We start from the raw sequence: 115,343 nt of genomic DNA, 5'->3' as shown, positions 1-115,343 counted from the left end.
GTCATTCCTCCATCATCGTTTCCGGGTGCCGTGCTGAGCCATAGCGGCTCGGACGGCTTTTGAAAACAGGGCGGCCCCAGACAGGGCGTAACAGGCAAACATCCGGCTGCATCGCAGCGTCACATCATCGCTGTCTTTTCGCCATAAAACACGCCATAAATCCCAACATGGTTTGACATAATCAATTCTTACGTGAAGACGCCCTCACGGAGGCCTCATGCAAGGCATTCAGGTCGAAAACCGCTTCGGCTGGGGCGCACGCCCCGGCGAAACACGCACAACGCCATGGCGGGACTGGCTGGCGGCGCAGCTCGGCCCTGACGATCTGACCCGCTTCACCGGAGTAGGTGATTGCGCCGATGGGCTGATTGCCCTGCGCACGCAGCGCGAGAACAAACTGCGCGGCAACCCTCTGGTCAAACCCATTCTCCAGGCCGAACTTGCAACCCAGAGCGCGGCGCTTCTCTCCACAGAGCAGCCCTTTCGAGACCGACTGGCTTGGTTCTGGTTCAATCATTTCACGGTCAGCCAGAAACAGGTCCGCGTGAAGGGCGTAGTGGGTGCCTATATGCGCGAGGCCATCAGACCTCACGTGACAGGGCGCTTTGTCGATCTGCTCATGGCGGTCATGCGCCACCCGGCCATGCTGCTCTATCTGGATAATACCGGCTCGGTCGGGCCCGATAGCCCGGCAGGGCTGCGCCAGCATCGCGGTCTGAATGAAAATCTGGCCCGCGAATGTCTCGAACTGCACACAGTCTCGCCCGCTGCGGGCTACAGCCAGAGCGATGTCACGTCTTTCGCTGCGATCCTGACCGGATGGGGCGTCGATATGAAGGCCGAGCGCCCTGGGTTCCATTTTGCTCCGCGCGCACATCAGCCCGGCGAAAAAATGCTCCTTGGTCAACGCTTCCCGCAAGGAGAGGAAGGCGGTCTCGCAGCACTGGATTTTCTGGGCACCCATCCGGTTACTTACCGCCATATCGCGACGCAAATGGTCAGGCATTTCCTGACAGACACGCCCTCAGCCACTCAGGTCGCCCCTGTGTTCGACGCGCTGCACCAAACACAGGGCAGTCTGCGCGCCGCCTCTCTGGCTCTGATCGACCTTCCCGGCGCTGCCGCACCCGGTGCAACCATGGGCAAGCTGCGTTCTCCCATGGAGTTTGTCGTGGCGGTTCTGCGCGCTTCGGGAGCAACGCCCGAGGCTATGCTACCCGACGCGCCTCACAACCCCACCCGCATTCTGGTTAGCGGCTGCGCAGCTCTGGGCCAGCCCCTCTGGACCGCCCCCATGCCTAATGGCTGGAGCGACGCTGCGGCAGAATGGTCGGCCCCGGCCGATCTGCTGGCCCGAACGGATTGGGCCTATCGCTATGCCGCCACGCTGCGTGATCGCGATCCTATGGCAATTGCCCATGCCGCACTCGGTGGTTCGCTGCGCCCGGAAACCCAACTGGCCTTGCACCGTGCAGGCAGTCGTCAGGATGCCCTGACCCTTTTGTTTTCCTCCCCCGAATTCCAGAGGCGCTAGGTCATGAGACTCTCCCGTCGTTCTGCCCTGCTCGGGCTCACTGCAAGCTGGTCACTTGGCCGGGCCTCCCTCGCTCTCGCTGCGCCGTCTTCGGGCGCGCAGGACCCGCGTCTGGTCGTCATCCTTCTTCGTGGCGCGCTGGATGGCATGGCCGCCGTCACCCCTTATGGCGATTCCGGACTGGTGGCGCTGCGCCGCGACCTGCTCCTGCCCGAGCCGGGGCGTGACGGCGGGCTTCTGGATCTGGGCGGATTTTTCGGGCTGCACCCGGCCCTTGCAGGACTGCACCAACTCTATGTGCAGGGCCAGATGCTGCCGGTCCATGCGGTGGCAGCGCCCTATCGCACACGCTCCCATTTCGACGCGCAGGATTATCTCGAAAGCGGCGCCAGTCACCGCCTCGATAGTGGCTGGCTCAACCGGGCCGTTTCCGCCCTCCCAGGTCAGAGCATCTCAAGCAGAGAGACGCGTCCTGACGGCTTTGCCCTTGCCCTTGGCCTCGACGTGCCCCTGCTTTTGCGCGGTCCTGCCTCTATCGGCAGCTATGCCCCGGCGGGGAGCCAGCACCCGACGGCTGATCTTTATCACGCCATTGCCCAGCTCAATGCTCATGATCCCCAGATCGGCCCCGGATTACGCAAGGGCCTGCAAGCGCGCGGCTACTCCGACGATATCGCCCCGACGCCGTTCTCTGGCTCGGACCGGAAAATCGATGCTTTCACCCGCCTGGCCTCGGCGGCGGGGCTCATGCTGGCGCGGGCAGATGGCCCGCGTGTTGCGGCTCTCGAACTCGGCGGGTGGGACAGCCATGCCGGTCAGATCGGCGCTCTGAAAGCCCCGCTGACACGACTGGATGAAGGGATCGACGCCCTGAAAACCAGCCTCGGTCCGGCCTGGTCACAGAGCGTGGTTGTAGCCATGACGGAATTCGGTCGTACGGCGCGCATGAACGGCACAGGAGGGACCGATCATGGCACGGGAGCCGTCGCCTTTCTGGCAGGAGGCGCGGTCAAAGGTGGTCGTATAGCGGGCACCTGGCCGGGATTACGCCCCGGCCAGCTTTTCGAAAACCGTGATCTGGCCCCCACAACCGATCTGCGCAGCCTCATCGCCGGGGTGCTCTGCACCCATTTGAAGATGCCCCGCAGCGCCCTCAGAAAAGTCTTTCCCGATGCCCCGGTAGAACCGCTCTCCAGCCTCATCACTGCATAAAAACCGGAATACCGTTCGATGGTGAAAATATTTACTGCATAATCGCAATTATACTATATAAATAAAGATTGTTTATTTAAAACGAATTAGATCTCGTTTTTACGAATTCTATAAGATATTTATACTCACGTGAGTTATCTTTACCATCAATACCCAAATAGAACTCTTCCAATGTTCCATCGAAATCCGATTTTTTTATGTTTATACCTTTGGAGGACCGATACCACGTTATGGTATCGTTGTTTGGCCCCACGATGCTGAACCATCCGATGTGACATCCCTTCTCGATCCTCGCATCCACCGAAATCTCCGCATCGCCGAAAATCTTGGCGTCCCCGCAAATTCGCGCATCGCCGGAGACAGTTGCATTTCCTCGGATCACTGCATCACCGAATATAAACGCTTTGCCGAAGATCATCGCCTCTCCGTGGATAAACGCATCGCCTGCGACCTGCGCGCTGCTTAAAATCTCCGCGCTGCCACAAACCCGAGCGTTGCCATATACCCGACCACAACCGGAAACCGCCGCATCACCCGAAACCCGAGCGTTACCGAACACCTGCGCATGATTGTAGATACGAGCGTCATCATATACTCGCGCCTGACCGAAAACCTGTGCGTTGTCTGAAACGCTGGCATTCCCGAAAACCTGAGCCTGCCCTGATATCCAGCTCTCGCCAGAAACCTCCAGATTGTGCTCACCCTCTATATATCCTCCCAGATCACCAGCCTTGACGCCAATCGCAGTGATGTCAGATATTGCTCGAATGCGCCGTAGCGGCCGCCCATCGTGTGTCTCGATCACACAGCTTTCCAGCAGCTCATATTTACTGTTCTTGCTACCTCCGGACTGACCTGCGCGGTGAAATAGCCGATTAAACAGATAGCCGGGAAAAGTGATGAGGCTGAGCGCCAGACGTTTGACGGAGCGAAGGACGCCCTTTTCATGATCAAGCGGGTATTGACATATATTTTTGATACAAGCCGCGCCAATCCCGCACCTGAAAACCCACCTCCATAGTTTTGCAATGGCTTCTTTTGTCAGGCCTGACAGCGTTGGAGCCTCTGCGCTATACCCTTCAAGGAACAAAACCTGGCTTACTGGACAATCCATGTAAATCCAGTGATTCCAATTTTTGATAATCCAATCCACGCTAATCGTACAATCAGAGTATAGACACTCACTAGGAAGTAATTGCGCTACACAGCCAGCCTTGTAGCCTGTCATGACCATGAGACCGTATCCACTCTTACTGTCTTCGCATTCGTAAATCATAAAATCTACCGTACTCTCGTAAGGGTACTTTGCCGGAAACCTGAATACAGATCCTCTGCCCAGCGAGTCCCTCTTGACAGAGATCAGTCTGGTAAATTCGTTCATTTTCCGCTCATGCAATCTGTCAGTCCTTACCGACAGTTAGCATTCACTTTTGCGGACAGATATTCACATTTGCGCATTGAGACTTTGATACGATTAATATATCACTCGAACTATATTTTATTGTTTAATAATAATTAATATTTATGATGTTATTCATATATTGCGGCAATATAAACACGCTATAAAATAAATAATAGTCTAATTTTAGGCGAACAAATCTGTTTTTACATTAAATACACTGCCCCAGTTATTAGAAGCCGCCGTTGACTCATCTCCGTGTCTTCGCAATACGGATAACCGACGTTCAAACACACACAACAAGGGGGCACGCGCAGCGTCAGGCAGATCAGCAATTCAGCCCACGGAGCCTCCTTTCTCCGCCCTCTTTACCATGCTGGACGCCAACACAATGGGCTGACCATCGACCGCAGGCGACTGGTTACAACTGAGCCGCTGCCTTTCGCTCGCCTGAGGTCGGAGTGGACGTCGCGTTTCAGGGAATATAATGCTGGGCGCGCAGCAGGGTGAAAAGATCGAAAAATGAGCTTCTCGTCGATTGATAGCCCGTAAAGCCCATTTCACGGCTCTTGCTCATATCGGTGAGGCACTCGACCGGGCGGCCCAGATCGGCATCCGTGTGCCACGCTGAGGCCAGTCGATCGAAGGCAGGTTCGACAAGACCGGCTTTTTTCGCCAGCGCCGCCCATTCGGGCCCCTTATCGGCCAGCATCGTCTCGAGCGAACCTGTCTCTCCCGGATAAGGGGCTGCCTCGATACCGAACCACGCAGCAAGCTCAGGCCAGAGCACGCTCCAGCGAAAGACATCGCCATTGACGATATTGAAGGCCTCGTTCCGCCCCGCCGGGTTCGTGGCCGCCCAATGGATCTGTCGGGCAAGCTGGCGCGCATCAGTAACATCGGTCAGACCTGACCACTGAACGGGCGAGCCGGGGAAAACAAATGGAAGACCTGTCTCGCGGCAAAGCGATGCATAGACCGCAAGCGTGGTGCCCATATTCATCAGATTGCCAATGGCATGACCGATGATTGTATGTGGGCGATGGACGCTCCATGAAAAACCGTACTTCTCTGCCGCCTCGAACAGGACATCTTCCTGGGCATAATAGAAATTCTCGATGTCGAGACGGGGCAATGTCTCGCGAAATGGCGTCTGCGGCAGCACGCCTTTGCCATAGGCCTCAAACGGCCCGAGATAATGCTTGAGCCCGGTGACGAGCGCCGCATGAACGATCTGCTCAGGATGCGGCAGCGCTTCGAAGACATTACGCAGCATCGCGCTATTGGCGATGCAGTTCTCGCGCTCGGTTGCGCGGCGCGTCCAGGTAGTAAAGAACACATGGCTCGGTGCGACGTCTGCAAGCGCGTCTCGCAAGGCGGCGGGGTCAAGCGTGTCAGCCTTGATGGGAAGCACAGCCGAGGGCAGCGCTTCGACGCGACGCGCCAGACCATAAACAGTCCAGCCTTCGGCAACCAGGCGATTGGCCAGATTCTGGCCAACCATGCCGGTTGCACCGATAACAAGAGCCTTGTGGGTCATGACCCCCTCCGAAAATCCATTTCCTGTTTCCGAAGCTGGGCGCCATGGATACAAAACGCAATCCGGCACTTTTTTGTGCCCTGGGCACCAGATGGGAACCATGACCGAAACCAGACCCGACCCGCTTAAACCCTATCGCAAGGGCCCTTTCGCCGAGGATTGCGCCCCGCGCCGTCTGCTCAGGCTGTTCTCAGGCAAATGGGTGACGATGGTGCTTCATGCACTGCATCTGATGGGCGGCGCCGCACGCCCCGGCAGCCTGCAACGCAACCTGCCCGGTATTTCAAAGAAAATGATGACCCAGACCCTGCGTGAATTGCAGGATCTGGGGATCATAGAGCGCGTGGTGCTTCAAACCATGCCACCCGCAGTGGAATACAGGCTGACAGCGCTTGGGCAGCGCTTCATCGAGCCGCTCGAAATGCTCTATTGCTGGGGCGAGGAAAACAGGGCGCTGCTCGATCAGCTTACGGAAAACTAGCGACCGGTCCTGTCGCGCAGATGGGCCGGGTAACGCTCACCCACAATGTCGATCCGCTCGAGGGCAGCCTCGATACGGGCGAGCGCTTCCGCTGACAGTTCCAGCGTCGCAGCGCCCAGATTCTCGGTCAGGCGCGCCTGTCTGGTGGTGCCCGGTATCGGTGCAATCCAGGGTTTGCGCGACAGGAGCCAGGCCAGGGCAATCTGCGCTGGTGTGACTTCCAACTCGTTCGCCAAAGCTTTCAGCGCCTCGACAAGCGCCTGATTGGCCGAAACAGCCTCGGCTGCGAAACGCGGAACGATACTGCGGAAATCATCCTTGCCGAAAACCGTTTCGGACGTGATGGCGCCTGTCAGAAAGCCCTTGCCGAGCGGACTGAACGGCACAAAGCCGATACCGAGCTCTTCGAGAAGCGGCAGGATCTCCTTTTCCGGCTCGCGCCACCACAAGGAATATTCACTCTGAAGAGCGGTAACCGGCTGTACGGCATGAGCCTTACGGATGGACGCAGCCCCCGCCTCGGACAGGCCAAAATGGCGGACCTTGCCTTCCCAGATCAGTTCCTTGACCGCCCCTGCCACCTCTTCCATCGGCACATCAGGATCGACGCGATGCTGATAAAACAGATCGATCGTATCGGAGCGCAGGCGTTTCAGTGCCTCTTCGGCCACCTGACGAATACGGGCGGGATGGCTGTCCACTCCCTGGGACACATCGCCATTCCTGAAACCGAATTTGGTGGCGATGACGACATTCCTGCGAAAGGGCGCCAGGGCTTCACCAAGCAGATCTTCATTCCTGAACGGACCATAGGCTTCCGCCGTGTCGAAAAAGGTCACGCCCTGCTCATAGGCGCTGCGCAGCAGGGCAATAGCCTCATTACGTTCGGTAGCAGGTCCATAGCCATAGCTCAGCCCCATGCAGCCAAGACCGAGGGCGGAAACCTCAAGACCGCTCTGTCCGAGAAGACGCTTCTTCATCTGCGCGCTCCTTTTCTCATGAATGGGAAAATGTCAGGCTTACCGGCGATACTGGTCGTCGCTCACCTTCTCCATCCACTCGGTAGATTTGCCATCCAGCGTTTCGGTGATGGCGATATGGGTCATCGCGCAACTGGCAGACGCACCATGCCAGTGTTTCTCACCCGGTTCGAACCAGACAGAATCACCCGCCTGAACCTGCTCGACCGGCCCGCCATCGCGCTGCACCCAGCCAAGCCCTGACGTGATCAGAATGGTCTGGCCCAGAGGGTGGCTATGCCAGGCCGTGCGGGCGCCAGCTTCGAAGGTTACCGTGGCGCAAGCCAGAGCGCCGCTGCCTGCAAAAGGAGAATCAACACGCACGGTTCCGGTGAACCAGTCCGAAGGCCCCTGCGCAGAAGGGGCGTAGCCTGGATGTCTGATTTCCATGAAGGAACTCCCTGTTCGGGTTGAAGACGCAACTGGAGCGTCCTGTCGACAGGGTGAAGAAGACCACAGACAGGCCCATGCGATTAGATGCTATAATATGCACGAACCTATATCGGGACTTCATGAATGCAACGCGACGAACTGGTCGATCTCAACGCCTTTTTGGCCGTAGCCGAAGAGCAGAGCTTTACCCGTGCCGCCGCCAGGCTGGGCACCTCACAATCGGCTCTGAGCCATACTGTCAGACGGCTTGAAACGCGCCTGGGCGTGCGCCTGCTGACGCGCACCACACGGCGCGTCTCGGCAACAGAAGCAGGAGAACGCCTGCTTCAGACCCTCGCCCCTGCCCTGAACAGCATCGCCGAGGAAATCGCCTCATTAAGCGAATTATCCGAAAAACCCTCGGGTACGGTGCGTATCACGACCTCGGAACATGCCGCCACCAGCCTGCTCTGGCCAAAGCTCAAGAGGCTTCTGCCTGCGCACCCCGATATCCATGTCGAATTATCGCTCGATTCCGGCCTGACCGACATCGTGGCCGATCGCTTCGATGCGGGTGTGAGGCTGGAAGAAACCATTGCCCGCGACATGATTGCCGTTCCCATCGGGCCGCCCCTGCGTATGGCTGTCGTAGGGTCACCCGAGTATTTCGCCAGCAACCCGAAACCGCTACGCCCTCAGGATCTGGCACAGCATCGCTGCATCAACCTGCGTATGCGCAGCTCGGGGGGTGTCTATGCGTGGGAACTCGAAAACGGCCGGCGCGCCCTGCGTGTACGCGTTGAAGGCCAGTTGACCTTCAACAGCGCCTCAATGGTGCGTCAGGCAGCCCTGGACGGTTTCGGTCTGGCCTGCGTGATGGAAGACCAGATGAACGAGCACGTACAGGCCGGTCGGTTGATCCGGGTGCTGGAGGACTGGTGCCCGCCCTTTCCCGGTTATCATCTCTACTACCCGAGCCGTCGCAATGCCTCTGCAGCCTTCAGGCTGGTCGTAGAAGCATTGCGTTATCGCGGCTGATTTTCCGGACCAGCGCGCGACGAGAGTGTGGTCAGTATTCCTGAGCTGTCGGGCGGAACAGGATCTCGTTGATATCCACTGCTTCGGGCTGGCTCATCGCGAAAAGCACCGTCTCGGCGAATGACTCGGGCGGAATGGCCACCTGCTCGTAAAACGCCTTCATGCGCTGGGCCGTATCTGCATCGGTGACACTGCCGGTGAGTTCGGTGGCCACGGCACCGGGCGAAATGATGGTGGTGCGAATATTATAGGCCTTCACCTCCTGACGCAGCCCCTCAGACAGGACGCGCACGGCAGTTTTGGTTGCCGAATAGACAGCGCCCCCCGGCCCGACCTTGTGACCGGCAACGGAGGCAACATTGATGATATGACCACTCTTCTGGCGCTGCATCTGCGGCAGAACAGCGGCGATGCCATAAAGCGTGCCCTTGAGATTGATATCTATCATGGCATCCCAGGCGGCAATATCGCGCTTTTCAAGCGGCGATGATGGCATGAGCCCGGCATTATTGATCAGCACATCGACACGGCCATGAAGACTGATCGCCTGATCGACGAGCGCCTGCACCTGATCGGCCTGACTGACATCTGTCCTGACGAGTGCAGCGCGATCGAGACCCAGAGAGTCTGCCAGAGCCTCCAGCCGATCCATGCGGCGTGCCCCGATCACGATCTTTGCGCCTTCCTCAACCAGACGGCGCGCTACAGCCTCTCCAAGACCGCTGCTCGCCCCGGTAATGACAACAACTTTTCCGGCAATATTCTGGGTCATGATCAGGATTCCCTGCTATCTGTAAAAACCTGCCGTGCAATAGCGAGCGCAGAAGAGGCAGTGGGCCAGCCGGAATAAAAAGCGAGATGCGTGATGATTTCGATGATCTCATCCTGCGTGACCCCGGTATCCAGCGCCTTGCGCAGGTGAAACCCGAGTTCATTGCCGCGATAAAGCGCAATCAGACAGGTGACGGTCACCATGCAGCGTTCGCGCGGCGTCAAACCGGGACGTGCCCAGACTTCATCAAACAGAACCTGATCGGTATAGCGCGCCAGATCCGGTGCCACATCGCCAAAAGCCTTTTGAGCCGTATCGTTTTTCCCAGCCATGACCTGATCCTCCTCTTCCGTCCTGCACGGTCAACGAGAACCTAGAGTGGCATGGCGCGGCTTATTAGATCATGAATCCGGCATGGGCCTATGCGCGTCGTTCATGAAACATTCGGGATGCAGGCTGAACTTGCCATGCTTCCGATCGACGGGTGTCAGGAGCAAGAGAAGTGCGGAAATTAAATGACCCCACATGAACATGCGCCATAACATCTATTTTAACGATATATGCTCATATAAAAATATGCGAATAAATATCTTCACAATACTATGTTTTTGATATAGTTATTTGCAATAAAATCCGTATTTTTCGGTGTATATAATGATTTTTTCAGAGAGACGCGCACAGCTTGCCTTCCTATACGGAAATATAGGAGCGATGAGAGGGCGAGAGTTAAAACGTGCCGAACAGGAAATTGAAATCCTTCTCGATCATCCCCTCGATACCAGTATGATATTCGACTACTGCCCCTTCAATGACTCTTTTGAGACCGTATCCTGTCTGCTGGACTCACAAAAAAGATCCAATCCCAAAATATTTCAGGAATACTGTTTCGATATGATAAGGGAATATTTTATTCTATATTGTGAAGCGGAGTGTAAATCAGGGTGGTATGGGAATGGTCGCCTGGCGTATGGCCTATCGCATGAAGATAATACGATAATATTGCTTTGTGACTGGTGTGGAGACATTCATAGCCTTGACCAGAAGCCTTATCCTGTGAATTCCTACCAACATCTGAACAAGAACGATTTCAAAACACGGTTCGGAGATACGGAACGAGACTGGCCTGACCTGAAGAGACTGGTCGCGCTACAAGCTTGCGGGACAACCTGATTCATTACGCTACCGTTCCGGTCAGTAACGGAGAAAAATAGCTTCAGAGTTGAAGCCTTTTTCTTTACACGCTCGAAAATGACAGAGCGCAGCTTCTTGAGGTGAGTATAGCCAATCTGGAATGCATGATAATCGGGCAGACACGCGACCCTGAGGCGGCCTTTACCAACCAGCGTAATCGTACCGCTATGAATATCATCGGGCCATGACTGGACGCTGCACCGCGTACTCACTTCCACGGGCATAGGCGTATGGCGCCTTCCAGCCCGATTTCACGCTTCCCCTGGACGGTGTGTGCGACGCAGGGCGCCAAGACGGACACGCGCAGAGTTGATGTGTTCGCGCCAAGAGAATGAGATAGATCACACAGACAACATAACATATCTGTCGGGTCTCTCATGTCGCAGCGTGCCACGATACAGGACATTGCCCGCCATTCAGGCGTCTCGACCGCAACCGTCGACCGGGTGATCAATGGGCGCGGTGGCGTAAAGCTCGCCAAGGAACGTGTCGTCCTGGAAACCGCCCGTCAGCTGGGCGATAGGCGCAGACTGATCGCGCCGCACGCCAGACTCGCGCGTATCGCCGTTGTGACGCAGCCGCCGGGCAATCTTTTTCATGCCGCCCTGCAGAATTCCTTCCGCTCAATCATGCCCGCCTATCGCGATCAGAATATTGCCTGTTTCGAGCATCATTCGCCTCTCGCGCATCCCGAATGCTCAGCCGCTCTCATTCGCACTCTCGCCCGCGATTATGACGGGCTTGCTCTGTGTCTGCCCGATCATCCGGCCATTCGACAGGCAGTCACGGAAGCGGGACAGAAACTGCCGATTGTCACCATCGCCTCGGACATCACGTCACCAGGCAGACTGGCCTATATCGGTTCTGACAATTACCGGGCGGGGCGCATCGCAGCCGACATGATGGGGCGTCTCCTTGGCCCACGCACCGGGCGTGTCGCGCTGATTGCGGGCACCATGCATTATATCGGCCACCAGCAGCGTCACAGGGGCTTCATGGCAGCGCTTGATGAGCGTTATGCCGCGCTTTGTGCCACCCCCGCACGGGAGTGCCTTGAGAACGACGATCGTGCGGCTGATGCCGTCCATGCCCTGTTGCAGGAACATCGGGATATCGTCGGAATTTACCACTTCTCTACAGGAGCAGACGCCATTGCACGCCTGCTCGAAAAACTCGCCCTTCCGGAGAAACTGGTTTTCATCACCCATGAACTGACCCTGCACCGCGCCAGCCTGCTCAAATCAGGCATGATCGACCTCGTACTCGATCAGAATCCGCTGCTCGAAGCACGCATGGCACTCTCGACGCTGAGCCATCATCTGGGGCGCAGCCCCGCCCCACTGGATGGTCCACTCATCCCGCTCTGCATGCATACACGCGAGACGATCTGAGTGAACCATCGATACAAGGCGCATTGTAGTGTGCTGCGTGAACGCCGTCCGCCTGATGACATCAGCCAGGCGGCGCGATAACCCGCAGGCGATGACCGTCGGGATCGCAGGCCAGAAGAGAAGAGCCAAAATCAAGCTGGGTCGGCGGCTGAAGTATCGTGATACCCAGCGCCACGAACCGTTCGTGACACTCCTCGACCTGCCGGGCATTTTCCACCATGAAATCGAGCTCTGTCCGACAGCCTGACCCGTCACAAGCAGGAACGACATCCCCCTGACGCCACAGGCCAAGCCTTACCCCCCGTCGCAACTCGAACTGGGCAAAATTCGCAGAATGATGACCCGGCTCGCAGTCGAGCAGTGACGCGTAAAAAAGGGCGCTTTGCGCGACGTCACGTACATAGAGTGCGAGCAATATCATGTTTTTCATAGGTTTCTCCCCCCTCCACAGTTGGAGGCAGGTCTCAACTAGACTGGTCATGCGTCAGTTCCTGTCAGCATCCTGCGCGTCTTTCACGACACGGGCTTTCTCCCATTCTCTCAGCAATGCCTCTCTGGTTCGGGTGTAGCGTCTGGCCGTCACGCTCATCGTTTCAATCCGGTCGAGGCGAAACTGGCGATATGTCGCGCGCAATGCACACCAGGCCACCAAGATCTGAGCCTTGTCGAAATAGGCCATGGCAAAAGGCCAGATCTCGCGCTGCGTGAGGCGTCCCTGTCCGTCTTTATAGCCCAGTATAAGAATGGATTGATCACGAATGGCCTGACGGAGCAACGCAGGGTCCACCCGAGGAGGGGCGCAGCGCTCCGAAGGCCCCGTCATAAGCGAAGCATTCTCCACCCTGTGCCGCAGGCCGTCCGGCAAAATGGCCGCGATGCGCGTCAGGGCGTTGCGTGCCGCCTGACTTAGCGCGTAGTCGGTGTGCGACGCCACGTAATCCGCCCCGAGCGCCAGTGCCTCGATTTCTTCGCAGGTGAACATGAGCGGCGGCAAAAGAAACCCGGGCTCAAGCACATAACCGACCCCGGCTTCTCCTCTCACCGGCGCGCCCATGGCCATGAGAGAGGCAATATCGCGATAGAGTGTGCGCGGGCTGATCTCGAGGGCTTCAGCAAGCGCTTTTGCTGTGACAGGCTGGCGATAGCCACGCAAGAGCTGAAGCAGGTCAAGCAGTCGGGAAGAACGCGTCATGACCGGGCCTTGTCCGCAGAAGATGACAAAAGATGTAAACCTGTCTATCCAATGAGGATGGACGGATACTGCAAGAAAACTTTCACTATCCATGACAGGCGCTCGGGACAATTCTCCCGGTTTAACGCTTCTGCCCGATATTTCATTCTGTCCACCTTCTGTCCTGATCCGCAATGGCCGGTTTTACTGCTCCGTGCAGTCAGCTTGTGTCCTGTTTCCGTTGCAGGAAGATCCAGTCAGAAATACGGGCCGCAACGCCTAGTCCAGGCCCCACATGGCGTGGGGATTCCTGTTCACCATGCCCGGAGATGACCGGGCTGAAGGAACCAGAGTTCATGATTCTGAAAAAGACGACCCTTGCCCTTGCCTCAGCCATGACCCTTGTCTCCGCTGCCCATGCCCAGAGCGCAGCCCCTGACGCGGTCAGGGCAGAGGTAACGATGGCCCCGCATTACACGCTGAGCTGGCCAGCCGGGCTTGGGCCGATCGATATCTATGCCGCACCTGCGCCCGATCAGAGCAAAATGACGCTCATCAGACACGATGTGACCGCCACGTCACTCAGCCTTGCCTCTCCGCTGTCAGGCAGGAACAGGGCCTATTTCTATCTCAAGCCCCGCAAGGGCGGCGCCGGGCTCTGGGTGTCCAATCGTATTCTTCCGCTCGAGGGTGTGGCCAATTTCCGCGATATGGGCGGCTACGAGACAACCGACCATCATCATGTGCGCTGGGATGTCTTCTATCGTTCTGCTGCTCCCAGTGGCCTGACGCAGGCTGACTACGCCCTTGTCGATACGCTCGGCATCAAGAGCGTGACCGATCTGCGCACCCAGGCCGAGCAGGAGAAGCAGCCGACACATTGGCAGGGCGCCTCCCCCGCCTTCTTCGCCTCAGAAAAACCGACCCTGCCCGCCGACATGACGGACCGGACCCGTCTTGCGACGATGGGCGAAGCCCAGGCACGCGCATTGATGGAAGGCTTCTATGCGAAGATGCCCGATTACTACGCGCCCGAACTCAAGGCTCTTTTCGCTCGTCTGCTGGCGCACCAGACGCCGACCCTCACCCATTGCACGGCAGGCAAGGACCGCACGGGTTTCGCGTCCGCGATGATCCTCTATGCGCTCGGTGTGCCCGAGCAGACGATCCTCACAGATTATGCAATGAGCGGTGATCTGCTGCGCGCCCATATGACGCCAAGCTTCAAGGCGGCCATGGCTGACCAGAAGAATGGCGGGGCCATGGCTGCTTCGCCATCCATGCGCGCCATGCTCGATTCCGATCCGGCCTATCTGAAGGCCGCTTTCGACTCAATCAAAAAGCAGTATGGATCGGTCGATGCCTATCTGGCGCAGAAGCTCGATGTCGGACCGCAGCAACTGACGACCTTGCGTAGTCTCTATCTGGACTGATCGCGACAGCGCGGGCTGAGACTCTCTCGGCCCGCCGCAGTTAGGAAGCGCGAGGGCAGAAGGGCCGCAATCCCGGGAACATTCGGCGGAGCAGCCGTCGGAATCTCGGCCCTGAACGGCAGAGCCAAAAGCCACCCGGCAGAAACGGGACTACCGTAAAGCAGACGCCCGGAACCGTGCTGAAAGAGCGCTATCCGCCTCAAATCGAAGGCGCGACACTAAAGCCCCTGTCAAAAAAAAGGGGAGAGCCCGAAAGCTCTCCCCTTTTCAGAAAAACCCGGTTTCGGAACGCGTTCAGCCCTTCTGGGCAAGAACCGCATCACGAATACGCTGGCCGATCTTTTCATCGACGTTCGACCAGTATTCGAACACACGCGACAGGACCGGCTCTTCAACACCGCCAGCAATATGACCGGCTGCGTTCTGAACGAGACGCTCGCGGGCTGCGTCGTCCATGACACGATTGACCAGATCATTGGCCTGGCTGAAATCATTGTCATCCGCACGCAGCGTGTAAGCTGCACGAACGAACTCGCCATCGGCTGCCCAGACGGCATTCTCAGGGAAACGCTCGGAATTGGCGACCGGTCCACCCTTCGAGTTCGGCACATAGACCGGGTCGGAGGCGTTATGCGACCGCATGGTTCCGCCCTTGGTGTAGGAGTGAACCGGGCATTTCGGCGCGTTTACCGGGATCTGCTTGTAGTTCACACCCAGCCGGGCACGATGCGCGTCGGCATAGGCAAAGGAACGCGCCAGCAGCATCTTGTCGGGTGAAAGACCCGTTCCCGGCACATGGTTGTTAGGCTCGAAAGCCACCTGCTCGATCTGCGCAAAGAAATCAGTCGGGTTACGGTCAAGCACGAGCTTGCCGACCTCGATCAGCGGATATTCGCTCTGCGGCCAGACCTTGGTGAGATCGAACGGATTGATGTGATAGGTCTTGGCATCTTCATACGGCATGATCTGCATCTTGAGCGTCCAGCTGGGATGCTCGCCGCGCTTGATGGCCTCATACAGATCACGACGGTGGTAATCGGCGTCGCTACCAGCCAGCTTGTCTGCCTGATCCTGCGTGAGGCACTTGATGCCCTGGTCGGTCTTGAAATGATACTTTACCCAGAAGCGCTCACCAGCCTCGTTGACCCACATATAGGTATGGCTCGAAAAGCCATCCATGTGGCGCCAGCTGGCAGGAATACCGCGATCACCCATGAGCCAGGTGACCTGATGGGCCGTTTCCGGGCTGAGCGTCCAGAAATCCCACTGCATGTCATTATCACGCAGACCGTTATCCGCACGACGCTTCTGCGAGTGGATGAAATGCTGGAATTTCATCGGGTCACGCACGAAGAAGACGGGCGTGTTGTTGCCCACCATGTCGAAATTGCCCTCTTCGGTGTAGAATTTCACCGAAAAGCCGCGCGGGTCACGCCAGGTATCCGGGCTGCCCGACTCACCGGCAACCGTCGAGAAACGCACGACCGTCTCGGTCTTCGCGCCTTTCTGAAGGAACTTCGCCTTTGTGTAGCGGCTCAGGTCATGCGTGACCTCGAAATGACCAAACGCGCCGCCGCCCTTTGCATGAGGCTGACGATCAGGGATCATCTCGCGATTGAAGGCGGCCATCTGCTCGATGAGATAGTGATCATGAAGCAGGATCGGACCGTCAGCGCCGACGCTCAGCGAATAGTCGGTGCTGGCGACAGGGGCGCCTGAATCAGTGGTGGCTTGTTTGGCACGAGTGTCAGACATGGAGGCTCTCCGGTATAATCACGTGACACTATAAAGGCCCGTAACGAAGACGGTTCCCTAAGCCCTTTATCGGTATATTTTGAAAAACAGACAGAAATCCGGTTGAAATTTATAAGCAGTTAAGAATGAGTCTTATCTCTATGGATTCCAGAAGCTCGAGCAGGCGAAATAGAAGCTCGAATACTTAATAAACAGAAATTAACCAACGTCCGGTGCAGTCAAAAGGTTCAGTCAAGGCTTCCAGATCTTCCGGCTGCGCCTGACACTTTGCCCGCTCATTCCGCTATTCGTCCGTCTCAAAGCAAACGGTTGGAACGAGCAAAACGCGATGTTCGCCGAGGTAGCTCTCAAACCACCTCTCAAAGCATCCCCGACCGATCAGGCCAGGACACACCCCGCACCATGACCGGATAGGCCGCGAAAGCCTTAGCGAAATCGCGCAGGGCGCGGTCGCTGTCGCCCGCCTCTGCCCAGCTTTCAAGACCGATTACCCCCCGATAACCAAGGCGGCGAAGGGCTCTGGCAATGGCAGGATAATTGATTTCACCCGTGCCGGGCTGACACCGCCCCGGCACGTCAGCCACCTGGATTTCGCCAATGAACGGCATGGCGCGTTCCAGCAGGGCAATCAGATTCCCCTCCCCGATCTGCGCATGATAAAGATCGAGCATCAGGCGCAGGGAGGGATGATCGACTGCCTGCACAAGGCTCAGACAATCCTCCGCCCGACCGAAGGGTACATCGGGATGATCGACCGCCGCGTTGAGATTTTCGAGCACGAACATGACATCGTGCTTCTCTCCCAAGTCAGCCAGACGTGACAGGGTGTCACGGGCCTTCATCCACATGGCCCCATCAGCCCCCTTGACGCAGGGTTTGACCGGCAGCCCCTCAGGCCCAAGCCCCGTGCCATGCAGATTGAGCCGCGGCACACCCAGATCCTTCGCCGCCCAGATCGAGAGTTCTGCCGTGCGCAGCATCTCATGAGCGCCCGCGTCATCAGCGAGTGTCCCACTGACATAGCCCGTCATGGAGGAGAAAACAGCGCCGCTGGCGGCGAGACGCTTCAGGTCATGGCGCGTCCAGTCCCAGATCTCGACCAGAAACCCTTCCCTTGCGAGATGTTTCACCCGGTCGATGAACGGCAGATCGAGAAATACCATCTCCGCACAGACGGCGAGAGAAAACTGATCTGACTGGCCCTCCGGCCCGGTTCCGGAACGCATGATGGCTTTCCTCCTGACGCAGAAACGCCTCTTACAACTCGCCAGTCAGGAACTGTGCGCGGCCATGACCGAAAGACCAGTGCGCGTCTTCATTCTCGACAACCGAAACCATGACATCAGACGGCACTATGCCGCAGTCACGCTCAAGGCGCTCGGTCAGACGCCGGTAGAAGGCGGCATTTTTGGCCTCACCGCGAGGTCTGCTGAACATCTGCAAGACCAGCATCCTGTCGGTTCTGGGGATATCGAGACCGGTATCCTCGACAATCATATGGGTCTTCCTGTGTTCCGAGACGATCTGGTAGCGATCCCCGCGAGGCACTTCGAATACTTCAAGCATGGCTTCATGGGCCGCATCGAGCATCGCCTTTATCTCGGCGTCACTGCGTCCCTCTACGACATGAAAATGCAGCAGCGGCATGATACTTCCTTGTTTCTGACGCCCCCTCCCCGGACTAGGCCACGGGGAGGAGGCCGGGGCTCAGAGCGAGAGCCAGGTTCTGTCCTTGTGCGACATGACGGCGGCATCGATCAGACGCTGCACCTCCCATGCCTCGCGAAAATCGGGGCTCGCCGCGACACCCTGATCGATGGCCCGGATGAACTCGGCCATTTCGATGGTCTTGAGGTCGTTGAAGCCAAGATGGTGACCGCCCGCCACACAGAACGCCCCATAAGGCGCATGTTGCGGGCCGGACTCGATCACGCGAAAACCATTGCTTCGCGTGTCTTCCCCTGCCTTGAAATACTGCAGTTCGTTCATGCGCTCCTGGTTGAACACCAGCGTGCCCTTGCTGCCCGAAACCTGAAAACCGAGCTGCATATTGCGGCCTGTCGCCAGCCAGTTGGCCTGCAATGTCCCCGAGCAGCCACGCTCGAACCCTACGATCATGCGGGCAATATCATCCACGCCCACCGGCTTGTGCTCGCTGCTTCCCGGTTTGACCGGGCGCGATTTGATGGGCGTATCGAGCTGGGCAAAAACCTGTGTCACAGGCCCGAGCAGAAAACGGGCGATGGCAATGATATGGCTGCCCACATCGGCAATTGCGCCCTGACCGCCGGCAGGGTCGCAGCGCCATGACCAGGGCGTCTGCGGATCGGCCATGAAGCCTTCGGCGTGAATGCCGTTGAAGTCGGTAATCTCGCCCAGTTCACCCGCAGCAATCATCTCGCGGGCATATTTCAGGAGCGGATTCTTGAGATAGTTGAACCCGCTTGCCGTGCGCACGCCAGCCTGTTCGGCGGCAAGCGTCATTTCCTGCGCATCGGTGGCGCTGATGGCCAGCGGCTTTTCACAATGCACATGCTTGCCCGCAGCGATGGCTGCCAGCGCCATTTCCTTATGGAACAGGGTGGGTGTTGTGATCGACACCACATCGATTTCGGGGTCTTCGATCAGTTGCTGCCAGTCAGTCAGGGCTCTGGTGAATCCGAACTGATGCCTGAACAATTCAGCCCGTGCGCCATCGATATCCGCCACGGCATGCAGAACCGGACGCGGGATATCGTCGAACACATTGCCTGCCGCCTGATAGGAAAGCGCATGGGCTTTACCCATGAAGCCAGTACCGATCAGACCGACGCGAAGGATTTTTCTCATGGTCGTTATTCCTCGCTCAGACATGACGCGTGGTGTTGGAGGCAACCGTCGAGGCGGAAGCCGAAGCCGTACGGTGATTGATCATCGTGTCCTCGATTTTTTCGAGCGAGACCCCTTTTGTCTCGGGTACGAATTTCATCACGAACCACAGGGCAAACAGACCGAGCAGCGCAAACAGCCACATCGAAAAGGCACCATGGAATTGCTCGGAGAGGTATTTGTTTTCGCTCAGCATGGGGAAGCACTGGCTGACGATGAAATTCATGCCCCATTGCGACGTCACGGCCAGGCTGATGCCCACGGCGCGGAAACGGTTGGGGAAGATTTCAGAAATCAGGATCCAGCAGACAGGCCCCCAGGACAGACCGAACATGAGCATGAAGACGAGCATGCCTGACAGCGCCATCAGACCGGTGGATTGCGTGTAGAGCCCCCAGGACACGACCAGCAAACCCAGGATCATCCCGATGGAACCCCAGAGCATGAGGGGTTTGCGACCATGACGATCGACAATCCAGGCGCCGATGATGCAGCCGAGCAAAAGCGCAAAACCGATCCAGATGGTCTGGAACAGGGCCGCCTGAAGGCTGCCACTGGTCGATTTCAGCACCATCGGTGCGTAATACATCATGACATTGATGCCGGTGACCTGCTGCAGCGCAGCGATGCTGGCCCCCACGAAAATGATCCAGCGCGCCCGGGCGTCACCCAGCACCTTGCTGAAACCCAGCGAGCTTTTGGCAACCGCGCCGAGGGACTGCCTGATTTCAGCATGCAGATTGCGGGCATGATGTTCATTGGAGATACGCGTGAGCGTTTTCAGGGCTTCGTCATGACGCCCCTTGAGAACATGCCAGCGCGGCGATTCCGGAATGAAGAAAATCATCGCGCAGAACAGGATGCAGGGCACGATTTCTGACCCAAACATCCAGCGCCACCCCATATCCAGCAGCCATTCGGGCGTGGCCGAACGGGCAATGAGGTAATTGACGATGAACACCACGACCTGACCGAAGACGATCGCGAATTGCTCCATGCTGAGCGCACGGCCGCGCATGTCCTTTGGCGAGACTTCGGACATGTACATGGGCGACACGGCAGAGGCGACGCCCACAGCAACGCCACCCAGCATGCGATAAATGACGAACCAGGTAAAATCGGTGGCAAGCGCTGTGCCAATCGACTGCACACTGAACAGAAGAGCGCAGATGAACAGGGTGATACGACGACCAAAACGGTCTGCCATGGCGCCCGAAACAATGGCACCGACCATGCAGCCGATCACGACATTGGAGACAGCCCAGCCCGTCTGGGCCGGCGAAAGATGGAAATATTCCTGCAAGGGCGAAATCGCGCCGGAAATGACCGACGTGTCATAGCCAAACAGGATACCGCCCAAGGCCGCGATCGCACAGATACGCAGCACATAGCCCACATCATGACGCTCTGATTGCACCATGACGACGTCTTTTACTCTTCTCATGAAATGTTCTCCTTTCCCGGCGTTTTATCGCCGGGAGGGACAGTCATTGATTGGGTTCAGACAGCCGTTCTGGATCCTGTGCGCCCTGTGCTGCTCATGCGCCTGCGATGACGCGGCAGATCCCGACGGCCCTGTCGATGCGGTTTTCTTCCTTCCGCCTGAAAATGGTCAGCCGCCGTAGAGAGACGGACGTGCTGTCATGTCTATTTTCTCGATCTGGCCGGTTTCCTGCGCTCTGACGCAGGCATCGGCGGCGACAGAGGCGCAGTAACCATCCCATGACGTCGCGCCATTGAGCGCGTCTGCCTTCACCCCGTTGATGAAGTCCTGCAGCTCGACGTCATAGGCCGCGATGAAACGCTCTTTCCAGTCGGTCATGATTTCTGTCGAGCGGGCTGCCGATTTGCGCAGCTCAACGGCGGGCGGCATCGGCAGGCTGGCTTCACCGAGCTCGCCGACCACCGCGCATTTGATATCGTAGCCGTACTGGCAATTGACGAAGATCTCGACATCGATACGGATGCCTTTTTTCGTTTCCAGCAGAACGATCTGCGGATCACGGATATGCGCCATGGCCTTGCTGCTGCTGCGAGGGAAAATGACCTGCGCGCTTACGTAATCATCGCCCAGCATCCAGCGGAACACGTCCAGCTCATGAATGAGCGTATCGGTGATCCCCATGTCGGTCTTGTAATTTGCACCCACACGCTGGTTGCGATGGGCTGCATGGATCATCAGCACCTCACCAATCTCACCCTTGTCGATGAGCGATTTGAGCGCGCGATAGCCAGTATCATAAGGCCGCATGAAACCGACCTGCACCAGCCTCCTGCCGTAGGCCGCCTCGGCCTCGACGATTTTCAGGCAATCTTCAGCCGTTGTTGCGAGCGGCTTTTCGCAGAAGACATATTTCCTGTGACGAATGGCCTCGAGCACATATCGTGCGTGGGTGCCCCCCCAGGAGGTCACGATCACCGCCTCGACCTCGGGCAGGGCAATCAGCGATTCACCGTCATCGGGCACCTTTGCGCCGGGGGCGTATTTTTCAGCCACCTCGCGGGCGCGATCGAGATTGACATCCGTCACGGCAACGATCTCGGCACCAGAGAGTGCCTGCATGCAGCGACGGATATGGTCTTCACCAATGGCACCCGTGCCAATGACACCAATCTTGAGAGTCATGTCTCTGAACTCCGCTTTTCCGGATCAGTAGGGAAGAAAGGCCTGGTCGGGATCCATGGTGAATTTCCACACCCGGCGCGGCCCTGCCATCACGTTGAGATAATAGAGGTCAAACCCGTGCGGGGCACCGACAGGGTGATAGCCCTTGGGCACCAGCACCACGTCACGATCGGCCACAGCCATGGCCTCGTCGAGCGACCCATCCTTGGTATAGACACGCTGCAACGCGAAACCGCTGCCGCGTTTCAGACGGTGGTAATAGGTTTCCTCGAGATAGGTCTCGTTCGGGAAATCATCCGTATCATGCTTGTGCGGCGGATAGCTCGACCAATGCCCGCCCGGTGTGATGACCTCAACCACAAGCAGCGTTTCCGCTGGCGCCGTATCGGGCAGAATATTGCGCACAAAGCGCTGATTGGTGCCGGTGCCACGCGTCAGTTCGCCGACCTCTGACGGGGGAATGACCCTTGCCGGATATTTCCCCTTGGCGGGCGAGCCGCAGACGGCGAGTTCCACCGCTGTCTCAGCCTCGACGCGCCACTCCGCACCTGAAGGAAGATAGACCGACCAGGGCGCCCCACTGAACGGGTCCATGCGTTCGCCCAGCACACCGAAATCCTGCCCGGCGCCGATAATTCGTGCCCTGCCGCTCACCAGCACAAGGCAGACCTCGTTCGGCCCTGTGCGGTCTGCAATCTGCTCACCCGCGGCCAGAGACCGGACATTGAAATCGATATAACCCCACCCCGCCGATTGCGGTGTGACCGAGACGGTGCGTTTCTTCTCGTCGGGCTTGTGCGAATGCACCAGAAGCCGGGAGCTCATGACGCATCCCCTTTCATATGGCCCGTCGCGATCAGCGTATCGACCAGATAATTGCGGCCCATGCGCGCATAGACGAGCGGATTGGCAATTTCAGGGTCCTGTTCGGCTTCGAGCACAATCCAGCCGGAATAATCGGGCAGTTCGCGCATGACGCGGGCATAATCGATGCAGCCATCGCCGGGTACGGTAAAGACACCAGACAACACACTGCGCAGGAAGCTCCAGTCATAGACATCAGCCTGGGCGCGCTTGAACGGACGAATATCCTTGCCATGCACATGGCGGATGCGCTCACGATAGGAACGTGCCAGCTCTGCCGGATCGGAGCCGCCCCAGAGCGCATGGCCCGTATCGAGCAGCAGCTTCACTGACGGCCCCGTCAGATCCATGAAGCGCGCGATATCCTCGCGCGACTGCACGACCGTGCCCATATGGTGATGGTAGACAAGATCGATCCCGTGATCGGCGAGGAAACCGGCCACGACCGTCATGCGGCGGGCAAATTCCTGCCACTCCCCAGCAGCCAGATAGGGGCGCGCAGAAAGCGGGGTATCGATCTGGCCATGAATGGCATTCGATGTCTCGGCTGCGATGCAGACCTTGCATCCCATGCCCTTGAGCAGTTCGAGACGCGGCTTGAGGGCGGCAATTTCCTCCTCGGCGCTGCGCGTCAGCAACTCGGTCGACCACCAGCCGGAAATGAATTCGAGCCCGAACGGTTCGAGTGCCGCCTTCATGCCGGAAACGGTCTGGGGAAATTTATGCCCAAGTTCCATGCCCTGGATCCCGGCCTTTCTGGCCTGAGCCAGACACATCTCAAGCGTTGTGGATGCGCCAACCGACTGCATGTCGTCATTGGACCAGATGATAGGATTGGCGCCGATCTTGATCGTCATACTCGTCTCCTTGCCCCGCCGCCTGTCTTGGGCGGGGCGGCATGAACCTGTCTCAGTTGCCGATGCGCTGTGCGCCGCGCTTGCGTTCGTAACCCTCACGGGCTTTTTCCACCTGAGGTCTTGGCGAGACCGCCGGCACGGCCACGTCCCACCAGGCACCGCCATCGGTCGTGGTCGGTGCGGGATCGGTGTCGATCACCAGAACCGTGGTACGATCGGCAGAACGGGCGCGCTCGACAGCCTCGGTCAGTGCCGGAAGGCCAGCGACCTTTTCCGCATGCGCGCCCAGCCCACGGGCGAGCTGCACGAAGTCGATCGCGAAGGGGCGCACCTGCCGGCAATCTTCCCAGAGATTGTTGAACGGGGCCCCGCCGCATTCCTGCTGCAGCCGGTTGATGCAGCCATAGCCATGATTATCGAGCAGCACGACAATCAGCTTCTTGTCGAGCAGCGCGGATGTCGCGATTTCGGTGTTCAGCATCAGCCAGGAACCATCGCCCAGCATCACGATCACCTCGCGATCAGGGCAGGCCATCTTGACGCCCAAAGCGCCGGCCAGCTCATAGCCCATGCAGGAAAAGCCATATTCCATATGGTATCCGCCGGGCTGCTCGGCCTGCCAGTGCTTCTGCAATTCGGCTGGCAGACCGCCCGCCGCGCACACGACCGTATCGGTGGGGCGACCGGCGCGCTGCACGGCGCCAATCACCTGCGCATCGGTTGGCAGCGTCTTCTGGCTCGCATCGGGCAGTGCCTGATAGCGGGCAGAAATCTCCATCCAGTTTCGATATTCGCGCTCCGCCTTGCCCGTCCATTCAGGAGCGGCTTTCCAGCCCTTGAGACCGTTCTGAAGCGCCGTCAGCGATTTACCGGCGTCGCCAACAACTGCCAGGGCCTGATGCTTGGTGGCATCGAAAGGCTGGATATTCAGCGAGACGATTTTCATGTCGGGATTGGAGAACAACCCCCAGGACCCGGTGGTGAAATCGGCAAGGCGGGTGCCTACGGCAATCACGAGATCCGCCTCAGCGGCCATCGCATTGGCTGCCGAACTGCCGCTGACACCAATACCGCCCATGTTCAGGCTGTTCGAGGTCGGCAGGGAGGAGCGCCCGGCCTGCGTCTCACCGACGGGGATCCCTCGCTCGGCACAGAAAGCTGCAAGCTGCTTCTCGATACCGGCATAGAGCACACCACCACCTGCAATCACCAATGGCTTGCGCGACTGGCTGATCAGGGCAATGGCCTCTTCCAGTTCGACCTCATCTGCAACAGGGCGGCGAATGCGATGAAGGCGCTCTGCAAAAAAGCTCTCGGGATAATCGAAGGCCTCGGCCTGCACATCCTGACACAGAGAGAGGGTGACAGGGCCGCATTCTGCCGGGTCGGTCAGAACGGCCATGGCACGGTTGAATGCGGGAATGATCTGCTCCGGCCGGGTGATACGGTCGAAATAGCGGGAGACCGAACGAAAGGCATCGCTCGCGCTGACCGTACCATCGCCGAAATCCTCAACCTGCTGAAGCACCGGATCGGGAATACGATTGGCAAACACATCGCCCGGCAGAAGCAGAACCGGCAGACGGTTCACATGGGCGACGGCGGCACCCGTGACCATGTTCAATGCGCCCGGCCCGATCGAGCTGGTGCAGGCCATCGCCCGACGGCGACGCGACGCCTTGGCAAAAGCCGTGGCCGCATGAACCATGCCCTGCTCGTTATGACCGCGCAGCGTCGGCAGCGCATCGCGTTGTGCATGCAGCGCCTCGCCCAGACCGGCCACATTGCCATGGCCGAAAATAGCCCAGACACCGGCAAAGAAAGGCTCGATACGCCCGTCGATTTCGGTCTTCTGTGCCATCATCGCCCGCACAAGGGCCTGGCTCATGGTCAAACGGATCGTTTTCATTCCCCTGCTCCCTGGCTTCAGGCGTTGGCGCCGGACAGCGCCGACTGGTCGCGCGATGTCCAGGCCTCTACAAAGGCGCTGAAACGACGCGCCATTTCGGCAACGGCCTGCTCATCGGTGGTTTTTCCAGCCAGCCAGTCACGAGCAGGCTGGGCAAAAATGGTGCGCCCTATGGCAAAGCCCTTGACCCAGGGCGTGGCTGCCGAAGCCCTGAAAGCTTCCATCAGCTCTTCTGCCGGGGCATCGAGGCCCAGAATCACCACACCGCGGCAGTGAGGATCACGCGCTTCGATGACTGCGCCGATGTTCTCCCAGGCCTTCGGGTCGCGCTGCCCTTCAAGCTTCCACCAGTCGGGACGCAGCCCAACATCGTAAAGACGCGAGAGAATGGACGAGACGGTATTGCTGGTGAGCGCACCGTTCTTGCCCGCGATGATCTCGATCAGGATTTCCTTGCCCAGTTTGCGGCAGGCATCCTGAGCGCGGATCAGTTCGCGCTCCTGCCGCGCCTTGAGTTCCGCGCTGTCATCGGGATGGTAGAAGCACAGGCATTTGATCACCTGCTCGCTCGGCCATTCCACAAGATGGGCGCCAAGCGATCCGCCGCTTTCGAAATCGAGCGGGCGCGAACCGGTTTTCTCGATGGGACGTGCCGTCCAGAGCCCGGCATGAGAGGCTTCGAACAGCGCCTCCTGACCGTAGCGCCCATCCATGAAGACACCAAAACCGGGACGCCCCTGCGCCACCCATTTTGCCGCCTGGACCGCGAGTTTCTTGAAAGCGGGAATGCGGTCGAAGGAAGCGCCGACAGAGGCCGCGATTTCTTCAAGCTGCAGACGATGGTCACAGGCCAGAGCCATGATGGGCGTGGTCTGCTGACGCCGCGTGGTAACCCAGTGCAGGTGGTTGAGCGCGTCATCATGACGCAAGGCGCGCTCGCTGCTGCCTTTTGCCAGAAAATAGCTGAGCTCTTCCCAGGTCGGAATTTCCGACGAGCAGAGCAGGCGCGATACGGCAAAAGCCCCGCAGGCATTGGCGAAACGGCAGCACTCGGCGATTTTCTCGCCCCTCACCCAGCCACGCAGGAAACCTGACATGAAGGCATCGCCTGCACCGAGCGTATTATAGACCTCGACGGGGAAGCCGGGGCCGGAAATGCCGTCCTCGAGCGAAGGCGGAATGGCGCCCTCGAACACGACGCACCCCATCGGTCCGCGCTTGCAGACGATCGTGGCTTTCGACACCGCCCTGATGGCACGGATGGCCTCAAGCGTATCCTCGCTGCCGCCTGCAATATGCAGCTCTTCTTCGGTCCCCACGATAAGATCGCAATGCGGCAGGATCTCTTTCAGATGGGCCGTCACGCTGTCAGATTTGACATAGCGTGACTCGCCGTCACCGATCCCGGCCAGCCCCCAGAGATTGGGGCGATAATCCACATCGAAGACGACCTTGCCGCCATGCTCATGGACAAGATCCATAGCCTTGCGCTGGGCTTTGGCCGATGCCGGACGTGAAAAATGCGTACCGGTCACGACAACCGCTCTGGTGCGTGCAATCAGCGCCGGATCGATATCGCCCTCATCAAGCGCCGCATCGGCGCAATCGGTACGATAAAAAAGCAGCGGGAAATTTTCACGGTCACGCACACCCAGAATGGCCAGAGCCGTGAAGCGGTCGCGGTCGATACGCACACCGTCGGTGCATACCCCCTCGCGCTGAAGCTGCTCTGTAATGAACCGGCCGAAATGCTCGTGCCCCACGCGCGTGATAAGCGCCGATTTGAGCCCGAGACGGGCGGTGCCGATCGCGATATTGGCGGGACACCCGCCGACAGCCTTGCTGAAACTGGCCATATCTTCGAGACGGCCGCCAATCTGCTGTCCGTAAAGATCGACTGAAGAACGTCCTATTGCGACGATATCGAGATCCTGTCCGCGCATCCCCGACTCCTGCAGCATGTTACGTTGCACATGATAAGAACATACATTCCGTTCATGGTCACGCCGTAGAACGTACATTCCCTAATTTTCTTTAACTTCGCACGCTTATGTGATTAAGTCTGGCCGAACGCCCGGGGCGCATCGTGCGGCCGCTTCGTCCGGGGGGCGTGAAATGCTATGGAATGTTTATTCCCTTTTCGGATTGTGCAGCCTTGACCGAGATTCCCGAAGATCCCTCACCCACCCAATCCGATTTCGACGCGTTTCATCACCGGCTGCGCCTTTGCTACGCCGAACTGCCGAAAAGACTGGTGCAGCTGGCAGATTTCGTCAGCGATGCGCCCGACGAAGTCGCTCTGGGCACAGTCAGTTCTCTGGCCAGCCAGGCCGGGGTGCAGCCCTCAACCGTGGTGCGCTTTGCCCGCACGCTTGGATTTGCCGGTTTTTCGGATATGCAGGCCGTTTTTCGCGACAGGCTGCGCGTGCGCAATGTCACCTATCGGGAGCGGGTCAATGCGCTACACCGCGTCGATGGCGAGGCGGTGGAGGCCTCGGTCATTTTCAACGGGTTTTATGAAGCAGCCCAGGAATCGCTGCGTGCACTTCAGACACAGCTGATGCCAGACAGACTCGAGGCTGCGGTCACGACCCTGGCCCAGGCCGAGTGTCTCTATCTTCTCGGGTTGAGACGCTCGATGCCGGTCATTCGCTATCTGTCCTATCTTCTCGCAAAGCTCGATATCCGTCACCAGATCATCGGGCTCGAAACCGGCATGGAAGAAGAAAGCTTTGCCCATGCCGGGCCGAAAGATGCCGCCCTGCTTCTGAGCTACAAGGCCTATGCACCACGCACCGTGGAATTGTTCGAAGCCCTTGAGGCACGACAGGTGCCCGTCATTTCCATGACCGACAGCGCTGCCAGTCCGGTCATTCCGCAATCAGGGCTATGGCTTGAAGTACACGAGGCGGATTTTCAGGGCTTTCGCTCAAACGCCGCCTCGATGGTTCTGGTCTCGACGCTCGCCGCTGCCGTGGCAGAGCGCCGGGGCTGAGCGCGACTTCTCTCATTCCGCCAGTTCAAAACTCCCAACGAGTTTTTTCAGACCACCCGCCATAGTGGCCAGGTGGCGGCTGGCTGCCGCGCTTTGTTCGGCAGAAGCCGCATTCTGCTGTGTGACAGTTTCCATGCTTCTCATGGCCGCATCGAGCTGCCTGATACTGGTCAGCTGATCGCGTGTGGCCTGGGCGATGTTGGCAACCAGGGTGCTCGTCGTCGCAAACTGGCCAAGGAGTCTCTGCAGCGCCTCACCGGTTTCACGAACGGAAGAAACGCCCGCCTCGACCTGCCCGGATGACGTGGCAATGAGAGCCGAAATCTCCTTGACCGCCTCAGCCGACCGGTGCGCCAGATTGCGCACCTCTCCCGCCACGACGGCAAAACCGCGTCCCGTATCGCCAGCACGTGCGGCCTCGACGCCTGCATTCAGGGCCAGGATATTGGTCTGGAATGCCAGATCACTGATGATCTGCACGATCTTGGCAATCGATCTGGACGAACCGTCGATCCGGCCCATGGCTTCAATGGCACGGATCACCACAGTCTCGGCCTGCTCGGCATCTGCCTTCGAGGAATCGATAATCCTGTGCATGGTTGTCGTCTCATCCGTCGTCTCCTGCACACGATGGGTAATGGCAATCAGGGCGGCGGCTGTCTCCTCGAGTGTTGCGGCCTGCTGCTCGGTCCGTCTGGAGAGATGATCAGAAGCCGTGGCAAGCTCCTCTGTCGAATTGCCGATTCCGAGTGCCGAACCCGAGACACTGGAAAAAGCACGCGAGAGCTGAACGAAGGATCGATTGAAATCTGCGCGCAATGGCTCGAGTTGCGGGGCAAATTCCTTGCTGATCTGAACCGACAGATCGCCTTTGGCCATTCTGGCGAGCCCTTCAGCAAGAAGATCGGTCGCTTCCTGCACCTGCCGGGCGGCGAGTTCGCTCTCAGCCTGTCTTTTCAGATTTTCCTGCTCCTGCAGGCGCTGCGTTTGTCTTGCCTCTTCTTCAAGACGGGCTTTTTCAATCGCCCCCTGACGGAAAACCTCGACAGATCCGGCCATGATGCCGATTTCGTCACGTCGATCCGAACCGGGCACCATGATCGCCGTATTGCCGGCCGCCAGTGCATTCATGGCGCCTGTCATCCTGACCACCGGGGAGGCAATGGATCGCAGCAGGGCCACGCCCATGACAATGGCAATAAGGGCCGTCACACCTCCGCCGACGAACAGGGTGAGCGTGCCGGTTCGATGAGCCCGCACCGCCAAGGCGCTTCGCGATAAGACCGTCTCCCGTTCAGCCTTGACGAGATTGCCGATATGCAGACGGATCGCCGTGAGCCGGGCCGTATTGGCAATATCGACACGCGTCCGGTCGATAAGCTCCGGATGCGACATTGCCGCAATGGTTCCTGCCATCTGGGCATTGAAGACATCGATCGCGGTCAGCATCGGTCGATAGTCGCTGTCGATCTGACCGCGCGGCACTGTGACCTCGAGCCGAGCCAGTAGGGGCGGAACGCGCGATTGATAGCCATCGATACGGGTAATGAACTGCCTGTTCGTGCTGGCGACATAGCCACGCATCGCATTCTGGCTTTCGACCAGCGTATCGAGCAGATCATTGAGTGCGGTGATCGTCTGTTGCGCCTGCTCATTACCCAGATCTGCTGTCCTGATCTGCGAGAGCGAGCGGAAAGCGACAAATGAGAAGATGACCACCACCCCCACAATGATGGAGAATGACAGCGTCAATTTTCCCAGAATACTGATGTTTTTCGTCATCTCTTTACCGATTCATCAGGCACATACAGTCATGATCATTCGGGATTATGGAAAAACTGATTTCAAAAAAGTTAAGGGAATCTCTATAATATTTATTTAACAAATCCGGGAAAATAAGATAATTTTGTATAGTTTACAGTATTACAATTATATTATTCTAGATTATAAAATCTTTATTTTCTGAAAAATATAATCTCCCTCTTTATATTCCTCTTCTAGTTGATGAATCCAACTTGTCATTCGGCGAAATAGCCAGTGGCGGAAAGGCCCCGAAAGCATCGAGCTGCCTGTAGTGATAGGATGTCACGACGTCGATGCCGACATTGCGCACCATGCGCTCCAGGCCGAGCTGCTGGTATTCCTGCGCACGCAGGGGCAGGCACCGTGCGAGCAGGGCACGTGCCCCCTTGGGCGACACCACATAGGCACAAAGCCCAAAGGCCTGCTGCAGCCGAAAGGCCCGCGCCACGACCTCCTTATTTGCAAAGAGCCCTGCATTCCCCTGCATCTGTTTTTCATCCAGTGTCACGGTGCCACGGGTAATACCGGGCAAGGCGTCGATCGTGATCGGTGCGTTGAAATTATAACCCAGCAGAAGAACATCCCACCCTTCGGGCAGCTCTGCGATCAGCCTCTCGCTTTCGGTGTCGAAATTCCGGCAGAGAAGGGCATCATCTTCGAAAATGGCCAATGGGGCGCCTTGCTGCACCGACTGGCTCCACAAGCCAAGATGGGAGAGAGCCGCACCAAGCGCACCCTGGGTATAGCGCAGGCCGGTTTCGGCCACACCGCGCCTGACCAGATCATCGAGCGAAACAGCCTGCCCCTCAACGCCCGTAACGCGCTCGATTAGGCCGACATGCCCGTTCGACCTGAAAAACGAGGCAAGACGTTCCTTGTCGACTTCCCGATTGATCACGACGCGACGCATGTCTTTTGCTCTCCCTCGCGGCAAACAGCCCGATCATACTGGCTGATCTTATACCGCGCATGAGGGAGAAAGGGACAGCACCCCGATTGGCGCTGTGATCAATACCCCCTGGCGCGGTCGTAAAGAAGCGCCGGGGTTTCGCCGCGTTCAAGCTGACGAATGACGTCAGCCAGATAGAGAACCTGCGCCTCTCTCGACGCCTCTGACGCAATATGCGGTGTCAGGGTGATCCGGGGGTGATCCCAGAGCAGGGAGTCCGGTCCGAGGGGCTCCTGTGACTGAACATCCAGCACGGCACCCGAAAGATGCCCGGTTTCGAGAAGCGTCAGCAACGCCTCTTCCACCAGATGATCCCCACGCCCGACATTGACCAGTCCCGCGCCCGGTTTCAGCCTGGCCAGAAAGGCCTCATCAAGCAGGAAGCGCGTCTGGGGCGTGCTGGGCAGAAGATTGACCAGCATATCCGTGCTGCCCAGCAGGTCAGGCAGAACATCGCGCCCGACATGCACGGCAACGCCCTCATCCTGCCCGCTCTCGCCAGAACGACGCCAGGCCGACACGGCAAAACCCGAACGGGCCAGTCGTTGCGCCACCACAGCACCAATCTGGCCGTAGCCTAAAACCGTGACGCGAGTCTGATCAGAGGTCCGCGACACCAGATTACGCGCCCAGACATGACGTGCCTGTTGCAGCGCCCATGTGCGGGCATCGCGCAGAAGGCCTATCAGCGCCCAGAGCACATAATCGGCCATGAGCGCGCCGGTCTCTCCGCCGCCCATACGCACAAGTCTTACATGATGAGGGAACGTAGGGCTGGCAATCAAATGATTGACACCGGCCCCGGTGCAGAGAATGCCGCGCAGATGGTGCATCGCGCGCAGATCGTCATCGGACGCCTCCCAGACCAGGGCATAATCGGCGTCTTCACAACGGGTAGCAGGATCGAACCAGGACAGGACCCCGATATCGGGAGCATGGCGCGCGAAAGAGTCGCGCCAGCCTTCGAAGGCCTCTGCGCCATCGGCGCTGATGATCAGACGCGGTGCCATCGACTGCCCCTTTCCAGTTTCCAGAGATCGTCCTGTTTCTGATGACCAGACAGAAGGATCAGTCTTTCAGACTGGCACGTCTGAGCGGCATCGTCATGCAGTGAATACTGCCACCGCCCTGAGAGAACTGGTCAAGCGGCGTATCGAGCACCGTCAACCCGTTGTCGCGCAGCATGGCGTTGATGCGCCGGGAATGCGAGGGACTGACCACGCGCCCTTCACCGAGCGCCAGCACATTGCACCCCATATCCCGCATGGCCTCCTTGTAGGTCACAGGCAGGATGCGGATATTCTGCGCCTCGAACCAGGCGAGATCCTCGTCTTCGAGCACATCGACCACGCCGATCGCGAGGCTGTCCGTCACCATCGTGAAGATCACGTCGAGATGAAGGAAATGCTCGGGGAAATGGATCATGCGGCAGGTCCACCCCGCCTCTTCGAAAGGCTTCATGAAAGCCTGCGCACCCTCGATCGTCGTGCGACCACCGCTTACCCCTACGGCCAGAAGGCCGGGCCGGATGATATGGATATCGCCCCCCTCGACGAACCCTTCGGTGCAACGGGCTGTGATGGCGCTCTCGCCATAAAATGCCTCGATGCTCCGCGCCTCGGGCTGACGCTCGGGGCGCATGAGACGCGTCACCACCGTGCCCCATGGCGTGGTCTGGGACGAATCACGCGTATAGACCTGATAGGGCAACCCCTCTTCAGGGGTCAGGAAATGGCATTTCACCCCGGCTTTTTCGAGAAGCGCCACCAGACCGTCGAATTGCTGTTTCAGCAGCGCCGGATCAGGCCGCGCCCCACTGGCGAGTGTGCGGATGGCAATGTCATTGCTCGGATTCCAGGTATAGAAATCGGGTGGGCAGAGCAGCACATCCGACAGGGTTCCGGTTTCACTATCGATGAACCAGCGCTCAACGGTCATCGTCTTCTCCCATTTTGATGCCATGCCGCCCTTGCCGGGCTGGGCCAGACGCTAGGACGGGCCTGATCATTCCTCAATCACAATGAGGTGGAGTTTGGTTTGGCGTTTCATAAATTAAAAATACCCCCTCTGCCCTCCATACTCGCCGGATACGTCAAGCGTATCGGAAGCGGTACAAACGGTTGATCGTGTCGCAGGGAGAGCTATCATCGCATGTTGTCTGAAACAGGATCATTGCTCTTGTCCCGTCTACGCCCTGCACCCACTCCCCGACGCCTGCCCCGTGCCAGCGGGTTTCAGGGGCGTATCGCCGAGGTCGATCTGCGGCTTCTGCGCGTCTTTGCCTGTGTGGCGCAGCATGGCGGCTTTGCAGCAGCAGAGCTGGCGCTGGGCAAAAGCAAATCCTCTATCAGTATCGATATTGCCGCCCTTGAAGACAGGCTGAGCATGGTTTTGTGCCATCGCGGCCGGGCCGGGTTTGCTCTCACGCGTGAAGGCGAAGGTGTGCTCGAAGCCACCACGAAGCTTTTTAACGATATCGATCTGTTCCAGCAGCGGATCAATGATGTGAGCGGCACGCTCTCGGGCCGGTTCTGCCTCTATCTGCCCGATAATATCCAGTTTCATGGCGAAACGGCGCTGCTGCGCGCCATCCAGATTTTTACCAGCCGCTATCCAGCTGTCGAAATGGATGTACGTTCCGCCTCGACACGCGATGTCGAATTTGCCGTCCGCAACGGCACCGCAACGGCTGGGATCACTCTTTATCCGCATCAGCAGCCCGAGATGCAGGCCACGGCCCTGTTCAGTGAGCGCTCCAATCTCTATTGCGGCGCGCGCCATCCGCTTTTCGACCGTCCGGAAGAGACAATCGATATTGCCTCGCTTGCCGAAGCGCGCATGATCAGCGTCAGCGATGCCGCGTCTTCGCCGAGATGGGACGAACTGCGCCCGAGCATGAATTTTGCCGCAAAAGCAGACAATATCGACTCTCGCGCGCTCCTGATTTTATCAGGAATGTATATCGGGTTCCTGCCCGAACTCTTCGTGACCCAGATGATTCAGCAGGACCGCCTGCGTCACATCGCCTTCAATGACCTGCATCTGGTCAATCATTTCTATTTCCTGATCCGCCCCACCCCGGAAAACGGTCTCATGGCCGAAACCTTCCGCTCCATTCTCGAAGAGACATGCTGATGCGGCGCCTTTCTCAGATTCTGGCCCTGATCGCTCTTTGCCTCACAGGCGAAAAGGCACAGGCGCAGGAGCGTCCCTCTTTCATTGAGGGCGGGGTGCTGCGGGTCTGCACCAATCCGACGCTGCCCCCCATGACCTTTGTCAACGGGGCTGATCTTTCGGCGCTCGACGGCTTCGATATCGCCCTCGCCCGCGCGCTTGGCGCCTATTGGCAGGTACCGGTCGAATTCGAAACCATGGACTTCACCGGGCTGTTCCCGAGCCTCAGCGCCGGGCGTTGCGGGCTGGTGATGAGTGGCGTGCTGAAGCAGACATCCCGTGAGCGTCTGTTCGATGCCGTGGCCTATCTCGAAACCTCCCCCGTGATCGTGGCGCCGGAAAAGATTGCACCGGTGAACAGCTTCGACGCTCTGGCAGGGCAGAGCCTCGCCGTGGAATCGGGCACGAGCTACGCCGCCCGCATCGAGGAAATCAATCAGGAACTTGCCGCACGTGGCAAGCCACCCATCGCGCTGCAGCAATACCCGAGTGAAGATCAGGTTGTGCAGCAGGTTCTGGTGGGGCGTGTGCAGAATTTCCTGAGCCAGGATGTCGAGCTTTTTTACCGTGAGGCCCAGCTCGGCGGAAAACTGCATGTCATCTACAGCCCTCATCTGCCCGGCTATTCGGAATTCGCGCTCTATCTTCGCCGCGCCGGTCAGGACCGCGCCCTTCTGGCCAGTGCGCTCGACACGCTGAGGCAGAAGGGCGACATCGCCGCACTGGAAAAGAAATGGAATGTGGGCAGTGCTGCGCGCAAGGCCCTCGGCGTTGCAACACAACGGCCCCGCTTCAATACGACGACCTTCTTTTCCGCCCTGTTCTCGATGGCCTTTCTCAAGGGCGCGGGGATGACGCTGGCCATCGCCCTCGCCTCTCATGCCACTGCCATCGTGCTTTCCATCCCGATTGCCCTGAAGCTGAATGCCCCGCGTTCGCTCTGGCATCCCTTTCTGCGGGCCTATGTAGCCGTCTTTCGTGGGGCGCCGACGCTGCTCCAGCTTCTGTTCATCTGGAATGCGCTGCCGCAATTCTTTCCGATTTTCCGCGAAAGCTGGTTCTCACCGTTTCTGGCGACTTGGATCTGCCTGTCGATCAATGAATCAGCCTATCAGGTCGAGATCAATCGCGCCGCCCTCAGCGCCATCGACCCGGGGCAACTGGCTGGCGGGCAGGCGCTGGGCATGAGCCAGGCCCAGATCTATCGCCATGTGATCTTTCCGCAGGCCTTGCGCGTGGCGTTGCCGCCCACGATCAATGAGTTCATCTCCCTGCTGAAGACGACCTCTCTGGCCTCGGTTATCTCGCTGCAGGAGCTGCTATTCATCACACAGGTTCAGGTCGCACGCAGCTTCGAATTCACCGAATATTATGCGGCGGCGCTCGTCTATTATCTGGCCATGGTCTTTGCCTTCCTGCATCTGCAGAAACGCATAGAAACCCGCTTTGTCTGGGCAAGCCGTGATGGCGCCGCAAGAGAAGCCGGCAAATCCGTCCGGGCCTTGCCCGAAGCAGGAGGGCCGCGTCATGCTGCATAATCTGCCCCCCAATCCCGATTGCGCCCTCAGCCTGCGCAAGATGAGCAAATTCTACGGTGAGTTTCTGGCGCTGGACCGGATCAGCCTCGATATCGGCCATGGGGAGAAGATCGTCGTGCTCGGCCCTTCCGGCTCGGGCAAATCAACCCTGATCCGCACGCTCAACCGTATCGAGCCCCATGATAGCGGTGTGCTGATGATCGATGGCGAGATCATTGACGACAAGACAAGCCTGCCCCTGCTGCGTGGCGCCGTGGGCATGGTGTTCCAGAACTACAATCTCTTCCCGCATCTCACCGTGCTGCAGAACTGCATGCTGGCACCCAGACTGGTGCGCAAGGCGCATTACGACGCAACCGATTCCCTTGCCCGCCATTATCTCGAACAGGTCGGCATTGCTGAACAGGCCGATAAATATCCGATCCAGCTTTCCGGAGGGCAGCAGCAGCGTGTGGCCATCGCCCGCGCTTTGTGCATGGCGCCCGATATCATCCTCTTCGATGAACCCACGGCGGCGCTTGACCCCGAGGCCATCAAGGGTGTCATCGGCATTATAGACGCGCTTTCAGAGCGGCGGATTACCACGATCTGCGTGACCCATGAAATGGGGTTTGCGCGCCATATCGCCGATCGCGTGGTCTTTATGGACAAGGGCACGATCCTTGAGGTCGCCCCACCGGAATCCTTCTTTTCGAACCCGCAGACCGAGCGCGCACGTCATTTTCTGAACCAGATGATCCATCATGGGTAATGATCTGACAAAGTGAGGTTTGGTTTTTTTCAATCGAAAGACAGGTCGTTTCGCCTTCTCAATGAGCAGGAAGCCACTGACGGGAGTCCTTTTCATGACGATGCGCCTGCCCAAAGGATTTCTCCGCCTTACCAGCACAGCCCTCTCGCTCTCTGCCGGGCTGGTGCTTCTCGGCACCCAGAACGGGACGCTGGCCGCAACCCAGAAGGCGGCCGCACGCCACAACACGGGGCATAAGACAGCAGCGCGGCACAAGCCCGTGCATGCCGCACCAGAGGCCATCCAGGTGACGGGCTCGCGCGCCCAGCGCTTTCTGACGACTGCCGCAACGGTGAATGTGCTGAGCGGCCGCGAATTGCAGGCGCTTCATATCACCAGCCCCAAGGATCTCGCGGCCTATACGCCCGGCCTGACCGCGGTCAACGCAACCTCAGGCAGCACGCCGGTGTTTTCGATCCGTGGCATCGGCCTTGATGATTATACCGGCAACAACATGGGCGGGATCGGCATCTATCAGGATGGCGTGTTTGCGCCCTACCCCGTCTTTTATACCGGCCAGATGTTCGACACCCAGATGGTCAGCGTCGAAAAAGGGCCGCAGGGCTTCGATTATGGCCGCAGCAGCACGGGTGGCAATATTGCTGTCGAGACCACCAAGCCCGATGGCAAATTCGGGGGGTATGTAAACTGGGGCTATAGCAGCTACGGCACCAACACCGCGAGCGCTGCCATCAATGTGCCCATCAGCGACAGGATCCAGAACCGCACGGCCTTCTCCTATATCAACGGCGATGGCTGGCAGCGCGACATTCACACCAGCAAACGCTACGGGTCCCAAGACCAGCTTGGCCTGCGCAATCTGACACGGTTTCTGATCGATGACCGGTCGAACCTGCTGCTGAACATCCATTATACCCGCGACAAGGGCATCTCGATGTCGCCTCAGGATGTGGATGGCGATGCGGTGAACGGCTTTGCCAATGGCACAGTCGGCGTCGGGCCGAACGCCTCATACAAGGCCGTGAATGTCGGATCGAACCGCGTGGGACGCAATGAAAATGGCGGCGGGGTTTCGATCAATTACACCCATGATTTCAACTGGGGACAATTCGTTTCCACCACTGCCTTCGACGCATTCCGCCGCAGCGATTACGACAATTACGACGGTGAATCGATCAGCGTCGGCGATTATCACTGGAATGACACGTCGCTTGCGCAGTCGCATGACATGCATCTCAAGATGGATCTGGCAAAACGCTTTCACCTTACCGTCGGCATCTATGAATCCTGGGACAAGATCAACGGCGCCTATACGAGCTATCGCTCTTTCCTGCTTGGCGTGCCGAACGGCAATCTGACAGACCGCTTCGTGCAGCAGAATGTCTCGACCGGGCTTTATGTCAGCACGGTCACCAATGTTCTGAAAAATCTTGATTTCATCGCTTCCGGCCGCTTCTCCTGGGATGATCGCGGCTTCAATGGCGGTACGATCGACGATGCGGGCGCACTCACCACCAAAGGCGCCTATCTGTCACGCCTCGACACCACCCATTCCTATGCCCGCCTGACCGGGCGCGTGGGGCTCCGCTATACGATCGTTCCCGGGACGCTCGTCTATGGCACTATTTCGAACGGCTACAAGGCAGGCGCCTATTTCGCAGCTCCTGTCTCGGCGCCTCAGGCGCTGGATTATGTGCGCCCTGAAAACATGATCGCCTACGAGATTGGCGCCAAGACGAGCCTTCTGCATAATCATGTGCAGATCGAAGGCGCGTTGTTTGATTACGAATATCACAACCGTCAGACGCTTTTCGTGGCTGAGATGCCCATGAACATCACCTCGCTCAGCCTCGGCCCCATTCCCCGGGCGCGCACCCGTGGCGGCGAACTATCGAGCACGCTTCATGACCTGATCCCGAATCTCGATCTGCGTGGTTCCTTTGCCTATCTCGATGCGCAGAATATCAGCCCGGTAAACGATATCGGGGGCCTGCCGCTGCTTTCCACGGTCAGTGCCCATTCGGTGCTGCCTTTTGCACCGCGCTTTTCCTGGAATGCGGTCGCCCGCTACGGCATCGATCTGCCGCGCGCCTATCGCCTGACGCTCCAGACCAGCTACACCTGGAAAGACAATATGCTGGTGGCGCTGGGTGACCCCAATGGCGTGACCGACAAGATCAGCTCTTTCGGCATGCGTATGGAAGTCGGGCCGAAAACCGGCAAATGGACAGCCGCTGTCTATGTCGACAACATGCTCAACAAGCACGGCAATACCTATTCCTTCACCGGGTCTGACAATTCCCGCGTGCAGTTCCTGCAAACCCCGCGCTGGGTCGGCTGCGACCTGCGCTATAATTTCTGACGGAGCCGCGATGCGCCTTGAGACCTATCGCACGCTCTGGGGCGATACCCGCCCCTGGGCCGACAGTATCGCCGAAGCCCGCGCAGAAGGGTTTGACGGGATCGAAGGGCGCATTCCGGATTTGCAGAACCTCCCCACCTGTCGCGAGGCGTTGCTCACTACCGGGGCTCCCTATATCGCCATCGCCCTGACCGGCGGCGGGGTAGTGCCCCGTCAGGAAGCCTCGCTTGAGAATCATCTGGCCGATCTGGACGTCGCCCTGGCCCGTGCCGCCCTGCTCGCACCGCGTTTTGTCAATGTTCTGGGCGGGAATGACCGGTGGCCTGCCGCCAAACAGGCCGACTTCATCTCCCGCGCCATGGCGATCGGGCGCACGCACGACCTGACTCTGAGTTTCGAGACCCATCGCGCCCGGCTCTGCGCCACTCCCTGGGTCGCGCTCGATGTCGTCGCCCAGGTTCCCGATGCCTTGTTCACAGCCGATATCAGCCATTGGGTGGTTGGCTGCGAACGTTTGCTCGATGATCCCTGCGACGATTTCAGCGCCTTCATCGCGCGCGTGCATCATGTGCAGGCGCGCGTAGGCTATGATCAGGGACCGCAGGTCTCACATCCCGGTGCGCCCGAACATGCTGCTGCCTTGCGTTTCCATCAGGATTTCTGGCGCACCATCTGGATGGATCAGGCCCGGCGTGGCTATGCGTGCACCACGCTGACACCCGAATGCGGGCCTGATGGCTATACGCATACGCTGCCCTTCACCAACCTGCCCGTTGCAGACCGGCATGCCATGAATCGCTGGTTGCTTGATGCACAACGCAGGTCTTTTGCAGGGTGTTTCCCTGCTCCATCTCCAACAAGGAGTTTCTGACATGACAGAAGAGACGTTCACGTCCATTCCGGTGATCGACATCGCCGGGCTGTATGCCGATGACAAGGCCGAGCGTCAGAAAGTTGCCGCAGCCCTGCAGCACGCAGCCAGCAAGATCGGATTTTTCTATATTTCCGGGCATCGGGTTGCCCCCGAACTGATCGGGAATGTGCGTGAGGCGGCAAAGGATTTCTTTGCCCAGCCCTTCGAGAGGAAGATGGAGCGCTATATCGGCGCCTCAGCCTCTCACAAGGGTTTCGTGCCTGAAGGTGAGGAAATCTACAACAAATCCCGTCCCGACCATAAGGAAGCCTTCGATATCGGCTTCGAGGTGCCTGCTGACCACCCACTCGTTCAGTCAGGAACCCCGTTGCTCGGGCCGAATGACTGGCCGGAAATTCCAGGATTTCGCGAAAAAGCCAGCGCCTATTATGCGGCGGTGTTCGATCTGGGACGCGTATTGTTTCGCGGCTTTGCACTCGCCCTTGGGCTCGATGAAAACGCTTTCGATGACGTCGCGCAATTCCCCCCGTCGAAGCTGCGCATGATCCACTATCCCTATGACGGCGAGGCGCAGGATGCGCCGGGTATTGGCGCCCATACCGACTATGAATGTTTCACCATTCTTCTGGCCGACAAGCCGGGTCTGGAAGTGCTGAACGACAACGGCGAATGGATCGATGCGCCCCCCATTCCCGGCACATTCGTCGTCAATATCGGGGATATGCTCGAAATGATGACGGCAGGCGCCTTTGTGGCAACCGCCCATCGTGTGCGCAGCGTGAAAGAGGAGCGTTATTCCTTCCCGCTTTTCTACGCCTGCGATTACCATCACGAAATCCGCCCCCTCCCCGCTTTCGAAAAAGGCGATACGGAGTATGAGGCCGTCAAGATCGGCGATCATATGTGGGCTCAGGCCATGCAGACCTATTCCTATCTCATCGCCAAACGCGAGCGTGGCGAAATTGCCCTGCCGGAGGACACGCGACGCACCAATACATTCGGCCATTTCAGCAAGACAGGGGTGACACCGTGACGGCTCAGACGGAACAGGAACTGCGCGAGGAACTGGCTGCGGCCTATCGCCTTTATGCGCAGTTCGATCTGACAGACATGGTCTATACCCATCTCTCCGTGCGCCTGCCGGGAGAAGGGCATCGCTTTCTGGTCAATCCCTACGGGTTGCTGTTCGAAGAAATCACGGCAAGCTCGCTTGTCGTGGTGGATTCAGAAGGTCACCCACAGCAGGAAACAAGCTGGCCGGTCAACCCGGCAGGGTTCGTCATTCATTCCGCCGTCCATCGTGCCCATCCCGATGCGGCCTGTGTGATGCACAGCCATACCCTGGCAGGCATGGCCATCGCCGCCCAGAAGGACGGCATTCTGCCGCTCAACCAGATCAATATGGAGTTCTACGGACGTATCGGATTTCACCCCTATGAGGGCATCGCAGCAGATGACAATCTGAGCGAGCGCGAACGTCTGGTGCGCGATCTGGGCGACAATATGGGGCTGATCCTGCAGAATCACGGCCTGCTCACCATAGGCAGTTCCGTCGCTCAGGCCTTTTATCGCATGTATTATCTCGAACAGGCCTGCCGCGTGCAGCTGGCCGCGCAATCGACCGGTGCGCCACTCCATTGCCCCAGCGAAGCCGAAGTGCTGCGCGCGCGTGCCCAGTTCGAAACCGACCCCGATCAGGGCCAGATGATCTGGAAAGCCTTGCGCCGCAAGCTGGACCGCGAACAGCCCGATTATAGGAACTGATACCAGCCCCTCCGTTCTTCACTCAGAGACGAGAACGGTATCGTCAACGCCGATCACTTTCTCGCTCCGCCTTGCATAAGCCGCTCTCGCACCGGTTTTGCCCGTTCCCTTCAGCCTGCTTACGGCATGGGGAGCGGGGGCAATAAAAAACCCTCCGGGCCGCAAAGCCCGGAGGGTTTTTCGTGTCAGACGCTCTGAAAAGATCAGAGAACGACCTTCACACCGAACTGGAAGGAACGAAGAACGACACCGTTTTGCGACCAGGACGAGTTGTAGAGGTAGCCACCATAGGTTCCGAAATCGTAAGGCGATTTGAAGCCAAGCAGGTTGTAGACGTTGGCATAGGCGCTCCAGCGGCGATTGAACTGATAGTTCACCGTCAGATCGACGTCCCAGAAAGCCTTGACCTTGCACTGCCCGCTCGGAACGAAGCTGCTCGAGGTAAGGGCATCGGCGCAATTGCCTGCCGTGTTCGAACCCGTCTGGTCTTCTGCCGTCGTGCGATAGCCGCTGGTGTAATAAACCGTCGGCGTCACAGCCAGCTTGCGCCATGACAGCGTATTGGACCAGTTGGCGCGCCAGCGCGGCGTACCCGAGGCTGACACAGCGCCATAAGGACCGAGCGTGCCGGCAAAGCGATAAACCGAACCATCAGGATTGGTCAGGTTCATGCGGCGGACAAAGGTTGCCGTGCCCTTGCTGTACCAATGAACTTCGCGGAACACGCCGGGAAGCTGCGTATTGGCTTCAAAGGTCAGATCGAAACCATCAGTCACAAGCTTGTTCGTGTTGACATAACCCAGATTGATGATGCCCGGACGAAGCTGGCCACTCGGGTTCTGCGGATCGGCAACATCTGGCGTGACCGTCACACCCGTGGGGAGTGCTTCACCTGCAAGATAGGCATTGGCCACATTGATCGTCCCGACAGGATTCGGCGCGATATAGTGATTCTTGCGGATGTAATAATAGTCAGCCCCGAGCGTCAGCCAACGCGTCGGACGGAACATCGGGCCGCCCGAGAAATTGGTCGATGTTTCGGGACGCAGGTTTGGATTACCAGCTGTATTCGAGCCGATGTTGTAGTTCTGCGCGTAGTTGTTGGGCGTGCCGTTGGCATTCAGATGCTGACTGATGAAATTGGCATTGGTCGGTGTGTAGGTCGTGTAACCCACATTGGACCCGCCCGTTTCAGCAAAGCTCGGAACGCGGAAGCCCTTCTGGAACGTGCCACGCAGCGTCAGCTTCTCAGTCGGCTTGAACTGCAGACCGAATTTCGGAGAGAAATGGCTGAAACCTTCAGAATAATGATCGTAACGGCCCGAAGCTTCAGCATCCAGCATCTTCACGATTGGCGCATCTGCCTGGAAGAAGCCGGACTCGACCCAACGACTGCCCTGAGCGTTCACAGGGTTGATGATGCCGGTATACTGATTGGCCGGATTCAGCGTGTCGACCGGATTGGCATTGGGGTCATTCAATGCCTCGTAACGGATGTTGCCACCGATTGCGAGCTTGGCCATACCACCTGGCAGACGGAACAGGCCCTTGCTGAGAGTCGCTTCGCCCGAATATTCCTGGGTGCGCGCATTGATTACATTACGCGGTGCAATCGAATTGAGCACAGACTGCGAATTGAGCGACGGATCGACAAAATTATAGCTGCCGCTCGTGATCGCGTTCTGGATACCGGCAATCGTGGGCACGCCCGTGATAGTCTGGTTCAGAAGCGTGTTCATCCCGACAAAATTGACGTCGTAATTCCAGTCTGAGCCCCAGCGCGAGGGATGCCAACCGTTATAACGCACCGAGCCACGGAAATTCTGGCTGGTCTCGGTCGTGGTGGGCAGCAGATCGCCGAAACGGTAATTGACCTGGGCCTGCTCGCCGAGCGCTGCGTAGGGGTTGTTCGGGTTGAGCGAGCCGTCAGCCAGATAGACAGGCAGATAGGTGTTCTGCGCCGTGGCCAGCTTGGCCTGGCTGTAGGACGAACCACCATAGGTGGAAGCCGGTGTACCGGTGCTGATCGAACGCGCTTGCGACCAGGTAAACATGGCGGTCAGCTGCGAGCGCTCGGTGACATTGGCCGTGAAATGCGCCGTGGCACTGACGCGACGCAGGTCGGGCGCCAGCTGGGCATATTTCTGTGTGTTCCACGAGCAGGCCTGGCTGGCGCCTGTCGTGCCGGAAACGGTGCCTGTCACCAGACCGTCGGTGCCGGTGCGGCATCCTGCCTGCTGGTTCAGGAGCTGCCACGGGCCTGTACCAGTGCCTGTGGCCGTAACCGGGCGAACGATAGCCGTTGTGGAAGGCGAGAAATTGGTGATTGCCCCATCGGAAACGATATTGGCGTTGCCGTTGCTGCCACCAATACCGGTAAGGTCGCCGTTATTATAGGGCGCGTTCAACTGACGGTAATAGAGCGGGTCGTCCTGCTGATATTCCGAGTTGATATAGAAGTTATAGCCGTCCTTATGAAGGTCGCCATGACCCCAGGTGGCATAAAGGCGCTGATGGCCCGCATCGCCGCGCTGGGTCAGACCACCCTCGGCATTGCCCTCAAAGCCCTTGATCTCCTTACGGGTGATCATGTTGACCACACCGGCAACGGCATCGGCACCATAAGTGGCGGAGCCGCCATCCTGCAGCACATCGACGCTCTGCATGATGGATTGCGGCATCCAGTTGGTGTCGACGAAGTTACGTTCGCCGTCATCGGCCAGCGGATAATAGGACAGACGCTGACCGTCCATGAGCACCAGGGTCGAATCCGTGCTCAGGCCACGCAGTGATGGGGCAGAAGCGCCAGCAGCAAAGCCGCCACCGGCCGACCAGGCATTGGTCAGATTGCCCGCACCGTTGGAAGACAGAAGCTGCAACGCATCGGTGACGGTCTTGATGCCGCGCTGCTGCATATCCTTCATGGTGATATGGGTGATCGGCGAGGCGCTGGTCGTGTTCGGGTCGCGGAACAGCGAACCCGTGACCATGATGGTCTCGGCACCCGACGACGCATTGGCCGCAGAGCTGTTGGAGACGCGGGCCGAAACGACTTTCGCACGCGCTGAAGTGCTGGTCGCAGGCACTGTTACCCTGGATTTGGCGGGTGTCTTGGCAGCATTAGCAGGTATCGTGGATGTTTCAGGCGATGAAACAGTTTGTGCCTGTGCCTCACTTGCGAAATGCAACAGGGCGACACAAGCAGTCGCGCCCATCAGTCCGGCAGCGAGTCCTCGTTTCCGTCGGGGTGACGGGGCAACCATGCTGCAGATCCCTGCAGCTTCATTCGTCTCTCGATTGAGGGGCGTCATCAGGCATTCCGTCAAAATGGGTTATTTTGCGACAAAGATCGTCACAACATTCCTATTTCGTAACGGGAGTTCGTTAACGCTCGCAAGGCAGGTTACAACTTTATTACAAAGTTTAGCTACGATTGTGCAACAATGTCACACTGGGGGGCCTTCATTATTTCCAGAAAATGTCGATATTAATCAGTAAGTTATTCCATGATCGCCAAACTTCCTATTTACCCTAGGCACAACCGAGACACCGTTACGGCATGGAAATCACTATCCTAATCGTTAATTATGCGCAGTCAGGGATGCATGATTGGAAACTGCCCGAATCAAAAAAGGCGGGACCATGGGCCCCGCCTTTTTCCGTCTTACAGATGCTTCCGGGAGATTAGTGAGCCAGCCCCTTGGCTGAAGCTCGGGTAGCGTGGAGATGGGCTTCCACCTCCGGGTCGAGCTTCAGGAAGTAGGTCAGGATCGCACTGATGCAGTAGATGATGGAGTAGACAACCATCACACCGAACACGCCGAAGGCAGGCTCGAAGATGTAGACGATGGCCGGGCCGATCCAGACGCTGGCGCCAGCACCGAGATTGAGCAGCGACATGGCGGCAGCTTTGTTCTCGGGAGCCAGGTAGGGCATCAGGGCAGAGAGCGGCACATAACCAGCGAGGGTCATGCCATAGAAGGCGCCGGCGATCATGACGATGAAAAGATGGTCAGGGCCGAGCAGGGTCGGTGCGAAATACAGGGCCATGGTGCTCAGCGTGGAGCCAACGCCACCCATGATCAGAACCGTATATCTCCAGCTCAGCTTGTCACTGATGATGCCCAGGAACAGGTTGAAGAAGATGTTGCTGATGAAGATAGCCTGAAGAACTGCCAGCCACTGGCCCATGGTGAAGCCAAGCGTATGGGTGAAATAGAGCGGCATGAACACCAGGAAGCCGAACTCGGCAGACGTGTTGATGGCGCGCACGATGCAGCCGATACCCACTTTCGGACGCTGCCAGCCAATGGCGAGCGACATGAACAGGGTTTTGATAGCCCCCTTGTTCCCTGTCTCGACACGCGGCACGCGCTGCATGCCCAGAAGAGCCAGACCACCGCCGAAGATAACGAAGCTCAGCGCAACCCACAGAGTGGAATACCCGCCAATGATCGGCAGAAGGACACCCGCAATGGTCGTGCCAAGCGTCGGCAGACCTGCCGTGAAGCAGAACCAGAACCAGCCCACAGCCGAGCCGAGTTTCTGCACGGGGGCCGTGCTGACAACCCAGACGAGGAAGCCGAAAGCGAAGAGTGGATAACCGAAACCGCGCAGGCCGTAGAACAGCGTGATCAGCGCCCAGGATTTGGACGGCAGGGCAAAGCCGAGAAAACCGATCTGAAAGAGGATCCAGATTGCCAGACCGACCAGCATGACCTTGCGGCTGCCCCACATGTCTGAAAGCGCGCCCGAGGCCCATGCGGAAATGGCAGCGGTCAGACCGTAGATGGTGAAGAGACCGGCGACGTCATGCTCCTGAAAGCCGAGCGAGACGAGGTAGGGCGAAAGATAGCCGCTTTCCACGCCATCGCCGATCATGAAGAGCAGCGTGCCGATGAAACCCCAGATCATGACCGGCGGAATACCTGCCCATGATACGAAGCGTTCGAAAGCCGTTTTTGGTTCGATGTCTTGCAGAGTGCCGGTTGCGGACCGTGCCCCCCCGACGAATGTCCCGCCTGCCATCGTGTGTCTCCTGAGTCTTACAAAAGGCCTCTAGCTGCTGGGCAGCGTGCCTGGCCCGTCCTCCTTTGCGCGGGTTGGCGGGGTCCGGCAAATCACAAAAAAGAGTTATAGATACCAGATCATATGTTCGTATGAGACGTTCACTCTGACAGCTTTGATATGATAAACGTTTTTTAATGGGTTCATTCAAGAACGATACATGAACTCAAAGGAGATATATCGCTCATTATGACGTATTTTTGAATGAAACCTTTTTATTATTATATAAATACGCGTCTTACACCCTCTCCCATACAAATACAAATCAATGACATTCATCACATTTTTATGATTTATATATACATGGAATAGGTCATATTTGAAATTTAGTTCGATCATAAATGAGAGCCCGCTCTCTTCCATCTCATATGAAACGAAGCAGGTTTTCTTTCTGTCAAACCATGATCATGAACAGAGTTTAATACATATCATTTCATTCGGAATTCTAACATTCACCGCCCACCACCATGGGGCCAGACAAGGGTCTTTCCATGACCACACGTACCCAGCGCGCCAACGCCATTCGCATTCTCGCCATCGATGCCATTTTCAAGGCACAGTCAGGCCATCCCGGTACACCGCTGGGGATGGCCGACATCTCGGAAGTGCTCTGGCGTGACGTCATGCGCTACAACCCCGCCAATCCGGCCTGGTGCAATCGCGACCGCTTCGTTTATTCCAACGGCCATGGCTCGATGCTGCTTTATGCATTGCTGCATCTCTCCGGCTTCGACCTGAGCATCGACGATATCAGGCAGTTCCGTCAGCTTCACTCCAGGACACCGGGCCACCCTGAGTTCGGCTACGCACCGGGCATCGAGACCACCACCGGCCCGCTCGGTCAGGGAATCGCCAATGCCGTCGGCATGGCCCTTGCCGAAAAAACGCTGGCGGCACAGTTCAACCGCCCCGGACTGCCGATCGTCGATCACCACACCTATGCCTATGTCGGCGAGGGCTGCCTGATGGAAGGCATCTCGCACGAGGCCTGCGCCCTTGCAGGCACGCTCGGTCTGGGCAAGCTGATCACGATCTATGACCGTAACATGGTCACCAATGACGGACCGATCGACGGCGTCTATACCGACGACACCCGCAAGCGCTTCGAGGCTTATGACTGGCAGGTCATCGGCGAGATCGACGGGCACGACCCCGAGGCCGTTCTGGATGCCTTGACAAAGGCTCGTGCCGAAACGGCCCGCCCAAGCCTGATCATCTGCCGCACCACCATCGGTCAGGGCTGCTCCGAAGGCTATGCCGGCACCCACAAGGTGCATGGAGGCGTCCTGCCTGCCGATGAGATCGCGAAGATACGGACTCGTCTGGACTGGTCTCATCCGGCATTTGAAATCCCTGAAGCAATCTATCGCGACTGGGACCATCGACCGGCTGGCCGCGAGGCGGAATCGTCGTGGAACGCCCTCTTCGCCCGCTATGAGGCGGCGCATCCCGAGCTTGCGGCCGAATTCACGCGTCGTCAGAACAAGGGCTTTCCGGCAAACTGGCAAAGCCTGTCTCGCGACTTCGTCCGCAGCCTTCAGGACGCCCCGAAGGACATTCCCTCACGCAAGGCCTCGCAGAATGCCATCGAGGCCTTTGCGCCGCATCTGCCGGAAATGGTCGGTGGCTGTGCCGATATCACGCCGAGCTGCCTGACACGCTGGTCGGGCTCTTCTTCGGTCTGCTTCGATCCTGCAGGCAATTACGTCGATTATGGCGTGCGCGAGTTCGGCATGGTCGCCATGGCCAATGGTATTGCGCTGCATGGCGGGCTCATTCCCTATACCGCGACGTTCCTGATGTTCATGGAATATGCGCGCAACGCCGTGCGTATGGCCGCCCTGATGAAACAGCGTCAGATTCTGGTCTATACGCATGATTCCATCGGTCTGGGCGAAGACGGGCCGACACATCAGCCGGTTGAACAGCTGGCCAGCCTGCGTCAGACGCCGAACATGGTCACCTGGCGCCCCTGCGATCAGGTCGAGGCCGCCATCGCCTGGGTCAGCGCGCTTGAACGTCTGGACGGGCCGACAGCATTCTCGCTCTCTCGCCTGCCCCTGAAACAGCATAACCGCAGCGAGGCTCAGCTGCGCGATGCATGGCGCGGCGGTTATGTGCTGTCAGACAGCACCGGCACACCCGATCTGATCGTGATGGCCACGGGCTCTGAAATGACCCTGGCCCTCGACTCCGCCGAGGCCCTGCGCGCCAGGGGCGTGGCCGTCCGTGTGGTTTCGCTTCCCTCGCCCGAAACATTCGATGCGCAGGATGCCGCCTATCGTGAAAGCGTGCTTCCCGATGCCGTAAGGGCACGCCTGGCCATTGAAGCCGCCAGCACCCTCTACTGGGCTCGTTATGTCGGGCTTGATGGCGATGTGGTGGGCATGACCGGCTTTGGTGAATCCGGCCCTGCGCAGGATCTGTTCCGCCATTTCGGCTTCACTGTCGACAATGTCGTGACCCGCGCCGAGGCGGTTCTGACCCGCGTCAAAAGCCGCAAGACCCACTGATTTCTCTGCTTTCAGGGCGGCCCATAAGGGCCGCCCTTTTTCCTGACATCGGAACACTGGATTACCCTCATGGATCTTTTCGACCTCTCGGGCGACATCGCTTTCGTAACCGGCGCTGGCAGCGGAATTGGCCAGCAGATTGCCATCGGCCTTGCAGAAGCAGGCGCCTCGGTGGCCTGTTTCGACCTGCCGGGTTCACGCAAGGGACTCGATGAAACCGCTGACCGCATTCGCGGGCTCACACGCTCTGTTCTGGTCTGCACGGGCGACGCCACGGATGAGGTGAGCCTCGCCGATGCCATCGCCGCCACCCAGACCGAGCTGGGTCTTCTTTCTGTCGCGGTCAATGCTGCAGGTATCGCCAATGCGGCTCCGGCAGAGGAAATGGGCCGCGATCAGTGGCAGCGTGTGCTCGATATCAACACCACTGGCGTGTTTCTCTCGTCTCAGGCCGAGGGTCGCGCCATGCTCGCCAATGGCCGCGGGTCGATCGTCAACATCGCCTCGATGTCGGGCGTGATCGTCAATCGTGGGCTCATGCAGGCGCATTACAACGCCTCGAAAGCTGCCGTGATCCATCTCAGTAAGAGTCTGGCCATGGAATGGGCAACCCGTGGCGTTCGCGTGAACACCATCAGCCCCGGCTATACCGCCACCCCCATGAACACCCGTCCCGAATGGGCCGAACGCGTGAAAGTGTTCGAAAACGACACTCCCATGAACCGCATCGCCCTGCCGCGCGAAATGGTCGGACCAGCTATTTTCCTTTCTTCCCGCGCTGCGTCTTTCTGCACGGGCGTCGATCTGCTGGTCGATGGCGGCTTCTGCTGCTGGTAATTCCCGTCAGAGGGATACCCTGACATCTGCAAAGAGGCATTGGCCCCTCTGATACCGATTTTCAGGAGGTCAGGCGCTCTATCGGCAATTCGAGCGTGTGCTTGATTTCCGAAAGCGCCACCATCGAATTGACTTCCTGAATACCGGGCACGCTTGCCAGTCTTTTCAGGAAGAACTGCTCATAGGATTCGATATCGCGCGTCACGATGCGCAGAATGAAATCCGTCGACCCCAGAAGCACATAACAATCCTGCACCTCGGGAAAATCGCGTATCGCTTCCTCGAAAGCGGCGAGATTACCGCGCGCATGCGCCGTCAGCTTGACCAGCGCATAGAGCTGGGCGTTCAGCCCGATCTTGCGTCGATCAACCAAATAGACCTGCTTTTGCAGAATGCCCGCATCCTTCAGACGCTGGATGCGCCGCCAGCAGGGCGCCTGGGAAAGGCCAACCAGATCGGCCAACTCGGCTGTGGAACGCGATGCATCCTGTTGCAGCAGGACCAGCAGGTGCCGGTCGATGGCATCGAGTTCCTCAAGCAATTTTTATGCTCCATCTTACCATAAATCCAAATTGTTTTTTCTTTTCAATAGCTGAAAGACATTGAAAAACGCAATTTTTATCAGAAACTGGCGTGATATCGTCTCGTTAGACGATCGCTGCCTTTCCGGCTTGCGATCCTGTTTTTCGCATCTTTCTTCAGGTTCGAGACCATGACAGCAAGCCTTGCCAGAACCAGCACGCTCAATGCCCGAAGCGGCGCCGATATCCTGCTCGAAATTCTTGCCAGCGAGAAAGTGGAGTATATTTTCGGCAATCCCGGCACGACCGAGCTGCCCTTGATGGACAGCCTGCTGCGCAAGCCTGATATCCGCTATATCCTGGCCCTGCAGGAAGCCAGCGCCGTCGCCATGGCCGATGGTTACGCGCAATCATCAGGACGCCCCGGCTTTCTCAACCTGCATACGGCAGGCGGTCTGGGCCATGGTATGGGCAATTTGCTCAACGCCCATGTGTCGCAAACGCCGCTCGTCGTGACCGCCGGGCAGCAGGATCTGCGTCACGCCGTCACCGATCCGCTGCTTTTCGGCGATCTGCTCAAGATTGCAGAGCCTGCCGTGAAATGGGGCAAGGAGGTCGCCTCTGTCGATCAGCTGCCGACCCTCGTGCGACGCGCCTTTCACGATGCCGACGCAGCGCCGTCCGGCCCGGTCTTTCTTTCGCTTCCCATGGATATCATGGAAGAGATGAGCACGATCGGGAGCGGCGCCCCCTCACGCATCAATCGCGATTCCATTGCCGGGGGCCTGCCAGAACTGGCCCAGGCACTCTCAGCCATCGCACCGGGGCGCCTGGCCCTGATTGCGGGGGATGAGATTCACGCCAGCAAGGCTGCCTCGGAGGCTGTTGCCGTGGCGGAAATGCTCGGGGCGCCTGTCTATGGCTCATCCTGGCCGTCTCGCGTGCCTTTCCCCACCGCACATCCTCTATGGCGGGGCAATCTGCCGACCACGGCGCGCGGCATTGCCGAGATCCTGTCGGATTACGATGCCATTTTTGCCATTGGTGGCAAATCGCTCATCACCATTCTCTATACCGAAGGCTCTGCCGTGCCTGAGGGCTGCGCAGTGTACCAGCTTTCGTCGGATGTGACCGATCTGGGCCGTACCTATCCGACCCTTCTCTCGAGCTGTGGCGCTCTCAAACCGTCTCTTACGGCCTTGCTGCCTCTTCTCTCGACAGCGAGCGCGGAAAATGCACTTCACTATGCGGCACTCGGCAGCGCCGCCCGAGACAGAAGACAGGAAGAGCGTCGTGCCCTGCATGCACGCGCCGATGCAGGCTTCGACGCTGAGCGCATTCCGCCCATCCTCGCTGCCCGCGAGGCGGTGCGTGCCATCGGGCCACATACACCCATCGTCGACGAAGCCATCGCGACATCGACTTTCGTGCGCAGTTTTCTCGAGAGTGATGACCCGGCGCAATATTCCTTTCTGCGTGGGGGCGCGCTTGGCTGGGGCATGCCAGCCGCCATTGGCTGCTCGCTCGGCCTCAAACGCGAGCCCGTCGTATGCCTGGTAGGCGATGGCGCCGCCCTCTATTCACCGCAGGCGCTCTGGACCGCCGCCCATGAAAAACTGCCTGTCACTTTCGTGGTGATGAATAACTGCGAATATAACGTGCTCAAAAATTTCATGCGCGGTCAGGCAAACTATACGGCAGCCCAGACCGGTCGCTTCATCGCCATGGATCTCGTCAATCCGACCATCGATTATCAGGCGCTTGCCACCTCGATGGGGGTTCCGGCGCGTCGCCTGACACGCGCACAGGATATTGCTCCGGCCATTGAGGCCGGCATTGCGAGTGGGGCCACCAATCTGATCGAGATCATGATCAGCCGGTAAGGTGCCCTTCACGGCACCACCCGAAAACCAGCCAGGGCGCGCGCCCTGGCTGCCGGTTCTCACAGATCGAGATGAAAGAACTGGTTATACGCACTCGCCTGATAGATGCTGAAAGCTGGCCCGCTGACAAAACCGCTCTTGCGATATAGCGCGATCGCTGAGGCGAATGCCGGGGTGGTACCTGTCTCCAGACTCAGTCGTTTCAGGCCGCGCTCTCGCGCCGTGGCGATGATGACCGCCAGAATTTTCGCCCCGGCCCCGCGTCGCAGAAAATCGGGATGGGTACGCATCGATTTGACCTCAGCCAGTCCTTCCCCAAGCATTTTCAACGCCCCGATCGCTGCCACACGCCCTTCAATCCGTGCTGACCAGAGCGTGACTTCAGGCACCTGCAAACCTGAAAGATCAAGGGCAAACCGGCTGGCTGAAGGCGTATCCTCCGCCATGCCCGCCAGATGAAGGGCCAACAGGGCCCGGGTTTCTGCCCCTGTGAGATCATCGACCCGGATTTCGATCATGTGACGCTTCGCCTCCTGCTGCTATCAAGGGTTACACCGGGGGACAGACCTTCTCATCACGCCCCCTGAACGTCCAGCGCCGGATGCCACGCTCATGGAACGAAAGGAATGATCAATGACCTCCCCAATGAGTATTCTTCATGAAGTCGAAGACGACAATTCGCTATCTACCGCCCCTGTCTCTCTGGGCCGTTGATGCTGACACGGATAAGGGAAGGCAGCGCGCGGCCGTGATCGACTGGATGCGGGACACATTTCTCACGTAAAACTGCCCTCCAGAACAACTCGTGATTTTGTCCCCTCCCATGCCTGATGAGCGGTGATCGTTCAGACACCGCCAGTTTTCTGAAAAACCACGCTCTGAAAATTCTGGCGTGCGCCGCCGGGCGTGTGATGGGTGTGTCGCTGCTCTGCCAGCAATGTGAACCCCTCCCCCAAAAGCGAAGCGATAGAGACAGCATCATGCCTCACAACCGGCAGGCCCGAGCAACGGGTTGGGCCGTCTGGGGCGAAAGTCGCGATAACCGCGATACCGCCTGTGCTCAGAGCCTTCCGCAGAACGCGTGCATAGCGTGCCTGAGCCTCGGGGGCGGCCAGAAAATGCAGCGCGGCACGATCATGCCAGACATCGTAAACTCGCCCCGGCTCCCACTCTGTTACATCGGCGACAACCGGCTGAAAACGTGCTCCGGCAGTTTTCAGCCTTGCTGCAACACACTTGAGCGCGACAGCAGACAGATCAAGGCTCGTCACCTCATCAAAACCAGCGTCGAGAAGGGCATCCGGCAAAAATGAGACGCCGCCGCCAATATCGACTACCGCTCGGCGTGCGGACGCATGGTCCAGTATCAGTTTGAGAGACAGGTCGGGATGCGCCTCATACCAGCTCAGCTCTGTCGCTGCCTTGCCCGAATAGACTTCATCCCAACAAACGCGGCCATCGCCCATGCTGTCTCCTCCTTGAGGGACACGCAGTATAGGGCAGCGCCCACGTTGAACCGTCACACATTTCTGCGTGGTGCGACGCCGGGCCCGGCTGAAAACCCAAGAAACGTCCGATATTACTGATCGAGAGAGAATTTTGATCACGACAGAGGCTTGGTTTCTGCTCTCAAAACCTGATCGTCGACCATGAATTCTCTGTGGCATTTTTTTATAGGCCCGATGAAGATTTCATGACGCGCCCTTTGGCGCCTTCCAGCCCCCTCAAAGCCATGTCCTTATCGCGGCTCCCTGGCCCGCTTTCAGGATCTGTCGATGCGCCTACGCTCTGCCTTGCCCCTGACTCTCCTTACGGCCGTAATGGGCGTTGCCCATGCCGGGCCGATGGATGAGACGGTCCATCTCAACCAGATACAGGTGATCGGCACCCATAACAGCTACCGGCGCGACATCTCGCCCACCACGCTGAAATGGCTGACGAAGCTCTCGCCTCAGGCAGCGATTGCGCTCGATTATCATCATGACACAATCACGTCGCAGCTCGATCACGGCGTGCGCCAGCTTGAAATCGACATCTATGCTGACAGCGAGGGTGGCCGCTATGCCCATCCAAAGGGCCCTGAATGGGAGCGCAAGGCAGGGCTGACGCCCAATCGCGACCCGACGCCGCCGCAGGCAATGCAGGGCACAGATTTTAAGGTCATGCATATCGTCGATATCGACCAGCGATCGAACTGTCAGCCGCTTCGTGTCTGTCTGTCCGAAATCAAGGCCTGGTCGGATGCGCATCCGAACCATGTGCCTGTCTTCATCGACCTTGAGACCAAGCAGGATATTCCCTTTGGAGGCGGCAAGCTCGATTTTACGCCACCGGAAGTGTTTACCCCTGCCACCTATGACCGGCTCGATGCCGAGCTGGTCTCGGTTTTCGGACAGAATGGAATCGTTACCCCCGACCAGGTGCGCGGCTCGGCAGAGACGCTCGACAGCGCCGTGCATGAACATGGCTGGCCCAGCCTGTCACAGACGCGTGGCAAGGTCGTTTTCCTGTTCGACCGGCCTCATGACACAGCGCGCTATACCCAAGGCCACCCGGCCCTGCGCAACCGTATCGTCTTTACCAACGCCAAACCCGGCGACCCGGACTGCGCTTTCACAGAGATCAATGAGGGCTTCATCGGCGCCAAGGGCAATGGCAGCGAGGCTGTCGACAACGCCGCGGCTGCGCGTATCATCCCTAATCTGGTGAAACAGGGCTATCTCGTGCGTACCCGCGCCGATGCCAATACAATCGAAGCGCGGCAGAACGATCTCGAACGTCGCAATGTCGCTTTCTCTTCCGGCGCGCATCTCATCAGCACCGATTATCCCGGTTTCGAACCGGCGCCGTGGCATGGTTACGCGGTCAGCTTCGGTCCGAATCTGGTCGCACGCTGCAACCCGGTTAATGCTCCGGCTTCATGCCGGAGCAACGCGCTCGAACCCTGAAAGAGGCAGCGTCCCTCACGGCTGCCGGGGATTATGCCCCTGCTCCCATGATCGACTCGGTGCAACCTGGAAGCCTTCGGTCCCGACCGAAGGCCTTCCCTCGATAACCTACCCGGCACTTCTGCAAGACCGAACACTGCCCTGTGAGCAGAGAAATAGCCGCGCCCGACGGACGGGCGCGTTCGATTCCGGCTCTCTCAGTGATCAGGAACGCTCATACGACCTGAAAGCCCGCCTTCGAGAGAGCCAGAATCACCGTGCTCCCTCTCGCCGCCAGCGTGGAGCCGTACAGAGCCCGTCGAACGCACCTGTATCCTTACCAGATAGTTATCGGGAACCCGCTCCATGCTGACTTCCCACCTGGCTGCCCTCCCCGATCCAATGGCGCGGCGAACAAGAAAAATGAAAAAAAATCGCTACCCCCTGTTGCCAAAAGAAATCGGGACTGGTAGTTCCCCCTTCACCGAAGACGAGGACGTTACGGCCTCCTCCGAAGCGGTTGCTGAAGCTGAAAAGCTTCATGCGGGTGTAGCTCAGTTGGTTAGAGCGCCGGCCTGTCACGCCGGAGGTCGCGGGTTCGAGCCCCGTCACTCGCGCCATTTTTTCCGAAAATTCGATCAGAAAATTTAGCGTTCTTGCTTAATCAAGCGCTGGTTTTCCGTGTGTGTGCTTTCTGCCGGAGCAGAAAGCGGAAGCAGACGTCTTAAGGAGAACGGTGCGGCCCTCAAGCCGCCAGATAAGTGTCCAGAACCGCATCTGTTGGGCCGTCCATGCGAATCTGGCCGTTCTCCAGCCAGATCAGGCGTGTGCACCAGCGTCTGATGATCTCGGGCTGATGAGACGACATGACCAGCGTATCGGAATCCTGCACAAGGCTCTCGATGCGCTTTTTCGCCTTTTCCAGAAAGGTGATGTCGCCGGCCATGAGCCATTCATCCATCAGCAGCACATCAGGCGTAATGGCCGTCGCCAGACCGAAGGCAAGGCGCACCAGCATGCCGCTGCTATAGGTCTTGACCGGCAGAGCCAGAAAATCACCCAGCTCTGCAAACTCGGCAACATTCTGCGCGATCGACCCGGCCTGGGCCTGACCGAACCCATGGAACAGGCAGCGCAGGCGGATATTCTCCAGACCTGTCAGTTCCATATTCATTCCAAGCTGCGTGTCGAGCAATGTGCCGATGGACCCACGCACACGCACGCGCCCTGAAACCGGCTCATAAATACCGGCCAGAGCGCGCAGAAGCGTCGTCTTGCCGGCACCATTCCCCCCGATGAGACCCAGACGCTCACCCTTGTCCAGCGTGAAGCTGATATCCTTTAGCACGTCGATCGTCACGCGATGACGCGCATCTTCCACCAGGGCGCTACCGGCCCGCTGCCCGCTGCGATTGCTGACGGCACTGGCCATGGAGCGCTTCAGGGTGCTGTTTTCAGAATGATAGACCGGAAAGTGCAGGCACAGACGGTCAACGAGAACTCTGGTCATGGTCAAACCCAATAAGCAATGCGCGCGCGGAAACGGGCGAAGAAGACAGCCGCAAGGACAATCAGAACGGCGCTATGGGCAAGAGCCGCCTCCCAGATGACGAGCGGAAGAGTCTCCCCCAGAAGCGGTGCCCGAATGATGGCCAGGAGGGGATAGAACGGATCGATCAACAACCAGCCTCCAAGGGTGCCAACAAGTTCAGGCTTCCAGATCACCGGCGTGACAAAGAAGAATACCTGAAGCAGCGAGCCCACGATTGGCGGGATATCGCGAAAACGCGCGCCGAAAAGCCCGAGGCACAGCGTGATGGCAAGACTATCGATAATCCAGAGCCCGAGCGCAGGCAGAATCAGCCAGATTTTCAGGGGCACGATATCGAAAATGAGAAAGACGACCAGAACGACGACGGCATTATGTGCCAGAACCAGCAGGTTACGGATAATGGCCTGAATCGCGAAGACGCTGAACGGTCTGCGGGCAGACTGGATCAGGCGCGTTTCCTGTGAAAAGACGGTCGTGCTCTCTGTAATGAGAGTCGAGATATATCCCCAGAGAACGAGAGAAAGCGCCAGAAAAGGCAGATAGGTTTTCAGCACGATGCCGAACAACTCGGCGTAGAGAAACCCCAGCGCGATCACCATGACAGCCGTCGTGATTGTCAACCAGAATGGCCCGAGAACCGACCCGCGATAGCGCATCTTGATATCGAGCCACCCCAGGGTCATGGCCAGAGGCAGGAGACGAAGGCCCTCACGCAGATCGACGAATGCCGCCTTGAATCGCCCCCATCCTGACAGGGGAAACAGATCGAGTATCGTTTCCCTGTCGCCTGCCCTTGGCTGAGTCGTGTTCATGCTTCTCGCTCTTTGCTTGACCAGAGCAGAAGCTCTAGCCTTTCAGACGCGTCGCTCCAAGGGTCCGCGCTCTCAGCCACCTCTCGACGAAGCGAAAACCATCGCCCGCCATGCGCAAGATGGATCGCTTGGCGCGTCTGGTCTATGATCGCGAAGCAGCGATCGAGGCCTTTCAGCAGAAATGACCAATGCCGATTATTTCATGATCTGTTTTGTTTTCGCCGGCTACGCGATCGGCCCGCTTATGGCCGGGCTTCTGATTCACCGGATCAACAAGTCGGACCTGTTCAATTCTTCCGACGACTAGAGAAACCGCCACACACAGGCATGGCGGCGTCATTCCTTCAAAACGAGACGGCAAGCCCCTGTCGGGCGATCAGAAAACGAAACCCCTCGACATTACCTGCCTGAAGCTGGGCTGCGATAAGATCCTCTGCCGACGCCCCACTGGTGAGGAGAGGCTTGATATGGGCAACAAGCACCGGGAAGCCCTTCATCGACACACCAGCCTCAGCCTTCAATGCAGCAAGCTCGCGCAGCAGCCAGGCGGGGGTCAGATGGCCGTATAGTTGTGAGTCTGGTCTGCTGTTGTCATAGGAACACTCGATGATCAGGCCACGAAGCTGGTGAGCCCTGATCAGAGGAGCAACAGCTTTCCAGAGTGCGGCAAGCCTGTCTCCCTTTTCCAGAGCATCCGGTCCGGTGTCGCCGAGATAGAGCAGCGCATCAGACCCAGAACGCAGAAGGAATGCCGTCGATTCAACAGCACCATGGCTCAATGGATAGGCGGTGACGCTCAGTTTCGTGCTTGAGAGCGGTACGGTCCGCTCGGGAAACAGATCATGATAATGATACAGCCCTAGGGCAGGCTTTGCCCCACGATCGGCCAGATTGGGCCAGACGCGATGATTGAAAAGGTCATCCTGCATTACCGACAGGACCGAAGGCAGGGCATAGATGGGCTTGCCCCGATCATCGGGAGACACAGCCAGCAGCCCCGCCACATGATCCAGATGCGCGTGGCTGAGCAGATAGCCCTGAATGACATGATGGATCAGCAGGCCGGTACGCGAGGTCTTCGGATCATTCGGCAGGGCAAGATGATCGAAATCATGGGCCGCATTTGCTTTTTCGATGCCATTCATGACCGTACCGGCATCCAGAAGAACGCCGACATCTGTCCCCTGCTCGCGCACGAGATAAGCACTCAGATTACCGTCCTCGAGCCCGCCATGTGCGCCGAGTACCGTTACGTCAAAGCCCCTGGCCCGTGCCAACTCACCGGGGAAAAGCATGGCCGCCATAAACCCGCCGATAAGAGCAATCTGTCTGAACCTGGCACGCATGCAACTCACTCCTCGCCTCCCTGTCTTTGAGGCCGTTAACGAGCAGGTATCGGCATCATCCGGTTGAGACAAGGTGAACGCGCAAACCCGATACGCGGCATGGTGCGACCAGGAATCAGGAAACGACCTACTTGCGAGAAAGCCAAGGCTGTTACAGTGTCGTTGCAATTACAAATAATACCACTGAAGTCCAAAGAAAGAATCGTGGAAACACCATGAAAAGCGTCAGATCAGGACCGATTGCGCGATCGATTTCATGCCCGCTTTTCCTGCTTGCCATGTGTTTGCTGGCCGGCTGCGATACGCCTGCAAAAGACGGCTCCTGCGTCATTGGTACGATTGGGCGCCTGCCGCTTGATTCGTACCAGAATACGCCAGTGGTGCGGGCTACGATCAACAGGCATCCCGTCCTGTTCACTGTCGATTCAGGGGCCTTCAACAGCGTGCTGAGTGAAAAATACGCAGACATGCTCGATCTGACCTATTCCACCGGCATGGTGAGAACGACCGGGGTCAAAGGCACGGAACTCCAGCGTATCGTGCAGGTGGACGATATCGGGCTTGGTGGCGCCACGAACACAAACCACGCCTTTGCCATGACCACACAATCCTTCGGTGCCACCAAACCCCCTCTGCCGCCGTTGGTGGGGCTTCTGGGCGCCGAGATCCTGCTGGCAACCGACCTCGTCATCGATATGCCGCATCATCAGATGCAACTGCTCGACATGAAGCGCTGCCCCTATCCGGCGCCATTGTGGAAGGGGATGATGCATACCGTCCCGATCGAGCGCGATCTCGATCAGATGCAACTCCATCTGCAGTTCACACTCGATGGGGGTAAGCCGATACGTGCCATTTTCGATACGGGCGCCTCACGCACCGTTCTGCCACTTCGCCTGGCACATGAACTGGGTGTCACTGATGAGATGCTGAAAAAAGACCGAGCCTCGATCGATTTCGAGGCCGTGGGCAGCGACAGGGTCACCGCCTATCATCACCATTTCAAAACGATGACGCTTGGAGATTTCACGATCCATAATCCTGAAGTGATCATCATGGATAATGATACGCTCGATGACGCTCTGTTCGGCGCCGATTTCCTGCGTCATCACCGCGTCTGGATCACGACGCAGCACACGATGTACGTGCAGCATATATCCGAGATACCGCCTGACGAAGATCAGCCGCAGCCTTCCTCCGCAGCCCCAGAAACTGCCGCCAAATAAGGTCTGCTGCGAAAAAGACCCATTTTTCACTTGCATCGCGCGCCCGGCTCGCCGACATGCGAGGCATGCCATACGCCGTAAAGGAACTCTTCGCGACACTTCAGGGAGAAGGTGCCCATACAGGGCGCGCCTCCGTGTTCTGTCGTTTTGCCGGATGCAATCTCTGGTCTGGCCGTGAAGAAGACCGCCATAAAGCCGCCTGCCAGTTCTGCGATACCGATTTCATCGGCACCGATGGCGAGGGTGGCGGTCGTTTTGCCACAGCAGAAGACCTGGCTCAGGCTCTGGTCACCTGCTGGGATCAGGCATCGGCCGAGCCAGAACGCCGTTATGTCGTCTTCACGGGGGGAGAGCCCCTGCTGCAGATTGATGACGCTCTCGTCGCAGCGGTGCATGAAGCGGGGTTCGAGATCGCCATCGAAAGCAATGGCACGATCAGGGCGCCGGAAGGAATTGACTGGGTCTGCATCAGCCCCAAGCCAGCCAGCACCCTTGTGCAGCGCTCGGGACAGGAACTGAAGCTGGTCTTCCCGCAGGAGGCTCTCCCCCCCGAACTGTTTGAGACCTGGGATTTCACCCATTTCTGGCTGCAGCCCATGGATGGACCCGATCGCATCGAAAACACGCAGAAAGCCGTTGCCTACTGCCTGAAAAACCCGCGCTGGCGCCTGTCGCTGCAAACCCACAAGCTGATCGGGATTCCCTGATGCTCTCCAATGACACGGCGATCGTTCTCTTCTCGGGCGGGCAGGATTCCGCCACCTGTCTGGCATGGGCGCTTGATCGTTTTGCACATGTCGAGACCCTGGGTTTTGCCTATGGCCAGCGCCATGCCGTTGAACTGGAGTGCCGCGATAGGCTGCGTATTTCCATGATCGACGCCAGGCCGGAGTGGCGGGACCGGCTGGGCGAGGATCATACGCTCGACCTCTCTGTTCTTGGCCAGATTTCCGAGACCGCACTGACGCGTGAGGCGGCCATCGAGATGAACGAGAACGGCCTGCCCTCGACTTTTGTCCCGGGCCGCAACCTGCTTTTTCTGAGTTTTGCCGCAACACTGGCCGTCAGACGCAACGCCCGTCATATCGTCACCGGTGTGTGCGAGACCGACTATTCCGGCTATCCCGACTGTCGTGACGACACCATCAAGGCGCTGCAGGTGGCGCTCAATCTTGGCATGGAGACGCGCTTCGTGCTGCACACGCCACTCATGTGGCTGGACAAGGCGGAGACCTGGCGCCTTGCCGAAACGCTGGGTGGCAAGGACATGGTGTCGGCGATCAACCGCGACAGCCATAGCTGCTATCTGGGCGACCGCGCGCATCAGCACGACTGGGGCTTTGGCTGCGGCACCTGCCCCGCCTGCGAACTGCGCGCCAAGGGATGGTCAAGCTATGTCGGCGCTTGAACTCAGCTTTACCCGGCGCTTCAGTATGGGGCATCGCCTGATTGCAGGCAGTTCCGAGCGTTGTGCCATTCCGCACGGACATAACGAGTTCGTCACTGTCACGCTGCAGGCACGCACTCCATCGCGCCTGGATGGCGCGCGCAACATGGTCGTGCCTTTTGCCGAGGCAAAAGCGCGCTGGCACGATTTCATCGATACCCGCCTCGACCACGCTTTCCAGATCTCGTCGTCAGACCCGCTGCTTGGGTGGTTTCTTGCGAACGAACCCGCACGCGTCGACCGGATTGTCGTGACACCCGGCGACCCGACTACCGAATTGATGGCTGCCCTGCTCTACGCCAAGCTTAAGGCTTTCCTGCGTGCGGAAGGCGATGTGCTCTGCTGCACCAGTCTCACGCTGGAGGAGACGCCAACCAACACGGTCAGGCTGACGGGCGCCCCTGATCCTTTTCTGCCGCTCATGGAAGGCGAAGCGACAGATTACTGGTGGCACCGTGCCGACCCGACGATTTCAGACGTCAGGGCAGCGCTCTGAGCCGGACGCGCAGCATCCGATCACGCGCAGCTCCAGACGCAGCGATCAATGTGTCTGTGACCATTCCTGACCAAGCAGCTGAACATGGACACGAAAAGCGCCATGGTCGTCTGTCTTGACGTCTCTTGAGCTCTGAGGAGCCGCCTTGACGTCAGCGTCGAGGGCGGGAACATCATTTCGGTGCGAAGTCGAATTCTTGCTCATGGCCTTCTCCTTTATTTCAGGACATCAAGGGAACATGGCGTCAATCTGGCATCGTTATGAAACAATGAGGCGCATGACGGCTTTTGCGTTCCACATTAACAAAACGTCACATGCCGTGAAAAGTTTAGACGGAAAAACCATCGATACGAACTGTTTCTTGTAACTGCGCTTTTTACCAAAGAAACGGGCAAATCAAGACTCATCTTGTGCCCTGCAACCGGAACCCGTCGACTCGATGCGCCTGCGTGTTATTGATCTCGAAACCTCGGGAAATCATCCCGCCTCTTCTGAAGTCATCGAGTTCGGCTCGGTCGATCTGGTTCTGATCAACGGCGCCTGGCAGATGGAGCCCCCGCGCACCCAGCTCTTTCGACCCTCCGCACCGCTCACACCAGAGACCCAGGCGGTTCATCACCTGATGGAGGAAGATTTTGCCGCCGATCTGCCCCATGCAACGCCCGATGCCCTTGGCGCGCTGGTTCAGCACAGCCCCTGCCCCGACATGCTGGCCGCCCATCATATTGCGTTCGAAAGGCATTTCCTGACCGACGCCATTACGGGCGGCCTGCGATGGCTGTGCACACTGCGCATCGGACAGAAGCTCTGGCCGGAGGCGCCGCGTCACACAAACCAGATTTTGCGCTACTGGCTGAAACTCGACCTTGATCGCAGCCTTGCCGCGCCCGCCCACAGAGCGGGGCCAGATGCCTATGTAACCGCGCATATCCTGCAACGACAGCTCGCTCTTGCGCCGCCGGATGAACTTTTCAGACTGACCCAGGCCAGACATGTGCGCCGTGGCGCGGCCCTGCGCTCAGGCAGGGATATGAGCCGACAGGAGCAGCTCTTCCCCTGAGGCATCGCGCTCGCGTCTCTCATGTCATATCAAGGCAACGTGTTCAGCAGGCGATACGCTCATAAGCGGCAGTTGCACGGATTTTTATACCGAGAACCCCCGGCGACCCGACCCGACGTCTTCCGAGCGGCAGGCGCGCATCTCCTGTGGTCCACCGCATCGGAACAGCTTCGATATTATTCCACCCCTCCAGCGACGCATCGCTGAGATGGGTGTCAAGCTGCGTGGCCCCATGACTGTCCCAGAGATGGATATCACCAATCAGCACCCCGAGAGACCGCCGATCGTCAATGAAAGGCCCTTCCGCATCGAAGGGCCGCGCTGCCCGTGACCGGATACGCACCTCTTCCCATTCGGCAGGCACGTGGAAAATGACCATATCTTCCGTGCTGCGCGACGGGCGAACGACATGCCCCTCATTCGAGACAATATGCAGGTCAGGGTCCTGAAGTATGGAGGAGGCAATACCCTCACCCTCTGCGCCGGGGGTCTCCGCCTGCAATGCCTCAAGATGCGCCTTGCCCCGCGCCATCAGGGCACGATGCAGAGGCTCGACGAATGCTCGCTCAACCCGCAACGGCGCAACGCGACCCTGAGGCAGAGAGGCAGGCTGCACATGACGCGAGGCCGCATCGGGCTCCAGCCCATGCAGTTCTCCATCATCCAGAAGGGTCTCGGTGGCCATGTTGTTGGACCACACCACCGCATGCGCCTCTGTTCTGAAATGATAGATCGTAAAACGCGTGCGGCTGCGGTCGTAATCGATGCTTGCCCCGTTGACGAGCATACGCGCAGGCACAAGCCCGCCATTCATGAATACGCAGTGCTCGGGCGTGATGAAAAGATCGCGGTCAGGAGAATGAGGGCCGATAGCCCCTGCCCTGAAACACACAGGATAGCCCGCGTGATCGTCGCTCCTTGAGGGTTCGACGATGATTTCCGCCGAGCCGATCCATGTGATCCGACTGGTGGCCCCGGGCAAATCAGTGGCTGTCGAGACAAGATCGCCCACGGCGAGCATCTCGACCGGACACTCGCCAAACGGCGTGCGGATCATCGTGCCCGCGAGAAAGCACTTGTCGTACATGACGATCGTGCTGCCATCGCCATCGGATTCGAGGTGGAAATCGTTTTTCCTGTAGGAACCGCTCAGCGGAGTCGACCAGGTCGATCCGTCTGCGTAGGTAACCTTGAGTATGCCGTTCTCGAACGAGACCGAGCCGCCCGGTTTGTAGGCGAGGCCCTCGATATCGATGGCGCCGCGCCTGCCGACACTGACATTACTCATCACGGCACCGGGCGTGACCACCAGCTTGCCGCCCTTTTCAGAAGCGGATGGTGCCGCAGCTACCTGAAGATTGGCGACCGTCGCGCCCGAAGCGAGAATCATGGAACCCCCAGCCGCGACAACGGCGCTCTGGACAGTCGCACCGGCCCGCACATCCTGCGTGCCACCGGAAAGTATCGTTGCACCGCTGACGACGCCACCGGACTGGACAATGCCGGAGCCCCCCGAAGCAATTGTCGCCCCGCTAAGCGTACCGCCAGCGGAAACGATTGATACCCCTCGGGCGAGAACATTCTGGTTGATCGAGACGCCGCCAGCATTCACGACCGCCGTCCCACCACTGCCGACTGTCATCGTTGAAGCACGTCCACCCTGCCCCACGACAACGGTGCCACCCGCCGACACGACCGAGCTGGAGGCAGACCCGCCATTGATCAGCTGCACCCCGGCGCTGAAAATGCCTCTGAGCGCCAGCGCACCTGCGGAAACAATCTGGGTACCGCCGAAAAAGCTGCTGTCATCGGTTCCACCACTGGCCAGATTTTCAGTGGAGCCGACATCGAAAGTGCCACCTGAAATCACCCCGGAGCCAGAAAAGCTCTGCCCCTTGACCGTGAAGCCGCCGCCGGCCAGGGCATGACCGTCGCTCATGACATGCGGAGCGATCGCCAAGGCCGGCGTACCCTGATAGCCAGAGAGATTGCCCACTGCCAGACCGGCACGGGCGGTGATCGTCGCGCTTACGACCACACCCTGATTCAGGGCGGCAAAAGAACCACTTTCAAGTGCAGTCCCGCCAAAAGTGGTCCCATTGGCCGCTGCAGCCACGACGCCACCTGACAGAGCCGTGGCCCCGGAGATGGTTCCTCCCGACGCCAGATCCACCGATGGGCAGTCCGTGCCGCCATTCAATCCATAGACAACGTCACCCGATGTTACACGCCCTGCGGGAACATAACGGGTCGAGCCATTCGTAACTGTAACATTACGTCTTTGGAAGAAAATGGACAAGCCCACCTCAATACTTATGATTTTTAATTTCTATTTTGGATTACTTTTCCACATGGAACGGCTCGCCACCGCCCGTGAACACGGAACCGTGATATTGCATCGTATCGCAATGTGACAACCCCTGAAACACAAGGGGATACGGCGATTCAATTATTTATTTTTCGAAAAAAGCGGTTTTTATCGAAAGGGCCGATCTCACCGATAGGTGAGAACTGGACAATCATTTTTCATAAAAAATCTATCGGATGATGTCTAGAACACACCTATGACCGTCAAATAACGTCATTTTAATGAAACTATTTCTATAGTATTAAAATATCGATCAATAAGCGCCTTGTTTCGTGGCATAATGCGCCACTCTTGCAAGCAGGCGCCTCCGGATCAGACCACTCACGGGTCGTATGGCCATCCAATAGGCCGCCATTCGGCTGCGCATGGCAGAATCGGGACAGGAGATACGCGTTCGGGTCAGAAGCCGGATCTGATCATCGCTAATAAAGTCGGTTTCGAAGGTGAGGAGCAGACGACACGACGGGCCGTCTCCTGCCCAGAAGCTGGCCCCCTGGGCCGCTTGCTGGTCGAGACCATAATCCCAGCGCCAGAATGAGCCAGCCAGCCCATACGCGAGAGAAACATCCCCAATGCGCCCGAGAAAAACAAAGCTTTTCATGCTGAAGCGATGCGCAGCCTGCCCCAGGATCATCCGCCCCGGCAGATCACGCACCCCCAAACAAAACCGGATGAGTGGATCCTGCTCGACCGTAAACGCCTCGACCGCATCAAGGCACGCGCCCGCAGAGGCGTGAATAACCCTTGAATGACACTCCTGGAAATGAACCGGCTCGAAAAGAGGCATTTCAACCATTCGACTAACAGCTTTCATATTAATATCGGGCATGAGCCTTCTGCCATCCCGAATAATTGAGAGGAAACACGGAAGTGAAACAGGATAAATTCCTGGACTTACTTGTCTCATCATCAGGATCACTCGCTCATGCGTCTTTCAGACAAGACTGCTGTCATTACGGGCGCAGCACGCGGGATAGGGCTCGCAATTGCACGCCATTTTCGCGATGAGGGCTGCAACGTCATTCTGACCGATATCGATGCAGAGAATGGCCAGCGCGAGGCCGAGGCGCTTTCCTGCCGTTTTCTCTCACTGGACGTGCGCTCCGAAAAGGACTGGGAGGCCTTGGCCTCATTCTGTCCATCGCCTGATATTGTCGTCAATAATGCCGGAATTACCGGATTTGAGAACGGCGTTGTCGCCCATGATCCTGAACATGCGACCCTGACAGACTGGCACGCGGTGCATCGAACCAATCTGGACGGCACGTTTCTTGGCTGTCGTTACGCGTTGCGCGGTATGGGGCGGCGCGGCACCGGGTCGATCATCAATATTTCCTCGCGCTCAGGACTTGTCGGCATACCGGGTGCGGCTGCCTATGCATCATCAAAGGCTGCCATTCGCAATCACACGAAAAGCGTTGCGCTCTATGCCGCCCAGAAAGGCTGGGCAATACGCTGCAATTCCATTCACCCGGCGGCCATTCTCACGCCGATGTGGGAAGCCATGCTCGGCGACGGGCCTGATCGTGAAGCACGCATGAAGGCCCTCGTCGCCGACACACCTCTCAAACGCTTCGGCACAGTCGATGAGGTCGCCGCAATCTGCGTCATGCTGGCCTCTGACGAGGTTACCTATATCACCGGCTCCGAATTCTCGATCGATGGCGGCTTGCTGGCAGGCTCCGCTGCGGTGCCCGGTTAGGCCCCGCTCCTGCGGCAGGCAATCAGAACGTCCAGACCACATCGCAGGAGAACCAGAACATGGTCGAATCTCCATTGCGTACGATCGGATCGCTCGCTGGTGCTTCGCGATTGAAGGGTCTTGTCCCGTTCAGGCTGTGATCAACCCGTATCTCGGGCCGAAGAACGAAGCGGCCTAGCGGCATGTGTCGGTTGATGAAAGCGGGCTCGTAATGCAGCCCGAGCGTCAGATCGCCATAGGTCGTGGGCGGCGCCGCATAGAACGGATAAGGCTCGTTACGCAGCTGTTTGCCGAAGGACGTCGTACCGGGATAGGCGGCAATCATCACCCCCGTATTGTCACGAAACACCTCGCCGCGCAGATTGAGCTGCAATGACGGCGTGAGCGTCCAGGCGAGATAGGCGGTGCTGCCATAGAGATCGTCATCAGGGATCTCGTCATGAAGCCAGGTGCTCGCAAAGGTGACGCTGAGCGTCTTGCTGGCATGATAGGTCAGCAGCAGATCGGCATTGTACTGCATGCGATGCGCTGCCTGATCACCGATTCCGGCACTGACCCAGCCCTCAGGCGAGATACGGGGGTCTCCATCATGGCCCTGCGGCCCGGCGCGCCCGATCAGATGCCCGTCAAGACGGCCTTTCATCAGATGGGTAAAGGACACACCCAGATAGCCCTTGGGCCTGTTGTTGTTGCCGCTCTGTCCGAAGGTGGTGGAATTACCCGCATCAATGCCGAGAATACCATCGACATGAGGGCTGAGATGCGCGGTGGCGATAATGCCGACCGTCTGGAACGGCACGATGAAATCGGAGCTGTAATTATAGCTGTAAAAGGGACGGGACAGCGCCGCCGGGCCTTCCGACCCCATGAGCCCGTAGGATTGACCGATCTGGAAATCGATCCCCTTGCCGAATATCCAGGGTGTATGCAGGTCGATATGCGCCTGAGTCGGCGCCCATTGATACATGCCACTCAGAGCGCGGTCGCCCATACCCACCGTCACATCGAAGCGGGAGTCAGAGCCGTACATCGCCTCTGCCACAAAGCCGATGCCATAACCTCCACCTATCTCGGCCATGTCATGCGAGACGGAGCCCAGGATCTGGTTGAGCGTGGCGGTATTCGCGCGATCAAGAAAGAACTGACCAAAATTGCGCCCCGATCGCGTCCAGGGATTGGCTGCAATGCCACCCTCGATGGTCATATGCGTCTTGATACCGCTCCAGAAGCTCTGGGATACAGGCTGACGCACAGGCGCGACAGGGCGCGAGGGACGGGCGCGCGCTGCCTTGCGCCGCGCCACACTGTCTGGACGCGCCTCACCGGCGAGCGGGACGGACTTTCCGTGAGGGATCTGCGCCGGGGTCGTCTGGCTTTGCGCTGTAAGGGTTGTCACGGCATGGGCCTCATCGGCCATAGACGCAGCCAGCCCGCACAGAACCATGACTGTCAGATGCGCGAACAGCGCGGCTGACAGGCCTGAGCCTCTCCTCTCCATCGTCGTCCCTCCTGAAATCATTCCTTGCGGGGGGGCGCGCCCCGTAACGCGCGGCACTCTGGACCGGGCACCACCTCACATTCACGTGACTTAATGTTGCAACGCTGGTCGGGCCTCATCCTCATCCACCGTCTGCCGGGTGGGCGCAGGCGACAAAACCGACTAGACCAGCGGGGCCAGCCCTCTTGCAACAGACTGGAGCTCCCGTGCGGTTCATCGAAACATTCGACCTCCATTCCTTCACGGATTCGAGCATCAGCCTGCTCGCAGCCTTCGTCTTCGGCACGCTGATCGGAGCTGAGAGGCAATATCGACAGCGCACGGCAGGGGTACGCACCAATGCCCTCGTCGCCCTTGGCGGCGCAGCCTTCGTCGATCTTGCGCAGCGTATTGCGGGCGATGTCGAATCGCTGCGTGTCATTGCGTATGTCGTGTCAGGCATCGGCTTTCTCGGCGCTGGCGCGATCATCAAGGAGGGCGCCACAGTGCGCGGCATGAATACTGCCGCGACGCTCTGGTGCTCAGCGGCAGTCGGTGCCTGTGTCGGTAGCGACATGCTGGCCGAAGGGTTCCTGCTCACCTTCTTCATCATCGCAGGCAACACGCTGCTGCGGCCCATCGTGCGAGCCATCGACCGCATTCCCCTTCAGGCAAAATCGATGGAAGCCGGTTATGGGCTGCGCGTCCTGACCTGCCGTCAATCGGTGCAGGAAATGACTGCCCTGCTCAAGGAGCAGCTTGAGGAAGCCGATTACACGATCGGCAAACTGTCTCTGAATGAGGAAGAAGACGAACAGGCCGCCATCAATGTCAGCCTGATGGTCTCCTCAAACGGGCCGGGCGCACTCGAAGCACTGATCTCGGCCCTGATGCAGGACAGCCGCGTGATGGCGGCGTCGCTTTCACTCAACGCCGACACCTGATCCTTCGCACAGGCCTCAGGGGGCCGGAGCAGCTGGCAGCCCGATCCTGACCAGAAGCCAGGGCCCCTGCTCCTTGTCCACGCCGCCATGAAAGGCAGGCTGACGCGACCATTGGCCGATCGTGGCGTAGAGCACATTATCGCTATAGGCCAGACCATCGGGCGCGATCAGCCGCGGGTCATGCGCAATGACCGAAATCCGGCCATCAGGCGCACGGGCAAGAATACCGTGCCGCTCGATATCGGTCAGAAACAGACGACCATCGGGTGCGGTGGCCATGCCATCGCCCATACCGGCCTCGCCTTCATCCTTCACGCTGAATTCGATTTCGGTCTCACTCGCCTTGGGGTCAGCCAGCACGGCGGTCGGCGCCGAATAAAGCTCGCGGCTTGTCAGTGGCTGCCAGAACAGCGTCTGCTGATCGGCACTCAGCCCAATGCCATTCGCCCCGGCCTGCGCCATGGTCGGATGCTCGGGGTCATAACGAGACGCCTGGCCATCAAGCACGGCCAGAAAACCATGACGCGGCATCACCGGCTCGGTATCGGCCAGAAGACGGCGCTGGGTGCCGGTCGCGATATCCACCACAATGAGCGCCGGATGCACGGTAAGCGAAGAATCGGTGATGAAGGCCGTGCCGCGATCACCATGGGTCAGGTCGATACGCAGATCGTTCGGATGACTGTCCGACCGAAGCGCTGGCGCCGTGAGCGGAATTTCCTCGATGATGCGCGCTGAGGCCGGGTCGATATGGATCAGTCTTGCCGCACCCGGCACCGTGCCCTTATCGGCCAGAATGCCTTCATCGAGCACCCAGAGCTGACCGCTGGAATCAACCGTCATGCCAAGAGGCGAAACAAAACGCCCCTGGCTCTGGGCGTCGGGGAAGGGCGTCAGTTTGCCATGGTCGAACAAGGCGAGCCTTGGCCCATCATGATCATGCAGGCTGCGCGGAAAACCCAGCACAAGCCGGTGATCGGAAAGAATGGCAATGCCGGAAGGCTGTGCCTCGTGAAAGCGCCCGATAATCTCGACATTGCCCGAAGGCGCATAACCCTGATCGACACTGTCACCCCCATCAGGGGCCAGCCCACTCTCATCCGCCCATGAGAGCGCCGGAGAGGAAACTGCAAGTGCCGCCGATGTCATCAGGGCATAAAGGGCCAGACGCATTTTCATTTTCCCTCTTCCTGTCCATCATGAAAGAGATCGGGGCTTATGCGTCAAACCACAGCGGCGTGAGGCTCAGCCCTTGAGCAAGGACATGATCTCGGCACGTAACGCAGCATCACGCTGCCAGGTGCCACGCACAACTGTCGTAACCGTACGGCTGCCGACATTGCGAATGCCGCGCATCGCCATGCACATATGCTCGGCCTCGACCAGAACCATGACGGCCTTGGGTTCCAGCACCTCGATGATGGAAGCGGCGATCTGATCCGTCAGGCGCTCCTGCAGCTGCGGACGGCGCGCCAGCACGTTCACGGTGCGGGCGATCTTGCTCAGCCCGGTCAGACGGCCACCCTCGGGCAGATAGGCCACATGCGCCTTGCCGAAAAACGGCAGCAGATGATGTTCGCACATCGAATGAAAGCCGATATCGCGCACGATCACGGCGCCTTCATGCTGGTCAGCCAGAAACTGCTTGTGCAGATGCTCACGCGGGTCTTCATGCAGCCCGCCCAGCACGTCGAGATACATACGCGCCACGCGACCCGGCGTCTCGAAAAGCCCTTCGCGGTCGGGGTCTTCACCCAGCGCCTGAAGGATTTCACGCACCGCACCGGCAATGCGTGTTTCGGCATCTTCGGGTTTTGCGATCGGTGCGATGGGGCGCTCCCCACCCTGCCCCTTGTGGCGAGCGGCATCCAGCGCCACGAGATCGGCAGTCGGTTTGGTCATTTCTGGTCCTCGGCAATGCAAGACGGGTCTTCCGCGCAGGGGACAACGTCATCAGCCTCGCGGGGGAGCCTGTCCAACATGTCCGAAACGGAAAGTCCACTGATTTTCTGTTCGGGAGCGATTTCTGCAAGGGGAACGAGCACAAAAGCCCGCTGCGCAATGCCCGGATGTGGCAGGGTGAGCACGGCATTGCTCATTTCCTGCGCGCCAAGATAAAGCAGATCGACATCCATTGCCCTCTGCCCCCAGCGTATAGAAGGCACGCGACCGAGACGCGTCTCGATTTCCTTGCACACACGCAAAAGCGCCATGGCATCGAGACTGGTCCGCCCCGTGACACAGAGATTGTAGAAATCGGGCTGTTCCACCCCGCCCCATGGGGCGGTGCGATACAGGCTCGAGACCGCGTCGATCTCCAGGCCAGGCGTCAGGCCGAGCCAGGTCACGGCAAGGTCCAGAGCGCTTTTGCGATCGCCCATATTGCACCCGAGCGAAAAACCGACCGGCAGATGGCGCTCTTTCGTTGTCTCGACACTGACCATGCCGAAAGGATGCGCAATGGGCGCGCCCGGCTTGCTGACCCGCACCGTAAGGCGCGCGATGGTCGGAAAATGCGCCAGAAGATCTTCGGCTATCCGGTCGGCCAGCGTTTCGATCAGACGCACGGGCTCGCCTGCGGCAAGCGCCACCACCCTGTCGCACAGGGACGCATAACAGACCGCAAAGAGATAATCGTCGTCTCTCGTGGCCCGGGCCGTATCGACCGTGACCACCAGATCGATTAGGAATTTCTGCCCGAGCCGTGTCTCTTCCGGCAGGACACCATGCCGACCGAACACATGAATCCCGTCAAGGCGAATGATCGACTGGGTCATGACCGCGAACTCCCCGTTGCTGGCACGGCCTTGGTGGCAAGCAGGCCAGTGATATGCACGGCATCGACATGGGGTGCGACGTCATGAACACGCAAAATGGCAGCCCCCTGCAACTGGCCGCAGAGATTGGCCGCCAGTGTTCCGGCCAGACGCTCATCCACCGTGCGGCCAAGCAGACGACCAAAAAGCGATTTGCGCGACAGGCCAAGCAGGACCGGCACGCCATATTCCTCGCGCAGGGAGCCGATCAGCCGGATACTTTCGAGGTTTTGCGGATCTGTCTTGCCAAAGCCCACACCGGGGTCGAGCACGATATGCTCGCGCCGGATACCTGCCCGCCCGGCCTGAACCAGAATGGCATCGAAAAAGCGCCGGAATTCATCATGCAGATCGAGAGCCGGATCGATCGTCTCGCGGTTATGCATCAGCACGGCCACCGCACCCGTTTCGGCCATCACCGACGCCATGGCAGGATCGCGTTGCATCCCCCAGACATCGTTGATCATGACCGCCCCCGCACGCACGGCCTCACGCGCGACACTGGCTTTATAGGTATCGATTGAGAGAAAGGCAGGGCCAGCGCTCAGAGCGCCTATGACCGGGCGGGTGCGGGCAATTTCTTCGGATGCAGGCACGAAATCGGCGCCGGGCCGGGTCGATTCTCCGCCGATATCGATCAGCGACGCCCCTTCGGCGACAAGGCGGCGGGCATGGGCAATGGCCTGATCGGGCGCATCATGCCGCCCCCCATCGGAGAATGAGTCGGGCGTCGCGTTGACAATGCCCATGACAAGAGGGACGTAGGCCCCATGCGCGCCCTGTATCGCCGCGACGAGCGCATCGCGCCTGCCCTGCCACTGAGCCTTCTGCACCGCGGAACCGGCCGCTTCCATAACATCCATTCACGTCGGGACTGAGAGAAACACGCTCATAAAGTATGGGAGCAGACAGGTCCAGAAAAACGAACCGCGCCCGTCCATGGCTGTTTGAACCGGCAAGAAGGAGACGCATCATGGCCAACGACCAGTTCGACACCCCCATTTTCGACGGTGAAGATAACAAGCACCAGAGCGCCCGCGCCCTGGCCGAGGCAGCGTTCCGCGCTGAGGAGGAAGGCGAACAGGAAAAGGCAGAACAGCTTTTCCGTCAGGCAGAAGCGGCCGATCCTTCGGCCCTCGAAAGCGTGCTTCTTGAACGACGCAGCGAGCACCCGGGCTTCACGCCTCAGCCCGCTTCGAATAATGAGGAAGTCGCGGCCATGAGCCGCACGATGACACCGGAGCGTCATGGCCCACCACCCGAGGCAATCGACGAAAACTACTGAAGGCACTGCCCCCGCCCGAATACTGCGGAAGCCGCAGACGGTTTCTGACATGAGGCGGGACGGGAAGCAGATTTCGACCATGCAGGGACGCGCCGTTCATCGGGCGTCCTTCATGGTGCCATAGGGGCTGTGTGCGGCCTGAGTGGCGTGTCTGATTGCTATGTCGCTGCGGGTAAGACCAGAAGTCAGGGCGCTGAAGCCGAACTGATCGGACGCCCCGCCCAAGGCTGGGACAGCAATGCCAGCTACACCTATAACGACAACCGGATCGTCAATAACGGCAATGCAACCCAGGCCGGGCTGATTATGCGGGCAACTCGCCGCGCCATCTCTGGAAGCTCTGGACCCATTATCGCTTTGAGCCTTATCGCGGCGCCCGCAGCAATGTCTGGAGTGTCGGGGGTGGTCTCGATGCACAGACCGACACCTGGGGCACGAACCATCTGGTTACCCAGCCCGGCTACGTCGTGGCCTCGATACAGGCCGGTTATCAGTGGAACCGCTATCTGTCCCTCGATGCCACGCTCAACAACATCGCCAACAAGCGCTATTATCAACGGCTCGGCAATCTGAATGACTACAATTTCTATGGCGAGCCGCGCAGCAACATGCTGACCCTGCGCTCGAACTTCTGAAGCGGCACAAGGACTCTCATCGCTGATGGCGGGTACGCAACCAACCCGCCATCAGGCATCGGATCAGACGATCGCGTGAATCCACCCATGGGCATCATTTGTCTTGCCCGCCTGGATATCGGTCAGGGCCTTTTTCAGCCCGAGCGATACCTCACCCGGCGTCTTGCCGTCGCCGAAGACCGCTTCACTACCCGTGCGACGCAGCGTGCCGATGGGGCTGATCACCGCTGCTGTGCCACAGGCGAAGGCCTCCTTGTAACGGCCTGACGCGGCGCCGGCGAAAATCTCGTCGATTCCGAGCGGGGTCTGCTCGATTTTCAAACCGCGATCCTTGGCAAGCTGAAGAATGGCGTCACGCGTGATACCGGGCAGGATGGTGCCCGTCAGAGGCGGGGTGACCAGCGTGTTGTCATCACGCAGGAACATGACATTCATGCCGCCCATTTCCTCGACAAAGCGCTGTTCGCGGCTGTCGAGGAACAGGACCTGATCGCAGCCATGCGACTTGGAATCGCGCTGCGCCACAAGGCTTGCCGCGTAATTGCCACCACACTTGGCCGCACCCGTGCCACCGGGGGCTGCACGCGTATAATCCTCAGACACCCAGACCGACACGCAGCCAGAGCCGAAATAGGCGCCGACGGGGCAGGCAATGACCATGAAGAGATATTCGGAGGCAGGCTTCACACCGAGGAAAACCTCGGTCGCAATCATGAAGGGGCGCAGATAAAGGCTCTTGCCCTCGCCTTCCGGCACCCAGTCGCGATCGATCTTCACCAGTTCGTCGACGGCCTGCATGAAGATTTCCTGCGGCAGATCGGCCATGGCCATACGGTCGGCAGAAGCGCGAAAACGTCTGGCGTTCTCTTCCGGACGAAAGGCAGCGATACCCCCGCTCTCGGTACGATAGGCCTTCATGCCCTCGAAAATCTCCTGCGCGTAATGCAGGACGGAGGCTGCCGGATCGAGCGAGATCGGCTTGCGCGCGGTGATTTTCGCGTCGTGCCAGCCACGGCTCTCGCTGTATTTCACGATGGCCATATGATCGGTGAATACGCGGCCGAAAGCGGGGTTGGCGATAAGCTCGGCACGATGATCCGCAGGGGTCGGGTTGCTCGTGGGCTCGATGGTGAATTGCAGCGCAGCGCTTTCGGAAACCATGGTCTGTTCCATCTTCTGGTCAATTGTGACGGCACTCTATCCCGTTCGCTGCATCTTGACACCCTTTGAAAGGGAGAGAGAAGAACGCGCCCAGTGCCTGACTGCATCGTGATGGCAGGTTTTTTCGATAAGCAAGTGCCTTGGCGAAGACCTGAAGCTCTGCGATCACGCGGCGGACAGAAAGATTTGAGAGGGCCTTCATGAGCGCATCGACCCCCATCCAGACCCTGACACCCATGGCCATACAGGCTCGTAAGGGCAAGGAACCCATCGTCTGTCTGACGGCCTATACCACCCCGATCGCCCGGCTCGCCGATGCAGCCTGCGATGTCGTGCTGGTGGGAGACAGTGTGGGCATGGTGCTGCATGGCCTGCCATCGACGCTGGGCGTGACGATGGACATGATGATTCTGCACGGCAAGGCGGTGATGCGCGGCATAAGCAAGGCGCTTTGCGTGGTGGACATGCCGTTCGGCAGCTATGAGGAAAGCCCTGCACAGGCCTTTCGCAACGCGTCACGCCTGCTGGCCGAGACAGGTGCGGCAGCGGTGAAGCTCGAAGGCGGCGTTTCCATGAAAGAGACCATCGCCTTTCTGGTCGCACGCGGCGTGCCTGTGATGGGCCATATCGGACTGACGCCGCAGGCGGTGAATGTGCTTGGTGGCTACAAGGTGCAGGGGCGCAATGAAGACGCCCAGCGCGTGCTAGCCGACGCGCGTGCGGTCGAAGAGGCCGGTGCCTTCGCGATCGTGCTGGAGAAACTGCCGCGCAGCCTTGGTGCTGATATTACGACCCGTCTTGGCATTCCGACCATCGGCATCGGTGCCGGACCGGAATGCGACGGGCAGATTCTCGTAATTGACGACATGCTCGGGCTTTTTGCCGATTTCAAACCGAAATTCGTCAAGCGTTACGCCAATCTCGCCGAACAGGCCGAACAGGCGCTTGCATCCTATGCACAGGATGTCCGCAGTCGCGCCTTTCCCGGTTCCGAACACAGCTTTGGAGAGCGGACATGATCATCCGTGATATCGCGACCCTGAAGCAGACAATCAGAGGCTGGAAACAGGCGGGCGAAACAATCGGATTCGTCCCGACCATGGGGGCGCTTCACGAGGGCCATCTCAGCCTCGTCACACAGGCGCGTGCCCAGGCACAACGCGTCATCGTATCGATTTTCGTCAACCCGACCCAGTTCAACAACCCGACCGATCTCGCCACCTACCCGCGTACCGAAGCCGAGGATATCGCGCTTCTGGGCCACGTGGATGCCCTCTTCATTCCGGCTGCCGAAACCATGTATCCCGCAGGGTTCAGCAGCACGGTCAGGGTCAGTGCGATGGCCGGGATACTGGAGGGCGCGCACAGGCCGGGTCATTTCGACGGCATGGCGACCGTCGTCACGAAGCTCTTCTCTCTGACCGAAGCCGACAGCGCGTTTTTCGGCGAGAAAGACTGGCAGCAATTGCAGATCGTCCGACGCTTCGTGCAGGACCTCAACCTGCCGATCGACATCGTGGCCTGCCCTACGCTGCGCGAGTCCGACGGTCTGGCGCTTTCCTCGCGCAACAGACGTCTGTCACCCGAGGGCAGAAAGAACGCGCCAGCCCTGCATGCCATTCTGCAGCAGACAGCCACTGCCATCAGGCAGGGTCACCCCATCGCAGAGGCGCTCGATAAAGGAAGAGCCGCGCTTGTGGCGGCGGGTTTCGGCCCGATCGACTATCTCGCCTGCTGCGAGGCAGAGAGTCTGACACCCGTGACGACTGTATTCACGACAAAACATGACAATGTCGGACTGCGATTACTGGTAGCAGCAGCTCTCGAATCTGTGCGTCTTATTGACAACATCGTTATTTAGACCCTGACAAGGTTCATGCGACTATACCCGTATAGTGAGGCACGACCTGAATGGCGGGCCTCCGGTGCCCTCCTTATGGGCGGCGCCTATACACAAGAAGGTATGCAAGCATGTCGCTTCCGCTTCAGGACAAGATCGCCGCCGTAACGGGCGGAGCTTCCGGCATCGGTCTGGAATGCGTTCGTCACCTCATCAAGGCTGGCGCCATTGTCTATATCCTCGACCGTGACAAGGCGGCCATGGAAAAGGCCCGTGAGGAGCTTGGCGACAAGCTGCACGGCGTCGAGGTCGATCTCTTCCGTCATGCCAGCATCCAGCAGGCCGTAGATACGGTTCTGGCCGAGCAGGGCCGCCTCGACATCATGTTTGCCAATGCTGGCTCCTATGTCGGTGGTAACGCCTGGGAAGGCGACCCGGATGTGTGGGATCGCATGCTGAACCTCAACATCAATGCGGCTTTCCATTCGGCGCGCGTCGCCATGGTGCCCATGATCAAACAGGGCAGCGGCGATATCATCATCACCAGCTCTGTGGCAGGTGTTGTGCCGATCGTGGCCGAGCCGATCTATACTGGCTCCAAATACGCTGTGCAGGCTTTCACCCATACCTGCCGCCGCCAGCTGGCACCGCATGGCGTTCGCGTCGGCGCAATCCAGCCCGGCCCGGTTGTCACGCCGCTGATCAATGACTGGGACCCCGAGCGCCGCAAGGCTGCTCTCGAAGGCGGCGGCATGATGCAGCCTTCCGACGTGGCCGAAGCATTGATCTTCATGCTCACGCGCCGCAAGGGCACGGTGGTGCGCGATCTGGTGCTGCTGCCCAATGGCTTTGACGTCTGATACGTCGCCTCATCGCCCTTCAAGGCGCCATGCGCCTGAGGGAAGATCGTCAGAACCCCGCCTTTCATGGCGGGGTTTTTGTTTTGGAGCGCGCAAAAGCGCCTTCCCTTGCGGCATCCGCCTCCAGCCAGGCCTGAACTCCGCTCCCCCTGTCACAACCAAAGGTTGCGATTGACTCTCAGTTGCGAGGTCTTTAGAGCGAGTGCCGATCCCATGGGGTCGGAGCACAGGCTTGCGTCGATGGAGTGCGCCAATCCTCAACAGATCAGAACGCGCCGTACCGCGCCCGAAATCCGGCCCGAAAGGGGGGAGTCCCTTCTGGCCGCTGCGTCAGTCGCGTGGCGCGATGGTGGCGTTACATCGCTATATCGGTCTGGTTCTGGCGCCTCTTCTGGTGGTCATCGGGCTGACGGGCAGCATCAGCGTTTTTCGCACCGAACTCGACCGGGTGCTCAACCCGGATCTCTGGACCACGCAAAGCCCGGACCGGCATCTGCCGCTTTCGGTCCTGACCGCAGCCATCGCGAAAGCTCACCCCGATCAGCCCCTGATCGCGCTCGAATACCGGCCTGCCCCCGGTGGCACGCTTCATGCCTATCTCACTCCCGCACTCACGCCTTCGGGCCATTCAAGGCCTGACGAGATCTTTCTCGACCCCGGCGATGCCCATGAGCTGGGCGCTCGTGTCGCCGAAGGATGCTGCCTAAACCGGCGCGTCCTGTTGCCCTTCATCTACAGGCTGCATTACTCACTCGCTGCTGGCACCACAGGTTTGTGGATTGTCGGCATCACGGCCCTGATCTGGACACTCGATTGCCTCAACGGGCTGCTGCTGACGCTGCCGCCAGTCACACCACCCTGGCGCAAGGGTTTCTGGCGCGGCTGGAAACCTGCCTGGCAGATTGCTTCCCCCAAAAACGCCCTGCGCCTGTTTTTCGATCTGCACCGGGCTTTCGGGCTATGGCTCTGGATCCTGCTGCTTGGCATGGCGATCAGTGGTGTTGCGCTGGCGTTGGGTCCGCAGATCTTTCAGCCGGTTGTTCGCACGCTTTTCCCGGTTGCGCCGCCTGCGTCAGAAACTCCCCTCCCGGGCGGCCCTCACATGGTGAAACCGGACGAGGCCGAAGCCCTGGCCGGACGAGACGCACAGGAACGGGGCTGGCAGGCGCGCCCCGCCGCCGTGATGCTGACCCACACGCCGGAACGCGCGCTTTTCTATCTCTTCAGCGATACAGGGCAGTTACCGGCCGGTTTTGGCAGCCCCCTAATCACAATCGCCCTCGACACCGGCGCAACGGTGCAGGCCAGCGTACCGCCTGAGGGAAAACTGGGCGATCTGATCCTGCAACTTCAGGACCCTTTCCATAGCGGGCGCCTTGCAGGGATGACGGGGCGTATTATTGTCTGTGCAAGCGGTGTTGTGACTGCCCTTCTATCCGTTACCGGAGTGCTGATCTGGGACCGCAAGAGACGCGCCCGGCGCAGGGCACAGCTGAAAAAACCACGCCCGGCCCTGCCGGGAACAGCTCAGGAAAAGGGCTGATCAAGGGCTTGTGGAAGAGTATGCACACGTTCAGCTGTGACCGCGCCGGGCAGCACGCCATCGTTCACAAAACCTTGAGCATTATATCAGACCGGAACATACATGGCTGGGAGGGCTTTCTCACATATCCGTGAAAGCTGCCCCTGACGGGCAGCACAGCAGGAGCGTCATCCATGCCCGACCAGATTCCTCCCCAATCGCAATCCCATCAGCCCGGCGTCGAGGCGCCGATGCGCCCCGCCGCGATTCATATTCGCGAGAGCTATCGCGGAAGCGGCAAGCTTGAAGGGCGCAAGGCGCTCATCAGCGGCGCCGATAGCGGTATCGGTCGGGCCGCTGCCCTGCATTTCGCCCGTGAAGGCGCCGATGTCGCCATTCTTTATCTGGAAGAACATGAAGACGCTCAGGAAACGGTGCGTCTGATCGAAAAAGAGGGGCGCAAGGCGCTGGCCATTGCTGGCGACGTACGATCGAGCGCGTTCTGCAACAAGGCCGTCGCCGAGGTGGCCGAAGCCTTCGGCGGCCTCGATATTCTGGTCAATAATGCTGGCTGGCAGGTGGTCAACGAGGACAGCGCCACCATTACCGATGACGAATGGCAGCGTCATATGGACACGAATATCAATGGCTATTTCTACCTGACCCGTGCAGCGCTCGCGCATCTCGGCAAAGGCAGCGCGATTATCAATACCTCTTCGATCAACGCCTATCGGGGCAGTGCCGGACTACTAGCCTATTCGACAACCAAGGCCGCTGAAATGGGATTCACCCGCGCTCTGGCACTCGAACTGGTCTCGAAGGGCATTCGCGTCAATGCCGTCGCCCCTGGGCCGGTCTGGACGCCTTTGCAGCCTGCCAGCTGGGGGCCGATCGACCCGGAGCAGGTTTCGGAACTCGCGAATTCCGTGCCGATGGATCGTTGTGGCGACCCGGCTGAGCTTGGCCCAGCCTATGTCTATCTGGCCAGCGAAGACGGGTCTTTCGTGACGGGGCAGACATTGCACGTCAATGGCGGCACGATCATCAACGGCTGATTAGCCGATAAATGTCAGGGGCGGAGTAATATACCGCCCCTGACCTCATAGTGGCGCCTGATAGCGCCACGCGTCTTTACGCCGCAAACCTCCGAGAGGGGTCAGCGCTGTTTCCCGTATCCGCTCCAGGCCCGCATCAACCCCAGACGCCCCTGATGCACGACCTCTGACAGATCCTGATCGTAAAGACTGTCCGGCACGCCTGATGAGAAGATCTCAAGCGTACAGACACCGCGATAGCCGGCGTCATAGGTTGCGTGAAGCAAGGTCCCAAGCGGGATAGACCCCGACCCGGGAACGAGGCGATCCATGCCGGAACAGGGTGTGCGCCAGTCGCTGGCCTGCAATACGAAAATACGCTCGCCCGCACGGCGGATAGAAGCGGCACAATCAGGCTGTTGCCAGATATTCCAGTAATCCAGGCACAGACCGCAGGACGCATGTCCTACTGCGTCAAGCAGATCGAGGGCCTGATCGACTGTCCAGATTGCTGTCTCGACATTGATCGAGGTCGGGTTGAGCGGTTCTATGGCAATCGTGACGCCCAGATCGGCTGCCAGCGGCGCCAGACGGCGCAGATGATGCACCGTTTCATCAAGACAACGCTGCATGTTGCCATCGGGGGGGGCGCCCGTATTCATGACAAAAGACGCCCCTTCTGCGTGAGGCGCCAGCGTTTTCAGACTCTGGGCGAAGGCCGCGACACGCTCTTCGACGCTCTCGGGCTGCGGGGCCATCTTGCTGCCGAAAAACGTTCTAATCTTGGGCTGAACGGCGCTGATCGACAGCCCGGCCTCCCTGGCAGCCAGCATCTGCTGCCCTGCGTGAGCCGGGTCGAGCTTGGCCTCGCATATTTCTATGGCGTCAACCTCAAGGGCTGCATAACGCGCCACATCTTCTTCGAAAGACCAGGGCTGGGTCGTGAACTGGTTGACGCCAAAGCGGAACGGGAAATCGGTCATCTTGCGAGAAACTCCAGAACTGCCTGATTGAACTTCTCGGCCTCGTCGATGAACAGCATGTGCGAGCTTTGCGTGAAGCGCACGGAGTCGCAATGCGGCATGTGCTCAGCCACCCATGACGGCCCTTCAGGCACCAGCACCGCGTCTTTTTCGGCAATCATCATCAGAGCGGGCAGATCAAAATGAGGCAGCACGTCGCGCCAGTCATGCACGGTGTGATCAGACATCATGGCTGCACGGGCATGGGCCGGGCTCTTCGCCATTTCAGCAAGCAGCATGCTGCGCTCATCATCTCCAAGCTCGGTCGCAAGGCAGTCAGTCAGGTTCTGCCTGTCGAATGCCTCGGGAGTCAGGGTCAGCTTCTGGATGGTCTCCGCCAGCCCGGCCTGATCGTAACAGGCCGCATGGCCATATTTCCATTCTGATGAGAAATACTGTCTGGGCGTCTGCTGGACGAAAATGGCATTACGCAGCCGCGTCTTGCCGAAAAGTTCGAGATAGGACCAGATGATCGGGCAGCCGATTGACCAGCCCAGAACGGTCACGTCTTCAAGCGAGAGCGCCTCCATCAGGTCACGCAGATCTGCGGCCAGACGCGGGATGCGATAGGAATGATCGGGCTTGCCAGACTCTCCATGCCCGCGCAGATCGAGCGTGATGACGCGCGCCTTTTCGGCCAGAACCGGCACGTTGCGATGGAAGAACCGCCCCGAAAATGTCCAGCCATGGATCATGACCAGCGGGCGACCCTGGCCCTTTTCCTCGTAATAGAGCTGCGTTCCGTCGCTGGCGGTAATATGGGGCATGGCGCATTCCTCGCGATTGCGTGACCGGATCAGAAATCCTTTGGCAAGCGCGTGAAGCGAAGCGGGGTTCCTTCTGCATGAGGGAATGAAACACGACTGCCGTGTTGCGTTGTCAGAAAAACAGCAGCACCGAAAGGATACATGATGAGTCGAGGCAAAGGACCAGCGCCGTCAAGGCCGGACAAGGCCAACCTCCCGTCGAAGATATGCCCGGTATGTAGACGACCCTTTACCTGGCGAAAAAAATGGGAGCGAGACTGGGATAATGTGCGTTACTGCTCTGATTTTTGCCGAGAAAAAAAGGGTCTATCTGAGGCAAAATAATAGATCATTATTATCATGAAAATGCTCCTACTAATCCGTCTGGTTATTCAAAAACATTCCAATTGCCTCTTCAATGTGAGGCGTGCGCGTATGGTTTTTCATCCACACAAGACCACTCTCCAGCTTCATCTCTTCCAGCATATCGTAATGATCATTTAATATTATGTATTTTTCTATTATTGGCACAGCATAAAGAGGCAAAATACCCCATCCGTTCGTGCAGACAAATAAATCCTCCAATCCGACAGATGAATTATATTCTATAATATTATTGGGTGGCTGCAGATCGCGGGCGGATAGGGTCGCATCAAAACGCTCTCTCAAAGCCACACCTCTTACTGGCAGTATCCAGAGTTTTTTCCTGTTTTCTTCCCAGCCCTCAAGCAATTCGGGGATAGACATTGAAGATTCACGTGATGCTGCAAAGCAGTTATCGCGATGCATAACACTCATATCGAAGCTTTTATTCTGATTGAGCTGAAAAAAATCAACAAAAGCAAAATCAAGATCACCGCTTTCCAACATATCCAGAAGATAGGGTCTTTCACGATAGACAATCCGTATCTTGAGTGCCGCATCTTTTGTCTTGAGTTGCGCAATCCCACTCATTATGCGCTTCTCCAAAGCCGGAGCCTGGAAGCCGATATTCACGGTGCCAGTCCTGATCTCTTTGAATTCATTGACCTTATGGGCGAGCTTCTCAAGTTCGGCCTTTATAATACGACTGGTTTCAACGATTGATTGGCAGATTTCAGTCGGCATCATGCCTGAATTGGAACGCGTAAAAAGCTTTACACCCAGTATATTCTCCACTTCCAGACAAGCTTTTGAGACAGCCGTAGGTGTAAGATTCAGTTTCGATGAAGCGCCAACAAGAGACTGAGCATTGAATATCTCTTCAATAACACGGAAGTATCTCAACTTCATGTTTTTCATCGCACTATGCGGCTCGATGTCAAAACCTTCTATATTCATGTCTACCCTCTTTGACGCCCGTAGCCTAATTTGGTTTTGGCAACGATCATGCTTCATAACGAGGTCGATCCAACGAAATTATAATTAATATATCAGGTGCATATTTGCCGATTGGGTCGCGTAGCATCTTTATGGCTGCCGCGCGCAACACGGCGCCAAGCCACTCACCAAAGCGGCATCATTCCAACTGCATGCGCCAAGCATGAATGCGCAGTCCGAGAGAAATACTGCCGGTCCAGCAGCAGACCTCAGTCAGAATGCAAAAGCTGAGGCCGATTCAGCTTTCCGCGATCCTGAAATGGCGCTTCTCAGTGAGTGGCAGAATGGTAGGGACCACCCGCAACGATCTGTACAGCCAGGATACGCATCCCCGCATCCTTGAGCGTGTCCAGTGGCAAAAACGCCCTGCCGCTCGTCCATCTTAACTGACCGTTCTCCGCGGCATGCCATCCCCGCGCTGCATGAAGGAAATCACGGACGTCGATTTCTTGGGTCGAGGAGGGATCGTAGAGGGTTACTGCCCCAATCAGGACGCCTAGCTGCCGACGATCATCAACATAGGGTCCGACCGCATCACTCGGACGCGCAGCACGAGAGCAGAGATAAACGGCCCCATAATGCCCTGGAATCTGGAAGATATAACGATCACCAGCCACGCGGAGAGGCTCCATGATATGACCATCTTCCGTAGACAGATGGAACATCGGATCGATGTGCCTTATGTCTCTCGCGTCGCAGACTTGTCCGGCGCGACGAGCCAGCCCTTTCCAGATCGGCTCGACGAAGGCTCGTGATACGCAGAGCGGTGCAGCCATCCGATGTTTTCCCGACATGCCGGAAACGACGGACAGCGGCGCATCCACCCATGATCGAGCTGCGAGATCATGCCGGTTTCCCGAGTCCAGATAACTTTCACAGAGCAGCCCATCAGCCATGACTACTGAATGGCAGTCTGTTTCGATATGGTAATAACTATAAGTTTTCAGGCTCGTATCGTGCCGTATGCTCCGGCCATTCACGAGCATACGAACCGGAACAAGGTTGCCAGCTATGAAAACGCAATGCTCTGGGGTTACCAGCAGGTCCTTGTAAGGCATCCCGCCCCCAAACGCTTCAGCCTCAATACGCACCGGATAATCCGTAATGTCGTAGCTGGCGCTATCCTCTTCCGTGATCGAACGATATCCCACCCAAATGACGTTCTGGGTTTCGACGCAGCCTTTGTGATAAACATGAACGGCATCACCTGCGGACAACGTCTCAATCGCGCGCTCTCCATCAGGGGTACGAATCATCGTGCCAGACAGGAAGCATACGGAAAAAACAGTCGAATTTCCGGATCCTTCTGAGAGATCGAACCCAAAATTTTTCACGCCTGGAATATTCAGGACAAGGGAGCGATTACCCGTCAGGAGAAATTTGACATGATCGGCGTCAGGATATGTTAGCCCGAGTATATCCGACTTGGGCACATCGCGTAGTACGATCTGGTCCGAAGAGCCGGGCGACGTACCGTTGAAGCCCGAAATAATCGAAGACGGGCTAGTCGTTCCAGTCAGTGTGAGACGACTGAATCCGTTTCCGCCAAGATTGACGGTTCCCCCAGCACTCGCGTCGAGTGTTGCAATCCCACCGGCGGCAAGATTGGCGAGACCAGTCAGCGTCCCCCCGGCGTCGACCTGAAGCGAGCCCCCAGACGCAACGAACAAATCACGCGCTGTTCCCCCCGACGAAATTTCTGCGACCCCCTTTGAGACAATGCTGCCTCCGGAGATAGATCCTCCAACCTTGAGATTACCTCCCCAAAGAGCACCTGCGGAGCCGCTCAGAGTTGCTCCCGATGCTATGATACCGCCAGAAAGAGTGCCCCCACTCGCGACAACCACACGCCCACCCGAAAACGCATTAGCGTTGTAACCAGTCCCTCCTGAGAGAACTGTCATGAAGCCTGCTGAGGCCACGACAGAACCTGACACAACACCACCATACATGACCGTCTGGGTGCCACCTGCAGAGATCATGGTGGTCAGGGCCGTACCGCCACTGACAAACTGCTTGCCTCCGCTCACAAGGACAGAGCCTGAGGCGATACCGCCGCCATACAATCCGTCAAATGAATTGAGGCCGACATCCTGCCAGCCACTATTCGTGACCAGCGTATTTTCCGTATAGGCGCCCTGCCCCTGGACCGCCTGATAGGCACCCGACAAGACAGTGTTGAGCGCAGTGCCCCCAGACCCTACCAAAACGGCACCAGCGCCAGTACCCCACCAGCCATTACCTATGGCTGTCAGCTGTGATGCCGTGCCGCCGGACTGAATCCGCGCCTGTCCGCCCAGGGACAACACACTGTTATCCATGGTGCCACCGGATGAGACAACAGCCTGGCCACCGCCCTGCACTGTAAAGCCCGTCATCCGGCCATTGCCAAGACCAAGAGCTGACCCACCGCTCAGGATGACAATTCCTGAGGCAACACCTCCGGAAGCAGCAGCCGTGCCGCCTTGCGACACCGTCGCCACCGCACCGGTCACTGCACTGGCATTGAAGGCTGTGCCACCAGAAAGCACAGCCATCGTACCGCCAGAAGCCGTAATCGTGCCCGAGGTCACGCCTCGCAGCATGACCGTCTGGGTGCCACCTGCAGAGATCATGGTTGTCAGGGCCGTACCGCCACTGACAAACTGCTTGCCTCCGCTCACAAGAACAGAGCCTGAGGCGATACCGCCGCCATACAATCCATCAAATGAATTGAGGCCGACATCCTGCCAGCCACTATTCGTGACCAGCGTATTCTCCGTATAGGCGCCCTGCCCCTGGACCGCCTGATAGGCACCCGACAAGACAGTGTTGAGCGCAGTGCCACCAGACCCTACCAAAACGGCACCCGCGCTATAACTCCACCAACCGGTGCCCAACGCTGTCAGCTGGGATGCCGTGCCGCCAGACTGAATCCGCACCTGCCCACCTGCGGAGAGGACAGACTGGTCGATAGAACCGCCTGACGAAACAATAGCCCGCCCCCCGCTCATCAAAGAGAGAGCGGTCAGTCTTCCGCCACTCAGACTGACCGCAGAACCGCCATTCTGGATTGTGAGTCCGGATGCCAAACCATTGGAAGCCTGAGCAACACCCCATATGTTCGCCTGCCCGCCTGCAAGAACCACATTGTTAGTGCCGGTGCCACCCGCATAGACTTGCAGTTTTCCATTTGAGAAAACTGTTCCGCCAGAGGCCTGCCCTCCTGCCGAGACTTCCTGCAAACCGCCAGAAGACACATAAGTGTCAACCGCAGTCCCCCCTTTGACGAATTGCGCACCACCATTGATCAGCGTTGTGGCGGATGCAGTGCCGCCGCCCGTCGCGCCATTATTGTTCGAGCCTACATCTTGCCAGCCATTTGAGGTGATATAAGCACTCTGAGACAGAGCGCCTGTCCCTTGCACTGCCATATACCCGCCCTGGATTACGGCATTAAAGCTTGTGCCGCCGGCACTCAGGATGAGCGATCCCTGAATACCGTTTACGGCATTTCCGAGCCCCGTTCCCGAGGTCAGCACACCTTGCGCGGTGCTTCCTGAAAGGATCTGGATTTGTCCGCCGCTCGAAACCAAAGCTTTGGTGACAAGACTATTACTTGTCGCGCTGACGATTCCACCCGACAGCACGGTGCCGCCGGACCAAATAGCACCACTCAGAAGCGAACTACCCTGGCTGATCGACAGGTTATTAATCTGTGCACCCTGTGCAGCCGAGAGATCTCCACCATTATATTTGACGTTGTTCCTGACTATCCCGCCTGCGGATATTTTATCACCCGTATGATTCAGGGTGTTGTCTTGCAGTACACCACCGGAACTTATGATCGCGACAACGGTCTGCAGCGTTGAGTTCTGCAGGGTCCCGCCACTCTGGACAATGGCGCTTCCCCACTCCGCCGAATAACCGGACAAGGGTGACGTGAGGCCTGTAACTATCGCGCCGCTCGTGACATAGAGAAGCGGAGAATTGCCCCCCAGAGAGACCGGCCCGTCAATAACGGATGCACCGCTTTGGTACACGGTCTTGCCGTTTACGAGAACCGCGCTCCATACGCCACTGATCGTTGTAGTCATGAATTAATGTCTCATCCATTGTCCGCAGGGAGAAATTTCAGCCACGAAAACCGTGGAAACAGGAGCGCATAACCTCCACATTCAAATCGAAAAGATCCCACAATTTTCAAAGCGAATTTCTTTAGGAAATACGATTTGTGAGAACCTATTTTTTCTCGATTATTAGTTTCGGTTAACGATGATTGATGCTTCTCCCTATATGCGTCACCTGAAGGCAAACAATCGAATTTAGGTTCAGGGCTATGAACCTAAATTCGATACATTACGATCTCGGCTTCAATGCGACCTTCCCATAAGGTTTTGCAGGCAGTGCTCGTCAGGGTTTGTAACAGGAAATCGCGATTATGTGACTATAGGTAGCGCATGTTGGGGTTCGTATTTAACAAACTCAGAAAATAGACACAAAAAAAACCCGCCTCCGTAAGGGGCGGGTTTTTTTGAAGACATGATCTCCATCGGGGCCGGAAGCCCCGGCAGAAATCAGCGCTTCGAGAACTGGAAGGAACGACGTGCCTTGGCGCGACCGTACTTCTTGCGCTCGACGACGCGGCTGTCACGCGTCAGGAAGCCTGCAACCTTCAGGATGCCACGCAGAGCGGGGTCATAATGGGTCAGGGCGCGCGAAATGCCATGACGCACTGCACCAGCCTGACCGGACAGACCGCCGCCCTTGACCGTGCAATACACGTCGAACTGGTTGTAGCGATCGGTCAGCAGGAAGGGCTGCGTGATCAGCATGCGCAGAACCGGACGAGCGAAATACGTCGTGACCGGACGGCCATTGACGATGATGTCACCCTTGCCAGGCTTGATCCATACGCGAGCCGTGGCGTCCTTACGACGACCGGTTGCGTAGGAACGGCCCTGTGCGTCGCGCTTAACTTCGTGAACCGGAGCAGCCTGCGTGGCAGGAGCGATACCGGCGAGGTCCTGAAGCGTACCTGTGCGCTCTTGAGTTTCAGACATATCTCTCAGGCCTCGATCACATTGAGGGTGTTCTTGCGGTTCATGGACGCAACATCCAGCTTCACCGGCTGCTGGCCTTCATGCGGGTGCTTGTCACCGGCATAGACATACAGATGCTTCATCTGGGCACGCTGCAGCGGGCCGCGCGTGATCATACGCTCGACAGCCTTCTCGATCACGCTGCCGGGGTTCTTGCCCTCGAGGCGCTGCGTGATGGTGCGCTCCTTGATGCCACCGGGATGACCCGTGTGGTAGTGGAACAGCTTCTGGCCCACCTTGTTGCCGGTCAGGACGATCTTCTCGGCGTTGATAACGACGATGTTGTCGCCGCAATCGACATGCGGGGTGAACTGGGGCTTGTGCTTGCCGCGCAGGCGGGTCGCGATGATGGTGGCGAGGCGGCCAAGAACGAGCCCTTCGGCGTCGATCAGGGTCCAGCCTTTCGTCACCTCTGCAGGCTTCAACGAAGGTGTGGTCTTCATGGTTCGGACTGATCCAGCAACATGTGTTGGTATTGGGGGCGCCTTATGAGACCGCAAACGCCTGAGGTCAAGCTTTTTCGACTCATACCACCTTGCGAAAAATGGCTGATTTCCGCCATTTTTTGATTATCGGTATCATGATACCGCATAAAAAAGTCACGAGATTGTTCCTGTTGCAAAGCCGGACTAACATGCACGCTGTCTGTCGAAGCGGTATTTGTGGGGATGATCTGACGTGAAAAGACCTTTACTGGCCGCGGGCCTTTGCCTCGTGCTTGTCGGATTGGGCACAATCGGCGTGCGTCACGAATCCAGCGCCGAACTGCAACGCGCGCTCGCCAGCTTCAGGGCCAACCTGCCCCCGGATGCCCGGTTCGAATATGATCACGCCTATCCACGCTTCCTTGCACGAGGTGCCGGTTTCGAGAATGCCCGCTTCATTCGGGGTGGCACGACTCTCACGGCGCATGTGCTGACAGTCAACAATCCCAGCGGATATCTGACGACAGGGCTGAGCTTTTCGAAAATCCACGCAGAAGGCATCACGCTCAGCGGGCCGGTAAGCGGCAGGATCGGCGAACTCACGCTCAACAAGCTGCTTCTGCCCCCCGTAAGCCGGGAGAAACATGATGTCAGTGACTTACCGCCTCTTTCACAAATCCACTTCCGCCACGGGCAGATTCGCGACGTCGCTCTCGGCACACCCGATCACTGCGCCCTGAATCTCGCCAATGCGGCAGTCGATAATTATGGCCATGATGATGGCAATTCCGGGATGGTTCACGAAGCCCACGCTGTATGCGCCGAAGACAGCCTTCCGGCGCAACGGCTTAGTGCGCTGACAAAAATACCCACGGGGCCCCTGGCTCTGGATATCGGCGATCTGCGCGAGAGCGGCATCCGCTATGCCCGCGCCGTTGCTCTGGTGGAACAATGGGTACCATCAGACATATCCGGTGAGGCAAAGTCTTTATCTGCCCTCAAGGCGCAAGGAGATCTTTCTGAAGTTCCCAGCAAATCGGAGGCAAGGAATATCGGCATTGCTCTGCTGGGTATGCGTCTCCAGTACGAAAAGCTTCTGTCGCGACAGTGGAAAGAGGGGGACAAGCGTCTTGGCGAAGGGACGCTCAACAATACTACGATCCAGTTCAGCAAGCCCTATGCCCTGGCTCCTTTTATGCCTGATGGCATCCACATCGAGACTCTGACGCAGAGCGCCACAACTGATACCAAAACCAATGTAAGTGTCATTTCCATGAGGGGTACGACACCGAAATCCTTCGATTATGAAGCCACCATGGAACTCGCCAACGTCGTAACGCCCGATCCGAAGCATGGGCCGACGCTGATCTCCATGAGCCTTACCTATCGCGACGATGCCTCCAATCTCGATGATCTGTTCGGGCGCATTGCTGCGTTACGCGGCCAATCCATCGCTGAACTCAAAAGTACATTCGCCCTGCCACTGGCTCTTATGGCCCAGAAGGCACCCGGTCTTGATGCCTTGCCCGCCTTTGTGCTCGCGCCGTCCGGGCATAGCCTGACGGTCTCCTTTCATCCGCCGGAACCGATCGACGTCACCGCGATCAAGGCGCTCTCGGCACAGTTTTCCGCCGACCCGACCATGGCACAGCGTTGGCTGGCCCCGCCGGTCCTGACATCGAGCATGAAATAAGCATGGCTTCTCCGGTCCATCTCATCGGCGCGGCTGGTCGCATGGGGGCGGCCCTCTGCCATGCTCTCAGAGAGCGAGGCGAGACCGTTATCCCTGTCGTCCGCCATCCGGATCGCCTGCCGTCCGATCTGCGTGAGCAAGCTCGCCAGGCCGATCTTGAAAACGCCGACAGCCTCTTGGCCGCCCTTTGGGATGCAAAGCGTGTGGTCTCGACCGCTCATGCAAGCTTCATTCCGGCCATTCTGGCAGCGTCTCCCAATAATTCCTGCCTAGTCGCGATCGGCAGCACGCGCAAATTCACGCGATGGCCCGACTGGCATGGCAATGGCGTTCTGGCAGGGGAACGCGCGCTGATGGAATCGGGACGCCCCGGCATGATCCTGCATCCGACCATGATCTATGGACCACAGGGCGAGAACAACGTGCAGCGTCTTGTCGCCCTGCTGCGCTATCTGCCACTTGTCCCCCTACCCAATGGCGGTCGCTCGCTGATCCAGCCAATTTATCAGGGTGACGTTATCCGTTCGATTGTGACAGCCCTTGATCTGGCCAGATCAGGCCACCTCAACGCACCGGAAGCACTTGTCATCGCCGGGCCTGAGCCCATGACCTACCGCGCGCTCGTCGAGGCCATTCTTGCAACTGCGGGCCTTGGCAAGCGCCTGTTTCTGCCGGTACCAGCTGCCATACTGGAATTTCTGGTCCCTCTGACCAAGAAACTACCCGGATTTCCGTCGATTGAACGCGCGGAAGTGAGACGTCTGCTTGAAGACAAGGCATTTTCGATACAGCCTATGCAAGACCGCCTCGGATTTACACCTCTTCCCCTGAAAGACGGGCTCGCTCGTCTTTTCGGACAACCGACCGAAGCCTCCCCCCTGCCCGCAGGAATACGCCCATGACCCGTCCGCTCAAATCCCTGTCGCGCCTCGGCAGCCTTGCTCTCGTCCTTGCCGCGCTCGGCACGCTTGCGGGCTGCACCGATCCGACCGGTCCGGTCTTTGGTGACTGGTACGGGTTCAATCCCCTGCCCACGCCACAAGGCAATATCTCGATCGAACTGGTTCTGGATGGGGCTCCGACAGCCAGTTCAGGCAGCTATCGGCTGCATCGTCAGTCCTTCTGGGCGGAAGACATGATGTTCAATCGCTCCGACACACTCGATGGCACCTGGACGCTCAGGGAATACACGGTCGACGGCAAGATCTGGCGTAACGTGTTCCTCAAAGGGCCTGAATTGCACATCACCCATTACGTGCTGCTGCCCAATGGTTATCTGACCCCGGCCACAGATCAGAACACACCCGATATGGGCGAGAGCGGCTGGCTCTGCTGTCGCCTCGCCCCTCGCGCGCGCGACAGTTTCGGTTATGGACGTGTCTGAACATATGGCGGTCGGGAGTCTGAACGAGCCCCCGGCCGCGATGACAATTGCTGAATGGATGACCCGCTCCGGCGTGGGTTTTGGCACAAGTGGCGCGCGCGGTCTGGTTTCCGCCATGAGCGACGCCGTGTGTTTTGCCTATACGCTGGGCTATTTGCGCCATCTTGAATCCTGCGGAGAATTCGGTGCGGGAAGTCCAGTGGCCCTCGCTGGCGATCTGCGCCCAAGCACACCGCGCATTCTTCGCGCTTGTGCCGCAGCCATACATCACGCAGGCGGTGTACCGATCTTTTGCGGTTTTGTGCCTACGCCCGCCCTGTGTCTTTACGCCTATGGCCGATCCATTCCCTCATTGATGGTGACGGGTAGCCATATCCCGTCAGACCGCAATGGCATCAAGTTCAACCGGGCCGGAGGCGAATTTCTCAAGGGAGACGAAGCCGGCATGCGCGTTCAGCAGGTAACCCTGCCCGAAGGCCGGTTCGATAATACGGGCATGTTGATCGACAATGATCCATTGCCCGAGCCGATCGACGTTCTCAGCACCTATTGCGCACGTTATGCAGATTTCTTCGGCAGCAAGGCGCTCCACGGACTGAAACTTGCCGTCTATCAGCATTCGGCCGTCGGCCGCGACCTGCTGGTCTCTGTGCTCGAATCTCTCGGCGCCCAGGTGATCAGACTCGGGCGCTCCGAATGCTTCGTTCCCGTCGATACCGAAGCCGTGCGTCAGGAGGACCGGGCTCAGGCCCGACATTGGGCACTGAAACATGAATTCGACGCGCTTCTGACGACAGATGGCGATTCCGACCGCCCCCTTCTGGCTGATCGTCATGGCATCTGGCTTCGTGGGGACGTGCTTGGCATTCTGGCGGCGCGTTTTCTGCAGGCAAGAGCCGTTGCAACGCCAGTCAACAGCAATACCGCGCTCGAACAGACGGGTTTCGCAGAGGAGATCTCTCGCACACGGATCGGCTCACCCTATGTCGTGCAGGCCATGACAGAAGCGGCGCAGAAGGGCATCGCCCCGTCGGTCGGTTATGAGGCCAATGGCGGTTTTCTTCTGGCAACTCCGGTCGCATTGCAGGGGCGCTCGCTTGAGGCCTTGCCAACGCGCGATGCCGTTCTGCCAATGCTCTGCGCACTTGTGGCCGCACGAGGCTGCGGCGATGATCTGACGGCTCTTCTCGACACTCTACCCCCACGTTTCACCGTGAGTGACAGACTGGCGCCGCTTGCCAGCACCCGCAGCCTGACCGGGATCGCCAGATTGCGCGAAGAAACGATCGCAACAGGATCCCTCATGCCTTTCAGCGCCTCATGCGGCCCCCTAAGCCGCCTTGATGAGACTGATGGGCTGCGCCTGATTTTTGAAAACAATGCCGTTGTCCATTTCCGCCCCTCGGGCAATGCTCCCGAATTGCGTGTCTATGCCGAGGCGGGAAATGAAGATGTCGCCGGGCAACTTCTGCAGATGGGGCTTGCTCTGGCTGCCCCATGGCGTGATTAAACGAAAACCGGTTTTCCAGCCCTTCGCTTCCAGCCATCCCTTCTCCATTCATCAGACGCCCGCAAGGGCATCGCGATACGGAACAAGCTCTTGCCGTCTCTTACCAGATCCCAACAGCCTCTCATCATTCCGGTGATCCTGTCCGGCGGTTCTGGCAGTCGCCTCTGGCCCGTCTCCCGCAGCAGCTTTCCGAAGCAGTTCTGGCCTCTTCTCACTGACAAGACCCTGCTTCAGGAGACGGCCCTGCGCGGGGAGAAAGCAGGGCTCGGCCAGCCCGTTATCGTCTGCAATGCGTCTCATCGCTTCATCATCGCCGAACAGTTGCGGGCTATTGGCATCGACGACGCCTGTATTCTGCTGGAACCCTCGGCGCGCAATTCTGCACCCGCCATCGCGGCGGCGGCTTTCCTGATTGCCGAACGATACCCTGAGGCCATTTTATGGGTGATGGCTGCCGATGCGGCCATCACCGATCTTGCAGCTCTATATGCGACACTCGACATTGCTGTCGCCGCGGCGTCGCAAGGCTATATCGCGACATTCGGCATACAGCCGAACAAGCCGGAAACAGGCTATGGCTATATAGAGCGGGGTGAGGCCCTCTCGACTGTGGAGGGTGCCTTTCACATTGCCCGCTTCATGGAAAAACCCAATCTGGCGCAGGCGACGGCACTCGTCCAAAACGAACGTTACTCCTGGAATTCGGGAATGTTTGTTGCCCGCGCCGATGTCCTTTTGCGCGAAATCGAGACATTCGAGCCTGAGATTCATAGCTGTGTCGGACAGGCGGTTGCCCAGCGTCAGACCGATCTCGACTTCGAACGCCTCGCTCCCGAGGTGTTCGATAAATCACCCGATATCTCAATCGATTACGCTGTAGCGGAACGCACGCAATGCGCGGTCGTCGTCCCCGCGCGCTTTGGCTGGTCGGATATCGGCAGCTGGGATGCCCTTTGGGAAATCAGCAGCAAGGACACAAGCGGGAATGTCGCCGCTGGTAACGTCTTTCTGGAGGATACCCGCAATTGCTATGTCCGCTCGGATGGTATTGTCACCGCGGTCATGGGCGTGGATGAGCTCATCGTGGTCGTGACAGAGGATGCCGTAATGGTCTCGCATCGTGATCGCGCCCAGGACGTCAAGAAAATAGTCACACGCCTGACCGATGCAAATTGTCCTGAAGCCACCAGCCATAACCGCATGTATCGCCCCTGGGGCTTTTACGAGAGCCTGATCCGTGGTGACCGTTTTCAGGTCAAGCGTATCCATGTCGATCCGGGCGAGGTGCTCTCGCTGCAGAAGCATTTTCATCGCTCGGAACATTGGGTGGTAGTGGCAGGAACTGCTGTGGTCACGCGCGATGGCGAAGAACTGATCGTGCGGGAAAACGAGAGTGTCTATCTGCCTCTAGGCTGCACCCACCGTCTGGCCAATCCGGGCAAGATCGCCCTGACCCTGATCGAGGTACAGTCCGGTCCGTATCTGGGCGAAGACGATATCATCCGCCTCGATGATGTTTACGCCCGGAAGTAACCGCAGCGAAAACGACCAGAGCGCAGAAAATCGGAAGATCCTGCCCCAGCACATGAAGGGCAGGATACAAGGCGCATACCGGGATGCGTCTCTTGTGAAACCTAATTTTATAGGAAATGCTGGGGCGAATGACGGGACTCGAACCCGCGACCACCGGTACCACAAACCGGCGCTCTACCAACTGAGCTACATCCGCCACACAGCGATGCCCGATGTAAAGAAATGCGGGGCAGGCGTCTAGCCCCTTTATCGAAATTCTTTTTTCAGCCCTGACCGGTTTCGCACGACACGTCCGTCACATCCTTTCAGGACAGGGATAGACCGGGCCCTCCCGACAAACGGCGCCGGATTATACGCTTTCCGTCAGCTTCCCCCTTGCGAACCGTTACGGCTCTTTCTACCTTTGCGACGCTATTGCCGCGTCGGGCCGGAATACGACGAAAAAATCTGATCGTTTTTCATCCGAAGGAGTCGTCTCTTGAACCTCTCGACCTATCGCGCACAGTGGGCTTTCAGCCCGCTGCGTGAGGTGCTGGCTGGCATGGTGGGCACGTTTGCGCTCATTCCTGAAGTCATTGCCTTTTCCTATATCGCAGGCGTTTCTCCGGCCGTTTCGCTCTACGCCTCTTTTGTCATCAGTGTGGCGATCGCCATCACGGGCGGCAGACCGGGCATGATCTCTGGAGCCGCCGGGTCGGTCGCCCTCGTTGCGGCCGCCCTCGTGCATCATCACGGCATCCAGTACATGTTTCTGGCAACGCTTATTGCGGGGGCGATGCAGATCGTCTTCGGATTGCTGCGTCTGCATGTGCTGATGCGGTTCGTGTCGAAAGAGGTGCAGACGGGCTTCGTCAACGCCCTGGCCATCATGATCTTTTCGGCACAGGTGCCGCAAATGCTGCATGTCACCTGGCATACCTATGCCCTGATCGCCCTGGGCCTCGCCATCATCTATCTGCTGCCGCGCCTGACCACGGCCATTCCTTCGCCGCTGATCTGTATCGTCGTGCTAACCCTGATCACAATTTGGCATCCCATGCCCGTTCACACGGTGGCCGATCTCGGTGCACTCCCCAATGGCCTGCCCTCGCTCATTTTCCCGCATGTGCCATTCACGCTCGAAACCTTCGAAATCGTCATGCCCTATGCGCTGGCGATGGCCGCTGTCGGATTGCTTGAATCTCTCATGACCGCCGGTGTGGTGGACGACCATACTGACACGCATGGCGAACCACGCATGGAATGCACGGGTCTGGGCATTTCGAACATCGCCGTGGGGCTGTTCGGCGGCATTGCAGGTTGCGGCATGATCGGCCAGACCGTTGGCAATCTGCGTTATGGCGGACGCGGGCGCCTCTCCACCTTTACGGCAGGTGCGTTCCTTCTGGCCCTGATGGTGCTTCTGCATGACTACGTCGCCAAGGTGCCCATGGCGGCCCTCGTCGCCATCATGATCATGGTATCGGTCAGCACCTTTGCCTGGGGGTCGCTGCGAGACGTTATGCGTCACCCGAAATTGTCGAGCCTCGTCATGATCGTGACCGTAATCGTGACAGTGACAACCCATGATCTGGCAGCTGGCGTGGCTGTCGGCGTTCTTCTGAGTGGTGTGTTCTTTGCCTGGCGGGCAATGGGCATGCTCCGCATTGAGACCCACAAGGGTGAAGAGGTGGATGTCTATACGGTACATGGCCAAGTGTTCTTCGCGTCGGCTGACATGCTCTATGACGCTGTTGATTTTCAGACCAAGGCGAAGTCTGTCGAGATCAATGTGGCCGATGCGACGTTCTGGGACATCACTTCGGTCGATATACTTGAAAAGATCGTTGGCAAATTACAGGGGCGATCCATCGACGTCCGTGTTGAAGGGCTGCATAGCCGCCGCCACGGTCTGATTGCCGAACAATCCGACGAGCCTCTGCTGTCGATGTAGGACCTCTTGCGGTCCCGCCTGAGAAACACCCGGGCGGGACAAACGCTTCAGTCTGGACAGAGACTGCCGTTACTATGGCGATCGCCAACCCGCCTCATGACAAAAAAATCGTCGCCTTCCTCTTTGCCTGATTAGAAAGCAATAAAATATTGTCTAAATCACGCAACACAAAGTAGCAATTTTATCGTTCTTCACAGCAAATAATGACGTTATTAGTGTCCAAAAATCAGAACAGGATGCTGAAAATGATTGTGTACGAAGGGGATGAGATTGTACTTCATCATCACAAAGGAAACTCCGCCTACACGATCATTACTTTCATCGGCATTAACTACGAGTGTGTCGCGAGAGACACCTTCTTGCTTAAACATGTCGCCCGCATTAGAGATCTCGATGTCATCGGGTTCGCAACGAAGAAACCAAACTGGTTTCTCAGCGACGAGATGGACGAGGCGATCAAAGTAGTCGATCAATTAATCGGCCCCGATAGAGTCCGTCTGGTGTTAGGACAGTCCATGGGGGGGTATGCTGCGCTCAAGTTTTCCAGAAGGCTCTCCGCCGACTACGTCATGGCGCTATCGCCAAAATTTTCCATTCACCCCGATGAATGCGATATTACGAAAGATTACGGAAAATACCTGACGGACAAGATGGTCAATATGTCCATCAAGCCGGAAGATATCGGAGGACGCTCCTTTCTTCTCTCAGATCCTAAAGAAAGGGTCGACGCCTATCATACGCATCTACTGCATAACGTTAGCCCGGATATTGTCCATGTGCCCACTTTCTATAGCGGACACGTCGTTTATGAGAGCGTCTCTGGCTCCAAGTCCATCTCATCTATCATCGAAGCCCTCGCAAGCGGTCAGCCCACCCTTGTCAGGCGCGAGGTCAGTATTCAGCGTCGACGCAACCCAGCCAATCTGAGAAATCGGCTTTTTCTGGCCTCATCGCGCCATGCGAGGCTCGTCGCCCTGACCCTGATTTCCGACCAGATCGACGCGATGAAGAACAGGATGTTTATCTTCGCCCATACTGGATTCGTCACCGGGATCATCTATCAGGTTGCATTGCGCGGCGATCACGCTCTTGCTGTGCGGCTCAAGCGTAAGCTCATGATGCACCTTGCCACTCAAGGGCCTGGCATATCCTTCGATGAGGTGCTCGCGACCAACAACATCACCGGACCACTTTGCCTCGATTTTCATGAACGGGTCCTGTACTACGATCCCGTAGAAAAACGCCTCACCGTCGAACGCCTCACCGTACGCGCTTCACGCTTACTGCCGGTTTATCCGGGAGAGAATTCTCTCGCCTGCGTGACGATATTGGGAGAACGCTTCATGCTGGTCGCAACAGGAGAAACCATTGACTTTGTCCCTACAGGACAAGTGAGACCCGGGACCCTGATTTTCCAGTCGCAGGGAGCCCATTACACGATCAGACTCGGCCAGAAACTGGTTACCTCCGTGCACGGCGGGTCCATAGCATTCTGGACTGATACCGAAAATACATGGGAGCGTTTCGTCGTCGTCTGAAAAGCCCCTTATCTTGCTCTGATCGCGACCAGTAGCGCGATGCACGCGCAAGGAATCGTGCTTTAATAGTCTCCTAGAAGGGGCCTTGTCTCTGGACTGTCCCTCTGGAGACCCTGTACACTTAGGGCGGACGCCCAGACAGGACGCATGCTCCCGCAAGAGACCACGTTGCATCCTGCCCGGAATAACGTCAGGGTTTCGGCCAACCCGTTGCAGGGCGGTCGAAGTGAGCAAGCAGATCCTGATCCGGGATATTGGTCAGGTCCTTGCTTTCGCTCTTGATCAGCTTTTTGCTTGTCGCCTTGGACAGATGCTCGCGAATATCGTGCAGCACATGCGGTGCCGCAGCGAGAACCAGACCTTCGAGCGCAGCATTGGCGTTGAGCGTGGCTTCGATCTCATCGGCGATCAGTCGGGCGAAACGCTCTTTTACCTGAACCTTGGGATCCGAGCGGGGTTCCTTGATGGAGGCGACATCACCTGCTGCATCGGTTGCCTTGTCATGGGCACCGAAACGCTGGATCGTACGCATCTGCTGGCCATCATAGCGCAGAAAGCGGGCTTTCTCACCATCGCATACTGCATAAAGTACTGGGTCCTGAACGGCCATAAAACCTCTCCTATGTTCCTGAATAAAGAACGCTGGAGAGTAAAAGCCGTTTCTGCTTACACAGATATTTGAGAGTGCATCACAAAGACAGCACCAGTGCATCATGAACCATTTGCCAGTTCTGCCTGTCTGGCGCGTAAAGCAGACCACGCCCTGGAATGGCGGCGTGATAGGTCGCGCCATTGAGACGCGCGCCGTACCCTCCGGCTTCGTGCAGCAGGAGCCAGCCAGGACAATGATCCCACAGGCAGGTGCGGCTATAGGCCAGTACATGGCCATGGCCTGACGCAACCAGACGATATTCATGAGCCGCGCAGCGCAGATCCCAGAGTCCGGTCATGGCACGCAGATTGTGATCGGCCAGTGCCGTGTCGTTCACCGGCAGGGTGCGCCAGGCTATCTTGCCTGTAATTTCCTCGATGCGATGAAAAGGCGCCGCCACATGCAGGGGCATGACATGCCCTGTCTCGTCCTCTGACCATGCGCCTTCATTTTTCAGGGCAAGAGACGCCGATTGCGTGACCGGATCGAGAATAACACTGGCCACCGGGATGCCCCTCTCAAGCACCGCCATCATGACACCGAACGCAGGCAGACCGGCCGCGTAATTGGCCGTACCGTCGATAGGGTCGATGGTGACAGACAGCTCGGCTTTGGCGGCCTGGTCGATCAAGGACGGATACTGGCTGCACCGCTCCTCACCAATCAGCAGCGCCTCGGGAAGCAGGAGCTTCAACCGGTCGGTGATATATTCTTCAGCCAGAACATCAGCCACCGTCACCAGATCGGAAGGCGACGTCTTGGTTCGGATATCCCTTTCTGCCAGCCGTCCGAAACGCGGCATGATGATGCGGGATGCCGCCTCACGGGCGATCAGGGAAATATCTTCGAGAAGCGCACGGGTCGCAACCGAGGGGCGCGCCGTCATCATGATGTCCTCAGCCTTCAATCCGTCTGCCCTCCCCATGAAGGGCCCTCATTCCGAGCGCCCTTCGTGTGACCAGTATCGAGACGATTTCAGGCAGATACAAGGCAATCCGGGTAGATCTGGCCAAAGCGTGACCGGTCCTGCTCGAAAAGCCGGACATCGAGCGTGATCTCGGTCTCCTGATCCAGCCGCTCAAGCACTTCACCATGCTCATACAGCCAGGCAAGCGCTGCACCATTGGTAATCTCAAGACGAATGCGCGTCAGAACCATCGACGCGGTCATATGCTGATCGAGCTGCGAATAGAGATTGGGCAACCCCTCGCCCGTGATCGCCGAGATAGCGACGCAGCCCGGATGACGGGGCACTGCCTCTATCCCACCCATGAGGTCGGCCTTGTTCAGCACCTCGATGGTACGCTGGGGCCAGTTCTCATCCAGCATCCCATCGCGCACCATGCCATCCAGCACATTGATCACGTCTGCACGCTGGGCGGCACTGTCAGGATGCGCCACATCACGTACATGGAGGATGATATCGGCCTCGGCCACCTCTTCGAGCGTGGCCCGAAAAGCTGCAACGAGTTCGGTCGGCAATTCGCTGATGAAGCCCACCGTATCCGACAGGATGACCCGTCGGCCCGAAGGCAGGCGAAGCCCGCGCATGGTCGGATCAAGGGTTGCAAAAAGCTGATCCTGCGCATGCACGGCCGAACCGGTCAGTGCATTGAAAAGCGTCGACTTGCCGGCATTGGTATAGCCTACCAGCGCAACGACGGGGAACGGTACCTTCTTGCGCGCCGAACGATGCAGCCCGCGCGTACGACGCACCTGATCGAGATCCTTGCGCAGACGCACAAGCCGCTCGTCGATCATGCGGCGATCGGCCTCGATCTGGGTTTCACCGGGACCGCCAAGAAAGCCAAAGCCACCTCGCTGGCGTTCCAGATGGGTCCAGAGCCGGACAAGACGCGATCGCTGATATTCGAGATGGGCAAGCTCGACCTGCAACACGCCTTCGCGCGTCGCAGCACGGGCACCGAAGATATCAAGAATGAGGCCTGTACGGTCGAGAACCTTGCAGTTCATCGCCTTTTCGAGATTGCGCTGCTGGCCCGGCGAAAGCTTGGCATCAACGATCACGACCTTGACGTCGTTCTCTTCCACCATCTCGGCAAGCTGCTCTACCTGTCCCTTGCCGAACAGGGTGGCCGGGCGCACAGCCCTGATGGCAAGTACAGCCTGCCTGACAACTACAAGACCGATCGAGGAGGCGAGCCCGACAGCCTCTTCCAGACGGGCTTCCGCAGCGCGGAACTCGTCATTCGGTGTCGGGCGCTCCCATGGGAGAACAACCGCGGCGCGTGTCGCGGGAGGTGTCGTACTGGTAGTTACTGACACGTTCTGGAAAAACTCCTGCCCTTACAGCTCGATCTCGCCATCCTGCGCGAACAGCGACAGGGGAGCGACGGGCATGATCGTGCTGACGGCATGCTTGTAGACAAGCTGCGTATGACCGTCGCGACGCAGAATGATCGTCTCATGATCGAAGCGCGGGATCACACCCTGCAGCTTCACACCATTGACCAGAAACACGGTCACGGGCAGGCCGTTCTGCTGGAGGTGCTGCAGGAAGACATCCTGCACAGTTTCGCCCTGGTTAAATTCGGTAAAGGGGGCGGCGTTCGGGGTCGGGTTGGGATTAGCTCTGGCCAATGTTGCTCTTCTTTTTATCAGGTATATGAGACGGGCCCCATTTTCGGGGGTCAGAGATCAACGTCACAAACGCTGCTCTGGATTTGTGTCCTTATCTTATCTTCATTGAAATCTGGTTTCCAGACTCACAGGGTCCTATCTTCTGGCGTCACACCCAGCTGCTTCAGCTTGCGATGCAGGGCACTGCGCTCCATGCCGACAAAATTCGCCGTGCGGCTGATATTGCCACCGAAACGCAAAAGCTGCACCTGCAGATATTGGGTTTCAAACAGATCGCGCGCCTCGCGCAGCGGCAGTGCCATGACATCAGCCCCCGCATCGAGACGGGTCATCGACGGCGCCCCCTGGCTCACAGTGCTGGGCAACATGTCTGCGCGAATCAGATCCTGGCCGTTCGGCATCATGATGAGCAGACGTTCCATCAGATTGCGCAGCTCTCTGATATTGCCCGGCCATTCATAGGATTGCAGCGCTGCCAGCGCATCCACCGACAGTTCACGCGGCGCAAGACCGGCATTCTCGGCATAGCGTTGCAGAAAATGCTGCGCCAGGGCCGGAATGTCCTCGCGACGCTCGCGCAGTGAGGGCAGACGCAGCGGCACCACCGCAAGGCGGTAATAGAGATCCTCACGAAAACGCCCGAGAGTGATCTCGCCCTGAAGGTCGCGATTGGTCGTGGCAATAACGCGCACATCCACCTTGACCCGTGCCGCACCACCCAGACGTTCGAATGTCTGATCCTGCAACGCCCTGACGATCTTGCCCTGGGTCTCGAGTGGCATGTCAGCCACTTCATCGAGAAGCAGCGTCCCCTTATGAGCACGCTCCAGCACGCCGGTGCGGCGCATCGTGCCGTCGGCCTGGCCTTCGATACCGAAAAGCTCTTCCTCGAAGCGATTGGGCGCGAGCGTTGCACAGTTGAGGGCAATGAACGGACCCGACCCGCGACGTGAACGCGAATGAAGCATCCGCGCGGCAATTTCCTTGCCCGAGCCAGCCGGGCCGGTAATCAGCACGCGCGAGTTGGTAGGGGCCACCCGGTCGATCTGGCCACGCACGGCACTGATGCCGGGGCCTTCACCGAAAAGCATGGTCTCATTGCCCGAGCGCAACCGCAGCTCGGCATTCTCGCGCTCGAGACGCGCCGCCTGAAGCGCACGCTGGACCACCAGGATCAATCTGTCGGTCTGGAACGGCTTTTCGATGAAGTCATAGGCGCCATGCTGCAGGCTCGAAACCGCCGTCTCGATGGTGCCATGACCCGAAATCATCACGACAGGCAGACCCGGCTCTTCGGCCTTGAGCGTCTTGAGCAGGTCGATCCCGTCCAGACGCGACCCCTGAAGCCAGATATCGAGAATAACCAGCGACGGACGGCGCGCCCGGAACGCTGCCAGAGCCTGATCCGAATTCGCCGCTACGCGCGTTTCATAGCCTTCATCGCGAAGGAGTCCCTCAATGAGAAGCCGGATATCCGGCTCGTCATCGACGATCAGGATTTCATGCTCCATGCGCATCCCCCATCAGACGTTCATTGCTCCTTGCGCGCTTCACCTGGTTCGGGACCCTGATCACGCACCGGCAGGGTGAGCGTCGAGACGGTACCGCGCCCGTCCGTTCGGTCCTCCAGTCTGATCCCACCTGCGTGATCCTCCATGATCTTCTTGACGATCGCGAGCCCGAGTCCCGTTCCTTTCGGTTTGTGCGTGATATACGGTTCCGTCAAGCGGTGGCGGTCAACTGAAGGCAAACCAATGCCATCATCTGTCACCTGAACAGCCGCTTCCACCCCGTTCACCGCCAGAGAGACCCTGATACGCCCCACTGTCGCCCCCGCGTCACCCCCATGTCCCTCTGAATCGACTTCATGATCCGGCACCACCATGGCGATGGCATCGGCCGCGTTCTGCAGCAGATTGGTAAGCGCCTGCCCAACCAGACGCCGGTCACAGCGTACAATCGGCCCTTGAGGCGGCAGGGACGCCGTATCGTAGATAATTTCAGGATGGGCATTGCGCTGCAACACCAGCGCCTCGCGCACCAGACGCACCAGATCCTCATCCTTGAGCACAGGCTGCGGCATACGGGCGAAAGACGAGAACTCATCAACCATTCGGCCGATATCGCCCACATGACGAACGATCGTATCAACACACTGCCCGAACGTCTCGGGGTCGGAGCTGATCTCGCGCATGAAACGACGCTTCAGCCGTTCGGCCGAAAGCTGGATGGGGGTCAGCGGATTCTTGATCTCATGGGCAATACGGCGCGCCACATCAGCCCAGGCTGCCTTTCTCTGTGCAGAAAGCAGAGCCGTGATATCGTCAAACGTCACCACATAGCCGGTCGATTCGTCGCTGCGCTGCTCGGCCACTGCGCGCACGAGCAACGTACGCCCGGCACTGCCGACACTTGGACCATCACCCAGGGTCACGCTTTTTTCCGGCGCATCGATCTGGATCTCTGCCGTATGCGCCTGACCCGGCTCGGCCCGCGCCCGATCAAGCATCCCGACAAACTCGGGTACCATGACACTCAGGGGCTGACCGATGCACAGATCGAGGTCGCGCTGCAGAAGACGGGACGCCGCACGGTTGGGCAGTTCGACCACCTGATCCGCATCCAGACCGATCACCCCTGCCGACACGCCGGAAAGAACGGTCTCGGTAAAGCGACGGCGCTCGTCGATCTGCTCATAGGCCACCATCAGCTCGGTTCGCTGGGTCGAAAGCTGATCCGTCATGCGGTTGAAGGCGCGAGAGAGCGTGCCGACCTCATCGTCCTTTCGTCCGTCTCGGCCCCGCGCCTCAGGCACACGCACCGTGAGATCGCCCTCGCTGATGCGTCGCGCCGCCAGAATGAGCAGACCCAGAGGCTGGGTGATCTGCTTGGCCAGAACGAGCCCTGTCAGCATGCCGATGCTCAACACCAGCAATCCGAGCATGGCAAAGATCAGCACGAAGCTGATCTGGATGGCCGATCGGTGAGCGTTCAGTCGCTGATATTCCGAAACCACCGCATCCGTATGGCGCATATGCTCCAGAATCTTGGCATCCACGGGCCTCGTGATGACAAGCATCAGACCCGAGCTTGGCCCGAGATTCACCACAGCGCGCACGGTTTTCTCATCAGGACTGTCGAGAATGGCCACATCATTGGTGCGGGCCAGCGTCGTGGCATCCTTGGGGGGCAGAGCCAGCTGCTGGCCCTGCAGAGCCGCAAGACCACCTGAAGCGACCACCTTGTTGGTGTAGGAATCGAACACCACGGCCTCGTTCAGCCCGCGTTCGGTCGCCTCGACGTCGAGCATCATCCCGAGCTGGGTGGGATCACGCATCAGATCCACACCATGGCGATACATCTCGTCGTTATTGGCCGTGATGATGATATTCGCCAGGGCAAAAGCCTCTGTGCGAATATTGTCGTTATGCTCCTGCAGATAGCCTGCAGCCACATCGCGCGCTTCGGTAAGAGCGGTATTGACCCGGTTCGAGAACCAGATCTGGATACCGAAATGGAAGAACAGCGCCGCCAGACCGCCGATCACGACGGTAGGCGCCACCGCCACCACGCCGAAGAGCGTGATCAGCCGCACATGAAGCCGCGCCCCCGCCAGCCCTCGGCGACGCTCGGCCAGCATCCGCCCGACCCGGATGATGACGGCCGTACCCAGAAGGAGCAGCACGATGAAATCGAGCAGAAACACAACGGCCTCGATCTGCGGGCGATAGGCAAAGGAAAGCCCGCGCGCCAGAACGACAAAGGTCGTGACCAGCAGCACGAGCGCCGCACAGGTCAGCACCATGGCGGTTTTCAGACGGCTCACGTGACGAAGGAGCGATCGCTTTGCAAGAGAACCGTCCTCAGGCACGGAATCAGTTTCTTCAGTCATGCGTCCCTCATCGGAGGCGCGATGCGACGCGTCATTGCCTGTCATGATCGAGAACGGCCCACTTCAATGCCAAGAAGCTGCAAACGTTTGCGTAGCGTGTTGCGGTTGATCCCGAGCAGAGCCGCCGCCCTGATCTGATTGCCATCGGTTGCTTTCAGCACCAGACGGAACAAAGGGCGCTCGACCTCTGCCAGAACACGCGCATGAAGCGTGCCCTGCGTATCGGTTTCAAGATCGAGCATGGAAGGCAGATAACGCGCCATCAGCCCCTGAAAAGACGCCGCATCGGGCGTCGTGTCGACACGATGCATATCGGCCAGAAGCGAGGCGGTAAGCAGATCACCCTTCACGCTCTGGCATGCATGATGCAGCAATTGCCGCATCTGTCGGAAATTGCCAGGCCAGTCCTGATGAGCCAGCCAGGGCAGGCAATCGTCATGCAGAACAAGTTGGCTGCCGTTTTGCCCCATCCATACCGCGCATACTGTCGACAGATCGTCACGCCTGTCACGCAGCGGAGGGACCGACAGATTATGCGGGGCCAGAACAGCACCCAACGCCTCGCTCATGCGGCGATCCTGAACCAGACGCGCAGGGGACCAGGAGCTTGTGCAGATTACGGCCGGGCGTGTTGAGCTGACTGTGCCCTGCAGCATCTGCACCAGAGCCGCCTGCAAGCCGGGTTCTGCCAGACCGATTTCATTGATGAAAAGGCAGCCCGTGGTCGCATCCGACACAGCGTCCTCGAAGGAAAGCCGGTCGATCACAGGAACGAAGCGACCACTCCTGCCGGACTGGGTCCAGAGATAGCGCGCCGCGCGCGTTCTGCCGCTGCCGGATTCGCCTGTCAGCACATGAAGCCCGAAAGCAGAAAGACTGCTGTCCAGCCCGTCACGCAACTGCTTGACGGAATCGGACTGCCCATCGAAGCCGAGACTGGCAGGGGCACTGCCCTGACCGAGCGGCGCGCCCCTCACAAACGGACTGGGGTGCTAAAGAGAGCCTCGTCAGAGCGCATTCAGGCGGCTTCTTCGATCGCGTCAGGGCGTTGATGGGTGCTCTCGCGATCGCGGGTCACCCCATTGGCGATCTGCTGATCGTAGAACGCTGTGAGATGATCGATCACGTCCTGTGCCTGATCCATCTTGTTGATACTGGCACGAAAGGCCGCCGAGCCGGGAAGCCCGTGCGAATACCAGGACACATGCTTGCGTGCGAGGCGCAGGCCCGGACGCTCGCCGAAATGATCGAGCATCATGCCATAGTGACGCAGCACGATGTCTTTCTCACGTGTCAGATCAGGGTCGGGCACATCTTCGCCCGTACGCAAAGATTGCGCCACCTGAGCCAGAAACCACGGCCTGCCGTAGCAGCCACGACCGATCATCACCCCGTCAGCGCCTGAGGCCGCAAGCGCGTCACGGGCATTCTGAATGGAGACGATATCACCATTGACGATAACCGGCAGCTTCACGCTTTCCTTTACCGTCCTGACGAAATCCCAGTCTGCCGTGCCATTATAGAACATCTGTCGGGTGCGACCATGCACCGTCACCAGTCGGATGCCCACATCCTCGGCAATACGGGCAAGACGGGGCGCATTGAGCGACTGGTGGTCCCAGCCCATACGCATCTTCAGCGTGACAGGCACCTTCACGGCCTTGACCGTGGCCTCAAGCAGGGCTGCCGCCTTCACCTCATCGCGCATCAGCGCCGAACCTGCAGACTGCCCGACCGCCACCTTCTTCACAGGGCAGCCGAAATTGATATCGATGAGATCGGCGCCCTGATCGACAGCAATCTTTGCCGCCTGCGCCATGGCCTCAGGATCGCATCCGGCAAGCTGCACCGAATTCGGACCGTTTTCCGCGCTGCGGGCCATGCGCAGCGTGTTCTCGTTTTCCCGCACCATCGCCCATGAGGCGATCATTTCCGATACGACCAGCCCGGCACCCAGGTCGCGCGCAAGCTGACGAAACGGCAGATCGGTAACGCCCGACATCGGAGCCAGAATGACCGGCGTCTCGATGACGACGCCACCACCGAGATCAATCGGACGCAGGTCAAGGGCGCGGCGCGACCCAGCCACGTCAGGTGAAGGAGAAATGCTCATGATTCCTCAAGAATACCGACGCATCCTGCCCGAAGCAATCAGAGATCGAGTCATATGGCAGCGTGCGAATATCAGGCGCGCTGGCGCTTCCCGAATACTTTCCCCCTGATCGGGCAGGGCGTCACCCTAGAGCCCTTGAGAGCCTTCTGAGGCTTGCCTCATCCGGTGGCAGACCGAAACGCAGAAGGGTTTCGTCCCACTCGAAACGGCGCACGAGGAGGCCAGCCTGAGCAAGCATTTCCCAGATCTTCCTTGCCTGAGGCGACCGGAAGAGGCTGAACAGCGAGGTTCCACCGACAAAATCGAGCCCTGCCCGCGTCACAACCTGACGCAGGGCCGCCATCTCCCGCTCCAGACGTGACGCCATGGCCATGCGCCAGTCACGGTCGCAAAGAGCGTCGCGGCCGATATGACAGGCGGGCGTACTGACAGGCCAGGGCCCCATGGCAGCCCGCATCGCGTGCAAAACCGGATGGGAGCCAAGAAGAAAGCCGATTCTCACCCCTGCCAGACCATAGGCCTTGCCAAAGGAGCGACAGATAACGAGGCCCGGATGCGGCAGAAGCGAAGCCGCACTTTCGGGGCAGAAATCGGCAAAGGCCTCATCGACAACGATCATGCCTCCAAGACGGGCATGGCTTTCGGCAAGCGACGCGATTTCGCCAAGGGTGAGACGATGCCCGGTCGGGTTATTGGGTGAACACACAACGCTCACCATGTGACTGACCGGCATGGCGGGCGCCGCTTCATAGGGCACGGTGTCGATTGCAAAACCGGCTTCGCGCCAGGCAGCATCGTGACCGCTATAGGTCGGCCCCAGAATGCGAATGACCGAGGGCGTGAAAAAGCGCTGTAGAAAGACAGGCAGAAGACCGATCAGCATCTGCGTACCGGCGCCGACCAGAACATGATCCGGCGAGACGCCATAGGCCTCTGCGGCGGCAAAGCGCAGGGCCTGTTCCTCCAGCGGGTCCGGCAGGCGCTGCATCAGGGAGGGGTCGAGCCTTACCAGCGGATGGGCATGCGGGTTGATGCCGGTCGACAGATCGATCCAGGGCGTCGGCGCTGCGGGAAAAAGCCGCGCCAATTCGCTCAACCGACCACCATGCACTGGCCAGGGTGTCATGCTATGGTCGGTCTTCTCATGCAGCCCGGTCATTTTGTTCCATGTTCCTTTCCCTGACCCTTTGCGCCCTTCTGATCGAGGCGGCTTTCGGGTATCCGGACGCGCTGTTTCGCCGGATCGGCCATCCGGTAACATGGATCGGCCGCCTGATCACGACGCTCGAGCACCGGCTTGGTGGGAAGACTTCCGTTTTGCACAAGCGGGCCTGCGGGCTGCTCGCTCTGGGACTGATCATTGCCGTGCCGGTCGGCATCACGATTTTGCTGCAGATCCTGCTGCACCGTTTCCTGCCGCAAGCCCTCTCCCTCGCCGTTGAATCCCTGTGCGCCAGCACATTGATCGCCCAGCGTGCGCTTTATGAGCATGTTCGCGCCGTGCTGACAGGGCTGAGGCAGGACGGGCTTGCGGGAGGGCGCCGCGCTGTCTCGCTGATTGTCGGGCGCGACCCGGAGACGCTCGACAGGGCCGGGGTCGTGCGGGCCGCCATAGAGAGTCTGGCCGAAAATTTTTCAGATGGCGTCGTTGCGCCCGTCTTCTGGCTGGCAGTGTTCGGACTGCCCGGCGCAGTCGCCTACAAGGCGATCAATACCGCCGACAGCATGATCGGCCATCTTTCCCCCCGCTATCGCGATTTTGGCAGGGCCGCAGCGCTTTGTGACGATTGCGTCAATATGCCCGCCTCACGTCTCACCGCATCATGGCTCTGCCTCGCCGCCCTGCTTTCCGGCGCTTCGGTCAAAGGCGCAATCCAGGCCATCAGACGGGACGCCACACGTCATCGCTCGCCGAATGCAGGGTGGCCCGAGGCAGCCATGGCGGGCGCCCTCGCTTTGCGTCTGGCCGGCCCGAGACAGTATAATGGCGTTGTCGTTGCCGATTCCTGGATGGGAAACGGGAGGGACGATGCCGGACCAGAGGATCTCGCAAAGGCGTTGACGCTGTATCGCCTTGGTTGCCTGATTCAGGCGGTCTGTCTGCTGGGCCTCTTGAGTGGAGTATATGCATGACCGCCCCTGTATTTGATCAGACTTTCCGCGAGCAGCTCGACTCCCTATTTCTCTGGCGACGCGATGTGCGTCACTTCCGGCGCGACCCGGTACCGGAATCTGTGCTCGATCATATGCTCGCTCTCACCTGTGCCACGCCCTCGGTTGGGCTCAGTCAGCCCTGGCGCTTTGTACGCGTCGATGACCCGGCGCGACGCGCTGCGGTCAAATCGGAATTCCGAGAGCGCAATGCCGAGGCTCTGGCCGCACAGAGCGAGAGCGATTCTACCGCCTATGCCCGACTGAAGCTGGCAGGGCTCGATGAGGCCCCCCATCATATCGCGGTCTTCTGCGATCCCGATCCTGCCCAGGGGCGCGGGCTTGGGCGCCTGACCATGCCGGAAACCGTCCAGTGGTCAGCGGTCATGGCCATTCACGGGTTCTGGCTGGCCGCACAAGCCCATAATGTCGGGCTGGGCTGGGTCTCCATTCTGGACCCCGATCATATGAGCGACCTTCTCGGTACGGCACCGGAATGGCGTTTCATGGCCTATCTCTGCGTCGGCTATCCGGAGGAGGAACACGACACACCCGAACTCGAACGCAAAGGCTGGGAAAAACGGGCAACAGAGCGTCAGCGCTGGATCATGCGCTGATGCCGCTATCTAGATTGGCCTGCCGTCAGCAGCGTTCCTGTTGAAGAAACCGCTCTGGCGCCTCTAAGCCGGAAAAGGCAGCCCCTGAGCCGCACAGGCCACCCAGTCGACAAAGAGGCGCACGGCGGCCGAGCGTTGTCTCGTGGGATAGGTATAGGCGAGAATACTGCCAGTTTCTGCAGACCACTCCGGCAGCACTCTTTTCAGACGCGGTTGCAGATCGGGATGATCATAAAGAAAGCTAGGCAGAACTGAAAAACCCTGTCCGGCCATGACGCTCTCAAGCACCAGATTGATGGGGCCAAGGGCAAGACAGGCATTGAACTGCATATGGCGCTCCGTAACACCATTCGTGAATGTCCAGCCCGCCTCGTCAATATGGTTGACGTAATCAATGAAAGGCAGCTTGCGCAGACAATCAAGCGTATCGATCGGCCCAAAACGATCGGCATGGTCGCGTCCGATCATGATCTGACGTTTGAAACTGCCAATACGGCGTACATGCAAGGCGTTGCTACCGAAGGCACGTGTGCGGATCGCCACGTCGAACCACGTCATTTTCAGATCAGAGACGTCGTCGGCAAGGGTAAAATTTACACGACAGGCAGGATAACGCGCCGCAAAAGCCTGGACGACCGGGAAGACGACATAGCGCCCGTAAGCCGCATTGGCGAGGACACGCAGCTCTCCCTGAGGGGAGGAGCCATGATACTGGGCATCGAGATAGGCCTTCTCTATCGCCCCGAGACCGACATTGCACCTCTTGTAGAACACTTCTCCCGCCCGGGTGGGAAGGATCTGCTTCGACGTGCGCACAAGCAGACTGGTCTGCAGTGCAGCCTCGAGATCGCTGATGGATTTACTGATGACGCTTTTTGACACCCCGAGGCTTCGTGCCGCTGCCGATACGGACCCTGCGTCGACAACAGAGATGAAATAGACCATCGCGTTGAAATTGATCTTTTTTCTCATGCTCTCTCTCGGAAATCGTTCTCAAAAACAGAACGATGCGTTGCCAAAACTGGGCTTGTTTTTACACAGCATTTCAGCAAATGTTCAGCAACGTAAATTTTGGTCAACAAAGTCGCCTGACACAATCATGTTCGTTATAGACCGTTAAATCATTTCGACAACATGCGTAGGTAACACTGCATTTACGAATGTCTCACTAGAAAACGCGGCAACTGATACATAATCAAGACCGGAGATCTAAATGCATAATTTCAATACCCCCAGCGGCAGTCAGTATATGACAGAAAATCGCTGGAACAATCCGGCGGTCAATTCTGAAATAGTACAGAATTCGATTGAAATACATCACGATTACTACGAATAGAAAATGGTATTCGCCAAAAACGAATCGGGCGAAAACCTTGCAATAACAAGAAATGACCTCGAATCGGATAATCATCTGAGCGATGCCATCTCTTTTCTCAATTCCGATACCGCGCTCCTGAGCAAGACTGAGCAAGAACCGGTCTCGGTGCGCGTGGTTTGGAACCTTCTGGAAAATGTGAGCCGGGTCTATCTCCCCAAACTCGCAGCTACAGATGACAAGGAAACTGTTTGCCTTTCGGTTAAGGGCGACCCTTATTCCGTACGCGAAAACGGTGTCATGCTCGATGCACTCAATTACGTCCGCATGCTGTTTTCGGAACAGGCCAGAGCCTTTCCTGCGTACTGAGTAAAAGCCCTGTTGCTTTCTGTGTGTCTGGCGACCACTCCCCATCAACAGAGCGACAGCATCTTCTCGATCGACAGGTGTTCCTCGAGATGATCTGCCAGCGCATCCAGTGCTGTAAGAATACGCTGCGTGTTATCAAACGGTTCTGATATCCGGCCGAACTGAGTTAGAACCGTCGCACGCGACGCAGCGCTATCGAAGAGCCCATGAAGATAGGTCCCGCAGACCTGTCCCCCTTCTGACTGCGCCCCATCATATCGGCCATCGACAAACCTGACGTACGGACGCGTCATCCCCGACCCAACACTTACGCCCGCATGAATCTCATAACCTGCGACCGGCGCCTCCGATGGCAAGAGATGGCCCTCGATCTGCCGCACGGTCTTCATCGGTCGCAGCTCGGTCTCGATATCCAGATAACCCAAGCCCTCGCGCCGACACGCACGCCCTTCCAGACCGTCCGGATCGGCTATGCTGCGCCCGAGCATCTGATAACCGCCACAAAGACCGAGAATGCGCCCTCCGCGTCTATGATGCGCCCTGAGATCGATATCCCAGCCCTGGGTACGAAAGAAATCGAGATCGGCAATCGTGGCTTTCGATCCCGGCAGGATCACCAGATCACATGGCGGCAATGCCTCGCCGGGCGATATGAAAGCCGTTGCGACCTCAGGCTCGGCGCGCAGGGCGTCGAGATCGTCGAAATTCGCAATCATGGGCATGAGTGGCACAACGACGCGTAGCGCCCCCTTGCCCTGCCAGCCTGCAGCGAGATCGCCGGTATCTTCGGGCGGCAATTCCCTCATACGCCCGAAAAAAGGTACGAGCCCGCAGGGTGCCCAGCCTGTTCTTTCAGCGATGAAACGCATCCCGTCATCGAACAGGCTCAGGTCGCCCCGCATCCGGTTGACGATGAAACCCCTGATACGCTCATGGTCCGATGCAGGCAGAACGCTCTGTGTACCAACAAGGCTTGCAATCACACCGCCTCTGTCGATATCGCCGATCAGGATAACCGGCAGATCCGCCGCCTCGGCAAAACCCATATTGGCAATGTCATGGCGCCTGAGATTGACCTCCGATGCCGAGCCTGCCCCCTCGACCAGCACTATATCGGCCTCGGCCTGCAGCCGGGCAAAGCTGTCGAGAACGGCAGGCATAAGCAGCGGCTTGACCTCCTGATAGCCACGCGCCTGACGCTGCCCCCATACCCTGCCCTGCACGATGATCTGCGATCCCTGCTCCGATTGCGGTTTGAGCAGGACGGGATTCATGTGCACGCTGGGCATCACCCCACAGGCCAGAGCCTGCAGTGCCTGAGCCCGGCCTATCTCGCCACCATCTGACGTGACAGCGGCATTGTTGGACATGTTCTGTGGCTTGAACGGTCGTATCTTCAGCCCACGTCGTGTCAGGGCCCGGGCGAGCCCAGCAACAAGAACCGACTTGCCGACATTGGACCCCGTGCCCTGAAACATCAGGGCGCGTGGGGTCAAAACTCGACCCCTTGCTGCGCCTTTACCCCGTTCTTGAAATGATGCTTCACCAGCGTCATTTCGGTCACCAGATCGGCAGCTTCGGTCAGCCACGCTGGCGCATTGCGCCCGGTAATCACCACATGCTGCTGCGGCGGGCGATTATTCAGCCCCGCCATCACGGTTGCCTCGTCAAGATAACCATAGCGCAGGGCAATATTGAGCTCATCGAGCACGACAAGCGCCACTTCTTCCTGCGCCAGGGCAATCAGAGCCTGCTCCCATGCACGAGCGCAGGCGGCGATATCGCGCTCGCGATCCTGCGTTTCCCAGGTAAAGCCCTCACCCAGCGCATGGAACTGCGCCAGGTCGCCAAAGCGCATCAGCGCCCGACGCTCGCCCGTGTCCCATGCCCCCTTGATGAACTGAACCACAACCACCTTGCGCTCATAGCCCAGCATGCGCAGGGCCAGACCGAAAGCCGCCGTGGATTTGCCCTTGCCCGGCCCGGTATGCACGGCAAGGAGCCCTTTTTCGATCGTCTTTTCGGCGACTTCGCGGTCCTGCACCGCCTTGCGGTGCTGCATTTTCTCGCGGTAACGGGCGGTGTCGTCTTCTGCCGTCATTTCATCTCCAATACGCATCCTGCCGCGACAAACAATACGCGACGCGCCTCATGGGCCAGTTTCTGATGCAGCAGCCCGGCTTCATCCCTGAAACGCCGGGCCAGCGCGTTCTCCGGAACGATCCCGAGCCCGACCTCATTGCCGACAAGAACCGTCAGGGCCGCGCGCTGCCTCAATGTATCAAGCAGGCTTTCCGTCGCCGCTTCAATATCGTGTTCATCCAAAATTAAATTGGTCAGCCATAAAGTCAGGCAGTCGATCAGAACCGGTTGAGACCCATGCAAGGCAGAGACGAGGTCGAGCGGGGCCTCGATTGTTTCCCATCCCGCCCCGCG

General features: G+C 58.5%; 101 protein-coding genes, 2 tRNA genes and 1 pseudogene (1 of these 104 cut by a window edge). 45 read left to right on the top strand and 59 right to left on the bottom strand.

Annotation, left to right across the window (positions count from 1 at the left end; all coding sequences use genetic code 11):
- Positions 1-217 precede the first annotated feature (217 nt).
- Positions 218-1,534: a DUF1800 domain-containing protein gene (locus tag IEV53_RS04840; RefSeq protein ID WP_188425655.1), complete on the top strand. Its 1,317-nt coding sequence runs from the start codon at positions 218-220 to the stop codon at positions 1,532-1,534.
- A 3-nt stretch (positions 1,535-1,537) separates the two neighbouring features.
- The gene (locus tag IEV53_RS04835) at positions 1,538-2,746 is read left to right on the top strand and encodes a DUF1501 domain-containing protein (protein ID WP_188425654.1); all 1,209 of its coding nucleotides are present in this window, start codon (positions 1,538-1,540) and stop codon (positions 2,744-2,746) included.
- Between the two features lie 76 nt (positions 2,747-2,822).
- On the opposite strand, the gene imm45 is transcribed toward IEV53_RS04835, so the two are convergent.
- Positions 2,823-4,127, bottom strand: a complete 1,305-nt coding sequence (gene imm45 / locus IEV53_RS04830) for an Imm45 family immunity protein (protein WP_188425653.1) — start codon at positions 4,125-4,127, stop codon at positions 2,823-2,825.
- 493 nt (positions 4,128-4,620) lie between these two features.
- Positions 4,621-5,685, bottom strand: a complete 1,065-nt coding sequence (locus IEV53_RS04825) for an SDR family oxidoreductase (protein ID WP_188425652.1) — start codon at positions 5,683-5,685, stop codon at positions 4,621-4,623.
- 100 nt (positions 5,686-5,785) lie between these two features.
- Between IEV53_RS04825 and IEV53_RS04820 the strand changes: the two genes are divergently transcribed.
- Positions 5,786-6,166, top strand: coding sequence for a winged helix-turn-helix transcriptional regulator (locus IEV53_RS04820; RefSeq protein WP_188425651.1), 381 nt, complete (start codon positions 5,786-5,788; stop codon positions 6,164-6,166).
- Here the strand turns inward: IEV53_RS04820 and IEV53_RS04815 are convergent.
- Together IEV53_RS04815 and IEV53_RS04810 are read right to left on the bottom strand one after the other, a co-directional pair.
- Complete coding sequence (locus IEV53_RS04815) at positions 6,163-7,146, bottom strand: aldo/keto reductase (protein ID WP_188425650.1); 984 nt, start codon at positions 7,144-7,146, stop codon at positions 6,163-6,165. The genes IEV53_RS04820 and IEV53_RS04815 overlap by 4 nt on opposite strands.
- 39 nt (positions 7,147-7,185) lie before the next feature.
- Positions 7,186-7,575 carry a (R)-mandelonitrile lyase gene (locus IEV53_RS04810; protein ID WP_188425649.1) on the bottom strand — a complete coding sequence of 130 codons (390 nt, stop codon included), beginning with the start codon at positions 7,573-7,575 and terminating at the stop codon, positions 7,186-7,188.
- 126 nt (positions 7,576-7,701) lie between these two features.
- On the opposite strand from IEV53_RS04810, the gene IEV53_RS04805 reads away from it, so the two are divergent.
- Positions 7,702-8,595, top strand: a complete 894-nt coding sequence (locus IEV53_RS04805; protein WP_188425648.1) for a LysR family transcriptional regulator — start codon at positions 7,702-7,704, stop codon at positions 8,593-8,595.
- A gap of 31 nt (positions 8,596-8,626) precedes the next feature.
- Here the strand turns inward: IEV53_RS04805 and IEV53_RS04800 are convergent, their stop codons facing one another.
- Entirely contained in the window at positions 8,627-9,367 is a 741-nt protein-coding gene (locus IEV53_RS04800; protein ID WP_188425647.1) for an SDR family oxidoreductase, read from the bottom strand.
- Between the two features lie 2 nt (positions 9,368-9,369).
- Complete coding sequence (locus IEV53_RS04795) at positions 9,370-9,699, bottom strand: carboxymuconolactone decarboxylase family protein (RefSeq protein ID WP_188425646.1); 330 nt, start codon at positions 9,697-9,699, stop codon at positions 9,370-9,372.
- Positions 9,700-10,935: 1,236 nt separating this feature from the next.
- Between IEV53_RS04795 and IEV53_RS04790 the strand changes: the two genes are divergently transcribed.
- Positions 10,936-11,949: a LacI family DNA-binding transcriptional regulator gene (locus IEV53_RS04790; protein ID WP_188425645.1), complete on the top strand. Its 1,014-nt coding sequence runs from the start codon at positions 10,936-10,938 to the stop codon at positions 11,947-11,949.
- A 61-nt stretch (positions 11,950-12,010) separates the two neighbouring features.
- Here IEV53_RS04790 and IEV53_RS04785 read toward each other — a convergent pair whose 3' ends face one another.
- Complete coding sequence (locus IEV53_RS04785; RefSeq protein WP_188425644.1) at positions 12,011-12,379, bottom strand: VOC family protein; 369 nt, start codon at positions 12,377-12,379, stop codon at positions 12,011-12,013.
- A gap of 54 nt (positions 12,380-12,433) precedes the next feature.
- On the bottom strand, positions 12,434-13,141 hold the full coding sequence (locus tag IEV53_RS04780; RefSeq protein ID WP_188425643.1) for a helix-turn-helix transcriptional regulator: 708 nt from the start codon (positions 13,139-13,141) through the stop codon (positions 12,434-12,436).
- Between the two features lie 335 nt (positions 13,142-13,476).
- Between IEV53_RS04780 and IEV53_RS04775 the strand changes: the two genes are divergently transcribed.
- The gene (locus IEV53_RS04775) at positions 13,477-14,553 is read left to right on the top strand and encodes a tyrosine-protein phosphatase (RefSeq protein ID WP_188425642.1); all 1,077 of its coding nucleotides are present in this window, start codon (positions 13,477-13,479) and stop codon (positions 14,551-14,553) included.
- Positions 14,554-14,847: 294 nt separating this feature from the next.
- On the opposite strand, the gene IEV53_RS04770 is transcribed toward IEV53_RS04775, so the two are convergent.
- From IEV53_RS04770 to IEV53_RS04725, 10 genes are all read right to left on the bottom strand, one after another.
- Positions 14,848-16,308, bottom strand: coding sequence for a catalase (locus tag IEV53_RS04770; RefSeq protein WP_188425641.1), 1,461 nt, complete (start codon positions 16,306-16,308; stop codon positions 14,848-14,850).
- 359 nt (positions 16,309-16,667) lie between these two features.
- Positions 16,668-17,534 (bottom strand): TIM barrel protein, encoded by an 867-nt coding sequence (locus IEV53_RS04765; RefSeq protein WP_188425640.1) that lies wholly within the window; start codon positions 17,532-17,534, stop codon positions 16,668-16,670.
- A 31-nt stretch (positions 17,535-17,565) separates the two neighbouring features.
- Complete coding sequence (locus IEV53_RS04760) at positions 17,566-17,955, bottom strand: tautomerase family protein (protein ID WP_188425639.1); 390 nt, start codon at positions 17,953-17,955, stop codon at positions 17,566-17,568.
- Between the two features lie 60 nt (positions 17,956-18,015).
- Positions 18,016-19,137, bottom strand: a complete 1,122-nt coding sequence (locus tag IEV53_RS04755; RefSeq protein WP_188425638.1) for a Gfo/Idh/MocA family protein — start codon at positions 19,135-19,137, stop codon at positions 18,016-18,018.
- Between the two features lie 16 nt (positions 19,138-19,153).
- On the bottom strand, positions 19,154-20,620 hold the full coding sequence (locus IEV53_RS04750; RefSeq protein ID WP_229719601.1) for a sugar porter family MFS transporter: 1,467 nt from the start codon (positions 20,618-20,620) through the stop codon (positions 19,154-19,156).
- Positions 20,621-20,788: 168 nt separating this feature from the next.
- Positions 20,789-21,802 (bottom strand): Gfo/Idh/MocA family protein, encoded by a 1,014-nt coding sequence (locus IEV53_RS04745; RefSeq protein WP_188425637.1) that lies wholly within the window; start codon positions 21,800-21,802, stop codon positions 20,789-20,791.
- Between the two features lie 24 nt (positions 21,803-21,826).
- Positions 21,827-22,627, bottom strand: coding sequence for a 5-deoxy-glucuronate isomerase (iolB, locus tag IEV53_RS04740; RefSeq protein ID WP_188425636.1), 801 nt, complete (start codon positions 22,625-22,627; stop codon positions 21,827-21,829).
- On the bottom strand, positions 22,624-23,523 hold the full coding sequence (gene iolE, locus IEV53_RS04735; protein ID WP_188425635.1) for a myo-inosose-2 dehydratase: 900 nt from the start codon (positions 23,521-23,523) through the stop codon (positions 22,624-22,626). The genes iolB and iolE overlap by 4 nt, the downstream gene beginning before the upstream one ends.
- Before the next feature lie 52 nt (positions 23,524-23,575).
- Positions 23,576-25,432 carry a 3D-(3,5/4)-trihydroxycyclohexane-1,2-dione acylhydrolase (decyclizing) gene (gene iolD, locus IEV53_RS04730; RefSeq protein ID WP_188425634.1) on the bottom strand — a complete coding sequence of 619 codons (1,857 nt, stop codon included), beginning with the start codon at positions 25,430-25,432 and terminating at the stop codon, positions 23,576-23,578.
- A gap of 17 nt (positions 25,433-25,449) precedes the next feature.
- Positions 25,450-27,375: a bifunctional 5-dehydro-2-deoxygluconokinase/5-dehydro-2-deoxyphosphogluconate aldolase gene (locus IEV53_RS04725; protein ID WP_188425633.1), complete on the bottom strand. Its 1,926-nt coding sequence runs from the start codon at positions 27,373-27,375 to the stop codon at positions 25,450-25,452.
- A 212-nt stretch (positions 27,376-27,587) separates the two neighbouring features.
- Between IEV53_RS04725 and IEV53_RS04720 the strand changes: the two genes are divergently transcribed.
- Entirely contained in the window at positions 27,588-28,427 is an 840-nt protein-coding gene (locus tag IEV53_RS04720; RefSeq protein ID WP_188425632.1) for a MurR/RpiR family transcriptional regulator, read from the top strand.
- Between the two features lie 12 nt (positions 28,428-28,439).
- Here the strand turns inward: IEV53_RS04720 and IEV53_RS04715 are convergent, their stop codons facing one another.
- The 4 genes from IEV53_RS04715 to IEV53_RS04700 form a co-directional block, all read right to left on the bottom strand.
- A complete protein-coding gene (locus IEV53_RS04715; protein WP_188425631.1) occupies positions 28,440-30,209 on the bottom strand; it encodes a methyl-accepting chemotaxis protein in 1,770 nt (589 codons plus the stop codon).
- A gap of 202 nt (positions 30,210-30,411) precedes the next feature.
- A complete protein-coding gene (locus IEV53_RS04710) occupies positions 30,412-31,140 on the bottom strand; it encodes a glycosyltransferase family 25 protein (RefSeq protein ID WP_188425630.1) in 729 nt (242 codons plus the stop codon).
- Between the two features lie 98 nt (positions 31,141-31,238).
- Positions 31,239-32,189: a 2-hydroxyacid dehydrogenase gene (locus IEV53_RS04705; RefSeq protein WP_188425629.1), complete on the bottom strand. Its 951-nt coding sequence runs from the start codon at positions 32,187-32,189 to the stop codon at positions 31,239-31,241.
- Positions 32,190-32,247: 58 nt separating this feature from the next.
- Entirely contained in the window at positions 32,248-33,117 is an 870-nt protein-coding gene (locus IEV53_RS04700) for a dimethylarginine dimethylaminohydrolase family protein (RefSeq protein WP_188425628.1), read from the bottom strand.
- A gap of 240 nt (positions 33,118-33,357) precedes the next feature.
- On the opposite strand from IEV53_RS04700, the gene IEV53_RS04695 reads away from it, so the two are divergent.
- The 7 genes from IEV53_RS04695 to IEV53_RS04665 all read left to right on the top strand — a co-directional run bounded on the left by IEV53_RS04695 (position 33,358) and on the right by IEV53_RS04665 (position 41,642).
- On the top strand, positions 33,358-34,314 hold the full coding sequence (locus tag IEV53_RS04695; protein ID WP_229719599.1) for a LysR family transcriptional regulator: 957 nt from the start codon (positions 33,358-33,360) through the stop codon (positions 34,312-34,314).
- Entirely contained in the window at positions 34,314-35,891 is a 1,578-nt protein-coding gene (locus IEV53_RS04690) for an ABC transporter substrate-binding protein/permease (protein ID WP_229719598.1), read from the top strand. The genes IEV53_RS04695 and IEV53_RS04690 overlap by 1 nt, the downstream gene beginning before the upstream one ends.
- Complete coding sequence (locus IEV53_RS04685; RefSeq protein WP_188425625.1) at positions 35,881-36,642, top strand: amino acid ABC transporter ATP-binding protein; 762 nt, start codon at positions 35,881-35,883, stop codon at positions 36,640-36,642. Before IEV53_RS04690 ends, IEV53_RS04685 begins: the two co-directional genes overlap by 11 nt.
- A 94-nt stretch (positions 36,643-36,736) precedes the next feature.
- Complete coding sequence (locus tag IEV53_RS04680; RefSeq protein ID WP_188425624.1) at positions 36,737-39,004, top strand: TonB-dependent receptor; 2,268 nt, start codon at positions 36,737-36,739, stop codon at positions 39,002-39,004.
- 10 nt (positions 39,005-39,014) lie between these two features.
- The gene (locus tag IEV53_RS04675; protein WP_188425623.1) at positions 39,015-39,875 is read left to right on the top strand and encodes a sugar phosphate isomerase/epimerase family protein; all 861 of its coding nucleotides are present in this window, start codon (positions 39,015-39,017) and stop codon (positions 39,873-39,875) included.
- Position 39,876: 1 nt separating this feature from the next.
- Positions 39,877-40,911 carry an isopenicillin N synthase family dioxygenase gene (locus tag IEV53_RS04670; protein ID WP_188425622.1) on the top strand — a complete coding sequence of 345 codons (1,035 nt, stop codon included), beginning with the start codon at positions 39,877-39,879 and terminating at the stop codon, positions 40,909-40,911.
- Positions 40,908-41,642, top strand: a complete 735-nt coding sequence (locus IEV53_RS04665) for a class II aldolase/adducin family protein (RefSeq protein WP_188425621.1) — start codon at positions 40,908-40,910, stop codon at positions 41,640-41,642. The genes IEV53_RS04670 and IEV53_RS04665 overlap by 4 nt, the downstream gene beginning before the upstream one ends.
- A 203-nt stretch (positions 41,643-41,845) precedes the next feature.
- Here the strand turns inward: IEV53_RS04665 and IEV53_RS04660 are convergent, their stop codons facing one another.
- Complete coding sequence (locus IEV53_RS04660; RefSeq protein WP_188425849.1) at positions 41,846-44,857, bottom strand: TonB-dependent receptor plug domain-containing protein; 3,012 nt, start codon at positions 44,855-44,857, stop codon at positions 41,846-41,848.
- Positions 44,858-45,326: 469 nt separating this feature from the next.
- Complete coding sequence (locus tag IEV53_RS04655; RefSeq protein WP_188425620.1) at positions 45,327-46,670, bottom strand: MFS transporter; 1,344 nt, start codon at positions 46,668-46,670, stop codon at positions 45,327-45,329.
- A gap of 530 nt (positions 46,671-47,200) precedes the next feature.
- Between IEV53_RS04655 and tkt the strand changes: the two genes are divergently transcribed.
- Both tkt and IEV53_RS04645 read left to right on the top strand, forming a co-directional pair.
- Positions 47,201-49,222: a transketolase gene (gene tkt / locus IEV53_RS04650; protein WP_188425619.1), complete on the top strand. Its 2,022-nt coding sequence runs from the start codon at positions 47,201-47,203 to the stop codon at positions 49,220-49,222.
- A 69-nt stretch (positions 49,223-49,291) separates the two neighbouring features.
- Positions 49,292-50,059 (top strand): SDR family oxidoreductase, encoded by a 768-nt coding sequence (locus IEV53_RS04645; protein WP_188425618.1) that lies wholly within the window; start codon positions 49,292-49,294, stop codon positions 50,057-50,059.
- A gap of 61 nt (positions 50,060-50,120) precedes the next feature.
- Here IEV53_RS04645 and IEV53_RS04640 read toward each other — a convergent pair whose 3' ends face one another.
- The gene (locus IEV53_RS04640; protein WP_188425617.1) at positions 50,121-50,600 is read right to left on the bottom strand and encodes an Lrp/AsnC family transcriptional regulator; all 480 of its coding nucleotides are present in this window, start codon (positions 50,598-50,600) and stop codon (positions 50,121-50,123) included.
- A 171-nt stretch (positions 50,601-50,771) separates the two neighbouring features.
- Here IEV53_RS04640 and IEV53_RS04635 point away from each other — a divergent pair, with 171 nt between their 5' ends.
- Entirely contained in the window at positions 50,772-52,463 is a 1,692-nt protein-coding gene (locus IEV53_RS04635) for a thiamine pyrophosphate-binding protein (RefSeq protein ID WP_188425616.1), read from the top strand.
- A 59-nt stretch (positions 52,464-52,522) separates the two neighbouring features.
- On the opposite strand, the gene IEV53_RS04630 is transcribed toward IEV53_RS04635, so the two are convergent.
- Positions 52,523-52,981, bottom strand: a complete 459-nt coding sequence (locus IEV53_RS04630) for a GNAT family N-acetyltransferase (RefSeq protein WP_188425615.1) — start codon at positions 52,979-52,981, stop codon at positions 52,523-52,525.
- 327 nt (positions 52,982-53,308) lie between these two features.
- A complete protein-coding gene (locus IEV53_RS04625; RefSeq protein ID WP_188425614.1) occupies positions 53,309-53,929 on the bottom strand; it encodes a class I SAM-dependent methyltransferase in 621 nt (206 codons plus the stop codon).
- A gap of 309 nt (positions 53,930-54,238) precedes the next feature.
- Between IEV53_RS04625 and IEV53_RS04620 the strand changes: the two genes are divergently transcribed.
- Positions 54,239-55,411 (top strand): phosphatidylinositol-specific phospholipase C1-like protein, encoded by a 1,173-nt coding sequence (locus tag IEV53_RS04620; protein ID WP_188425613.1) that lies wholly within the window; start codon positions 54,239-54,241, stop codon positions 55,409-55,411.
- Positions 55,412-55,933: 522 nt separating this feature from the next.
- A tRNA-Asp gene (locus IEV53_RS04615) sits at positions 55,934-56,010 on the top strand.
- Between the two features lie 125 nt (positions 56,011-56,135).
- Here IEV53_RS04615 and IEV53_RS04610 read toward each other — a convergent pair.
- A complete protein-coding gene (locus tag IEV53_RS04610) occupies positions 56,136-56,900 on the bottom strand; it encodes an ABC transporter ATP-binding protein (RefSeq protein WP_188425612.1) in 765 nt (254 codons plus the stop codon).
- A gap of 2 nt (positions 56,901-56,902) precedes the next feature.
- Positions 56,903-57,754, bottom strand: coding sequence for an ABC transporter permease (locus IEV53_RS04605; protein WP_188425611.1), 852 nt, complete (start codon positions 57,752-57,754; stop codon positions 56,903-56,905).
- Between the two features lie 181 nt (positions 57,755-57,935).
- On the opposite strand from IEV53_RS04605, the gene IEV53_RS14890 reads away from it, so the two are divergent.
- Positions 57,936-58,061 carry a hypothetical protein gene (locus tag IEV53_RS14890; protein WP_264784172.1) on the top strand — a complete coding sequence of 42 codons (126 nt, stop codon included), beginning with the start codon at positions 57,936-57,938 and terminating at the stop codon, positions 58,059-58,061.
- A gap of 37 nt (positions 58,062-58,098) precedes the next feature.
- Here the strand turns inward: IEV53_RS14890 and IEV53_RS04600 are convergent, their stop codons facing one another.
- On the bottom strand, positions 58,099-59,100 hold the full coding sequence (locus IEV53_RS04600) for an MBL fold metallo-hydrolase (RefSeq protein WP_229719589.1): 1,002 nt from the start codon (positions 59,098-59,100) through the stop codon (positions 58,099-58,101).
- Between the two features lie 215 nt (positions 59,101-59,315).
- Here IEV53_RS04600 and IEV53_RS04595 point away from each other — a divergent pair, with 215 nt between their 5' ends.
- From IEV53_RS04595 to IEV53_RS04580, 4 genes are all read left to right on the top strand, one after another.
- Positions 59,316-60,326, top strand: a complete 1,011-nt coding sequence (locus tag IEV53_RS04595) for an aspartyl protease family protein (RefSeq protein WP_188425610.1) — start codon at positions 59,316-59,318, stop codon at positions 60,324-60,326.
- Positions 60,327-60,391: 65 nt separating this feature from the next.
- Positions 60,392-61,033, top strand: coding sequence for a 7-carboxy-7-deazaguanine synthase (gene queE / locus IEV53_RS04590; protein ID WP_188425847.1), 642 nt, complete (start codon positions 60,392-60,394; stop codon positions 61,031-61,033).
- Positions 61,033-61,734, top strand: coding sequence for a 7-cyano-7-deazaguanine synthase QueC (gene queC / locus IEV53_RS04585; protein WP_188425609.1), 702 nt, complete (start codon positions 61,033-61,035; stop codon positions 61,732-61,734). The genes queE and queC overlap by 1 nt, the downstream gene beginning before the upstream one ends.
- On the top strand, positions 61,721-62,269 hold the full coding sequence (locus tag IEV53_RS04580; protein ID WP_188425608.1) for a 6-pyruvoyl trahydropterin synthase family protein: 549 nt from the start codon (positions 61,721-61,723) through the stop codon (positions 62,267-62,269). Before queC ends, IEV53_RS04580 begins: the two co-directional genes overlap by 14 nt.
- Before the next feature lie 45 nt (positions 62,270-62,314).
- Here IEV53_RS04580 and IEV53_RS04575 read toward each other — a convergent pair whose 3' ends face one another.
- On the bottom strand, positions 62,315-62,473 hold the full coding sequence (locus IEV53_RS04575; protein WP_188425607.1) for a hypothetical protein: 159 nt from the start codon (positions 62,471-62,473) through the stop codon (positions 62,315-62,317).
- A 235-nt stretch (positions 62,474-62,708) separates the two neighbouring features.
- Here IEV53_RS04575 and IEV53_RS04570 point away from each other — a divergent pair, with 235 nt between their 5' ends.
- The gene (locus IEV53_RS04570; RefSeq protein WP_188425606.1) at positions 62,709-63,329 is read left to right on the top strand and encodes a 3'-5' exonuclease; all 621 of its coding nucleotides are present in this window, start codon (positions 62,709-62,711) and stop codon (positions 63,327-63,329) included.
- Positions 63,330-63,372: 43 nt separating this feature from the next.
- On the opposite strand, the gene IEV53_RS04565 is transcribed toward IEV53_RS04570, so the two are convergent.
- Together IEV53_RS04565 and IEV53_RS04560 are read right to left on the bottom strand one after the other, a co-directional pair.
- Entirely contained in the window at positions 63,373-65,628 is a 2,256-nt protein-coding gene (locus tag IEV53_RS04565; protein WP_188425605.1) for a Hint domain-containing protein, read from the bottom strand.
- A 322-nt stretch (positions 65,629-65,950) separates the two neighbouring features.
- Positions 65,951-66,616: a hypothetical protein gene (locus IEV53_RS04560; RefSeq protein ID WP_188425604.1), complete on the bottom strand. Its 666-nt coding sequence runs from the start codon at positions 66,614-66,616 to the stop codon at positions 65,951-65,953.
- A gap of 6 nt (positions 66,617-66,622) precedes the next feature.
- Here IEV53_RS04560 and IEV53_RS04555 point away from each other — a divergent pair, with 6 nt between their 5' ends.
- On the top strand, positions 66,623-67,399 hold the full coding sequence (locus IEV53_RS04555) for an SDR family NAD(P)-dependent oxidoreductase (protein ID WP_188425603.1): 777 nt from the start codon (positions 66,623-66,625) through the stop codon (positions 67,397-67,399).
- A gap of 22 nt (positions 67,400-67,421) precedes the next feature.
- Here the strand turns inward: IEV53_RS04555 and IEV53_RS04550 are convergent, their stop codons facing one another.
- Entirely contained in the window at positions 67,422-68,897 is a 1,476-nt protein-coding gene (locus tag IEV53_RS04550; RefSeq protein WP_229719588.1) for an outer membrane beta-barrel protein, read from the bottom strand.
- Positions 68,898-69,103: 206 nt separating this feature from the next.
- Between IEV53_RS04550 and IEV53_RS04545 the strand changes: the two genes are divergently transcribed.
- Positions 69,104-69,820: an MgtC/SapB family protein gene (locus tag IEV53_RS04545; RefSeq protein ID WP_188425602.1), complete on the top strand. Its 717-nt coding sequence runs from the start codon at positions 69,104-69,106 to the stop codon at positions 69,818-69,820.
- A gap of 15 nt (positions 69,821-69,835) precedes the next feature.
- On the opposite strand, the gene IEV53_RS04540 is transcribed toward IEV53_RS04545, so the two are convergent.
- The 4 genes from IEV53_RS04540 to folP all read right to left on the bottom strand — a co-directional run bounded on the left by IEV53_RS04540 (position 69,836) and on the right by folP (position 73,490).
- Positions 69,836-70,999, bottom strand: coding sequence for an SMP-30/gluconolactonase/LRE family protein (locus tag IEV53_RS04540; RefSeq protein ID WP_229719586.1), 1,164 nt, complete (start codon positions 70,997-70,999; stop codon positions 69,836-69,838).
- Between the two features lie 66 nt (positions 71,000-71,065).
- The gene (gene folE / locus IEV53_RS04535; RefSeq protein ID WP_188425601.1) at positions 71,066-71,722 is read right to left on the bottom strand and encodes a GTP cyclohydrolase I FolE; all 657 of its coding nucleotides are present in this window, start codon (positions 71,720-71,722) and stop codon (positions 71,066-71,068) included.
- Complete coding sequence (folK, locus tag IEV53_RS04530; protein WP_188425600.1) at positions 71,719-72,597, bottom strand: 2-amino-4-hydroxy-6-hydroxymethyldihydropteridine diphosphokinase; 879 nt, start codon at positions 72,595-72,597, stop codon at positions 71,719-71,721. The genes folE and folK overlap by 4 nt, the downstream gene beginning before the upstream one ends.
- Entirely contained in the window at positions 72,594-73,490 is an 897-nt protein-coding gene (gene folP / locus IEV53_RS04525) for a dihydropteroate synthase (protein ID WP_188425599.1), read from the bottom strand. Before folP ends, folK begins: the two co-directional genes overlap by 4 nt.
- A gap of 119 nt (positions 73,491-73,609) precedes the next feature.
- Between folP and IEV53_RS04520 the strand changes: the two genes are divergently transcribed.
- Together IEV53_RS04520 and IEV53_RS14750 are read left to right on the top strand one after the other, a co-directional pair.
- Positions 73,610-73,921, top strand: a complete 312-nt coding sequence (locus IEV53_RS04520) for a hypothetical protein (protein WP_188425598.1) — start codon at positions 73,610-73,612, stop codon at positions 73,919-73,921.
- A 362-nt stretch (positions 73,922-74,283) separates the two neighbouring features.
- Positions 74,284-74,556 (top strand): annotated as a pseudogene (locus tag IEV53_RS14750) (TonB-dependent siderophore receptor); the annotation flags it as partial.
- Between the two features lie 63 nt (positions 74,557-74,619).
- On the opposite strand, the gene IEV53_RS04510 reads toward IEV53_RS14750, so the two are convergent.
- Entirely contained in the window at positions 74,620-75,717 is a 1,098-nt protein-coding gene (locus tag IEV53_RS04510; protein ID WP_188425597.1) for a branched-chain amino acid aminotransferase, read from the bottom strand.
- A gap of 200 nt (positions 75,718-75,917) precedes the next feature.
- On the opposite strand from IEV53_RS04510, the gene panB reads away from it, so the two are divergent.
- The 5 genes from panB (at position 75,918) to IEV53_RS04485 (ending at position 80,994) form a co-directional block, all read left to right on the top strand.
- Positions 75,918-76,736, top strand: coding sequence for a 3-methyl-2-oxobutanoate hydroxymethyltransferase (panB, locus tag IEV53_RS04505; RefSeq protein ID WP_188425596.1), 819 nt, complete (start codon positions 75,918-75,920; stop codon positions 76,734-76,736).
- A complete protein-coding gene (panC, locus tag IEV53_RS04500) occupies positions 76,733-77,578 on the top strand; it encodes a pantoate--beta-alanine ligase (protein WP_188425595.1) in 846 nt (281 codons plus the stop codon). Before panB ends, panC begins: the two co-directional genes overlap by 4 nt.
- 110 nt (positions 77,579-77,688) lie before the next feature.
- Positions 77,689-78,417 carry an SDR family oxidoreductase gene (locus IEV53_RS04495; protein ID WP_188425594.1) on the top strand — a complete coding sequence of 243 codons (729 nt, stop codon included), beginning with the start codon at positions 77,689-77,691 and terminating at the stop codon, positions 78,415-78,417.
- 232 nt (positions 78,418-78,649) lie between these two features.
- On the top strand, positions 78,650-79,960 hold the full coding sequence (locus IEV53_RS04490) for a PepSY-associated TM helix domain-containing protein (protein ID WP_188425593.1): 1,311 nt from the start codon (positions 78,650-78,652) through the stop codon (positions 79,958-79,960).
- Positions 79,961-80,133: 173 nt separating this feature from the next.
- Positions 80,134-80,994 carry a glucose 1-dehydrogenase gene (locus tag IEV53_RS04485; protein WP_188425592.1) on the top strand — a complete coding sequence of 287 codons (861 nt, stop codon included), beginning with the start codon at positions 80,134-80,136 and terminating at the stop codon, positions 80,992-80,994.
- A 101-nt stretch (positions 80,995-81,095) separates the two neighbouring features.
- Here the strand turns inward: IEV53_RS04485 and IEV53_RS04480 are convergent, their stop codons facing one another.
- Positions 81,096-81,956: a sugar phosphate isomerase/epimerase family protein gene (locus tag IEV53_RS04480; protein WP_188425591.1), complete on the bottom strand. Its 861-nt coding sequence runs from the start codon at positions 81,954-81,956 to the stop codon at positions 81,096-81,098.
- On the bottom strand, positions 81,953-82,762 hold the full coding sequence (locus IEV53_RS04475) for an alpha/beta fold hydrolase (protein ID WP_188425590.1): 810 nt from the start codon (positions 82,760-82,762) through the stop codon (positions 81,953-81,955). The genes IEV53_RS04480 and IEV53_RS04475 overlap by 4 nt, the downstream gene beginning before the upstream one ends.
- 141 nt (positions 82,763-82,903) lie before the next feature.
- On the opposite strand from IEV53_RS04475, the gene IEV53_RS04470 reads away from it, so the two are divergent.
- The gene (locus IEV53_RS04470) at positions 82,904-83,086 is read left to right on the top strand and encodes a DUF2256 domain-containing protein (RefSeq protein WP_308469321.1); all 183 of its coding nucleotides are present in this window, start codon (positions 82,904-82,906) and stop codon (positions 83,084-83,086) included.
- Positions 83,087-83,116: 30 nt separating this feature from the next.
- On the opposite strand, the gene IEV53_RS04465 is transcribed toward IEV53_RS04470, so the two are convergent.
- The 4 genes from IEV53_RS04465 to rplM form a co-directional block, all read right to left on the bottom strand.
- On the bottom strand, positions 83,117-84,061 hold the full coding sequence (locus tag IEV53_RS04465; RefSeq protein WP_188425589.1) for a LysR family transcriptional regulator: 945 nt from the start codon (positions 84,059-84,061) through the stop codon (positions 83,117-83,119).
- 308 nt (positions 84,062-84,369) lie between these two features.
- Positions 84,370-88,176 carry a Hint domain-containing protein gene (locus IEV53_RS04460; RefSeq protein ID WP_188425588.1) on the bottom strand — a complete coding sequence of 1,269 codons (3,807 nt, stop codon included), beginning with the start codon at positions 88,174-88,176 and terminating at the stop codon, positions 84,370-84,372.
- Between the two features lie 480 nt (positions 88,177-88,656).
- A complete protein-coding gene (rpsI, locus tag IEV53_RS04455; RefSeq protein WP_188425587.1) occupies positions 88,657-89,142 on the bottom strand; it encodes a 30S ribosomal protein S9 in 486 nt (161 codons plus the stop codon).
- Positions 89,143-89,147: 5 nt separating this feature from the next.
- Entirely contained in the window at positions 89,148-89,624 is a 477-nt protein-coding gene (rplM, locus tag IEV53_RS04450) for a 50S ribosomal protein L13 (protein WP_147093608.1), read from the bottom strand.
- Between the two features lie 235 nt (positions 89,625-89,859).
- Between rplM and IEV53_RS04445 the strand changes: the two genes are divergently transcribed.
- The 5 genes from IEV53_RS04445 to IEV53_RS04425 all read left to right on the top strand — a co-directional run bounded on the left by IEV53_RS04445 (position 89,860) and on the right by IEV53_RS04425 (position 95,726).
- Positions 89,860-91,299 carry a hypothetical protein gene (locus tag IEV53_RS04445; RefSeq protein ID WP_188425586.1) on the top strand — a complete coding sequence of 480 codons (1,440 nt, stop codon included), beginning with the start codon at positions 89,860-89,862 and terminating at the stop codon, positions 91,297-91,299.
- Between the two features lie 2 nt (positions 91,300-91,301).
- Positions 91,302-92,201: an SDR family oxidoreductase gene (locus tag IEV53_RS04440; protein WP_188425585.1), complete on the top strand. Its 900-nt coding sequence runs from the start codon at positions 91,302-91,304 to the stop codon at positions 92,199-92,201.
- Positions 92,198-92,683, top strand: coding sequence for a hypothetical protein (locus IEV53_RS04435; RefSeq protein WP_188425584.1), 486 nt, complete (start codon positions 92,198-92,200; stop codon positions 92,681-92,683). Before IEV53_RS04440 ends, IEV53_RS04435 begins: the two co-directional genes overlap by 4 nt.
- A gap of 40 nt (positions 92,684-92,723) precedes the next feature.
- Positions 92,724-94,193: a phosphomannomutase gene (locus IEV53_RS04430; RefSeq protein ID WP_229719585.1), complete on the top strand. Its 1,470-nt coding sequence runs from the start codon at positions 92,724-92,726 to the stop codon at positions 94,191-94,193.
- A gap of 90 nt (positions 94,194-94,283) precedes the next feature.
- Positions 94,284-95,726 carry a mannose-1-phosphate guanylyltransferase/mannose-6-phosphate isomerase gene (locus IEV53_RS04425; protein WP_188425583.1) on the top strand — a complete coding sequence of 481 codons (1,443 nt, stop codon included), beginning with the start codon at positions 94,284-94,286 and terminating at the stop codon, positions 95,724-95,726.
- Positions 95,727-95,846: 120 nt separating this feature from the next.
- On the opposite strand, the gene IEV53_RS04420 is transcribed toward IEV53_RS04425, so the two are convergent.
- Positions 95,847-95,922, bottom strand: a tRNA-His gene (locus IEV53_RS04420).
- Positions 95,923-96,204: 282 nt separating this feature from the next.
- Between IEV53_RS04420 and IEV53_RS04415 the strand changes: the two genes are divergently transcribed.
- Positions 96,205-97,659: a SulP family inorganic anion transporter gene (locus IEV53_RS04415; RefSeq protein WP_229719583.1), complete on the top strand. Its 1,455-nt coding sequence runs from the start codon at positions 96,205-96,207 to the stop codon at positions 97,657-97,659.
- 245 nt (positions 97,660-97,904) lie between these two features.
- Positions 97,905-99,197 carry a hypothetical protein gene (locus IEV53_RS04410; RefSeq protein ID WP_188425582.1) on the top strand — a complete coding sequence of 431 codons (1,293 nt, stop codon included), beginning with the start codon at positions 97,905-97,907 and terminating at the stop codon, positions 99,195-99,197.
- A gap of 190 nt (positions 99,198-99,387) precedes the next feature.
- Here the strand turns inward: IEV53_RS04410 and IEV53_RS04405 are convergent, their stop codons facing one another.
- The 9 genes from IEV53_RS04405 to cobD form a co-directional block, all read right to left on the bottom strand.
- Positions 99,388-99,807: a host attachment protein gene (locus IEV53_RS04405; protein WP_188425581.1), complete on the bottom strand. Its 420-nt coding sequence runs from the start codon at positions 99,805-99,807 to the stop codon at positions 99,388-99,390.
- Between the two features lie 79 nt (positions 99,808-99,886).
- Positions 99,887-100,738: an inositol monophosphatase family protein gene (locus IEV53_RS04400; protein WP_188425580.1), complete on the bottom strand. Its 852-nt coding sequence runs from the start codon at positions 100,736-100,738 to the stop codon at positions 99,887-99,889.
- Between the two features lie 86 nt (positions 100,739-100,824).
- Positions 100,825-102,135: a GTPase HflX gene (gene hflX / locus IEV53_RS04395; protein WP_188425579.1), complete on the bottom strand. Its 1,311-nt coding sequence runs from the start codon at positions 102,133-102,135 to the stop codon at positions 100,825-100,827.
- A gap of 21 nt (positions 102,136-102,156) precedes the next feature.
- Positions 102,157-102,381 (bottom strand): RNA chaperone Hfq, encoded by a 225-nt coding sequence (hfq, locus tag IEV53_RS04390; RefSeq protein WP_229719678.1) that lies wholly within the window; start codon positions 102,379-102,381, stop codon positions 102,157-102,159.
- A gap of 194 nt (positions 102,382-102,575) precedes the next feature.
- Positions 102,576-103,961 carry a nitrogen assimilation response regulator NtrX gene (gene ntrX / locus IEV53_RS04385; RefSeq protein WP_188425577.1) on the bottom strand — a complete coding sequence of 462 codons (1,386 nt, stop codon included), beginning with the start codon at positions 103,959-103,961 and terminating at the stop codon, positions 102,576-102,578.
- 20 nt (positions 103,962-103,981) lie between these two features.
- Positions 103,982-106,342, bottom strand: a complete 2,361-nt coding sequence (locus tag IEV53_RS04380; RefSeq protein ID WP_188425576.1) for a sensor histidine kinase NtrY-like — start codon at positions 106,340-106,342, stop codon at positions 103,982-103,984.
- Positions 106,343-106,383: 41 nt separating this feature from the next.
- Entirely contained in the window at positions 106,384-107,319 is a 936-nt protein-coding gene (locus IEV53_RS04375) for a helix-turn-helix domain-containing protein (protein ID WP_188425575.1), read from the bottom strand.
- 41 nt (positions 107,320-107,360) lie between these two features.
- Positions 107,361-108,455, bottom strand: coding sequence for a tRNA dihydrouridine synthase DusB (gene dusB, locus IEV53_RS04370; protein WP_188425574.1), 1,095 nt, complete (start codon positions 108,453-108,455; stop codon positions 107,361-107,363).
- 121 nt (positions 108,456-108,576) lie between these two features.
- Positions 108,577-109,614: a threonine-phosphate decarboxylase CobD gene (gene cobD / locus IEV53_RS04365; RefSeq protein ID WP_229719580.1), complete on the bottom strand. Its 1,038-nt coding sequence runs from the start codon at positions 109,612-109,614 to the stop codon at positions 108,577-108,579.
- An 8-nt stretch (positions 109,615-109,622) separates the two neighbouring features.
- Here cobD and cbiB point away from each other — a divergent pair, with 8 nt between their 5' ends.
- Both cbiB and bluB read left to right on the top strand, forming a co-directional pair.
- Entirely contained in the window at positions 109,623-110,588 is a 966-nt protein-coding gene (cbiB, locus tag IEV53_RS04360; RefSeq protein ID WP_188425573.1) for an adenosylcobinamide-phosphate synthase CbiB, read from the top strand.
- Positions 110,585-111,223: a 5,6-dimethylbenzimidazole synthase gene (gene bluB, locus IEV53_RS04355; RefSeq protein ID WP_188425572.1), complete on the top strand. Its 639-nt coding sequence runs from the start codon at positions 110,585-110,587 to the stop codon at positions 111,221-111,223. Before cbiB ends, bluB begins: the two co-directional genes overlap by 4 nt.
- 63 nt (positions 111,224-111,286) lie before the next feature.
- Here the strand turns inward: bluB and IEV53_RS04350 are convergent, their stop codons facing one another.
- Complete coding sequence (locus tag IEV53_RS04350) at positions 111,287-112,195, bottom strand: LysR family transcriptional regulator (protein ID WP_188425571.1); 909 nt, start codon at positions 112,193-112,195, stop codon at positions 111,287-111,289.
- A gap of 367 nt (positions 112,196-112,562) precedes the next feature.
- Here IEV53_RS04350 and IEV53_RS04345 point away from each other — a divergent pair, with 367 nt between their 5' ends.
- The gene (locus IEV53_RS04345) at positions 112,563-112,907 is read left to right on the top strand and encodes a hypothetical protein (protein ID WP_188425570.1); all 345 of its coding nucleotides are present in this window, start codon (positions 112,563-112,565) and stop codon (positions 112,905-112,907) included.
- Positions 112,908-112,951: 44 nt separating this feature from the next.
- Here the strand turns inward: IEV53_RS04345 and IEV53_RS04340 are convergent, their stop codons facing one another.
- The 3 genes in view from IEV53_RS04340 to cobU are tightly spaced (at most 14 nt apart) and all read right to left on the bottom strand, a layout consistent with a single transcriptional unit that may run on beyond the window.
- Positions 112,952-114,385: a cobyric acid synthase gene (locus IEV53_RS04340; RefSeq protein WP_188425840.1), complete on the bottom strand. Its 1,434-nt coding sequence runs from the start codon at positions 114,383-114,385 to the stop codon at positions 112,952-112,954.
- 14 nt (positions 114,386-114,399) lie between these two features.
- Positions 114,400-115,008, bottom strand: coding sequence for a cob(I)yrinic acid a,c-diamide adenosyltransferase (gene cobO, locus IEV53_RS04335; RefSeq protein ID WP_188425569.1), 609 nt, complete (start codon positions 115,006-115,008; stop codon positions 114,400-114,402).
- Positions 115,005-115,343, bottom strand: partial view of a bifunctional adenosylcobinamide kinase/adenosylcobinamide-phosphate guanylyltransferase gene (gene cobU / locus IEV53_RS04330; RefSeq protein ID WP_188425568.1) — the 3' portion only. 156 nt of this gene lie beyond the right edge of the window; only the last 339 of its 495 coding nucleotides appear in the window; its start codon lies beyond the right edge, outside the window; the stop codon is at positions 115,005-115,007. Before cobU ends, cobO begins: the two co-directional genes overlap by 4 nt.

This window comes from Asaia siamensis, assembly GCF_014635085.1.
GTDB classification, from domain to species: Bacteria; Pseudomonadota; Alphaproteobacteria; order Acetobacterales; family Acetobacteraceae; genus Asaia; species Asaia siamensis.
This window is presented reverse-complemented; position numbering and strand designations above follow the sequence as displayed.

Excerpts from the sequence above, each read along its gene's own strand:
- IEV53_RS04840 (WP_188425655.1), top strand. The coding sequence starts at position 218 with ATGCAAGGCATTCAGGTCGAAAACCGCTTCGGCTGGGGCGCACGCCCC.
- IEV53_RS04835 (WP_188425654.1), top strand. The coding sequence starts at position 1,538 with ATGAGACTCTCCCGTCGTTCTGCCCTGCTCGGGCTCACTGCAAGCTGG.
- imm45 (WP_188425653.1), bottom strand. The coding sequence starts at position 4,127 with ATGAACGAATTTACCAGACTGATCTCTGTCAAGAGGGACTCGCTGGGC.
- IEV53_RS04825 (WP_188425652.1), bottom strand. The coding sequence starts at position 5,685 with ATGACCCACAAGGCTCTTGTTATCGGTGCAACCGGCATGGTTGGCCAG.
- IEV53_RS04820 (WP_188425651.1), top strand. The coding sequence starts at position 5,786 with ATGACCGAAACCAGACCCGACCCGCTTAAACCCTATCGCAAGGGCCCT.
- IEV53_RS04815 (WP_188425650.1), bottom strand. The coding sequence starts at position 7,146 with ATGAAGAAGCGTCTTCTCGGACAGAGCGGTCTTGAGGTTTCCGCCCTC.
- IEV53_RS04810 (WP_188425649.1), bottom strand. The coding sequence starts at position 7,575 with ATGGAAATCAGACATCCAGGCTACGCCCCTTCTGCGCAGGGGCCTTCG.
- IEV53_RS04805 (WP_188425648.1), top strand. The coding sequence starts at position 7,702 with ATGCAACGCGACGAACTGGTCGATCTCAACGCCTTTTTGGCCGTAGCC.
- IEV53_RS04800 (WP_188425647.1), bottom strand. The coding sequence starts at position 9,367 with ATGACCCAGAATATTGCCGGAAAAGTTGTTGTCATTACCGGGGCGAGC.
- IEV53_RS04795 (WP_188425646.1), bottom strand. The coding sequence starts at position 9,699 with ATGGCTGGGAAAAACGATACGGCTCAAAAGGCTTTTGGCGATGTGGCA.
- IEV53_RS04790 (WP_188425645.1), top strand. The coding sequence starts at position 10,936 with ATGTCGCAGCGTGCCACGATACAGGACATTGCCCGCCATTCAGGCGTC.
- IEV53_RS04785 (WP_188425644.1), bottom strand. The coding sequence starts at position 12,379 with ATGAAAAACATGATATTGCTCGCACTCTATGTACGTGACGTCGCGCAA.
- IEV53_RS04780 (WP_188425643.1), bottom strand. The coding sequence starts at position 13,141 with ATGACGCGTTCTTCCCGACTGCTTGACCTGCTTCAGCTCTTGCGTGGC.
- IEV53_RS04775 (WP_188425642.1), top strand. The coding sequence starts at position 13,477 with ATGATTCTGAAAAAGACGACCCTTGCCCTTGCCTCAGCCATGACCCTT.
- IEV53_RS04770 (WP_188425641.1), bottom strand. The coding sequence starts at position 16,308 with ATGTCTGACACTCGTGCCAAACAAGCCACCACTGATTCAGGCGCCCCT.
- IEV53_RS04765 (WP_188425640.1), bottom strand. The coding sequence starts at position 17,534 with ATGCGTTCCGGAACCGGGCCGGAGGGCCAGTCAGATCAGTTTTCTCTC.
- IEV53_RS04760 (WP_188425639.1), bottom strand. The coding sequence starts at position 17,955 with ATGCCGCTGCTGCATTTTCATGTCGTAGAGGGACGCAGTGACGCCGAG.
- IEV53_RS04755 (WP_188425638.1), bottom strand. The coding sequence starts at position 19,137 with ATGAGAAAAATCCTTCGCGTCGGTCTGATCGGTACTGGCTTCATGGGT.
- IEV53_RS04750 (WP_229719601.1), bottom strand. The coding sequence starts at position 20,620 with ATGAGAAGAGTAAAAGACGTCGTCATGGTGCAATCAGAGCGTCATGAT.
- IEV53_RS04745 (WP_188425637.1), bottom strand. The coding sequence starts at position 21,802 with ATGACTCTCAAGATTGGTGTCATTGGCACGGGTGCCATTGGTGAAGAC.
- iolB (WP_188425636.1), bottom strand. The coding sequence starts at position 22,627 with ATGAGCTCCCGGCTTCTGGTGCATTCGCACAAGCCCGACGAGAAGAAA.
- iolE (WP_188425635.1), bottom strand. The coding sequence starts at position 23,523 with ATGACGATCAAGATCGGCGCCAATCCTATCATCTGGTCCAATGACGAC.
- iolD (WP_188425634.1), bottom strand. The coding sequence starts at position 25,432 with ATGAAAACGATCCGTTTGACCATGAGCCAGGCCCTTGTGCGGGCGATG.
- IEV53_RS04725 (WP_188425633.1), bottom strand. The coding sequence starts at position 27,375 with ATGCGCGGACAGGATCTCGATATCGTCGCAATAGGACGTTCTTCAGTC.
- IEV53_RS04715 (WP_188425631.1), bottom strand. The coding sequence starts at position 30,209 with ATGACGAAAAACATCAGTATTCTGGGAAAATTGACGCTGTCATTCTCC.
- IEV53_RS04710 (WP_188425630.1), bottom strand. The coding sequence starts at position 31,140 with ATGCGTCGCGTCGTGATCAATCGGGAAGTCGACAAGGAACGTCTTGCC.
- IEV53_RS04705 (WP_188425629.1), bottom strand. The coding sequence starts at position 32,189 with ATGGCACCGCGTCTGATCATCAGCGCCGATGGCGCAGAGGCCTTCGAA.
- IEV53_RS04700 (WP_188425628.1), bottom strand. The coding sequence starts at position 33,117 with ATGACCGTTGAGCGCTGGTTCATCGATAGTGAAACCGGAACCCTGTCG.
- IEV53_RS04690 (WP_229719598.1), top strand. The coding sequence starts at position 34,314 with ATGCGGCGCCTTTCTCAGATTCTGGCCCTGATCGCTCTTTGCCTCACA.
- IEV53_RS04685 (WP_188425625.1), top strand. The coding sequence starts at position 35,881 with ATGCTGCATAATCTGCCCCCCAATCCCGATTGCGCCCTCAGCCTGCGC.
- IEV53_RS04680 (WP_188425624.1), top strand. The coding sequence starts at position 36,737 with ATGACGATGCGCCTGCCCAAAGGATTTCTCCGCCTTACCAGCACAGCC.
- IEV53_RS04675 (WP_188425623.1), top strand. The coding sequence starts at position 39,015 with ATGCGCCTTGAGACCTATCGCACGCTCTGGGGCGATACCCGCCCCTGG.
- IEV53_RS04670 (WP_188425622.1), top strand. The coding sequence starts at position 39,877 with ATGACAGAAGAGACGTTCACGTCCATTCCGGTGATCGACATCGCCGGG.
- IEV53_RS04660 (WP_188425849.1), bottom strand. The coding sequence starts at position 44,857 with ATGGGCGCGACTGCTTGTGTCGCCCTGTTGCATTTCGCAAGTGAGGCA.
- IEV53_RS04655 (WP_188425620.1), bottom strand. The coding sequence starts at position 46,670 with ATGGCAGGCGGGACATTCGTCGGGGGGGCACGGTCCGCAACCGGCACT.
- tkt (WP_188425619.1), top strand. The coding sequence starts at position 47,201 with ATGACCACACGTACCCAGCGCGCCAACGCCATTCGCATTCTCGCCATC.
- IEV53_RS04645 (WP_188425618.1), top strand. The coding sequence starts at position 49,292 with ATGGATCTTTTCGACCTCTCGGGCGACATCGCTTTCGTAACCGGCGCT.
- IEV53_RS04635 (WP_188425616.1), top strand. The coding sequence starts at position 50,772 with ATGACAGCAAGCCTTGCCAGAACCAGCACGCTCAATGCCCGAAGCGGC.
- IEV53_RS04630 (WP_188425615.1), bottom strand. The coding sequence starts at position 52,981 with ATGATCGAAATCCGGGTCGATGATCTCACAGGGGCAGAAACCCGGGCC.
- IEV53_RS04625 (WP_188425614.1), bottom strand. The coding sequence starts at position 53,929 with ATGGGCGATGGCCGCGTTTGTTGGGATGAAGTCTATTCGGGCAAGGCA.
- IEV53_RS04620 (WP_188425613.1), top strand. The coding sequence starts at position 54,239 with ATGCGCCTACGCTCTGCCTTGCCCCTGACTCTCCTTACGGCCGTAATG.
- IEV53_RS04610 (WP_188425612.1), bottom strand. The coding sequence starts at position 56,900 with ATGACCAGAGTTCTCGTTGACCGTCTGTGCCTGCACTTTCCGGTCTAT.
- IEV53_RS04605 (WP_188425611.1), bottom strand. The coding sequence starts at position 57,754 with ATGAACACGACTCAGCCAAGGGCAGGCGACAGGGAAACGATACTCGAT.
- IEV53_RS14890 (WP_264784172.1), top strand. The coding sequence starts at position 57,936 with ATGACCAATGCCGATTATTTCATGATCTGTTTTGTTTTCGCCGGCTAC.
- IEV53_RS04600 (WP_229719589.1), bottom strand. The coding sequence starts at position 59,100 with ATGCGTGCCAGGTTCAGACAGATTGCTCTTATCGGCGGGTTTATGGCG.
- IEV53_RS04595 (WP_188425610.1), top strand. The coding sequence starts at position 59,316 with ATGAAAAGCGTCAGATCAGGACCGATTGCGCGATCGATTTCATGCCCG.
- queE (WP_188425847.1), top strand. The coding sequence starts at position 60,392 with ATGCCATACGCCGTAAAGGAACTCTTCGCGACACTTCAGGGAGAAGGT.
- queC (WP_188425609.1), top strand. The coding sequence starts at position 61,033 with ATGCTCTCCAATGACACGGCGATCGTTCTCTTCTCGGGCGGGCAGGAT.
- IEV53_RS04580 (WP_188425608.1), top strand. The coding sequence starts at position 61,721 with ATGTCGGCGCTTGAACTCAGCTTTACCCGGCGCTTCAGTATGGGGCAT.
- IEV53_RS04575 (WP_188425607.1), bottom strand. The coding sequence starts at position 62,473 with ATGAGCAAGAATTCGACTTCGCACCGAAATGATGTTCCCGCCCTCGAC.
- IEV53_RS04570 (WP_188425606.1), top strand. The coding sequence starts at position 62,709 with ATGCGCCTGCGTGTTATTGATCTCGAAACCTCGGGAAATCATCCCGCC.
- IEV53_RS04555 (WP_188425603.1), top strand. The coding sequence starts at position 66,623 with ATGCGTCTTTCAGACAAGACTGCTGTCATTACGGGCGCAGCACGCGGG.
- IEV53_RS04550 (WP_229719588.1), bottom strand. The coding sequence starts at position 68,897 with ATGGAGAGGAGAGGCTCAGGCCTGTCAGCCGCGCTGTTCGCGCATCTG.
- IEV53_RS04540 (WP_229719586.1), bottom strand. The coding sequence starts at position 70,999 with ATGAAAATGCGTCTGGCCCTTTATGCCCTGATGACATCGGCGGCACTT.
- folE (WP_188425601.1), bottom strand. The coding sequence starts at position 71,722 with ATGACCAAACCGACTGCCGATCTCGTGGCGCTGGATGCCGCTCGCCAC.
- folK (WP_188425600.1), bottom strand. The coding sequence starts at position 72,597 with ATGACCCAGTCGATCATTCGCCTTGACGGGATTCATGTGTTCGGTCGG.
- folP (WP_188425599.1), bottom strand. The coding sequence starts at position 73,490 with ATGGAAGCGGCCGGTTCCGCGGTGCAGAAGGCTCAGTGGCAGGGCAGG.
- IEV53_RS04520 (WP_188425598.1), top strand. The coding sequence starts at position 73,610 with ATGGCCAACGACCAGTTCGACACCCCCATTTTCGACGGTGAAGATAAC.
- IEV53_RS04510 (WP_188425597.1), bottom strand. The coding sequence starts at position 75,717 with ATGGTTTCCGAAAGCGCTGCGCTGCAATTCACCATCGAGCCCACGAGC.
- panB (WP_188425596.1), top strand. The coding sequence starts at position 75,918 with ATGAGCGCATCGACCCCCATCCAGACCCTGACACCCATGGCCATACAG.
- panC (WP_188425595.1), top strand. The coding sequence starts at position 76,733 with ATGATCATCCGTGATATCGCGACCCTGAAGCAGACAATCAGAGGCTGG.
- IEV53_RS04495 (WP_188425594.1), top strand. The coding sequence starts at position 77,689 with ATGTCGCTTCCGCTTCAGGACAAGATCGCCGCCGTAACGGGCGGAGCT.
- IEV53_RS04485 (WP_188425592.1), top strand. The coding sequence starts at position 80,134 with ATGCCCGACCAGATTCCTCCCCAATCGCAATCCCATCAGCCCGGCGTC.
- IEV53_RS04480 (WP_188425591.1), bottom strand. The coding sequence starts at position 81,956 with ATGACCGATTTCCCGTTCCGCTTTGGCGTCAACCAGTTCACGACCCAG.
- IEV53_RS04475 (WP_188425590.1), bottom strand. The coding sequence starts at position 82,762 with ATGCCCCATATTACCGCCAGCGACGGAACGCAGCTCTATTACGAGGAA.
- IEV53_RS04470 (WP_308469321.1), top strand. The coding sequence starts at position 82,904 with ATGATGAGTCGAGGCAAAGGACCAGCGCCGTCAAGGCCGGACAAGGCC.
- IEV53_RS04465 (WP_188425589.1), bottom strand. The coding sequence starts at position 84,061 with ATGAATATAGAAGGTTTTGACATCGAGCCGCATAGTGCGATGAAAAAC.
- IEV53_RS04460 (WP_188425588.1), bottom strand. The coding sequence starts at position 88,176 with ATGACTACAACGATCAGTGGCGTATGGAGCGCGGTTCTCGTAAACGGC.
- rpsI (WP_188425587.1), bottom strand. The coding sequence starts at position 89,142 with ATGTCTGAAACTCAAGAGCGCACAGGTACGCTTCAGGACCTCGCCGGT.
- rplM (WP_147093608.1), bottom strand. The coding sequence starts at position 89,624 with ATGAAGACCACACCTTCGTTGAAGCCTGCAGAGGTGACGAAAGGCTGG.
- IEV53_RS04440 (WP_188425585.1), top strand. The coding sequence starts at position 91,302 with ATGGCTTCTCCGGTCCATCTCATCGGCGCGGCTGGTCGCATGGGGGCG.
- IEV53_RS04435 (WP_188425584.1), top strand. The coding sequence starts at position 92,198 with ATGACCCGTCCGCTCAAATCCCTGTCGCGCCTCGGCAGCCTTGCTCTC.
- IEV53_RS04430 (WP_229719585.1), top strand. The coding sequence starts at position 92,724 with ATGACAATTGCTGAATGGATGACCCGCTCCGGCGTGGGTTTTGGCACA.
- IEV53_RS04410 (WP_188425582.1), top strand. The coding sequence starts at position 97,905 with ATGATTGTGTACGAAGGGGATGAGATTGTACTTCATCATCACAAAGGA.
- IEV53_RS04405 (WP_188425581.1), bottom strand. The coding sequence starts at position 99,807 with ATGGCCGTTCAGGACCCAGTACTTTATGCAGTATGCGATGGTGAGAAA.
- IEV53_RS04400 (WP_188425580.1), bottom strand. The coding sequence starts at position 100,738 with ATGATGACGGCGCGCCCCTCGGTTGCGACCCGTGCGCTTCTCGAAGAT.
- ntrX (WP_188425577.1), bottom strand. The coding sequence starts at position 103,961 with ATGGAGCATGAAATCCTGATCGTCGATGACGAGCCGGATATCCGGCTT.
- IEV53_RS04380 (WP_188425576.1), bottom strand. The coding sequence starts at position 106,342 with ATGACTGAAGAAACTGATTCCGTGCCTGAGGACGGTTCTCTTGCAAAG.
- dusB (WP_188425574.1), bottom strand. The coding sequence starts at position 108,455 with ATGAGCATTTCTCCTTCACCTGACGTGGCTGGGTCGCGCCGCGCCCTT.
- cobD (WP_229719580.1), bottom strand. The coding sequence starts at position 109,614 with ATGACCGGGCTGCATGAGAAGACCGACCATAGCATGACACCCTGGCCA.
- cbiB (WP_188425573.1), top strand. The coding sequence starts at position 109,623 with ATGTTCCTTTCCCTGACCCTTTGCGCCCTTCTGATCGAGGCGGCTTTC.
- bluB (WP_188425572.1), top strand. The coding sequence starts at position 110,585 with ATGACCGCCCCTGTATTTGATCAGACTTTCCGCGAGCAGCTCGACTCC.
- IEV53_RS04350 (WP_188425571.1), bottom strand. The coding sequence starts at position 112,195 with ATGAGAAAAAAGATCAATTTCAACGCGATGGTCTATTTCATCTCTGTT.
- IEV53_RS04345 (WP_188425570.1), top strand. The coding sequence starts at position 112,563 with ATGGTATTCGCCAAAAACGAATCGGGCGAAAACCTTGCAATAACAAGA.
- IEV53_RS04340 (WP_188425840.1), bottom strand. The coding sequence starts at position 114,385 with ATGTTTCAGGGCACGGGGTCCAATGTCGGCAAGTCGGTTCTTGTTGCT.
- cobO (WP_188425569.1), bottom strand. The coding sequence starts at position 115,008 with ATGACGGCAGAAGACGACACCGCCCGTTACCGCGAGAAAATGCAGCAC.